General features: G+C 69.1%; 100 protein-coding genes and 2 riboswitches (2 of these 102 cut by a window edge). Of the genes, 76 read left to right on the top strand and 24 right to left on the bottom strand.

The window, feature by feature from the left end:
* Window positions 1-336 carry the 3' portion of a MocR-like pyridoxine biosynthesis transcription factor PdxR gene (gene pdxR, locus ACTMO_RS0111760; protein WP_019854898.1) on the top strand. The gene continues 1,074 nt to the left of window position 1, outside the view, so 336 of the gene's 1,410 nt are visible here — the last part of the coding sequence; the start codon falls outside the window, past its left edge; its stop codon occupies window positions 334-336.
* Between the two features lie 46 nt (window positions 337-382).
* Entirely contained in the window at window positions 383-1,474 is a 1,092-nt protein-coding gene (locus tag ACTMO_RS0111755; RefSeq protein WP_026449139.1) for a D-alanine--D-alanine ligase family protein, read from the top strand.
* Window positions 1,475-1,553: 79 nt separating this feature from the next.
* On the opposite strand, the gene ACTMO_RS0111750 is transcribed toward ACTMO_RS0111755, so the two are convergent.
* Both ACTMO_RS0111750 and ACTMO_RS0111745 read right to left on the bottom strand, forming a co-directional pair.
* Window positions 1,554-2,141 carry a DUF3515 domain-containing protein gene (locus ACTMO_RS0111750; RefSeq protein WP_245556143.1) on the bottom strand — a complete coding sequence of 196 codons (588 nt, stop codon included), beginning with the start codon at window positions 2,139-2,141 and terminating at the stop codon, window positions 1,554-1,556.
* A gap of 69 nt (window positions 2,142-2,210) precedes the next feature.
* Window positions 2,211-2,444 (bottom strand): Lrp/AsnC ligand binding domain-containing protein, encoded by a 234-nt coding sequence (locus ACTMO_RS0111745; protein WP_019854895.1) that lies wholly within the window; start codon window positions 2,442-2,444, stop codon window positions 2,211-2,213.
* Between the two features lie 101 nt (window positions 2,445-2,545).
* Here ACTMO_RS0111745 and ACTMO_RS0111740 point away from each other — a divergent pair, with 101 nt between their 5' ends.
* Entirely contained in the window at window positions 2,546-3,514 is a 969-nt protein-coding gene (locus tag ACTMO_RS0111740; protein WP_019854894.1) for a thiamine-phosphate kinase, read from the top strand.
* A 96-nt stretch (window positions 3,515-3,610) separates the two neighbouring features.
* Entirely contained in the window at window positions 3,611-4,288 is a 678-nt protein-coding gene (locus ACTMO_RS0111735; RefSeq protein ID WP_026449137.1) for a uracil-DNA glycosylase, read from the top strand.
* A 148-nt stretch (window positions 4,289-4,436) separates the two neighbouring features.
* On the opposite strand, the gene rpmB is transcribed toward ACTMO_RS0111735, so the two are convergent.
* Window positions 4,437-4,628: a 50S ribosomal protein L28 gene (gene rpmB, locus ACTMO_RS0111730; protein WP_019854892.1), complete on the bottom strand. Its 192-nt coding sequence runs from the start codon at window positions 4,626-4,628 to the stop codon at window positions 4,437-4,439.
* Window positions 4,629-5,066: 438 nt separating this feature from the next.
* Here rpmB and ACTMO_RS0111725 point away from each other — a divergent pair, with 438 nt between their 5' ends.
* The 6 genes from ACTMO_RS0111725 (at window position 5,067) to ACTMO_RS0111700 (ending at window position 14,659) form a co-directional block, all read left to right on the top strand.
* Entirely contained in the window at window positions 5,067-6,707 is a 1,641-nt protein-coding gene (locus ACTMO_RS0111725) for a DAK2 domain-containing protein (protein WP_019854891.1), read from the top strand.
* 181 nt (window positions 6,708-6,888) lie between these two features.
* Window positions 6,889-9,096, top strand: coding sequence for an ATP-dependent DNA helicase RecG (gene recG / locus ACTMO_RS0111720; protein ID WP_026449136.1), 2,208 nt, complete (start codon window positions 6,889-6,891; stop codon window positions 9,094-9,096).
* 331 nt (window positions 9,097-9,427) lie between these two features.
* Window positions 9,428-12,805 (top strand): pyruvate carboxylase, encoded by a 3,378-nt coding sequence (locus tag ACTMO_RS0111715; protein WP_019854889.1) that lies wholly within the window; start codon window positions 9,428-9,430, stop codon window positions 12,803-12,805.
* Between the two features lie 125 nt (window positions 12,806-12,930).
* Window positions 12,931-13,494, top strand: coding sequence for a 16S rRNA (guanine(966)-N(2))-methyltransferase RsmD (gene rsmD, locus ACTMO_RS0111710; RefSeq protein ID WP_019854888.1), 564 nt, complete (start codon window positions 12,931-12,933; stop codon window positions 13,492-13,494).
* Between the two features lie 99 nt (window positions 13,495-13,593).
* The gene (gene coaD, locus ACTMO_RS0111705) at window positions 13,594-14,079 is read left to right on the top strand and encodes a pantetheine-phosphate adenylyltransferase (protein ID WP_026449135.1); all 486 of its coding nucleotides are present in this window, start codon (window positions 13,594-13,596) and stop codon (window positions 14,077-14,079) included.
* 148 nt (window positions 14,080-14,227) lie between these two features.
* Window positions 14,228-14,659, top strand: a complete 432-nt coding sequence (locus ACTMO_RS0111700; protein WP_019854886.1) for a guanyl-specific ribonuclease — start codon at window positions 14,228-14,230, stop codon at window positions 14,657-14,659.
* Window positions 14,660-14,699: 40 nt separating this feature from the next.
* Here the strand turns inward: ACTMO_RS0111700 and ACTMO_RS0111695 are convergent, their stop codons facing one another.
* On the bottom strand, window positions 14,700-15,740 hold the full coding sequence (locus ACTMO_RS0111695) for an NAD-binding protein (protein ID WP_019854885.1): 1,041 nt from the start codon (window positions 15,738-15,740) through the stop codon (window positions 14,700-14,702).
* A 297-nt stretch (window positions 15,741-16,037) separates the two neighbouring features.
* Between ACTMO_RS0111695 and ACTMO_RS0111690 the strand changes: the two genes are divergently transcribed.
* The 5 genes from ACTMO_RS0111690 (at window position 16,038) to mutM (ending at window position 19,521) form a co-directional block, all read left to right on the top strand.
* Complete coding sequence (locus ACTMO_RS0111690) at window positions 16,038-16,793, top strand: DivIVA domain-containing protein (protein ID WP_019854884.1); 756 nt, start codon at window positions 16,038-16,040, stop codon at window positions 16,791-16,793.
* A 267-nt stretch (window positions 16,794-17,060) separates the two neighbouring features.
* Window positions 17,061-17,588: a YceD family protein gene (locus ACTMO_RS0111685; protein WP_019854883.1), complete on the top strand. Its 528-nt coding sequence runs from the start codon at window positions 17,061-17,063 to the stop codon at window positions 17,586-17,588.
* Between the two features lie 2 nt (window positions 17,589-17,590).
* Window positions 17,591-17,773 (top strand): 50S ribosomal protein L32, encoded by a 183-nt coding sequence (gene rpmF, locus ACTMO_RS22405; protein WP_084792115.1) that lies wholly within the window; start codon window positions 17,591-17,593, stop codon window positions 17,771-17,773.
* A gap of 95 nt (window positions 17,774-17,868) precedes the next feature.
* Window positions 17,869-18,549, top strand: a complete 681-nt coding sequence (gene rnc, locus ACTMO_RS0111680) for a ribonuclease III (protein ID WP_425394331.1) — start codon at window positions 17,869-17,871, stop codon at window positions 18,547-18,549.
* A 57-nt stretch (window positions 18,550-18,606) separates the two neighbouring features.
* Window positions 18,607-19,521: a bifunctional DNA-formamidopyrimidine glycosylase/DNA-(apurinic or apyrimidinic site) lyase gene (mutM, locus tag ACTMO_RS0111675; RefSeq protein WP_026449133.1), complete on the top strand. Its 915-nt coding sequence runs from the start codon at window positions 18,607-18,609 to the stop codon at window positions 19,519-19,521.
* 74 nt (window positions 19,522-19,595) lie between these two features.
* On the opposite strand, the gene asnB is transcribed toward mutM, so the two are convergent.
* The gene (gene asnB, locus ACTMO_RS0111670; protein ID WP_019854881.1) at window positions 19,596-21,431 is read right to left on the bottom strand and encodes an asparagine synthase (glutamine-hydrolyzing); all 1,836 of its coding nucleotides are present in this window, start codon (window positions 21,429-21,431) and stop codon (window positions 19,596-19,598) included.
* Between the two features lie 243 nt (window positions 21,432-21,674).
* Between asnB and ACTMO_RS0111665 the strand changes: the two genes are divergently transcribed.
* The gene (locus ACTMO_RS0111665) at window positions 21,675-22,430 is read left to right on the top strand and encodes a nucleoside/nucleotide kinase family protein (RefSeq protein WP_019854880.1); all 756 of its coding nucleotides are present in this window, start codon (window positions 21,675-21,677) and stop codon (window positions 22,428-22,430) included.
* 17 nt (window positions 22,431-22,447) lie between these two features.
* Here ACTMO_RS0111665 and ACTMO_RS20955 read toward each other — a convergent pair whose 3' ends face one another.
* A complete protein-coding gene (locus ACTMO_RS20955) occupies window positions 22,448-22,993 on the bottom strand; it encodes a hypothetical protein (RefSeq protein WP_019854879.1) in 546 nt (181 codons plus the stop codon).
* Between the two features lie 258 nt (window positions 22,994-23,251).
* On the opposite strand from ACTMO_RS20955, the gene ACTMO_RS0111655 reads away from it, so the two are divergent.
* Both ACTMO_RS0111655 and smc read left to right on the top strand, forming a co-directional pair.
* Window positions 23,252-23,542 (top strand): acylphosphatase, encoded by a 291-nt coding sequence (locus tag ACTMO_RS0111655; RefSeq protein ID WP_026449131.1) that lies wholly within the window; start codon window positions 23,252-23,254, stop codon window positions 23,540-23,542.
* 112 nt (window positions 23,543-23,654) lie between these two features.
* The gene (smc, locus tag ACTMO_RS0111650) at window positions 23,655-27,308 is read left to right on the top strand and encodes a chromosome segregation protein SMC (RefSeq protein WP_019854877.1); all 3,654 of its coding nucleotides are present in this window, start codon (window positions 23,655-23,657) and stop codon (window positions 27,306-27,308) included.
* 16 nt (window positions 27,309-27,324) lie between these two features.
* On the opposite strand, the gene ACTMO_RS0111645 is transcribed toward smc, so the two are convergent.
* Entirely contained in the window at window positions 27,325-28,854 is a 1,530-nt protein-coding gene (locus tag ACTMO_RS0111645) for a sodium:solute symporter (RefSeq protein ID WP_019854876.1), read from the bottom strand.
* A 33-nt stretch (window positions 28,855-28,887) separates the two neighbouring features.
* Window positions 28,888-30,093, bottom strand: coding sequence for an anhydro-N-acetylmuramic acid kinase (locus ACTMO_RS0111640; RefSeq protein WP_019854875.1), 1,206 nt, complete (start codon window positions 30,091-30,093; stop codon window positions 28,888-28,890).
* A gap of 115 nt (window positions 30,094-30,208) precedes the next feature.
* Between ACTMO_RS0111640 and ftsY the strand changes: the two genes are divergently transcribed.
* The 21 genes from ftsY to whiG all read left to right on the top strand — a co-directional run bounded on the left by ftsY (window position 30,209) and on the right by whiG (window position 51,411).
* Window positions 30,209-31,744 (top strand): signal recognition particle-docking protein FtsY, encoded by a 1,536-nt coding sequence (gene ftsY / locus ACTMO_RS0111635; protein ID WP_019854874.1) that lies wholly within the window; start codon window positions 30,209-30,211, stop codon window positions 31,742-31,744.
* 302 nt (window positions 31,745-32,046) lie between these two features.
* Window positions 32,047-33,387: an ammonium transporter gene (locus ACTMO_RS0111630; RefSeq protein ID WP_026449130.1), complete on the top strand. Its 1,341-nt coding sequence runs from the start codon at window positions 32,047-32,049 to the stop codon at window positions 33,385-33,387.
* A complete protein-coding gene (locus ACTMO_RS0111625; protein WP_019854872.1) occupies window positions 33,384-33,722 on the top strand; it encodes a P-II family nitrogen regulator in 339 nt (112 codons plus the stop codon). Before ACTMO_RS0111630 ends, ACTMO_RS0111625 begins: the two co-directional genes overlap by 4 nt.
* A gap of 445 nt (window positions 33,723-34,167) precedes the next feature.
* Window positions 34,168-34,728, top strand: a complete 561-nt coding sequence (locus tag ACTMO_RS0111620; RefSeq protein ID WP_026449129.1) for an AAA family ATPase — start codon at window positions 34,168-34,170, stop codon at window positions 34,726-34,728.
* Between the two features lie 292 nt (window positions 34,729-35,020).
* Complete coding sequence (locus tag ACTMO_RS0111615; protein WP_019854870.1) at window positions 35,021-36,751, top strand: DEAD/DEAH box helicase; 1,731 nt, start codon at window positions 35,021-35,023, stop codon at window positions 36,749-36,751.
* A gap of 150 nt (window positions 36,752-36,901) precedes the next feature.
* Window positions 36,902-38,431: a signal recognition particle protein gene (gene ffh, locus ACTMO_RS0111610; protein WP_019854869.1), complete on the top strand. Its 1,530-nt coding sequence runs from the start codon at window positions 36,902-36,904 to the stop codon at window positions 38,429-38,431.
* A 9-nt stretch (window positions 38,432-38,440) separates the two neighbouring features.
* Entirely contained in the window at window positions 38,441-39,514 is a 1,074-nt protein-coding gene (locus ACTMO_RS0111605; protein WP_019854868.1) for a metal-dependent hydrolase family protein, read from the top strand.
* Window positions 39,515-39,664: 150 nt separating this feature from the next.
* The gene (locus ACTMO_RS0111600; RefSeq protein WP_019854867.1) at window positions 39,665-40,453 is read left to right on the top strand and encodes a CPBP family intramembrane glutamic endopeptidase; all 789 of its coding nucleotides are present in this window, start codon (window positions 39,665-39,667) and stop codon (window positions 40,451-40,453) included.
* A gap of 223 nt (window positions 40,454-40,676) precedes the next feature.
* Window positions 40,677-41,129, top strand: a complete 453-nt coding sequence (gene rpsP, locus ACTMO_RS0111595) for a 30S ribosomal protein S16 (protein ID WP_026449128.1) — start codon at window positions 40,677-40,679, stop codon at window positions 41,127-41,129.
* Complete coding sequence (locus ACTMO_RS0111590; protein ID WP_019854865.1) at window positions 41,126-41,365, top strand: RNA-binding protein; 240 nt, start codon at window positions 41,126-41,128, stop codon at window positions 41,363-41,365. The genes rpsP and ACTMO_RS0111590 overlap by 4 nt, the downstream gene beginning before the upstream one ends.
* Before the next feature lie 9 nt (window positions 41,366-41,374).
* Window positions 41,375-41,920 carry a ribosome maturation factor RimM gene (gene rimM / locus ACTMO_RS0111585; protein WP_026449127.1) on the top strand — a complete coding sequence of 182 codons (546 nt, stop codon included), beginning with the start codon at window positions 41,375-41,377 and terminating at the stop codon, window positions 41,918-41,920.
* A 75-nt stretch (window positions 41,921-41,995) separates the two neighbouring features.
* Entirely contained in the window at window positions 41,996-42,787 is a 792-nt protein-coding gene (trmD, locus tag ACTMO_RS0111580; RefSeq protein WP_019854863.1) for a tRNA (guanosine(37)-N1)-methyltransferase TrmD, read from the top strand.
* Window positions 42,788-43,154: 367 nt separating this feature from the next.
* Window positions 43,155-43,511 (top strand): 50S ribosomal protein L19, encoded by a 357-nt coding sequence (gene rplS / locus ACTMO_RS0111575; RefSeq protein WP_019854862.1) that lies wholly within the window; start codon window positions 43,155-43,157, stop codon window positions 43,509-43,511.
* Window positions 43,512-43,879: 368 nt separating this feature from the next.
* Window positions 43,880-44,827, top strand: a complete 948-nt coding sequence (lepB, locus tag ACTMO_RS0111570) for a signal peptidase I (protein WP_019854861.1) — start codon at window positions 43,880-43,882, stop codon at window positions 44,825-44,827.
* 2 nt (window positions 44,828-44,829) lie between these two features.
* Window positions 44,830-45,600, top strand: coding sequence for a ribonuclease HII (locus ACTMO_RS0111565; protein ID WP_019854860.1), 771 nt, complete (start codon window positions 44,830-44,832; stop codon window positions 45,598-45,600).
* A gap of 33 nt (window positions 45,601-45,633) precedes the next feature.
* The gene (locus ACTMO_RS0111560) at window positions 45,634-45,957 is read left to right on the top strand and encodes a DUF2469 domain-containing protein (protein ID WP_019854859.1); all 324 of its coding nucleotides are present in this window, start codon (window positions 45,634-45,636) and stop codon (window positions 45,955-45,957) included.
* Between the two features lie 391 nt (window positions 45,958-46,348).
* Entirely contained in the window at window positions 46,349-46,747 is a 399-nt protein-coding gene (locus ACTMO_RS0111555; protein WP_019854858.1) for a YraN family protein, read from the top strand.
* Between the two features lie 2 nt (window positions 46,748-46,749).
* On the top strand, window positions 46,750-48,273 hold the full coding sequence (locus ACTMO_RS0111550) for a YifB family Mg chelatase-like AAA ATPase (RefSeq protein ID WP_019854857.1): 1,524 nt from the start codon (window positions 46,750-46,752) through the stop codon (window positions 48,271-48,273).
* Window positions 48,270-49,412 carry a DNA-processing protein DprA gene (dprA, locus tag ACTMO_RS0111545; protein WP_019854856.1) on the top strand — a complete coding sequence of 381 codons (1,143 nt, stop codon included), beginning with the start codon at window positions 48,270-48,272 and terminating at the stop codon, window positions 49,410-49,412. Before ACTMO_RS0111550 ends, dprA begins: the two co-directional genes overlap by 4 nt.
* Window positions 49,413-49,484: 72 nt before the next feature.
* Entirely contained in the window at window positions 49,485-50,453 is a 969-nt protein-coding gene (locus ACTMO_RS0111540) for a tyrosine recombinase XerC (RefSeq protein ID WP_019854855.1), read from the top strand.
* Complete coding sequence (gene whiG / locus ACTMO_RS0111535) at window positions 50,428-51,411, top strand: RNA polymerase sigma factor WhiG (protein WP_026449125.1); 984 nt, start codon at window positions 50,428-50,430, stop codon at window positions 51,409-51,411. The genes ACTMO_RS0111540 and whiG overlap by 26 nt, the downstream gene beginning before the upstream one ends.
* A gap of 46 nt (window positions 51,412-51,457) precedes the next feature.
* On the opposite strand, the gene ACTMO_RS0111530 is transcribed toward whiG, so the two are convergent.
* Complete coding sequence (locus tag ACTMO_RS0111530; protein WP_026449124.1) at window positions 51,458-52,006, bottom strand: M23 family metallopeptidase; 549 nt, start codon at window positions 52,004-52,006, stop codon at window positions 51,458-51,460.
* A 497-nt stretch (window positions 52,007-52,503) separates the two neighbouring features.
* Between ACTMO_RS0111530 and rpsB the strand changes: the two genes are divergently transcribed.
* The 6 genes from rpsB (at window position 52,504) to ACTMO_RS20950 (ending at window position 57,457) form a co-directional block, all read left to right on the top strand.
* On the top strand, window positions 52,504-53,334 hold the full coding sequence (gene rpsB / locus ACTMO_RS0111525) for a 30S ribosomal protein S2 (protein ID WP_019854852.1): 831 nt from the start codon (window positions 52,504-52,506) through the stop codon (window positions 53,332-53,334).
* A gap of 85 nt (window positions 53,335-53,419) precedes the next feature.
* A complete protein-coding gene (gene tsf / locus ACTMO_RS0111520; RefSeq protein WP_019854851.1) occupies window positions 53,420-54,235 on the top strand; it encodes a translation elongation factor Ts in 816 nt (271 codons plus the stop codon).
* Window positions 54,236-54,410: 175 nt separating this feature from the next.
* Window positions 54,411-55,148: a UMP kinase gene (pyrH, locus tag ACTMO_RS0111515; protein WP_026449123.1), complete on the top strand. Its 738-nt coding sequence runs from the start codon at window positions 54,411-54,413 to the stop codon at window positions 55,146-55,148.
* 123 nt (window positions 55,149-55,271) lie between these two features.
* Complete coding sequence (gene frr, locus ACTMO_RS0111510) at window positions 55,272-55,829, top strand: ribosome recycling factor (RefSeq protein WP_019854849.1); 558 nt, start codon at window positions 55,272-55,274, stop codon at window positions 55,827-55,829.
* Between the two features lie 40 nt (window positions 55,830-55,869).
* Complete coding sequence (locus tag ACTMO_RS0111505) at window positions 55,870-56,715, top strand: phosphatidate cytidylyltransferase (protein WP_019854848.1); 846 nt, start codon at window positions 55,870-55,872, stop codon at window positions 56,713-56,715.
* 316 nt (window positions 56,716-57,031) lie between these two features.
* A complete protein-coding gene (locus ACTMO_RS20950) occupies window positions 57,032-57,457 on the top strand; it encodes a hypothetical protein (RefSeq protein WP_033401898.1) in 426 nt (141 codons plus the stop codon).
* 58 nt (window positions 57,458-57,515) lie between these two features.
* On the opposite strand, the gene ACTMO_RS0111495 is transcribed toward ACTMO_RS20950, so the two are convergent.
* Window positions 57,516-58,202 (bottom strand): metal-dependent transcriptional regulator, encoded by a 687-nt coding sequence (locus ACTMO_RS0111495; protein ID WP_019854846.1) that lies wholly within the window; start codon window positions 58,200-58,202, stop codon window positions 57,516-57,518.
* A gap of 166 nt (window positions 58,203-58,368) precedes the next feature.
* Between ACTMO_RS0111495 and rlmN the strand changes: the two genes are divergently transcribed.
* The gene (rlmN, locus tag ACTMO_RS0111490) at window positions 58,369-59,484 is read left to right on the top strand and encodes a dual-specificity RNA methyltransferase RlmN (protein ID WP_033401535.1); all 1,116 of its coding nucleotides are present in this window, start codon (window positions 58,369-58,371) and stop codon (window positions 59,482-59,484) included.
* Between the two features lie 64 nt (window positions 59,485-59,548).
* On the opposite strand, the gene ACTMO_RS0111485 is transcribed toward rlmN, so the two are convergent.
* A complete protein-coding gene (locus tag ACTMO_RS0111485; RefSeq protein WP_019854844.1) occupies window positions 59,549-59,848 on the bottom strand; it encodes a DUF2631 domain-containing protein in 300 nt (99 codons plus the stop codon).
* A gap of 253 nt (window positions 59,849-60,101) precedes the next feature.
* Here ACTMO_RS0111485 and dxr point away from each other — a divergent pair, with 253 nt between their 5' ends.
* From dxr to ACTMO_RS0111440, 9 genes are all read left to right on the top strand, one after another.
* Window positions 60,102-61,364 (top strand): 1-deoxy-D-xylulose-5-phosphate reductoisomerase, encoded by a 1,263-nt coding sequence (dxr, locus tag ACTMO_RS0111480; protein WP_019854843.1) that lies wholly within the window; start codon window positions 60,102-60,104, stop codon window positions 61,362-61,364.
* Window positions 61,364-62,644, top strand: coding sequence for a M50 family metallopeptidase (locus tag ACTMO_RS0111475; RefSeq protein ID WP_019854842.1), 1,281 nt, complete (start codon window positions 61,364-61,366; stop codon window positions 62,642-62,644). Before dxr ends, ACTMO_RS0111475 begins: the two co-directional genes overlap by 1 nt.
* A gap of 206 nt (window positions 62,645-62,850) precedes the next feature.
* Complete coding sequence (ispG, locus tag ACTMO_RS0111470) at window positions 62,851-63,999, top strand: flavodoxin-dependent (E)-4-hydroxy-3-methylbut-2-enyl-diphosphate synthase (RefSeq protein WP_019854841.1); 1,149 nt, start codon at window positions 62,851-62,853, stop codon at window positions 63,997-63,999.
* Between the two features lie 102 nt (window positions 64,000-64,101).
* On the top strand, window positions 64,102-64,938 hold the full coding sequence (locus tag ACTMO_RS0111465) for a GNAT family N-acetyltransferase (protein ID WP_019854840.1): 837 nt from the start codon (window positions 64,102-64,104) through the stop codon (window positions 64,936-64,938).
* Window positions 64,939-65,022: 84 nt separating this feature from the next.
* Complete coding sequence (locus tag ACTMO_RS0111460) at window positions 65,023-66,075, top strand: zinc-binding dehydrogenase (protein ID WP_019854839.1); 1,053 nt, start codon at window positions 65,023-65,025, stop codon at window positions 66,073-66,075.
* A gap of 209 nt (window positions 66,076-66,284) precedes the next feature.
* Entirely contained in the window at window positions 66,285-68,093 is a 1,809-nt protein-coding gene (locus tag ACTMO_RS0111455) for a penicillin-binding transpeptidase domain-containing protein (RefSeq protein WP_026449121.1), read from the top strand.
* A gap of 70 nt (window positions 68,094-68,163) precedes the next feature.
* The gene (locus ACTMO_RS0111450; protein WP_019854837.1) at window positions 68,164-68,586 is read left to right on the top strand and encodes a type II toxin-antitoxin system VapC family toxin; all 423 of its coding nucleotides are present in this window, start codon (window positions 68,164-68,166) and stop codon (window positions 68,584-68,586) included.
* A gap of 104 nt (window positions 68,587-68,690) precedes the next feature.
* Window positions 68,691-69,548: a type I methionyl aminopeptidase gene (gene map, locus ACTMO_RS0111445; protein WP_026449120.1), complete on the top strand. Its 858-nt coding sequence runs from the start codon at window positions 68,691-68,693 to the stop codon at window positions 69,546-69,548.
* A gap of 111 nt (window positions 69,549-69,659) precedes the next feature.
* Window positions 69,660-71,207 carry a cobyric acid synthase gene (locus tag ACTMO_RS0111440; RefSeq protein ID WP_051099075.1) on the top strand — a complete coding sequence of 516 codons (1,548 nt, stop codon included), beginning with the start codon at window positions 69,660-69,662 and terminating at the stop codon, window positions 71,205-71,207.
* Between the two features lie 257 nt (window positions 71,208-71,464).
* On the opposite strand, the gene ACTMO_RS0111435 is transcribed toward ACTMO_RS0111440, so the two are convergent.
* A complete protein-coding gene (locus ACTMO_RS0111435; RefSeq protein ID WP_026449119.1) occupies window positions 71,465-72,172 on the bottom strand; it encodes a FadR/GntR family transcriptional regulator in 708 nt (235 codons plus the stop codon).
* A 172-nt stretch (window positions 72,173-72,344) separates the two neighbouring features.
* Here ACTMO_RS0111435 and ACTMO_RS0111430 point away from each other — a divergent pair, with 172 nt between their 5' ends.
* Entirely contained in the window at window positions 72,345-73,529 is a 1,185-nt protein-coding gene (locus ACTMO_RS0111430) for a CynX/NimT family MFS transporter (protein WP_019854833.1), read from the top strand.
* Between the two features lie 144 nt (window positions 73,530-73,673).
* On the opposite strand, the gene ACTMO_RS0111425 is transcribed toward ACTMO_RS0111430, so the two are convergent.
* Window positions 73,674-75,071 carry a mycothione reductase gene (locus ACTMO_RS0111425; protein WP_019854832.1) on the bottom strand — a complete coding sequence of 466 codons (1,398 nt, stop codon included), beginning with the start codon at window positions 75,069-75,071 and terminating at the stop codon, window positions 73,674-73,676.
* Window positions 75,072-75,579: 508 nt separating this feature from the next.
* Here ACTMO_RS0111425 and ACTMO_RS0111420 point away from each other — a divergent pair.
* Complete coding sequence (locus ACTMO_RS0111420) at window positions 75,580-76,965, top strand: sugar transferase (protein ID WP_019854831.1); 1,386 nt, start codon at window positions 75,580-75,582, stop codon at window positions 76,963-76,965.
* Window positions 76,966-77,039: 74 nt separating this feature from the next.
* Here the strand turns inward: ACTMO_RS0111420 and ACTMO_RS20945 are convergent, their stop codons facing one another.
* Both ACTMO_RS20945 and ACTMO_RS0111410 read right to left on the bottom strand, forming a co-directional pair.
* On the bottom strand, window positions 77,040-78,191 hold the full coding sequence (locus ACTMO_RS20945; protein WP_019854830.1) for a glycosyltransferase: 1,152 nt from the start codon (window positions 78,189-78,191) through the stop codon (window positions 77,040-77,042).
* 36 nt (window positions 78,192-78,227) lie between these two features.
* Window positions 78,228-79,580, bottom strand: coding sequence for an O-antigen ligase family protein (locus tag ACTMO_RS0111410; protein WP_019854829.1), 1,353 nt, complete (start codon window positions 79,578-79,580; stop codon window positions 78,228-78,230).
* A gap of 221 nt (window positions 79,581-79,801) precedes the next feature.
* On the opposite strand from ACTMO_RS0111410, the gene ACTMO_RS0111405 reads away from it, so the two are divergent.
* A complete protein-coding gene (locus ACTMO_RS0111405) occupies window positions 79,802-81,007 on the top strand; it encodes a DUF1972 domain-containing protein (protein ID WP_019854828.1) in 1,206 nt (401 codons plus the stop codon).
* A 4-nt stretch (window positions 81,008-81,011) separates the two neighbouring features.
* On the top strand, window positions 81,012-82,670 hold the full coding sequence (locus ACTMO_RS0111400) for a hypothetical protein (RefSeq protein WP_019854827.1): 1,659 nt from the start codon (window positions 81,012-81,014) through the stop codon (window positions 82,668-82,670).
* A gap of 95 nt (window positions 82,671-82,765) precedes the next feature.
* Here the strand turns inward: ACTMO_RS0111400 and ACTMO_RS0111395 are convergent, their stop codons facing one another.
* Genes ACTMO_RS0111395 through ACTMO_RS0111385 form a run of 3 tightly spaced genes read right to left on the bottom strand, consistent with a single transcriptional unit; the run spans window position 82,766 to window position 85,795 of the window.
* On the bottom strand, window positions 82,766-84,553 hold the full coding sequence (locus ACTMO_RS0111395; protein ID WP_084792113.1) for a right-handed parallel beta-helix repeat-containing protein: 1,788 nt from the start codon (window positions 84,551-84,553) through the stop codon (window positions 82,766-82,768).
* Window positions 84,554-84,608: 55 nt separating this feature from the next.
* Entirely contained in the window at window positions 84,609-85,031 is a 423-nt protein-coding gene (locus ACTMO_RS0111390) for an FAD synthase family protein (protein ID WP_033401534.1), read from the bottom strand.
* Complete coding sequence (locus ACTMO_RS0111385; protein WP_019854824.1) at window positions 85,028-85,795, bottom strand: CDP-alcohol phosphatidyltransferase family protein; 768 nt, start codon at window positions 85,793-85,795, stop codon at window positions 85,028-85,030. The genes ACTMO_RS0111390 and ACTMO_RS0111385 overlap by 4 nt, the downstream gene beginning before the upstream one ends.
* Window positions 85,796-86,065: 270 nt before the next feature.
* On the opposite strand from ACTMO_RS0111385, the gene ACTMO_RS0111380 reads away from it, so the two are divergent.
* Both ACTMO_RS0111380 and ACTMO_RS0111375 read left to right on the top strand, forming a co-directional pair.
* On the top strand, window positions 86,066-87,589 hold the full coding sequence (locus tag ACTMO_RS0111380) for an AAA family ATPase (RefSeq protein WP_019854823.1): 1,524 nt from the start codon (window positions 86,066-86,068) through the stop codon (window positions 87,587-87,589).
* A gap of 5 nt (window positions 87,590-87,594) precedes the next feature.
* Complete coding sequence (locus ACTMO_RS0111375) at window positions 87,595-88,821, top strand: hypothetical protein (RefSeq protein WP_245556137.1); 1,227 nt, start codon at window positions 87,595-87,597, stop codon at window positions 88,819-88,821.
* Window positions 88,822-88,913: 92 nt separating this feature from the next.
* Here ACTMO_RS0111375 and ACTMO_RS0111370 read toward each other — a convergent pair whose 3' ends face one another.
* Window positions 88,914-89,459: a YbhB/YbcL family Raf kinase inhibitor-like protein gene (locus ACTMO_RS0111370; protein ID WP_019854821.1), complete on the bottom strand. Its 546-nt coding sequence runs from the start codon at window positions 89,457-89,459 to the stop codon at window positions 88,914-88,916.
* A 364-nt stretch (window positions 89,460-89,823) separates the two neighbouring features.
* Here ACTMO_RS0111370 and ACTMO_RS0111365 point away from each other — a divergent pair, with 364 nt between their 5' ends.
* Entirely contained in the window at window positions 89,824-90,636 is an 813-nt protein-coding gene (locus ACTMO_RS0111365) for a S1 family peptidase (RefSeq protein WP_033401533.1), read from the top strand.
* Window positions 90,637-90,673: 37 nt separating this feature from the next.
* Here the strand turns inward: ACTMO_RS0111365 and ACTMO_RS0111360 are convergent, their stop codons facing one another.
* Complete coding sequence (locus ACTMO_RS0111360; RefSeq protein WP_019854819.1) at window positions 90,674-91,309, bottom strand: LysE family translocator; 636 nt, start codon at window positions 91,307-91,309, stop codon at window positions 90,674-90,676.
* 317 nt (window positions 91,310-91,626) lie between these two features.
* Between ACTMO_RS0111360 and ACTMO_RS0111355 the strand changes: the two genes are divergently transcribed.
* Window positions 91,627-92,457, top strand: coding sequence for a serine protease (locus ACTMO_RS0111355; RefSeq protein ID WP_157062868.1), 831 nt, complete (start codon window positions 91,627-91,629; stop codon window positions 92,455-92,457).
* 92 nt (window positions 92,458-92,549) lie between these two features.
* On the opposite strand, the gene ACTMO_RS0111350 is transcribed toward ACTMO_RS0111355, so the two are convergent.
* A complete protein-coding gene (locus ACTMO_RS0111350) occupies window positions 92,550-93,521 on the bottom strand; it encodes an adenosine deaminase (RefSeq protein ID WP_033401894.1) in 972 nt (323 codons plus the stop codon).
* Window positions 93,522-93,712: 191 nt separating this feature from the next.
* On the opposite strand from ACTMO_RS0111350, the gene ACTMO_RS0111345 reads away from it, so the two are divergent.
* The 9 genes from ACTMO_RS0111345 to cobA all read left to right on the top strand — a co-directional run bounded on the left by ACTMO_RS0111345 (window position 93,713) and on the right by cobA (window position 105,536).
* Window positions 93,713-94,192, top strand: coding sequence for a GNAT family N-acetyltransferase (locus tag ACTMO_RS0111345; RefSeq protein WP_019854816.1), 480 nt, complete (start codon window positions 93,713-93,715; stop codon window positions 94,190-94,192).
* 44 nt (window positions 94,193-94,236) lie between these two features.
* Window positions 94,237-94,405, top strand: a riboswitch (cobalamin riboswitch).
* A gap of 37 nt (window positions 94,406-94,442) precedes the next feature.
* Entirely contained in the window at window positions 94,443-96,611 is a 2,169-nt protein-coding gene (locus ACTMO_RS0111340) for a putative cobaltochelatase (protein WP_033401532.1), read from the top strand.
* A gap of 247 nt (window positions 96,612-96,858) precedes the next feature.
* Window positions 96,859-97,473: a cob(I)yrinic acid a,c-diamide adenosyltransferase gene (cobO, locus tag ACTMO_RS0111335; RefSeq protein WP_019854814.1), complete on the top strand. Its 615-nt coding sequence runs from the start codon at window positions 96,859-96,861 to the stop codon at window positions 97,471-97,473.
* Entirely contained in the window at window positions 97,467-98,873 is a 1,407-nt protein-coding gene (locus ACTMO_RS0111330) for a cobyrinic acid a,c-diamide synthase CobB (protein WP_019854813.1), read from the top strand. The genes cobO and ACTMO_RS0111330 overlap by 7 nt, the downstream gene beginning before the upstream one ends.
* Window positions 98,874-99,155: 282 nt before the next feature.
* On the top strand, window positions 99,156-100,748 hold the full coding sequence (locus ACTMO_RS0111325) for a cobalt-precorrin-4/precorrin-4 C(11)-methyltransferase (protein WP_019854812.1): 1,593 nt from the start codon (window positions 99,156-99,158) through the stop codon (window positions 100,746-100,748).
* 173 nt (window positions 100,749-100,921) lie between these two features.
* Window positions 100,922-102,130 (top strand): precorrin-6y C5,15-methyltransferase (decarboxylating) subunit CbiE, encoded by a 1,209-nt coding sequence (gene cbiE, locus ACTMO_RS0111320; RefSeq protein WP_019854811.1) that lies wholly within the window; start codon window positions 100,922-100,924, stop codon window positions 102,128-102,130.
* 85 nt (window positions 102,131-102,215) lie between these two features.
* Complete coding sequence (locus ACTMO_RS0111315) at window positions 102,216-102,638, top strand: cobalamin biosynthesis protein (RefSeq protein ID WP_019854810.1); 423 nt, start codon at window positions 102,216-102,218, stop codon at window positions 102,636-102,638.
* Window positions 102,639-102,839: 201 nt separating this feature from the next.
* On the top strand, window positions 102,840-103,940 hold the full coding sequence (locus ACTMO_RS0111310; RefSeq protein ID WP_019854809.1) for a pyridoxal-phosphate-dependent aminotransferase family protein: 1,101 nt from the start codon (window positions 102,840-102,842) through the stop codon (window positions 103,938-103,940).
* Between the two features lie 372 nt (window positions 103,941-104,312).
* Window positions 104,313-105,536 (top strand): uroporphyrinogen-III C-methyltransferase, encoded by a 1,224-nt coding sequence (gene cobA, locus ACTMO_RS0111305; RefSeq protein WP_019854808.1) that lies wholly within the window; start codon window positions 104,313-104,315, stop codon window positions 105,534-105,536.
* Between the two features lie 105 nt (window positions 105,537-105,641).
* On the opposite strand, the gene cobN is transcribed toward cobA, so the two are convergent.
* Window positions 105,642-109,253 (bottom strand): cobaltochelatase subunit CobN, encoded by a 3,612-nt coding sequence (gene cobN / locus ACTMO_RS0111300; RefSeq protein WP_019854807.1) that lies wholly within the window; start codon window positions 109,251-109,253, stop codon window positions 105,642-105,644.
* A 132-nt stretch (window positions 109,254-109,385) separates the two neighbouring features.
* A riboswitch (cobalamin riboswitch) is annotated at window positions 109,386-109,534 on the bottom strand.
* Window positions 109,535-109,635: 101 nt separating this feature from the next.
* On the opposite strand from cobN, the gene cobG reads away from it, so the two are divergent.
* The 3 genes from cobG to ACTMO_RS0111285 are packed head-to-tail and all read left to right on the top strand — an operon-like array spanning window position 109,636 to window position 113,167.
* On the top strand, window positions 109,636-111,015 hold the full coding sequence (gene cobG, locus ACTMO_RS0111295) for a precorrin-3B synthase (protein ID WP_019854806.1): 1,380 nt from the start codon (window positions 109,636-109,638) through the stop codon (window positions 111,013-111,015).
* Window positions 111,012-111,638 (top strand): precorrin-8X methylmutase, encoded by a 627-nt coding sequence (locus ACTMO_RS0111290; protein ID WP_019854805.1) that lies wholly within the window; start codon window positions 111,012-111,014, stop codon window positions 111,636-111,638. The genes cobG and ACTMO_RS0111290 overlap by 4 nt, the downstream gene beginning before the upstream one ends.
* A complete protein-coding gene (locus ACTMO_RS0111285; protein WP_019854804.1) occupies window positions 111,635-113,167 on the top strand; it encodes a precorrin-2 C(20)-methyltransferase in 1,533 nt (510 codons plus the stop codon). The genes ACTMO_RS0111290 and ACTMO_RS0111285 overlap by 4 nt, the downstream gene beginning before the upstream one ends.
* Here ACTMO_RS0111285 and ACTMO_RS0111280 read toward each other — a convergent pair.
* Complete coding sequence (locus tag ACTMO_RS0111280) at window positions 113,142-113,909, bottom strand: cobalt-precorrin-6A reductase (RefSeq protein ID WP_019854803.1); 768 nt, start codon at window positions 113,907-113,909, stop codon at window positions 113,142-113,144. The two genes, ACTMO_RS0111285 and ACTMO_RS0111280, sit on opposite strands and share 26 nt — an antisense overlap.
* 53 nt (window positions 113,910-113,962) lie before the next feature.
* Between ACTMO_RS0111280 and ACTMO_RS0111275 the strand changes: the two genes are divergently transcribed.
* Window positions 113,963-115,063, top strand: coding sequence for a cobalt-precorrin-5B (C(1))-methyltransferase (locus ACTMO_RS0111275; protein ID WP_019854802.1), 1,101 nt, complete (start codon window positions 113,963-113,965; stop codon window positions 115,061-115,063).
* Window positions 115,064-115,083: 20 nt separating this feature from the next.
* Here ACTMO_RS0111275 and cobM read toward each other — a convergent pair whose 3' ends face one another.
* A protein-coding gene (gene cobM, locus ACTMO_RS0111270) for a precorrin-4 C(11)-methyltransferase (RefSeq protein WP_019854801.1) crosses the window boundary here: on the bottom strand, window positions 115,084-115,343 show its 3' portion. It continues 484 nt past the right edge of the window; 260 of the gene's 744 nt are visible here — the last part of the coding sequence; the start codon falls outside the window, past its right edge; its stop codon occupies window positions 115,084-115,086.

Genomic DNA, 115,343 nt, shown 5'->3' with positions numbered 1-115,343 from the left:
CTGGCCAGGAACGGCGATCTGGGACGGCATCTGCGGAGGCTGCGTCGGGAGCTCTCCGGTCGCAGGGAGCTGCTCGTGAACGCCCTGGGAGGGGCCGGGATCGAACCGGTCGGAGACCGTGCGGGTGCCCATGTCGTGATCCCGCTGGGGGAGGCGGTCGCGGAACGCGACACCATCGCCGCCCTCCGGGAACACGGTGTGGTGGTGGACGGCTTGGCCAGACACCATCGTTTCACGCAACAGTGGTACGGGGTGGCGCTCGGTTACGCGGCCTGCTCGCGACAGGAGCTGCTCGAGACCCTGCCGTTACTGGTTCGGGAGTTCACCGGAAAGTGATCGGCCGCCCGGCGACGTGTCCGCCGACGCGGGTATCGTCTGGCCCATGGCAGAACGCAGGATCCGGGTGGCCCTGGTCTTCGGTGGACGCAGCGACGAGCACGGCGTCTCCTGTGCCTCGGCCGCGAGCGCGCTGGAGCATCTGGATCGGGAACGCTTCGAGGTCGTCCCCGTCGGCATCACCCGGAGGGGGAGCTGGGTGCTCGGCCCGGACTCCCCGGAACCACTGCGGATCCGGAACAGGGAGGTTCCCGAGATCAGCGAGGGCACCGAGCTCGCTCTTCCGGCCGACCCCTGTCGCAGGGAGCTGATCTCGCTGCACCAGGGCAGTGTGGGGGAGGTGTTGTCCGCCGTGGACGTGGTGCTTCCGATGCTGCACGGTTCCTACGGCGAGGACGGCACCATCCAGGGACTGCTCGAAATGGCCGGTGTCCCCTACGCCGGCCCCGGAGTGTTGTCCAGCGCGGTGGCCATGGACAAGGAGTTCGCCAAGAAGCTGCTCGCCGCCGCGGGGCTGGACGTGGGCCACTACGAGGTGCTGCGTCCCGACGAGGGAACTCTCGACGCCGCGCGCAGAGGGCGTCTCGGACTGCCGGTGTTCGTCAAACCGGCTCGTGCCGGTTCCTCGGTGGGGATCACGAAGGTCACCGACCACGCCGACCTGGACGAGGCGATCGCCGAGGCACGACGGACGGACCCCAAGGTGCTGGTCGAGTCCGCCGTTTCCGGGCGCGAGATCGAGTGCGGTGTGCTGGAGTTCCCGGACGGCGGGGTGTCCGCCTCGATGCCCGCCGAACTGCGGGTGGAGGGAAACTCGGGATGGTACGACTTCGAGTCCAAGTACCTGGAGGACGTCACCGAGTTCGACATCCCGGCCAAAGTCTCCGACAGCGAGACGGAACGCCTGCGCCAGGCCGCGTTGACCGCCTTCCGCGCCTTGGACTGCCAGGGGTTGGCCAGGGTCGACTTCTTCCTCACCGAATCCGGGGAGGTGGTGGTCAACGAGGTGAACACCATGCCGGGATTCACCTCGATCTCCCTGTATCCGCGCATGTGGGCTCACGCGGGGGTCGAGTACTCCGAGCTGTTGAGCACGCTGATAGACACCGCCCTGGCCCGTGGAACCGGTCTGCGCTGAGGCCGTCGCTCACCGGCGTGGCCGGTCCTGGTGTCGGGGCAGCCACGCCACCACGCCAGGCCCGGCGGGCGGGCTCCGTTCAGGGAAAGACCTCCTGCTTGGCGAGCGTTCCGCGCAGTGTCTCGGAGATCTCCTGCACCGGTCCGCTCCCGATCTCCTCCGAGGCGGTGAGCGCCACGTAGACGGGTCGGTCGACCGCTATCCAGCTGGTGGTCTCGCCGCTGCTGATCGGCAACCAGTCGACTCCCGAGACGTTCATCAGCTCGGAGGTCCTGGTCAACTCGGCCGGTGCCGTGATCCCGCACCGGAGGGTGATCGGGGCGTGGTCCGCGTCCCCCCAGGCCAGGGTTCCGGGAGGAGCCGGCCGTGCGAGCTCCCTGCGGGCAACACCGGTTCCCCGGACGTCCAGTTCGGCGGGCAGCTCCTCCAGCACCTCGGCACAGGCGGAGGAGTCGGCCTCCGGCGCGTCGACCGGCGGCAGCGCCAGCGGGCCGTTCCCGGCACGCGGATCGGGGGTCGAACTCTCCCGGGCCGCTTCCTGCTGGTGGGAGCCACCGGGCCCGTGCAGGAGGCCGAGCGCGGCCACGCCGAGGGCCAGCAGCACTCCCAGCGAGACCGCCACGGCCACCACACTCCTCGGCAGCCCTGATCCGGATTGCTTCTGCACGCCACCACTACAGCACGTGCCCCTCGTCCGGGGGACACCGGCCGGGCCGCGGCCCGGGAGTGGTGGTGTTCACAGATGCACCACGGGACAGGTGAGGGTGCGGGTGATGCCCTCGACGTTCTGGATGTTGGCCACCACCATCTTCCCCAACTGGTCCACGTTCTCGGCCTCGGCACGCACGATGACGTCGTAGGGGCCGGTGACGTCCTCGGCGCTGATGATTCCGGTTCCGCCGGAGATCTCGCCGGCGACCTCGGCCGCCTTCCCGACTTCGGTCTGGATGAGTATGTAGGCCTGCACCATGGAGTACGTCCCTTCGTCCGGTCGACGGTGTCCGAGACAGGAAACCAGGCAGGCAAGTTACCGCATCGCCCCGAGTCGATGCCTCAGGAAAGGAAGATCCAGTGGAGTCCGAGCAGAGACCGAACGAGCGAACTGTCTCCCAGCTCGGCGAGTTCGGCCTCATCCGGAGAGTCACCGCCCAGGGAACCGGCTCGACGAACACACTTCTCGGCCCGGGAGACGACGCCGCCGTGCTCGCCGCCCCGGACGGCAGGGTGGTCGCCACCACCGACGTGCTCGTACAGGACGTGCACTTCCGGCTGGACTGGTCCAGCCCCCACCAGGTGGGACGCAAGGCGGTGGCCGTGAACCTCTCGGACGTGGCCGCCATGGGGGCGGTGCCCACCGGCCTGCTCGTCGGGCTGGGGTGCGCCTCGGACGCGCCGACCGAGCTGGTGGACGGACTCGCGTCCGGTATGCGGGAGGAAGCCGGGCTGGTCGGTACCGACGTGGTCGGGGGCGACATGGTGACCTCGACCACCCTGACGATCTCCGTCACCGCCCTGGGAGATCTCCGGGGGAGAGCTCCGGTGACCCGGGGCGGAGCCCGTCCGGGGGACGTGGTGGCCTTCGCGGGACGGCTCGGTTGGGCCGCGGCGGGCTGGGCCGTGCTGGCCCGGGGATTCCGCTCCCCGTTGGCGGTGGTCGGGGCACACCGGGTTCCCGAACCGCCCTACTCGGCGGGTCCACTGGCCGCCGACGCCGGGGCCACGGCGATGATCGACGTCTCGGACGGGCTGCTCGCGGATCTGGGACACGTCGCCGAGGCATCCGGGGTCGCCATCGACCTCCACAGCGACCGGATCGGTGTTCCCCAGCGGCTGTCGGAAGTGGCCTCCGCGTTGGGGGCGAACCCCTGGCGTTGGGTGCTGACCGGAGGGGAGGACCAGGCCCTGGTGGCGAGTTTCCCCCACGAGGCGGTTCTTCCGCCCGGTTGGCAGCCGATCGGGCGTGTGACCGAGGGCAGCGGGGTGACCGTGGACGGCTCGGAGTACGCCGAGGAGAGCGGCTGGCAGCACTGGACGACCTGACGCGCCGAGAACGCCGACAGGGGTGCCCGTGTCTTCGGGGTACTCCCACCAGGGGGTTGACAGCGATGATCACGGAGGTAGCTAGGGTCGTGGTTCGTGACCAGGAGCCCGTTGCATGAGATTGTGGAACCAGGCTGGGCCGAAGCGCTCGCACCGGTGGCGGACCAGATCGCCACGATGGGGGACTTCCTGCGCGAGGAGGTCGCCGCGGGCAGGGAGTACCTTCCCGCCGGTGAGAACGTGCTGCGTGCTTTCCAGCAGCCGTTCGAGGACGTGCGGGTGCTCATAGTCGGCCAGGATCCCTACCCCACCCCGGGGCATCCCGTCGGGCTGAGTTTCTCGGTGGCCCCGGACGTCGACCCGGTTCCGCGTAGTCTGGCCAATATTTTCTGGGAGTACGGCAACGATCTCGGATATCCGCAGCCCTCGAACGGCGATCTGACTCCGTGGACCGAGCGCGGTGTGTTGCTGTTGAACCGCGTGCTGACGGTGCAGCCGGGCAAGTCGGCCTCGCACCGGGGCAAGGGCTGGGAGGTGGTGACCGACCAGGCCATCCGGGCCTTGGCACAACGGCCGCAGCCCATGGTGGCGATCCTGTGGGGCAGGGACGCGCGCGGTCTGCGTCCGCTGATGCCCGGAGTGGGGTGCGTGGAGTCTCCGCATCCCAGCCCCATGTCGGCCGATCGTGGCTTCTTCGGTTCGCGTCCCTTCAGCCGGGCCAACGAACTGCTGCGGGAACGAGGGGCGGAGCCGGTCGACTGGAAACTCACCTGAGCCCGAAGCCGTACCCGGGGCGGGACGGGTGACGGGTCGTCGTCCCGCCCGGGGCGGAGGTCCCCGGCCCCTCTCACGACGAACGCTCGGCCGGTTCCACCGGCCGAGCGTTCGTGGTTTCGTGGGACCTCACGGTCGGTACGGCGGTTCAGCCGCGCACGACCTTGCCTGCCTTCAGGCAGGAGGTGCACACATTCATCCGCTTGCGCTGGGTCGAGCCGACCTTGGCGCGCACGGTCTGGATGTTCGGGTTCCACCGGCGCTTGGTACGCCGGTGCGAGTGGGAGACAGCCATACCGAAACCCGGTCCCTTGTTGCAGACGTCGCAGACGGCAGCCACGTCAGACACCCCTAACTTCGCTCGAATGTCCATCCCGCGCCGCCCGGCGCGGGCCATGCCTCGTGCGGTGACAGCGCTGAGAGGCCACGCGGCGCCCCCACGTTGGTGAAGCCGTCCACCCAGGGGTGACTGCGTGCCCGTGCACCGCTCCTCCGGTGGCACCGACCCGGTAATCGGTACACGACCTCCGGGAACCGCCCCAGTCTAACCCACCGAGTACCTCCGGCCGCGCTCACCTTGTCTCCGCCGAGGCGGCCCCGGCCTCCGGAGCGGGGGAAAGCCCTTCCGGGAGGGGCGGTCGCTCGACACCGCCCGGCCGCGCGGAGCGACCGTCATCCCCTCCCGAGCGGCGTTGTCCCGCCCGTGACGTCCGGGTGGGAGCGAAGGACTATTCTCGGCGGCACCCGCGGCGAGGTGGCCGACCCATGGGAGGAATTCGTGCTGCACGCGCTGGACGGATCCGCCGTACGCAGATGGGGCGAAGTCTCCGTGCTCGCCCTGACCGCCAACCGTGCCGCACTGGATCGGATCAACGTGTTCCCCGTCGCGGACAACGACACCGGAACCAACCTGGTGCGGACGTCGCGTTCCGCGGTGCTGCGGCTGGAGCGAAACCCCGCCGGGGACTCGGGGTCCGCCCTGTCCGTGTTCGCGGAAGGGGCGCTGCACGGGGCGGTCGGCAATTCCGGGCTGCTGCTGGCCCAGATGTTGCGTGGGTTCGCGCTGGGGGCCCGCGAGCGGCCCGTGGTGAACGGGCGGTGTTTCCGGTCGGCGCTGGAAAGGGGACACGAGCTGGCCGCGGCCTCCGTCGCCGAACCGGTGGAGGGCAGCATGTTGACGGTGTTGCGCGCCGCGGTCGACGCCTGCGAGGACGGTACGGAACTTCCCGCGGCGGTACACGCGGCCACCACCGCGGCGATCACCGCGCTGCGGAGAACACCGGAGCAACGTCCCGAACTGGCCGCTGCCGGTGTGGTGGACGCCGGTGGACGCGGCCTGCTCCTCGTCCTGGACGCGCTGCACGCTGTGGTCCGGGACGGTGGACGGCTGGTCCCCGAGGTCCCCGATCCGGGGGATTCCGTCGTCCCCGCCGCGCACGGTCACGACTCCGCGTACTCCTACGAGGTGATGTACCTGCTGTCCGAGGTCCGCGCCACGGCGGCGGAGCTGCGGGAACGGCTGGGGCGCATCGGGGACTGCGTGTCCGTGGCGGACACGGGGGAGGGCTCCGGTGTGGGGGCCTCCGCGGACCTCTGGGCGGTGCACGTGCACTGTGACGACGTCGGTGCCGCGATCGAGACCGGTGTCGAACTGGGAAGGCCGCACGGTATCCGGGTCACCCGGTTCGCGGACCAACTGGCCGCGGCGAACACGGCGAACGGGGCCGGGCGGCAGGTGTCCCGCGAGGGGGCGAGCGCGGGACACGTGGTGCTGGCCCTGGCTCGGGGGGAACGGTTGGGGGAGCTGTTCCGTTCGGAGGGGGCCAGAGTGCTCACCTTCGGTGAGCGCGAGCTCCCGGACACCAGGGAGATCCTGGAGGCGGTGCTGGAAACGGGACGTGAACAGGTACTGCTGTTGCCGAACGAGGAGGGCCTGCTGGAGCCGGCGGAGAACGCGGCCGCCGCCGCGGTGCGCGCGGGGATCGACGCCGTGGTGATCCCCACCTCGGCGCCGGTGCAGGGGCTGGCCGCCCTGGCCGTGCACGACCCGGAGCGACGTACCGCCGAGGACACCGTGGCCATGGCGGAGGCGGCGGCCGCCACGCGGCACGGGGAGCTCGTGGTGGCCGACCGGGAGGCGCTCACCTGGGCGGGACGCTGTCGTGCCGGGGATCTGCTCGGCATGATCGACGGGGAGGTGGTGCTGATCGGTGACGACCGGGAGAGCGCCGCCCGCGAGCTGCTCGACCGCATGTTGGCCGCCGGCGGTGAACTGGTGACGGTGCTGGTCCCGAAGGGTGCGCCGCCGTCCCTGCCGGAGGGGCTGGCGCACCACCTGCGTCGCACCCGTCCCGAGGTGGAACTGAGCTGCTACTCCTGCGGGGAGTCCGCCGGTGAACTGATGCTGGGGGTGGAGTGATCGGCGGTGCCGCACGGGAGAGCACCGGCTTCCCGACGGAGGGGCTGTCGGACCGTTCGGATAGCTTGACGCACCGTCGCGGAGGCCGGGTGAGCCGTGTGCCCGTACCCTCCTTCGGCGGCGGAGACGGTTCGGACGACAGGGCGGCATCCGTGCCGACACGGGCACGACTGGTGACATGATGATCGGCTGGGACAGCGAACTCGACAGGGTGTTGGGGGCCAAGACGGCCAAGGCACTCGACGGTGCGTTCGGCATCTCCACCGTCGGTGACCTGCTGCGACACTATCCCCGGCGCTACGCCGAACGGGGCGAGCTCACCCCGATCGGCGGACTGGAGATCGGCGAGCACGCCACGGTCCTGGCGCGGGTGGAACGTGTCGACAAGCGCAGGATGCGTTCCCGGAGGGGAACGATCCTGCAGGCCCGCATCACCGACGGCACCCGTTCCCTGTCGTGCACGTTCTTCAACCAGGCCTGGCGGGAACGCGAGCTGTCCCCCGGCAAGAGGGGGATGTTCGCGGGCAAGGTGACCGCCTACCGGGGGGAGCTGCAACTGGCGCACCCCGAGTACCAGCTGTTCTCCGCGGACGAGGACTCCGACGAGCAGGGGGCCGCCCGGAACTTCGCCGGTGCACTGATCCCCGTGTATCCGGCTGCCCAGGGGATTCCGTCGTGGTCGGTGGGGCGCTGTGTCGCCCAGGTGCTGGACGGTTGGGAGGGGGTGCGCGATCCGCTGCCGGAGTCGTTGCGCCAGCGCGTCGGGGTGGTCTCCCTGGAGGAGGCGCTGCGTCTGGTCCACCGGCCCGACAACCTCACCCAGGTGAACCAGGCCCGTCGTCGACTGAAGTGGGACGAGGCCTTCGGAGTGCAGCTCGCCCTGGCCCAGTCCCGGCAGCGGCAGGGAACGCGTCCGGCTCCCCCCTGCCCGCGCCGTGGCGGTGGGTTGGCGGAGGCTTTCGAGGCCGAGCTGCCCTTCACCCTGACCGAGGGGCAGCGTGAGGTGGGGGAACGGATCGCGGAGGATCTGTCCGGCGAGCGTCCGATGAACCGGCTGGTACAGGGCGAGGTCGGTTCGGGCAAGACCGTCGTCGCGCTCCGCGCGATGTTGCAGGTGGTCGATGCGGGCCGCCAGGCTGTGATGCTGGCTCCCACCGAGGTGCTGGCGGCCCAGCACGCCAGGTCGCTGCGTGAGTTGCTGGGCCGTTTCGGCCGTGCGGGAGAGCTCGGTGCCGCCGAGCGGGCCACACGGGTCTGCCTGCTGACGGGATCCCTGCCCGCCGCCCGGCGCAAACAGGCCCTGTTGGACGCGGCGTCCGGGGCGGCGGGAATCGTGGTCGGCACGCACGCGCTCCTGCAGGACGGGGTCTCCTTCGCCGGGCTGGGTCTGGTCGTGGTCGACGAGCAGCACAGGTTCGGTGTCGAACAGCGGGACGCACTGCGGGAGCGGGCGGGTGAACGGAGTTGCCCCCATCTGCTGGTGATGACCGCCACTCCCATACCCCGTACGGTGGCGATGACCGTTTTCGGTGATCTGCGTACCTCCGCGTTGCGCGAACTGCCGCGCGGGCGCGCGCCGATCAGCACCACGGTGGTTCCCTCCGCCGAGAAACCCTCCTGGTTGGAACGGGCCTGGCAGCGGGTTCGTGAGGAGGTCGCCGAGGGACATCAGGTCTATGTGGTCTGCTCCCGGGTGGGGGACGAGTCGGGGGAGACGTCGTCCACCGAGACGGGAGAACTCCATGTCGTGCCGGAGCGCGGCGAGAGCGGGCAACGTACGCCGGTGTCGGTGCTGGATCTCGCCGAGTGGCTGCGGCGGGGGCCACTGGAAGGGCTGCGTCTGGGTGTGCTGCACGGCAGGCTTCCTTCCGAGGACAAGGACGCGGTCATGCGGTGTTTCGCGGACGGGGAGACCGACGTGCTGGTGGCCACCACGGTGGTGGAGGTCGGTGTGGACGTGCCGAACGCCACGATGATGATGATCATGGACGCGGACCGTTTCGGAATGAGCCAGCTGCACCAGCTTCGCGGGCGTGTCGGACGTGGTGACTCACCGGGGCTGTGCCTGTTGGTCAGTGCGGCGATGCCGCAGAGTCCGGCCCGGAACCGACTCGACGCCGTCGCGTCCACAACGGATGGTTTCGAGCTGGCGCGGCTCGATCTGCAGCAGCGCCGCGAGGGAGACGTGCTCGGCGCGGCACAGTCCGGCAGAAGCTCCACGCTGCGGATGCTCTCGCTGGTGCACGACGAGGAACTGATCGCCACCGCCAGGGCCGAGGCCGAGGAGTTCGTCGAGCTGGATCCCGAGCTGCGGGAGCACCCCGGGCTGGCCGCGATGGTCACCGAGCTGGTGGACGAGGACCGGGCGGACTTCCTGGAGAAGGCCTGACATTCCGGTAGCTCCGTCCGGTTACCTGCCCTCGCGGCGGGGCGGAACGGCACTAGGTATGTGACTCTGGTCACTGTTCGGGTGGATCGATTGAGTTCTCGACCCTCCGCGGACAACGCACCGGGATAAGAAAGATCCGAATGATGCATATATTGTGAATTTTTGTCTTATTTCTTTTGGTTGAGCCTTGAAGAGTTCCGATGAACCGCCAGGTCACACGCATCTTTTTCGCGGATCATGATTTCCGTCACGCGGGAGGTGCTCCCGAAAGGGAGAATTTTCGGGGTATTGTTCGCAGGCGATCCGACACCTGCCCCAGGAGGTAGCCGGCATGTTCCGCAAGGTCCTCGTCGCCAACCGTGGCGAGATCGCGATCCGGGCGTTCCGCGCCGGATACGAACTCGGCGCGAAAACCGTCGCCGTGTTCCCCCACGAGGATCGCAACTCGCTGCACCGGCTGAAGGCGGACGAATCCTACGAGATCGGCGAAGCCGGGCATCCGGTGCGCGCCTACCTGTCCGTCGAGGAGATCATCCGGGCCGCCCGGACGGCGGGGGTCGACGCGATCTATCCCGGCTACGGTTTCCTGTCCGAGAACCCCGACCTGGCCGAGGCCTGCCAGCGGGAGGGCATCACCTTCATCGGCCCGCCGCACGAGATCCTCCAACTCACCGGGAACAAGGCCAGCGCGGTGCAGGCGGCGCGCGAGGCGGGCGTTCCCGTGCTGGAGTCCTCGGCCCCCTCGGCCGACATCGACACGCTGATGACGACCGCCGAGGAGATGACCTTCCCCGTGTTCGTCAAGGCCGTGGCCGGCGGCGGTGGACGTGGGATGCGCAGGGTGAACGAATTCGAGTCCCTGCGGGAGGCCCTGGAGGCGGCGATGCGCGAGGCCGAGTCGGCCTTCGGGGATCCGACCGTCTTCCTGGAACAGGCCGTGGTCAACCCTCGACACATCGAGGTACAGATCCTGGCCGACTCGGCGGGCAACGTGGTGCACCTCTACGAGAGGGACTGCTCACTACAGCGCCGGCACCAGAAAGTCATCGAGATCGCCCCCGCGCCCAACCTGGATCCGCGACTGCGGGAACGGATCTGCGCCGACGCCGTGGCCTTCGCCGAACAGATCGGTTACGTCAACGCCGGAACCGTGGAGTTCCTCGTCGACGAGCACGGACGTCACGTGTTCATCGAGATGAACCCGAGGATCCAGGTGGAACACACCGTGACCGAGGAGGTCACCGACGCCGACCTGGTCCAGGCGCAGCTGCGCGTCGCGGCGGGGCAGACCCTCGAGGACCTGGGCATGTCCCAGTCCAACATCGGTCTGCGTGGCGCTGCGCTGCAGTGCCGGATCACCACGGAGGATCCGGCCAACGGTTTCCGACCCGACACCGGCATGATCAGCGCTTACCGCTCTCCCGGCGGTGCCGGAGTGCGTCTGGACGGGGGGACGTCCTTCGCGGGAACCAGCGTCAGCGCCCACTTCGACTCGATGCTGGTCAAACTCACCTGCCGCGGACGGGACTTCGGAACGGCGGTGGCCCGGGCCCGGCGTGCCGTGGCCGAGTTCCGCATCCGGGGAGTGGCCACCAACATCCCCTTCCTGCAGGCCGTGCTGGACGATCCCGACTTCGGCGCGGGAAGGATCACCACCTCGTTCATCGACGAGCGCCCGCAGCTGCTGACCGCGCGGCACTCGGCCGACCGCGGAACCAGGCTGCTGAGCTATCTCGCCGACGTCACGGTCAACCGGCCCTACGGGGAGCGTCCCGGCACCCCGGAACCCCGGGGAAAGCTGCCGCGTGCCGACCTGGAGACCCCGCCACCCGCCGGTTCCAAGGAACGACTCGACCAACTCGGCCCGGAGGGCTTCGCCCGCTGGCTGCGGGAGAGGGAGGCGGTCGGAGTCACCGAGACCACCTTCCGGGACGCGCACCAGTCCCTGCTGGCCACCAGGGTGCGGACCAAGGACCTCACCACGGTCGCCCCCTACGTGGCGCGGAACACCCCGGAACTGCTCTCCCTGGAGTGCTGGGGCGGTGCCACCTACGACGTGGCCCTGCGCTTTCTGGCCGAGGACCCCTGGGAACGGCTGGCCGCGCTGCGCGCCGCCGTTCCCAACATCTGCCTGCAGATGCTGCTACGCGGCCGTAACACGGTCGGTTACACCCCCTATCCGGCCGAGGTGACCGACCACTTCGTCCAGGAGGCCACCGACACCGGCATCGACATCTTCCGCATCTTCGACGCCCTCAACGACGTCGAGCAGATGCGTCCCGCGATCGAGGCGGTGCGCAAGACCGGCAAGTCGCTCGCCGAGGTCGCCCTCTGCTACACGGGGGACCTCTCCGATCCCGAGGAGAGCGTGTACACCCTGGACTACTACCTCCGGCTGGCCGAACGGATCGTCGAGGCCGGGGCACACGTGCTGGCGATCAAGGACATGGCCGGGCTGCTGCGTCCCCCCGCCGCGGAACGACTCGTCTCCGCGCTGCGCCGGGAGTTCGACCTGCCCGTGCATCTGCACACCCACGACACACCGGGTGGGCAGCTGGCGACCTACCACGCCGCGATCGCCGCCGGGGTGGACGCCGTGGACGGCGCCTCCGCCTCCCTGGCGGGGACCACCTCGCAACCGGCGTTGTCCTCGATCGTGGCGGCCACCGACCACACCGAGCGCGCCACCGGGCTCGACCTGGACGCAGTCTGCGACCTGGAGCCCTACTGGGAGGCGGTGCGCAAGGTCTACCGGCCCTTCGAGGCGGGACTGGCGGCTCCCACCGGCCGGGTGTACCGGCACGAGATCCCGGGAGGGCAGCTGTCCAATCTGCGGACCCAGGCCGTGGCGCTCGGGCTCGGCGACAAGTTCGAGGAGATCGAGGCGATGTACGCCGCCGCCGACCGGATGCTCGGCAGGCTGGTCAAGGTGACCCCCTCCTCCAAGGTGGTCGGAGATCTGGCGCTGCACCTGGTCGGTGCCGGGGTGGATCCGGCCGAGTTCGAGGCCGAACCACACAGGTTCGACATCCCGGACTCGGTCATCGGGTTCCTCCAGGGCGAGCTCGGCGACCCACCCGCGGGATGGCCGGAGCCCTTCCGCAGCCGTGCCCTACAGGGACGTCCTCAGGGCAGGCAGCTCGTCGAACTCTCCGAGGAGGACCGCAAGGGGCTGGCCACCCAGCGGCGGGAGACGTTGAACCGACTGCTGTTCCCCAAACCGACCAGGGAGTTCACCGAACACCGGCACGCCTACGGCGACACCTCGCTGCTGAGCAGCAAGGACTTCTTCTACGGCCTGCGTCCGGGCGAGGAGTACGCCGTCGACCTGGAACAGGGGGTGCGCCTGCTGATCGGTGTCGAGGCGATCAGCGAGGCCGACGAGCGCGGTGTGCGCACCGTGATGACCGTGTTGAACGGTCAGATGCGCCCGATCCAGGTGCGTGACCGCTCGGTGGCCTCCGAACTGCCCGTGGCGGAGAAGGCGGAGAAGACGAACCCCGCCCACGTGGCCGCTCCGTTCTCCGGTGTGGTCACGCTGTCGGTCACCGAGGGGCAGGAGGTCGACAGCGGCCAGACGGTCGCCTCCATCGAGGCGATGAAGATGGAGGCCGCCATCACCGCTCAGCGCGGCGGCACGGTCAAGCGGGTGGCCATCGGCCCGGTGCAGCAGGTCGAGGGCGGGGACCTGATCATCGAGATCGGCTGAGCCACAGCGCGGCGAGGAGCCGTGGCCGCCGGGGAGTTCCGACAGCCCGGCTCCTCCGAGCTCTCCGGCCCCTTCCGGTGGCCCCTCCGTTCCCGGGCGGGCTTCCCATGGGCGAGGATGGAACCGTGACCAGAATCGTGGCGGGCAGTGCCGGGGGGCGACGAATCGAGGTCCCCCAGCGGGGAACCAGGCCGGTGACCGAACGGGTCCGCGAGGCCCTGTTCAGCGCGTTGGAGTCGATGACGGACCTGTCCGGTGTGCGGGTACTGGACCTGTTCTCCGGATCCGGTGGTTTCGGCTTCGAGGCCCTGTCCCGGGGGGCCGGACACGCCACGTTCGTCGAGTCCGACCGGCGCGCGGCGGCCGTGCTCCGTCGCAACGCCGCCGCTCTCGGCTTCGGGGCCTGGACGGTGGAACAGGTCGCGGTTCGTTCGATGCTGTCCGGAAAACCCCACCAGCCCTACGACCTGGTGTTCGCGGATCCGCCCTTCGCGATGTCCTCGGACGAGCTGGACGAGTGCTGGACGGCTCTGGTGGGCAACGGCTGGTTGGAGGCGGACGCGCTGGTCATCGTGGAACGGTTCTGGAACACTCCCGAGCCCCGGTGGCCGGAGGGCCTGGAACCGTTGCGCACCAAGCGCTACGGGGACGCGGCGGTGTACTGGGCCGAACACGTGGTGGCGCACTGACCCCGAACCCCGAGCGCCCGCCGTGGGCGGAGCGTACTTCCGGTGAATCATGCCACCTCGGCCTGAGCCCGGCCGGTGTGTGCTGTTAGGTTGCCGCTCATGAGGCGTGCCGTTTGCCCAGGCTCTTACGATCCGGTCACCAATGGCCATTTGGACATCATCGAGCGAGCGGCCGGCTTGTTCGACGAGGTCACCGTCGCCGTTCTCGTGAACAAGAGCAAGAAGAGCCTGTTCGACGTCGATGAGCGCATGGAAATGCTGCGTGAGGTCAGCAAACCCTGGCCGAACGTGGTCGTGGACTCCTGGCACGGCCTGTTGGTGGACTACTGCAGGGCCAACGGCATCGGAGCCATCGTGAAGGGCCTGCGCGCCGTCAGCGACTTCGACTACGAGCTGCAGATGGCCCAGATGAACCAGCGGCTCTCCGGTGTGGAGACCCTGTTCATGTCCACGAACCCGCTGTACAGCTTCCTGGCCAGTTCCCTGGTCAAGGAGGTGGCCACCTACGGCGGCGACGTGTCCAACCTGCTTCCGCCCAGGATCGAACAGCGTCTGCGGGACCGGTTGGCCGAGTTGGCCGAGTGAGACACTCCGGACACCGTCCGGAGTTCCGGTGTCTCCCCTGACCGAGGGAATATCCTTCTCGGGAGGTCGTGATCGGATCGTTTTCGCGCCATTCCGGTTTCACGGGAAATCCACTCCGTGGTCACGTGATGGATCTACCGTCCGGGACATGCGTGAGAACACCGTGCGTACCACGAGAACGCTACTGGCGGCGCTGCTCACCGTTCTCGGGTTGGTGCTGCCCGTCGGGGCGGTCTCCGCCGAGGCACCGCCCACCGCCGCACGTCCCCTCGCCGCCGCGTGCGGGGACACCTCCGGGTTCGACCGGGTGGCCCTGTCCGAACTGCCGCCGGAGGCCACCGACACCGTGCGCCTGATACGGCAGGGCGGCCCCTACCCGTACCCCGAGGACGGCGGGACCTTCCACAACTGGGAGGGCATTCTGCCGGACTGCCCGGACGGCTACTACCGCGAGTACACGGTGGAGACACCGGGACTCGACCATCGCGGTGCGCGCCGTTTCGTGGTCGGAGAGGCGGGCGAGTACTTCTACACCGCGGATCACTACGAGAGTTTCCGACTCACCGACATCCACTCCTGAGGTGGCGACACCGGTCCCGAGCCACTGCCCGGGACCGGTGTCAGTGGTCCTGGACCTCGCGGACCGCCCGGACGAGCTGTTCGGGGGTGACCCGTCGGCCGCAGACGTAGTACAGGGTGCTGCCCGCGGGGATCCGGGTCTCCCAGTCCGGGCTTATCAGCAGTTCCCGCCGCGTACGTACGGCGAGCAGGGTGGCGCTGTGCCGTCTGCCCAGGGCGGTTTGACATGCTCCGTAACTGGCCTGGTCCACCGCCTCCGGCAGCTGGCACGAGTAGGTGTTGCCGCCCCCGTGGGTGACCAGCTCGGCGTAGACCTGGGTGATCCCCGGATCCAGCAGTTCCTCGGTGCTCATGTGCGGGGTGTGCCACTGTACGCACCGGATGTCGCTGTTGACGTAGCGCAGGTGTTCGGCTCTGCTCATGTCACGCAGGGCCACCACCGGGGCCAGTTCCGGATTGAGGTGGTTGACGGCCACGGTGATGGTGAGGGCCTCGTTGTCGTCGTGGGCGTCGACGAGCACGGAACGGGCCCGGTGCAGCCCGGCGCGGCGCAGTACGTCCGCGCTGCTGGTGTCGCCGCGGACGAACTCGACTTCCCGGTCGGGCATCGGGTGTCGTTCCACCTCGGCCCGGGCGCACAGCGCGACGGGGTAGCGCCCGTCGGCGAGCAGTTCGTCGACGATGCGCTCACTGCGGTCCGGGTGGTAGCCGAGTACCACGATGTGCCCGGAGAGGTTCAGGGTGGCGGCCCCGCTCATTCTTCTGCCCTTCGCTTCTTCCAGGGTGGTGGCCAGGTGGGTGAACAGCGTGGTCAGCGTCGCGATCCCCCCGACGATCACGTAGACCCCCACCACGTGGCCGCCGGTGGTCACCGGGTAGAAGTCCCCGTAGCCCACCGTCGAGGCGGTCACCAGGAACCACCACCAGTAGTTGGCGGGATGCACGAGCGCGCTGTCGGGAGGTTCGAACAGCGCCATGAGCGGCCAGCTGGTGAGGAACACGACAGTGATCACCAGCGCCGGTGCGCTCCACGTGTGGAGGTTAGCCAGGCGGCGCAACAGCTGGAACAGCACGGTGGGCAACGGACTCTCCCCGGTGAACGGATTCCCGTGTCCCGCACAGTCTCGGGGATGCGGGTGCACGCCCCGGAACCGGTGGTGGCGGAGGTCGCCCGGGTGGTGTCAGCCGCTGGGACACGCGGCGACCCATATGCGGCGCACCTCGCGTGTCCACGGGCAGACTGGGGACGGAAGACCGGGCCGCGGTGATCGGTTCGAAACGCCCGGAACCGGGGTGATCGACGACCGGTGCCGTGTGCTCTGAGAAGCTGAGCGGACCGGGTAATACCCTTCGGGTGAACACAACTGCAGGGAGTCGACGTGTACCGGGTGTTCGAGGCGCTCGACGAGCTCGTCACGATCGTTGAGGAAGCGCGCAGTGTTCCGATGACCTCCGGATGTGTCGTGCCGCGTGGCGACGTGCTGGAGCTGCTCGACGAGGTGCGGGACGCGTACCCTGCCGAGCTCGATGATGCTCAGGACGTGCTCGACCACCGGGACGAGCTGGTCAACAAGGCCAGGACGGAGGCGGACCAGAGCCTGAGTGAGGCGCGTTCGGAGGCGGAGAGGACCTCCTCCGAGGCCCGTGCCGAGGCGGAGAAGATGCTCGCCGACGCGCGGGAGCGGGCCGACGAGATCATCGCGCAGGCCCGTGCGGAGGCGGAGCAGACGATCAACAACGCGCGGCGGGAGTACGAGGAACACGTCGCCCGGGCGCAGGCCGAGTCCGACCGGATGGTCCAGGCCGGCAGGGCCGCCTACGACCAGTCGATTCACGAGGGACGCTCGGAGCAGGCCCGGTTGGTCTCCGAAACCGAGGTGGTTCAGCAGTCCCAGCGTGAGGCCAAGCGTCTGGTGGACGAGGCGAAGGAGGAGGTCGAGCGTCTGAAGGGCGACTGCGACGCCTATATCGACTCCCGTCTGGCGGACCTCGAGGAGCTGCTGGGGAGGACGCTGCGCACCGTCGGCAAGGGCAGGCAACAGCTGCGTCGTCCGTTGAGTGTCCCGTTCGACTACGAGGAGTGGCAGCCCGGCACGGAGAACGACCCGAACGGAGCGGAGGTCGCAGAACACTGAGCGTCTCCGGAACTTCCCGCCGGCGACTTCGTCCCGGCCGTTTCGTCGCGTACCCTGGTGGGGTGTCCCGCCGAGTTCCCGCACGTCGCGGTTCCCGGCACGTGGCGAGGTGCGGAGCGCGGGCACGTTACCGTGTGTTGTCGCCGTGTTCGGCTGGTCGGCCGGTGCCGTCCCGCCGGGCAGGGCCCGTCCATGTGAGATGCCGAGCCGAAACCACAGATGTCCCAGAATCAAGAAGTCGCGCAGCCTTCCAGGGGAAGCCCCTGGGTGATCGACACCCGCGAGTTCGGTCGCAGTCCGGGCAGCAGTCGCAACTACACCCTCAGCCCTCCGGCTCCCGCCGGTTTCGGTCTCGATATGATCCGGGTGTCCGAGGGTGAAACACTCGAACTCGACCTGCTGCTGGAGGCAGTGGTCGAGGGTGTGCTGGTGTCCGGTACCGTCAGGGCGAACGCCAGCGGGGAGTGTGCGCGGTGCCTCGATCCCGTCTCCGAGGAGGTCGAGGTCGAGGTGCAGGAGCTGTTCGCCTACCCGGACAGCGCCACCGACACCAGCACCGACGAGGACGAGGTCAGCCGTGTCGTCGAGGACCTGGTCGATCTCGAACCGTTGGTTCGGGACACGGTGCTGCCGTCGTTGCCCGCCGCCCCGTTGTGCTCCCCGGAGTGTCCGGGACTGTGTTCCGGGTGCGGTGCCAAGTGGGTCGACCTCGATCCGGAGCACCGTCATGAGACGATAGACCCTCGTTGGGCCGCTCTGCGCGAGCGGTTCGGAGGGCTCGAGGAGGAGAATTAGACGTGGCTGTCCCCAAGCACAAGGTTTCCCGGTCGAACACCCGTAACCGTCGTTCGCAGTGGAAGGCGACCGCGCCGACACTGGTGAACTGCCCGAACCGGGCCTGCCGTGAGAAGAAGCCGCCGCACGTGGTCTGCCCTTCCTGCGGCCAGTATGGCGGTCGCCAGCTCTCCACCCCTGCCTGATAGGCGTCGCCGTGGGGGAGAAAGAGCAGTTCCGGGACCGCAAACCGGACCGGTCCTCGCTGGTGGAGGCTCTCGGCGTCGATTTCGACGCCGAGATGCTCACGCTGGCCCTGACCCATCGTTCCTACGCCTACGAGAACGGTGGGCTGGAGCCGAACGAGCGTCTGGAGTTCCTCGGTGACGCCGTACTGGGGTTGGTCGTGACCGACCGGCTCTACCGGGACCACCCGGACCTTCCGGAGGGACAGCTCGCCAAGCTGCGGGCGAGTGTGGTCAACATGCACGCCCTGGCGGGCGTCGCTCGTGAGCTGGGGGAGGGTGGACTCGGGCAGTACCTGCTGCTCGGCCGTGGCGAGGAGTTGACCGGTGGGCGGGACAAGGCCAGTATCCTGGCGGACTCGCTGGAGGCCGTGCTGGGTGCCGTCTACCTGCAGCACGGCCTGGAGACCTCGCGTGCGGTGATCCATCGGCTGTTCGACTCCCTGCTCACCGAGGCCCCGACGCTCGGCGCGGGGCTCGACTGGAAGACCAGCCTCCAGGAACTCACCGCCTCCGCCGGGTTGGGAGTTCCGGAGTACCGGGTCGAGGAGCAGGGACCCGACCACCGCAAGGAGTTCAGCGCCTACGCGGTCGTCAACGAGGAGACTCTCGGCCGGGGGGACGGCAGTACCAAGAAGGACGCCGAGCAGAAGGCCGCGCGGACGGCCTGGCAGGAACTCTCGACGCGACTCAACGGCACCGCCGGGGAGAACGGGGACGAGGCCTCCGGGGACTGACCCGTTCTGCCGGACCCCCGGTTCCCGCGATCGTGGGACGTGTCCGAAGATGGTTCGGTGCCCGAACTACCCGAGGTCGAGGTAATCCGTAGCGGTCTCACCGGTCATGTGTGTGGCCGTACCCTGTCCCGTGTCGAGGTGCTGCATCCGCGTGCCGTGCGCAGGCACCGGGCGGGAGCCGAGCATTTCTCCGCCGAGCTGGACGGTCGCTCGGTGCTGGATGTGCGCAGGCGTGGGAAGTACCTGTGGTTCGACCTGGCCGAAGAGCCGAGCACAGGGGGCGACCACCCCGGACGGCCCGGTTCCCGCGCGCGGCGGGCGGTGCTCGCGCATCTCGGGATGAGCGGTCAGCTGCTGGTGCAGCCTCGCGGGGCCGCGGACGAGCGCCATCTGCGGGTCAGGTTCGAGTTCGCCGACGGCGGTCCGGAACTTCGTTTCGTCGACCAGCGTACTTTCGGGGGACTGAGTCTGGTCGATCTCCTCGGAACCTCCGAGCCACCGGTGCCCGAGCCCATCGGCCACATCGCGGCGGACCCCCTGGAACCGGTGTTCGACCGGGACGGTGTGGTCGAGCTCGTGCGCTCCCGCAGAACCGGGCTCAAGCGGGCGTTGCTGGACCAGACGTTGGTCTCCGGGATCGGAAACATCTACGCGGACGAGGCGCTCTGGCGGGCGCGGCTGCACTGGGCCCAGCCGACCTCGACGTTGTCGCGGGAGAGCGGCCGGGCCCTGCTGGACGCCGTGGGTGAGGTGATGAGCGAGGCACTCCGCGCCGGTGGCACCTCCTTCGACTCCCTGTACGTGAACGTCAACGGCCGTTCGGGGTACTTCAGCCGTTCCCTGGCGGTGTACGGACGGGAGAACGAACCCTGTCGACGCTGCGGCACGGCGGTACGGCGGGACGTCTTCATGAAACGTTCGTCCTACACCTGCCCGCGTTGCCAGCCGCTTCCCGCCGAACCGCACTGGTGAGACGGGTGGGCGCCCCGGGTGGGTGGTTTCCCCACAGTCCACCGGGGCGTGCGAGGGCACCGTGTCGTTGCCCGTCAGACCCTGATCGTCGGACTGTGCTGCTGGAGCCACACGGAGACGTCCAACAGGCGCTCCAACGCGTCGCGCGTGGTGGGCTCCACAGCTTCGGCGGGGGAGTCCGTGGCGTCACGAAGCAGTTTCTCGTTGAGGAGTTCCACGGCCGGGTCCTGGGCGGAGAGCAGCTCGCGGGCCTGGCGTTGCAGCTCGGCCGTGTACTCGGGGTCCTGGGTGGAGGGGTAGGGGCTTTTGACCCGCTCGACCACCGAGCGGGGCAGGATGTCGGAGGTGGCCCGCCGCAGCAGGCTCTTCTCCCTGCCGTCGTGGGTCTTCAGCGCCCACGGCGCGTTGAAGACGTACTCCACCAGCCGGTGGTCGCAGAACGGCACGCGCACTTCCAGTCCCACGGCCATGCTCATGCGGTCCTTGCGGTCCAGCAGGACACGGACGAAGCGGGTCAGGTGCAGGTAACTGATCTCGCGCATCCTGCGTTCGAAGGCGCTCTCCCCCTCCAGCCGGGGCAGCTCGCCCACCGCCTTCCGGTACTCGGCCTCGACGTAGCCGGGCAGGTCGAGCTTCTGCGCCAACGCGGGGTCGAGCAGGTTGGAGCCCGCCGCATGCTGGGTGTTGAGCGTCGCCATCCACGGGAAGGTGTCCGCCTCGCGGGCCCGCTGGTCGAAGAACCACTTGTAACCACCGAAGATCTCGTCGGCGGACTCACCGGACAGGGCGACCGTGGAGTGCTCCCGGATGGACCTGAACAACAGGTACAGCGAGTTGTCCAGGTCGCCGAGTCCCACCGGCATGTCCCGGGCTCCGACCGCGGCACGGCGCACGGCGGGGTCCGCGAGGGTCTGCGGATTCAGCACGATGTCCTGGTGCAGGGAGTTCACGTGTCCGGCGACGTCGTGCACGTAGGGACCGTCGGGGGTTTCCCGCAGCGAGTCGGCGACGAAGTTCTCGGTCTGTCCCAGGAAGTCCACGGCGAAACTGCGGACCTGCTGCCCGGACGGTTCGAGCTGCCGGGCGGCCAGCGCGGTGATCGCGCTGGAGTCGAGCCCTCCGGACAGCAGAACGCAGCGTGGCACGTCGGAGATCAGCTGGCGCGCGACGATGTCGTCGAGCAGTTCACGCACGTGTGCGCTGGTCCGCTGCGCGTCCGCGGTGTGCTCGGCGGGTTCGAGCCGCCAGTAGGTGTGTCGGTGGATGCCGGCGCGGTCGACGGTCAGCACGGTTCCGGGCTCCACTTCCGCCATTCCCGACCAGACCGCGTGGCCCGGTTTCTTGGTCATGGCGAAGATCTCGCGTAGCCCGTCGGCGTCGACGACCCGTTCGGCCACGGGGTTGGCCAGAATGGCCTTGGGCTCGGAACCGAAGAGCACGCCGTGTTCGGTGGGGTAGTAGTAGAGGGGTTTGATGCCCATTCTGTCCCGGACGAGGAGGAGCTCGTCCTTCCGGGCGTCCCAGACGGCGAAGGCGTACATTCCGTTGAGTCGTTCGGCCAGCGCGGGCCCCCATTCGAGGTAGCCACACAACACGACCTCGGTGTCGCTGTCCGTGTCGAAGCGGTGACCACGGGCGCGTAGCTCCTGGCGGAGTTCGGTGAAGTTGTAGGTCTCGCCGCTGTAGACCAGGCAGACGTCCCCGTCAGGGGTGTGCCTGGTCATGGGCTGGTTTCCTCCCGGAAGGTCGATGATGGCCAGCCTGCGGTGTCCCAGCGCGGCGGTGCCGTGGAAGCTCGTGCCCGCGGCGTCGGGCCCGCGACAGGCCATGGTGTCGCACATCGCCTCCAGCTCGGTTCTCCGTTCCTCCAGGTTTCCGCGGAAGTCGACCCAGCCACAGATGCCACACACGGTGTCCTCCTGTTCACCAGAAACATTTCATTAGCTAAGTTAATAAGTTTGTCACGACACTGAAACCGGATTCCGGGTGAGGTCGATCACCACACGGTCCGAGGAGGACGGACACTCCGCACGCTCGGCGGGACGCCCCGACCCGCGCGGTGGAACGTCCTCCGGGCCTAGGGGGGCGAACCGGAAGAACCTCCCACGAGGACTCCGAAGGATATTCCGGGTAAGGGGTTCGCCGGAGTGGTTATGCTGAGCCGCACGGGGCGGTCCTGCGTGGACCGCCCCGTGCGGCCCGACGGAGCGCACGGAACGGGGGAGACCGTGGCGGAACGAGCGGAACGTACGGATGTGCAGGGCCGCTCCGAGCCGGCCGTACACCATGGAGGAGTGGAGGAACTGGCCCGGCGGGCCTCGGAGCTGGTCGCCGACGGGCGGCGTCGTCTTCTCGGCATCGCCGGCCCGCCGGCCTCGGGGAAGGGCAGAATCGCCGAGCAGCTGCTCGGCAGACTGGAGGGCCGCGCCGTTCTCGTGCCGATGGACGGGTTCCATCTGGCGGGAGCCGAACTGCGCAGGTTGGGCAGACAACACCGCAAGGGAGCTCCGGACACCTTCGACGCGGCCGGATACGTGGCACTGCTACGCAGGTTGCGGGCCGCCGAGGACGAGGTGGTCTACGCCCCCGAGTTCCGTCGCGAGGTCGAGGAGTCCTATGCGGGGGCCATCGCCGTTCCCCGCGAGGTACCCCTGGTGATCACCGAGGGCAACTACCTGTTGCTCGGCCAGGGAGCATGGGGACACGTGCGTGGCCTGCTGGACGAGTGCTGGTTCCTCGAACCCGACGACCGGCAGCGGGTGAACCGGCTGATCGGCCGGCACATGCGCCACGGCATGTCTCGGCGGCAGGCCACCGAGTGGGTGCACCGCAGCGACGAGCGCAACGCGGAGCTGGTGGCCACCACCAGGAACGCGGCCGATCTGGTGATCCCGGGCGATCCGACGTAGCCGGTCGTGCCCGGCGGTCAGCTCGTGGTGCTCTGCGAAGAGTAGCCGGGGGGAAGCGGATCGGTCTCGGACGACGAGGGGGGATCGGAGGAAGAGGGGGGATCGGTGGTCGGTTCCGGCGGGGTGGTCGGCGAGCTGCTCTGCCCGGAGTCCTCCGTCTCGGTGGAGGTGGTCTCACCGGGATCGGGGTCGGGCTGCTCCTCGTGCGGGGGCTCCTCTCCCTCGTTTCCTCCGCCCGTGTCTGCGGAGTCGTCCCGGCCGGGACGGGAGAGACCGGGATCGACACTCTCGTCCGTGGCCGGAGTCGATCCGGAGGGCTGACCACCTTCGGAGGTCCGGGATGTAGGGACGGTGGTGTCCGGTGAGGGGAGTCCCGCCGGGGTCCGTTCGGAAGCGGGGGTGGAGGTGACCACGGTGTCGGGAAGGGCCGTTTCCTCACGGGACTCGCCGTTCAGCGCCATCGCCGCCACGGTGGCGAAACCGGTCGAGATGATCAGACCGAATCCGGCGAGCACGGCCAGTCTTCTCGGGCCGGAGTCCGGGTCGTCGTGGAGAGGTTCCATGGGTCACCCACTCGTGTTCGCGAATCGGCGCGCGGTGGCCGTCGTGCGGTCCCGCGTTCCGCGGCTGCGGAATCGACGCGGTGAGTCCGCCGCGTGGTCGCCCGCTTCGGCATTACGGTAGCGACCGGCACCCGGACGGCGGGGTGGGGGTTGGGCTGTTCGGAGGAGTGCCGCGTGTCTCCTTCGCACCCGTGCCCCGCCGGTGAGGAGGAGTCCCCGTGGGGCGGGAACGGGACGGAACAAGGTGTGGAGGTGAGCATGTCCGAATCGACGAACACCGAGCTCACACGCCTGACGGCGTGGGTTCGTGGCCGAGTGCAGGGGGTGGGTTTCCGTTGGTGGACCCGTGCCAGGGCCCTGGAACTGGGGCTGGCCGGCAGCGCCACCAACCTGCGTGACGGGCGGGTCGAGGTGGTGGCGGAAGGTCCCGGTTCGTCCTGCGAACGATTGTTGGAAATCCTACGTTCGGGTGACACGCCCGGGTCGGTGGAGCATGTCGCCGAGCAGTGGTCCCGGCCGCGCGGAGTCACCGGGTTCGTCGAGAGGTGAGCTCGACACCCTCCCCCTGCGGAGCGGTGACGCCCCCTCGGGCGAGTAAGCTCCCCCGAACGGTTCAGTAGCCGTGTGTAGTCGATGCCTCGTGGAAGGTCGTTGAGGGCCGGTGCATCTGAAGAGCCTGACGCTGAAGGGATTCAAGTCCTTCGTGTCGACCACGACCCTGCGGTTCGAACCGGGGATCACCTGTGTGGTCGGGCCGAACGGCTCGGGCAAGTCCAACGTGTTGGACGCGCTGATCTGGGTCATGGGGGAGCAGGGAGCCAAGGCGTTGCGGGGCGGCAAGATGGAGGACGTCATCTTCGCCGGGACCTCGGGGAGGGCTCCGCTGGGGCGCGCGGAGGTGAACCTGACCATCGACAACGCCGACGGCGCGTTGCCGATCGAGTACACCGAGGTGTCCATCACCCGACGCATGTTCCGGGACGGAGCCAGCGAGTACGAACTCAACGGCAACGCCTGTAGACTGCGTGACCTGCAGGAGCTGTTGTCGGACTCCGGCATCGGGCGCGAGATGCACGTCATCGTCGGGCAGGGGCAGCTCTCCGGCATCCTCCAGGCCAAGCCCGAGGAGCACCGCAGGCTCATCGAGGAGGCCGCTGGGGTGCTCAAGCATCGCAAGCGCAAGGAGAAGGCCCTGCGCAAGCTCGACGCGATGCAGGCCAACCTGACCAGGCTCACCGATCTGACCGGTGAACTGCGCAAACAGTTGAAACCGCTGGGCAAGCAGGCGGAGGTCGCCCGTAAGGCCCAGACGATCCAGGCGGAGCTGCGGGACGCGCGCCTGCGTCTACTGGCCGACGACCTGGTCACGGCACGTTCCGAGCTCGCCAAGGAGGAGGCCAACGAGCAGGCCGCCCGGAACAAACGTGCCGAGGCCGAGAGGGAGTTGCAGCAGGCCCAGGACCAGGAGCGGACGCTCCGGGAACACGTCGACGCCGACACCCCGAGGCTGAACCGGCTCCAGGACACCTGGTACCGCCTGTCCGCCCTGCGGGAACGGCTCAACGGCACACTCCGTCTCGCGGAGGAACGGCACAAGCACCTCAGTGCCGAACAGGAACCCGACCAGGGCGGTGAGGATCCCGAGAGGCTCGAGGCCGAGGCCGAGGAGGTCGCCGAGCGTGAGGAGACCGCCAACGAGGAGGTCGAACGCGTCCGCCAGGAGCTTTCCGAGGTCGTCGAGCTGCGTTCCGGGCTGGAGAGTTCCCTCCAGCGGGCCGAACGCGAACACATGGAGGCCGTCCGTGCGATAGCCGACCGCAGGGAGGGCGCCGCCCGGCTCTCCGGGCAGGTGGAGTCCATGCGCAGCAAGGTGGCCGCCACCGACGAGGAACTCGAAAGGCTTTCCGCCTCGGTCGACGAGGCCGAGCAGCGCGCGCACACCGCCTGGCGGGCCTACGAGGAGGCCGTCGCCGAGGAGGACGGTCCGGAAGGGGCCTCCGAGGCGGAGGCCCACCAGCGCTACGAGACCGCCGTCAGCGCCAGGGACGCGGCGCAGGAGCGGGTGAACGAGCTGGTCGCCGAGGAACGGGGCGTCGAACGCGACATCGCTTCCTGGCAGGCCAGGGTGGAGGCGCTGTCCCTCGGTCTGTCCCCCGGGGACGGTGCCGGGGCGCTGCTCGAGGCCGGTGAACGGGTGCCCGGTCTGCTCGGTTCGGTGTCGACGTTGTTGTCCGTCGAGCCCGGTTTCGAGGTAGCCCTGGCCACGGCCCTGGGTACGGTGGCCGAGGCGGTGGCGCTGCGCGGGGTCGCGGACGCGTCCTCGGCCCTGCGGCTCTTGCGGGAGGAGCAGGCCGGCACCAGCGGGATGCTGCTGTGCTCGGCCTCCGCTTCCGAGCGCACCGGCTGGCCGGATCCCGGGCCGGAGGCCCGGTGGGCCGTGGACCTGGTCGAGGCCCCCGAGGAACTGCGTCCGGCGTTGCTGAACCTGCTGGACCGGGTCGCCGTGGTCGACGGGTTGGAACACGCCGAGGCCCTAGTGGAGCGGCATCCCGAGGTGCGTGCGGTCACCAGGCAGGGGGATCTGCTAGGCAGTGACTGGGCGTTCGGAGGCGCGGGCGAGCGGGCCGGGGGAGGCCTGCTCGAAACCCAGGCGGCCGTGGAGGAGGCCAACTCCGAACTGGAGGCGGCCCGCGGCAGACTCGAACGTTGCCGGGCCACCCTGGAGGGCGCCCGCTCCGAGCTCGGTGAACGCGAGGAGGAGGTACGTCTGGCCCAGGAGCAGCTGGGCGAGATCCGGGTGCGGCACGCGCGCAGCTCGGAGCGGCTCTCCGGCCTCAAGGAGACCGCGGGCTCGGCCGACGCCGAGGTCCAACGGCTTCGGAGCCAGCGCGAGAAGGTGGAGCGCTCCCGCCAGGAGTCGGCGGACAAACTCGCCGAACTGCGGGAACGGCTGGAAGTCGTCGAGGCCGAGCAACACGAGCAGCAGGAACCCGACACCACCGAACGCGACCGGATCAGTGCGGAACTCGACGAGGCGCGTCAGCGGGAGATGGACGCGCGGCTCGCGGTGCGCAGCGCCGAGGAGCGGGCGCGGGCGTTGCAGGGTAAGGCCGAGCAACTGCGTCGTTCGGCGCGCCAGGAGCGGGAACGGCGCCAGCGGGCGCAGCGGGCCCGCCGGGCCAGGGCCGCGGGTGCCCGCGTGGCGGAGATGGTGATCTCGAACTGTCGGACGGCCCTGGACCGGATCTCCGAGTCCCTGCGCTCGGCGGGGTCGCACCGGGACGAGGTGCAGGCCCGGCACTCCGAGAACCAGCGCCAGCTGGAGACGGTCCGCAACCGGGTACGCGAGCTTTCGGGCGAGCTGGAGAAGCTCACCGACGCCATGCACCGGGACGAGGTCGCCCGGGCCGAACAGCGACTGCGGATCGAGCAACTGGAGACCAAGATCGTCGAGGAACACGGGGTGGCGCTCGACGAGCTGGTCGAGGAGTACGGGCCGGACGTGCCCGTTCCCCCGAGTCCGGCGGAGACCGCGGAGTACGAGGCCGCGAAGGAACGCGGCGAGGACGTCTGCCCTCCTCCGGCACTGCCCTACGACCGGGCCACCCAGCAGCGCCGCGCGGAACGGGCGGAGAAGGACCTGGCCGCGCTGGGCAAGGTCAACCCGCTGGCCCTGGAGGAGTACGCGGCCCTGGAGGAACGGTACAAGTACCTCTCGGGACAGCTGGAGGATCTCAAGGCCACCCGCAAGGACCTCCTCGACGTGGTCAAGGAGGTCGACGAGAAGATCCTGGAGGTGTTCTCCTCGGCCTTCCACGACGTCGCCGCGGAGTTCGAGAAGGTCTTCTCGGTGCTGTTCCCCGGAGGATCGGGCAAGCTGGTGCTCACCGACCCGGACGACATGCTCAGCACCGGTGTGGAGGTGGAGGCCAGACCGCCCGGCAAGAAGGTGAAACGTCTCTCCCTGCTGTCCGGCGGGGAGAAGTCGTTGACCGCCGTGGCGATGCTGGTGGCCATATTCCGCGCGCGTCCCTCCCCGTTCTACGTGCTCGACGAGGTCGAGGCCGCTCTGGACGACACCAACCTGCGCAGGCTCATCGGGTTGTTGGACGAGCTCCGCCGCACCTCACAGCTGATCATCATCACCCACCAGAAACCGACGATGGAGATCGCCGACGCCCTGTACGGGGTGAGCATGCGCGGTGACGGTGTCACCACGGTGATCTCCCAGCGTCTGGGGAACACACGGGACCGGGATCCGGGCACGGACCAGACGGAGTCCGCACCCGGTCAGGAGGCGTCCTCGCCGACGTGACGCCGTCCCGGCGGGTTCAGGGGCGCTCGGAGGGTCGGTCGGGTACGTCTTCGGAAGCGGTCTTCCCCCCGACGGTGCCGACGCGGTGGCGCAGGGAGAGCAGCCCTCCCACCAGGAGGGTGATCGCCACCCCGATCGGGGTGTACCAGGGAAAGGCCAGGGGGGCGTGACCGCCCTGACCGTCGGGGAAGGTCACGCCCCCGGCCAGCCAGAGCACTCCCAGCAGAGTGGTCACGAAGGCGGCGAGCGCGTCACCGTGCCGAGCTCCTCGGACGAGCAGCCCCAGCAGGAACGCGCCCAGCAACGCCCCGTAGGTGTAGGAGGCGATGCCCAGGCCCACCTCCACGACGGGGTTGTCGGTGGTGGTGAACACCGAGGCGAACCCCACGAACACCAGGGCCCACCCGAGCGTGGCCGTCCGGGCCAGCCGCAGCAGCGTCCGCTCCTCCGGGACCCGTCGGGTGAGCCGTTGGTAGAGGTCGCTGACGGTGGAGGTGGACAGGGAGTTCAGCGAGGAGGAGAGCGTGCTCATCGCTGCCGCGAGGATGCCGGCCAGCAGCAGCCCGGTCAGTCCCGGGGGGAGTTCGGTGACCACGAACCGGGGAAACAGCTCGTCGCTGCTGGCCATCCCCATCGCCTCCGGAGCGGCTCCGGAGAAGAACGCCCACAGCATCACCCCGACGAACAGGAACAACGCGAACTGCGCCGTCACGACCAGACCACTGGCGATCACGGCACGTCTGCTGTCGGCCAGGGTGCGGCAGGCGAGCAGCCGCTGCACCATCAACTGGTCGGCCCCGTGGGAGGCCATGGCGAAGAAGGCGCCCCCCACCACCGCGGTGACCACGGAGTACTGGTTGGTGAGCACGGCCGCTCCGACGTCGAACAGCTGGAACTTGCCCGCTTCGACGGCCCTGTCGAACCAGCCGGAGGGGAGCTTTCCGAGCAGGATCAGCCCGGCGATCGCGGAGCCGCCGACGTAGACGCCCATCTGCACCACGTCGACCCACACCACCGCCCGGATACCCCCGAAGTAGGTGTAGACGACGGTCAGCGTCGCGAGGACCAGAATGATCTGCCAGTACGTCACGGACAGCCCGAAGGAGCCGAGCATCACCTTCACCGGGATCGCGGTGGCGAACAGACGGAGCCCGTCGGCGAGCAGCCTGGTCACCAGGAACGTCACCGAGGCGGTTCCCTGGAGTCCGCCTCCGAAACGTTCCCCGAGGAAGGCGTAGGCGCTGACCAGGTTTCCCGCGTAGTAGCGCGGAAGCAGGACCAGGGCGACCACGACGCGACCGACGAGGTAGCCGAGCGCGAGCTGCAGGTAGGTGAACGAGCCCAGGTAGGCCACGGTGGGCACGCTGATCACGGTCAGCGTGGAGGTCTCGGTGGCCACGACGGAGAGGCAGACCGCCCACCAGGGGAGGTTCCGTCCGCCGAGGAAGTAGTCCCGGGTGCCGCGTTGCCTGCCTGCGAGCAGGATCCCGAGCGCGGGTGTCGCGATCAGATAGGTTCCCATTATCGCCAGGTCGACGACTCGCATGGCGGCTCCCGGTCGGTGGTGGGGCGGGGATGCTCAACCGAGCACCCGCAGGGTGCGCACCGGCGTCCGGTGTGGGGGAGGCAGCCGCACGGGGTCCCGACCCGGTGTGATGCTGCCCAGTACTCTCGGTCCGGCCGCTCCCGTGGCGCTCGGCACGTTGCCCGCGATCCCGTGCAGGGTGAGGAATCCCAGCAGCGTGGCCAGATAGGCCTCCTTGGCCGCGCGGGGCACCCCGTGTTCGTCGCTCGTGGACAGTTCGATGCCCCGGTTGCCCAGTTCCCGGCGCAGTTCCGCGTACAGCACCGGGTTGGCCACACCTCCGCCGGAGGCCACCACGAAGTCAGCCGAACACGCCGAGCACTCCTCGGCGACGGTCAGCGCGGTGAGCCGCGTGACGGTGGCCACCAGGTCCGCCTCGTCGACGTGGGGAACTCCGGCGAGTCGCCGGCGGAGGTAGTCGTGGTCGAAGTGTTCCCTTCCGGTGGACTTCGGGGGGCGGCGGGTGTAGTAGTCGTCCTTCGACAGTTCCTCCAACAGGTCGGTGCGCGTCCGTCCGCGCGCGGCGATCTCACCTCCGTGGTCGCTGGTCCGTCCCGTCGATCCCAGGGAGACGGCGGCGTCGATGAGTGCGTTTCCCGGTCCGGTGTCGTAGCCGAGCGTTCCGGCCTCGCCCAGCACGGTGATGTTGGCTATCCCACCGATGTTCAGTGCCGCGGCGGTCGCGCAGCGGGCTCGCGCCGAAGGGTGGTCCCGGAGGAGTCCGCGCAACCAGAGGGTGTCGAAGACCGGGGCCAGTGGTGCTCCCTGGCCTCCGGCGGCCACGTCCCGCCCGCGGGGATCGGACACCACCGGCAGGCCGGTGCTCTCGGCGATCCAGGAGGGCTGTCCCAGTTGGAGTGTGCCCGTCGTCCGGCCGTGCTCCACCAGATGGTGGACGGTCTGCCCGAGCGAGGCGACCAGCTCGGCTCGGCCCGCCGCGAGTTCGTCGAGGCCGATCCGGGCCGCTCGGGCCAGTTCCCGCCCCGTCTCGGCGTCCAGCCGGCACCACCGCGCACTCCAGCCCTCCTCCGGGGACGGATTCCGCAGTTCCTCGCGCAGTCCCTCGGGATAGGGCAGTTCGAGGTGCCCGAGGGGGCGGAGTTCGATCTCGTCGGCGCGCGTGGTCAGTTCCGCCGCCGCCACGTCCCACGCGTCCATGGAGGTGCCGGAGAGCAGACCGATGACGCGGCACTTTCCCATGACGGTGGTTTAGATCACTATCGGGTGAAAACGCAAGCACGACACGTGGGTTTTCGGTGAATTACCCACCAGGGTCGCCTCGGGAAGGTCGCTCGGAGGGTGCGACGATGGGGCCGTGACCACCACGAATGTGATCCTGATCGTCATTGCCGCACTGGTGGTGCTGGCGTTGCTCGTCGGCACGGGTTTCCTGTTGGCCCGGCGCAGACGGGTCAGTCTCTCCCGGGACGAGCAGCGGGACACCTCAGCCGGCCAGGGCGGTGGTTATCGCACGGGCGGCGGTGTCAGTCTCTCCAGCGGCGCGGACACCGCCGTGACCGAGCATCCCGTCGGGGAACGCACGGAGACGGAGGGGCAGCCCGCCGTCGGCGACGACGCCGCCGTTCCCCGGGACAGCGAGCGCCGTGACATCGTGGACGTTCCGCTGCCCACCACCTCCGAGGACGAGGCCGCCACCGCGGAGCGCGACGACAGCTCCGTGGAAGACGCCGGGACTGCCCCGGAAGCACGGGAGGAGACCCGGCAGGAACCCGCTGTTCCGGAACAGCAGACGGCCGCGGAGGACTCCACCGGCCCGGCTCCCGAGATTCCGCGGGAGAGCACCGAGACGGGGGCGACGACCTCGGCCCCGGAACGTTCCGAAACCGGGGCCGCTCCGGAACGGACCGTTCCCGAGGAGGAACCGGAGTCCGAGCGGGCCGGAACGGAACCGATCGAGCCTTCGGCCGGGCGGCTGGAACGCCTGCGCGGCAGGCTCTCACGCTCCCGCTCGATGCTCGGGCAGGGCGTACTGGGACTGCTCGGTGCCGGGGACCTGGACGAGGAGTCCTGGGAGGAGATCGAGGACACGCTGCTGATGGCCGACATCGGCGCGGCCACCTCCTCCGAGATCATCGAGCGGCTGCGCACCGAGATGGCCGCTCGCGCGGTGCGTGGCCCCGAACAGGCCAGGGCCCTGCTGCGTGAGGTGCTGGTCGAGGCACTCGGTCCGGAACTGCCTCGTTCGGTGCGGGCGCTGCCACACGGTGATCCCTCCGACGGAGGCAAACCCGCCGTCGTGCTGGTGGTCGGGGTCAACGGGACCGGAAAGACGACCACCACCGGCAAACTCGCCAGGGTACTGGTCGCCGACGGACGTTCGGTGTTGCTCGGCGCGGCCGACACCTTCCGGGCGGCCGCCGTCGAACAGCTCGGCACCTGGGGAGAACGTGTCGGTGCCGAGGTGGTGCGGGGCAACGAGGGAGCGGACCCGGCCAGTGTGGCCTTCGAGGCCGTGCAACGCGGTGCCGACACGGGAGTGGACGCCATCCTCGTCGACACGGCGGGCCGCCTGCACACGAAAACCGGGTTGATGGACGAACTCGGCAAGGTCAAACGCGTGGTGGAGAAGCGTGCCCAGGTCGACGAGGTGCTGCTGGTCCTGGACGCCACCACGGGACAGAACGGGCTCGCCCAGGCGCGGGTCTTCGCCGACGTCGTCGACGTGACCGGGATCGTGCTCACCAAGCTGGACGGCACGGCCAAGGGGGGCATCGTCTTCCAGGTGCAGCGTGAACTCGGCGTTCCGGTCAAACTGGTCGGTCTGGGGGAGGGTGCCGACGACCTCGCCCCCTTCGAACCGCAGGCCTTCGTGGACGCCCTGCTGGAGTGACGCGGTGTCCGTGGGGTTTCCGTCGGGTCCGGTCCCCTCCGGGGCCGACAACCTCACCCGAGCCGGTGCCGTCCCCGCCACGCGGTGGCGTCCGGGGCCGACGGTTCGGCCAGAGCCCGTGTTCGTCGGTGGCTCTCCGGTCGTCCTCGCCGCGACGTAACACCGTGGTCATCCGGAGAACTCGTTCGTAACCCGGGTGCCCACGAACGTCATCGGCGGGACACAACGGCATTCCCACCCGGAAACACCTTCCTCCGAGGATGCGGCCCAGTCCGGAACGCAGGGTCGTACGGGAGGGCGATGTGAATTCGGGTGACACCGCTTGGGTGCTGGTGTGCGCGGCTCTGGTCATGCTCATGACCCCCGGCTTGGCGTTGTTCTACGGGGGGATGGTCCGCGCACGCGGAGTGCTCAACATGTTGATGATGAGCCTGGCCAGCCTGGGGCTGGTGGGGGTGCTCTGGGTGCTCTACGGGTACTCCACCGCCTTCGGAACGGATGTCGGAGGGGTGGGGCTGCTCGGTTCGCCGACCGAGTTCTTCGGCATGTCCCGCCTGGTCGGGGCCGACGCGCTCTCCGACACGATCCCCACCTTCGCCTTCGCGGCCTTCCAGGCGATGTTCGCGATACTGACCGTGGCCCTGATATCAGGGGCGGTCGCCGACCGGGCGCGTTTCGGTCCGTGGGTGCTCTTCGCCGGACTGTGGGCCACCCTGGTCTACTTCCCGGTGGCCCACTGGGTCTTCGCCTTCGACGAGACCAACGCCGCCGGGGAGGTCACCGCCGTGGGCGGCTGGATCGCCAACCGGGTGGCCGCGATCGACTTCGCGGGCGGTACCGCGGTACACATCAACGCGGGGGCCGCGGCCCTGGCACTGGTGCTCGTGCTCGGTCCGCGCACCGGGTGGCCGCGTGAGACCGGCAAGCCGCACAACCTGCCGCTGGTGGTGCTCGGTGCCGGACTGCTGTGGTTCGGCTGGTTCGGGTTCAACGCCGGGTCCGCGTTGAGCGCGGGGGACACCGCCGCCGTGGTCTTCCTGAACACCCTGGTGGGGGCGAGCGCGGCCATGCTGGCGTGGTTGCTCGTGGAGCGGCTGCGGCACGGCAGACCGACCACGTTGGGAGCCGCTTCGGGCATCGTGGCGGGCCTGGTGGCGATCACCCCGGCCTGTTCCGCCGTGACTCCCCTGGGCGCCGTGGCGATCGGTCTCGTCGCGGGGGCCTGCTGCGCCCTGGCCGTGGAGCTCAAGTACCGGCTGCGCTACGACGACTCCCTGGACGTGGTCGGGGTGCACCTGGTCGGGGGGTTGGTCGGAACCCTGTTGGTGGGCTTCTTCGCTTCGGAGAGCGCTCCGGAGGGAGTGGCCGGTCTGTTCTACGGCGGGGGAGTGGACCAGCTGTGGAGACAGACCGTCGGCGCGGTCGCGGTGCTGGCCTACTCCCTGGTGCTGAGCTGGTTCCTGGCCTGGGTGCTGCAGCGCACCATCGGTTTTCGGATCGACTCGCGTGGTGAGCACGCCGGCATCGACGAGACCGAGCACGCCGAGACCGGATACCACTTCGCCGACGTCGGCAGCACTCTGCGCAGGCCCGCTACGGAGGAGCGCGGTTCGACCGACGCCCTGGAGGGGAGTTTCCGATGAAATTGCTCACGGCTGTCGTGCAACAGTCCCGCGTGGAGGAGGTCCGTGCTGCGCTGGTCTCCCTGGGTGTGCGGGGTATGACCATCGCCGAGGTCCGTGGCTGCGGAAGACAGCAGGGCCACACCGAGATCTACCGGGGCGCCGAGTACACCGTGGACGTGGTGGACAAGACCAGGATCGACGTCCTGGTCGACGACGCCGAGATCGACGAGGTGGTTCGTGCGGTGGTTTCCGCCGCCCGCAGCGGAAACGTCGGCGACGGCAAGGTGTGGGTGACGCCGGTGGACTCGGTGGTACGGGTACGCACCGGCGAGACCGACGAACGAGCGGTCTGAGCGGACGCGACGGGAACCGACCGGAGAGGACGGGCGCCCCTGGGGCTCGTCCTCTCCGGTTTTTCGTGTTCCCGCCACGTACCCGATGGGCGTGCGTGGTTTCGGACACCGAGGGGATCCGCGTTCTGCGTAGCACTACGCAGGGTTGTTCGGGGGGTATCACGGTCTCGCGTGGCCCACGGGCGCGGCCAGAATGTTCGGTGTGACGCGTTGGGCGGAGCCGGTTGGGGGGAGTCCCCGCCCGTTCTGGGGGTCGGGCGGGGACCTGGTCCGCGCACGCGTCGGGGCCCACACCGGACGGCCCGTGGAGGGGGCGGGCCGTCCGGTGGTCTCTTCCCGCGCTCTCTCCGGTGCCCCCGTGGGCCGGTTTCCGTAGGCTGGGGTGGCAGTGGAGGCGCGGCGTCGATCAGGACGGAACGGAACTCCCGTGGACGGCGGAGGGGACGTGGGCTCCGTCCCGGCGAGGGGGGTCGGGATTCGGCTGGCTCCACGGGAGTTGTTGGTCGTGGCGGGGCTGCCGGGAGCGGGCAAGAGCACCGCCCTGCGTTCGCTGACCAGTTCCGTGCCGGTGACGGTGCTGGACTCCGAGGGGGTGTACCGCGTGCTGTCGGCCTGGTCCGGACTCCCCTACCGGGTGTTGAGGTGTGTCGTGCACCCGGTGCACTACGTACGGACGGTGCTGTGCTGTGTCCGGGTGCCGGGGCCGGTGGTGGTCCACGTTCCCGCGACGCGTGTGCTGGCTCGGCTGGCCCTGCTGGGCCTGGCCGCGGCGACGGGACGGACCGCGGCGCTGTTGTGGGTGGACGTGCCCCCGGGGCTCGCGTTGGCGGGGCAGCGGGCACGTGGTAGGATGATCAAGGCACGGTCTTTCGTACGTCATGTACGCCGTGCCCGTCGGACCCGACGGGTGATGCTGGCTCCGACCGCCCCTGCTGGGTGGCGTGGAGTCCATGTGGTCACCCGTGCGGACATAGCCGAGGGGATCCACCTGATTCCGTTGGGGTGAGGTTGCTCCTTTTCGGCCGTACGGGTGCCGAGGCAGACGTGATCGCCCGTTATCCTGAATCAGTACGCACCGGGGACGGGCCGGTGCTGCCGGCTGAGATACATCGAGCTGCGAGTGACTGGCAACAGAGTGTGCGTTGCGGGTGTGCGCGGCCCGAGATGCGTAGGCGCCGGTGCGGTGACTGTGCCGTCGTCACGTGGACCTGATTCGTGCGATCCGTCCGCGGAGACCACTGCGGGTCCGTTCAGAGTGCTTCAGCCGCCCCGACCACACGAGGAGAACCCAGACTTACATGCCTACATTCGACGAGCTCGAACTCGACTCCCGCGTTCTCGCCACACTGACCGACCTCGGCTACGAGACTCCCTCCGCGATCCAGGCCGAGACCATCCCCTCCCTGCTGGACGGCCGGGACGTGACCGGACAGGCACAGACCGGCACGGGCAAGACGGCCGCCTTCGCCCTGCCCATCCTGTCGCGGATCGACCTCGACAGGCGGCAGAAGCCCCAGGCGCTGGTGCTCACACCGACCCGTGAACTGGCCATCCAGGTGGCCGAGGCCTTCCGCGGCTACGCCGCTCGCCTCCCCGGCTTCCGGGTGCTGCCCATCTACGGGGGGCAGAGCTACGGGCCCCAGCTGAGCGGCCTCCGCGAAGGGGCCCACGTGGTGGTCGGGACCCCGGGAAGGATCATCGACCACCTGGACCGGGGCTCCCTCGACCTTTCCGGGCTCAAGCAGCTCGTGCTGGACGAGGCCGACGAGATGCTGCGCATGGGATTCATCGAGGACGTCGAGCGGATCCTGCGTTCGGTGCCGCAGCAGCGGCAGATCGCGCTGTTCTCGGCGACCATGCCGAACGCCGTGCGCAACATCAGCCAGTCCTACCTGAACGAGCCGGTCGAGGTCGCCGTGCGCAGTGCCACCACCACGGGGACGAACATCCGGCAGCGCTACTGGTCCGTCCGCGGGGTGCGCAAACTGGACGCGCTTTCCCGGCTGCTGGAGGTCGAGCCGATCGACGCGGCCATCGTGTTCGCCAGGACCAAACAGCTGACCGAGGAACTCACCGAACAGCTGCGTCTGCGCGGGTTCAACGCCGCCGCCATCAACGGGGACATCGCCCAGGCACAACGGGAACGCACCATCGAGCAGTTGCGCCGAGGACGCGTCGACATCCTGGTGGCCACGGACGTGGCGGCGCGGGGACTGGACGTGGACCGGGTTTCCCACGTGCTCAACTACGACGCCCCGCACGACAGTGAGTCCTATGTCCACCGCATCGGGCGCACGGGCCGGGCCGGCCGCAGCGGCGAGGCCATCCTGTTCGTCACCTCGCGGGAACGGCAGTTGCTGCGGTCCATCGAGAAGGCGACCGGACAGTCCATCGCGCGTATGGAGCTGCCCTCGATAGAGGCGGTCAACGAACGGCGTCTCGAAAGGTTCCGTCGGCGGATCACGGAGACGCTGGAAAGCGGCGACCTCGAGGTCTTCGAGAAGCTGGTGCGCGACTACGAGGAGGAGACCGGGGTTCCCGCCGCGCGGGTGGCCGCCGCGTTGGCGAGCATGGCACAGGGTGAGCAGCCGCTGTTGCTGCAACCCGAGCCCGAACCGGAGAGCAAGGCCGGCCGACGGGGTGGCCAGGCCGGGAACGCGGACACGGCGATGTTCCGGGTCGAGGTGGGCCGACGGAACCGGATCACCCCCAGTGCCCTGGTCGGCGCGCTGGCCAACGAGGGGGGACTGTCCAGCAAGCGCATCGGGCACATCGACATCCGGGACGAGCACACCCTGGTGGAACTGCCCGCCGAGCTCTCGGAGGACCTGCTGCGCAAGCTGCGCAAGACCCAGGTGGCCGGGCGCGGACTGCGGATCAGCCGCGCCGAGGGCGAGACGCCGCGCCGTTCCGGCGGATGGTCCCGCAGGCCGGGGCGGGAGCGTTCGAGCTCCCGACGGCGGGGCAGGACCGGCTCCACGGGAGCTCGTTCCGGGGCCGAGAAGCGCCCCACGGCCGATCGGGGATGAGCACCGCCCGCCGGGTGCCGGGGAACTCCTCCGGCACCCGGCGGGATTTCGCGTCGGGGCGCTTCCCACGTACCGTCCGAGGGCGGGCCTGTCCGCTGAACGGTTACCCTCGGCATAGGAACATCGACGACTCTTGGAGCCCGTGAACCCGTGTTCGACACTCTTTCCGACCGGCTCACCTCGGTTCTGAAGAACCTGCGCGGCAAGGGGCGGTTGTCCGAGGCGGACATCGACGCCACCGCGCGCGAGATCCGTGTCGCGCTGCTGGAAGCCGATGTGGCGCTGCCCGTGGTGCGCAGTTTCATCTCGGGGGTCAAGGAACGTGCCAAGGGAGCCGAGGTCTCCCAGGCGCTGAATCCGGCCCAGCAGGTCATCAAGATCGTCAACGAGGAACTCGTCGGCATCCTCGGCGGGGAGAAACGCGATCTCGCGCTGGCCAAGAACCCGCCGACCGTGATCCTGCTGGCGGGATTGCAGGGTTCGGGCAAGACCACGCTCGCGGGGAAGCTGGCCAAATGGCTTTCCGGACAGGGACACACCCCGCTGCTGGTCGCCTGCGACCTCCAGCGTCCCAACGCGGTCACCCAGCTCCAGGTGGTCGGGGAACGTGCCGGTGTTTCCGTGTTCGCCCCGGAACCGGGCAACGGGGTCGGCGATCCCGTCGACGTGGCGCGTCGGGGAGTGGCCGAGGCCCAGCGTGCCCAGCACGACACGGTGATCGTGGACACGGCGGGGCGTCTGGGTGTCGACGAGGAGATGATGCGGCAGGCCTCGGACATCCGGGACGCCGTCGACCCGCACGAGACCCTCTTCGTCGTCGACGCCATGATCGGTCAGGACGCGGTGAGCACCGCCGAGGCCTTCCGGGACGGGGTCGGTTTCACCGGCGTGGCGCTCACTAAGCTCGACGGTGACGCGCGGGGTGGCGCCGCCCTGTCCGTGCGTCAGGTCACGGGCCAGCCGATCATGTTCGCCTCGAACGGGGAGAAGATCGAGGACTTCGACGTGTTCCATCCGGACCGGATGGCCAGTCGGATCCTCGGCATGGGCGATGTGCTCACCCTGATCGAGCAGGCGGAGCAGGCTTTCGACGCCGACCGGGCCGAGCAGGCCGCGGAGAAGCTGGGCACGGGGGAGCTCACCCTGGAGGACTTCCTGGAGCAGATGCAGGCGGTCCGCCGGATGGGACCACTACAGAACCTGGTGGGGATGCTTCCCGGCGGCAACCAGATGAAGGACCAGCTCGCCAACTTCGACGAGAGCTACCTCGATCGGGTCCAGGCCATCATCCGTGGCATGACCCCGGAGGAGCGAGCCAACCCGAAGATCATCAACGCCTCGCGCAGACAGCGTATCGCCAACGGGTCGGGTGTGCGCGTCAGCGATATCAACGACCTGGTCAACCGGTTCTTCGAGGCTCGCAAGATGATGCAGCAGATGGCGGGCCAGTTCGGTGGCGGTGGTGGCGGCGGCAGCCGCAAGAACAAGAAGGGCAAGAAGGGCAAGAAGGGCAAGAACAAGGCCCCCACACCGAAGGCGGCACGGGGCGGAATGCCCGCCGGTTTCCCCGGTCTGCCCGGGGGGCAGCAGGGTCAGTCCCCGCAGCTGCCCGGTGGGTTGAACCAGCTTCCTCCCGGCTTCGACCCCTCCAAACTCGATTTCGGCAAGAAAAAGAAGTAGGACACGGCCTTGACCGCTCTCCACCTGCGCGGTGTGTTGCTTCCCGAGGACCGGACGCGGGAGCTGTGGGTGCGGGACGGGGTGATCAGCACCTCGCCCGTGCCGGGAGCCGTCACCGTCTTCGACGGGGGGTACATCCTCCCCGGGCCGGTGGACTCCCACTGTCACGTCGGTGTGGGCCCGCAGGGGCCCGTGGAGCTCTCCGAGGCCGTGGCACAGGCGGAAACGGACCGGGACGCGGGGACGTTGCTGATGCGTGACTGCGGATCCCCCGTGGACACCCGACCGCTGCAACTGCGTGAGGACCTGCCCCGGATAGTCCGGGCGGGGCGCCACCTGGCCCGTCCCAAGCGCTACATCCCGGGGCTGGCGGAACAGCTCGACGATCCCGAGGAACTGCCCGAGGCCGTCGCACGACAGGCCGAGTACGGCGACGGGTGGGTGAAGCTGGTCGGTGACTGGATCGACCGCTCCGTGGGCGACCTGGCTCCGCTGTGGTCGGACGAGGTTCTCGAACGTGCGGTGGCGGCGGCGCACGAGCGCGGGGCGCGGGTCACCGCCCACGTGTTCGGGCCGGACGCGTTGCCCGGCCTGCTCGGGGCGGGGATCGACTGCATCGAACACGGCACGGGACTCGACGACGCGATGATCGACCTGATGGCCCGGCGGGGTGTGGCGCTGGTCCCCACGTTGATCAACGTCGAGAACTTCCCCTCCTTCGCCGCCGCCGCGACCAAGTACCCCACCTACGCGGCGCACATGACCAAGCTGTACCGCTCGGCGCAGGACACGATCGGCAGGGCCGTCGAGGCGGGGGTTCCGGTGTACGCCGGCACGGACGCCGGGGGCGGTATCGCGCACGGCAGGCTGGTGGACGAGGTTCTCGCACTGCACGGGGTGGGGATGTCCTCGGAGCGGGCCCTGGCCGCCGCCACCTGGTCGGCCCGGCGGTGGCTGGGATTCTCCGGTGTGGAGGAGGGCGCCGCCGCCGATCTGGTGGGCTACGAGTCCGACCCCCGCGAGAACCTGGAAGTGCTGCGCACACCGAAACGGATCGTGCTGCGCGGGCGCGTGGTGGGGTGATCCGCCTGCCACGTGGAGGTGATCCGGGTAACCGCTTCGGGTGGGTGTATCGGGTGCTCGCTTCGCGGGACCACCGTTAGTCTGGCACTTCCCGGCGACACCCGAGTGACGTCGGTGCAACGGAGTAGAACAGACCGTACGGAGGTGTCCGTGACCGCACCGCAGTCGCCGGAAAACGATCGTGGTGCGGGTCGGGGACGCCCGGAGCGAGCGACCGGGATTTCCGTCGACCCGAGGGGGCACCTGGCTCCTCGTTGGGGTTTCGGTGCCTTCTTCCTGGCCGAGGCCGTTTTCGTGTTGGTGTCCGTGGGACTGGCCGCCGCGTTCGGGGACTTCGGAAACGGTGGCTGGGTGGGTCCCATGTTCGTGCTGGTGCTGATGGCCCCGACCGTGTTGGCCGGTGTGGTCGCCGTGGCAGCCACCTTGGTGCGGGGCAACGGTCCGGTACGGGACTTCGGACTGCGGTGGCGTCGCTCCGACGTACGTATCGGCCTGGTGATCGGTCTGTGCGGTCTGGTGCTGAGTACCGTCGCCTCCGTGCTGTGGACGCGCTGGGTGGGCACGGAACAGGCCACCTCGGCGGTGGGCAGCCTCCTGGAGGACGTCGAGCTGTCCCCGGCGCTGGCCGTGGTCATCTTCCTGCACGTGTGGTTGGTTGCCCCGGTCTGCGAGGAGCTGTTGTACCGGGGACTGCTGTGGGGAGCCATGGAACGGCTGCGGTTCAACCAGCTGACCGTGTTCCTGCTCACCACGGCGATATTCGCCATCGGCCACTTCGAGCCCACCCGAACGGTGCTGCTGCTCGTGATAGCCCTTCCGATAGGGCTGGCCCGGCTGATCACGGGAAGGTTGACTGCTAGCGTCGTGGCGCACCAGGTGAACAACTTTCTTCCCGCCCTGGGGTTGTTGCTCATGTCGTTGGGCCTGCTGCCCTCTTGAACAGGGCGTTTTCCCCCGTTCGGCGGTGTGGCCCGGGGGGTCGGAGGGCACCTCGCGAGGTTCTCCGGAGAGGGTCTGGCACAATGGGAAGTTGTTCGCCACGAGCGGGCTCTCTCACCGCTTCGTGGCTGGTCGAAGTAGGGGTTGTCCCGGCGTGTTTTGACATGGTTCGTCCGGGACGCTCACCGGAGCACGAACGAGAGTTTGAGGAGCACCACCACCCGTGGCAGTGAAGATCAAATTGATGCGGCTGGGCAAGATCCGCGAGCCGCACTACCGGATTGTCGTCGCGGACGCGAAGACTCGGCGTAACGGCCGGGACATCGAGACGATCGGTCAGTACCACCCGAAGCAGCAGCCGAGTCACATCCAGATCGACTCCGAGCGTGCGCAGTACTGGCTGAGTGTCGGCGCGCAGCCCACCGAGCGAGTGCAGCACCTGATGAAGGTCACCGGGGACTGGCAGAAGTTCAAGGGACTGCCCGGTTCCGAGGGCACCCTGAAGGAGCAGCCCGGCAAGAGGTCCAAGCAGGAGCTGTTCGAGGAGGCCTTGGCCGCCGCCGACACCGACTCGGGTTCCGAGGCCACCACCCCCAAGAAGAAGGGTGGCAAGAAGGCCGAGGCCGCTGCTGACAACGAGGAGAGCAAGGAGCAGTCCGGGGAAGGACAGGAGTGACTGTCCTCGCGGACGCGTTGGAACACCTCGTGCGGGGAATCGTGGACAATCCCGACGAGGTGCGGGTCGAATCGTTGACGACGCGTCGCGGCCGCACACTGGAAGTGCACGTCAACCCCGAGGACTTGGGGAAGGTCATCGGGCGGGGCGGTCGTACCGCGACCGCGTTGCGTACTGTCATGTCCGGTGTCGGCGGCCGCGGGATCCGCGTCGACGTGGTGGACACCGATCGCTGAGCGGCGGTTATGGCTGATCAGCAGGCTGCCCCACTGGTTGTCGGCCGTGTGGTGAAGCCGCACGGAGTGCGCGGCGAGTTCATGGTGGACGTCCGTTCGGACAGTCCGGATCGCCGGTTCGTGGCGGGGGCTGTTCTCGGTGTCGGAGGAGGGACCGGAGGCGCTACTCCCGAGTCGCTTGAGCTGGTGGCCGCCCGGTGGCACGCCGGGCGGCTGCTGGTGCGGGCGAGGGAGATCTCCACTCGTGACGGAGCGGAACGTCTCCGGGGCGCCCTGCTGACCGTGCGCCCCGAGGAGCTGGAACGCCCGGAGGATCCGGACGAGTTCCACGACCATCAGCTGGAGGGTCTGTCGGTCGAGCACACGGACGGGACGGTGGTCGGGACTGTGGCGGGAGTGGTGCACGCCCCCGCCGGTGAGCTGCTCCGCGTCTCCGTGTCGGGTGAGCGGCGCGAGTCACTGGTTCCTTTCGTGCACGACATCGTCGTCGAGGTGGACCTCGCGGCGGGGACCGTGCTCATCGATCCGCCCGAGGGGTTGCTCGATCCCTTCTGATCCCGTTCGGCCCGGACTGACGGGACAGCGGGACGGTGTATCTCGTGTGACGAGCACAGTGAGGGGGCGGTCGCGATGCGGATCGACGTGGTGACGATCTTTCCCGAGTATCTCGCCCCGGTGCGGGAGGCATTGCTGGGTAAGGCCATCGAGCGGGGAAGGATCTCCGTGGGCGTGCACGACCTGCGGGACTGGACGCACGACGTCCACCGCTCGGTGGACGACAGCCCGTACGGCGGTGGCCCGGGAATGGTGATGAAGCCCACCGTGTGGGGTGAGGCCCTGGACAGCGTGTGCGCGGAGGGCGAGGGGCAGCCGAGGTTGGTCGTGCCGACCCCCGCCGGAAGGCCCTTCGACCAGGAGACCGCGCGCCGGTGGTCCGGGGAGGGACACCTGGTCTTCGCCTGCGGCCGTTACGAGGGTATCGATCAGCGGGTGGTCGAGGACGCCGCTCGTCGTATGCCGGTGGAGGAGGTTTCCATCGGTGACTACGTCCTGGTCGGCGGTGAGGTCGCTGCGCTGGTCATGATCGAGGCGGTGGCCCGACTGGTACCCGGTGTGCTGGGCAACCCGGCTTCCGCCCAGCAGGACTCGTTCTCGGACGGACTGCTGGAGGGCCCGTGCTACACGCGTCCGGAGACCTGGCGCGGTCTGTCCGTGCCGGAGGTCCTGCTTTCCGGGGATCACGCGGCGGTGAGCCGCTGGCAACGCGATCGCGGGATCGAGCGGACGGTTCGGCGGCGCCCTGATCTGATCGAGCGGTTGCCCGCCGAGTGCCTGGACGAGCACGACCGTGCCGTGCTGGCTCGGTCGAGGGAGGTCGAGCAGCTCCCGGAGGAGGAGTCCTCCGCCTCCTCCGAGGTGTAGTGTCCCCTCGCCGCATCCCTCTCCTGGGACCTCCCTTCGGAGAGGCGGCCCTGGTTCGGATTCGCGGCAGCGGCTGGTAAGCTCTGCCGAGAAGCAGTGCGGCCGGCCGGGTGAGTGCCTGCCGGCGCCCGCGGATTTCCTGCTTCGGCAGGCGTCTTCCTCGCGGGACGAGGTGACGGAAAACGGCTCGATGACGACCCGCACATCGCCCGGACGGCGGTACCCGGGTCGCCACGGGTGGATCCGTGCAGTGGTCCTTGGCGGATCGCTGAGCGGGTCATCGGCCGCGACAGGAGTCGCGGTTCACGCGAACAGATTTCACTGTCGTGATCGAACGTTCAACGACACGGATGAGGACGGACCACCGATGAACAAGCTGGACGCGCTGGACGCCCAGTCGATGCGTTCCGACATCCCAGACTTCCGGCCCGGCGACACGCTGAAGGTCCACGTCCGCGTCATCGAGGGTTCGCGCGAGCGTGTCCAGGTCTTCCAAGGCGTCGTCATCCGTAGGCAGGGTGGCGGCATCCGGGAGACCTTCACCGTGCGCAAGGTCTCCTTCGGTGTCGGCGTGGAGCGTACCTTCCCGGTACACAGCCCGAACATTTCCAAGATCGAGGTCGCCTCTCGCGGTGACGTTCGACGGGCCAAGCTGTACTACCTGCGCGATCGCGTCGGTAAGGCTGCTCGGGTCAAGGAGAAGAAGCCCGCCAAGAACTCCTGAGGCGGGGCGGACGCACCGACGGCCGCGACAGGCCGGACGGGTGACGGACCAAGCGGTGCACGATCCCGGGAAGCTCCGGGGTCGTGCACTTTTTGTGTCCCGGTTCTCCCGGTTTCGGCGGTAATGTCGAATCCGCCCGCTCGAATTCCCTTCCAATTCCTTCGATTGAGTGAAGTGATTTCCGGGTGTGTGATCTCGGGAATCCCTTCATCCCGCCGAGACCGGTCAGGAGGAAGGCTCGTTCCCCTCCGGTCTCGGCGAAACCGCACCGCAGAGGCCTTTTCTCGTTCGTTCCGCCCTCGACCGGATCGAGCGGATGGGGGCGGGGTGCGGAAACGCCCCTGTTCCGAGTCCAGTAGGCTGGCGGAGTGGCCGACGTCATGCGTTCTCCAGGACCGGACGAGGAGCCCGCGGAGGAGCCCTCCGGGGAGGAAACAGCCGCCGAACGCGGTGACCGGACCTCTGACACGGGGACGGGCTCCGCCGGGAAGGGGAAAAAACGGAAAAAGGGGTCCTTCTGGTGGGAGCTGTTCGTCCTCGTGGGCACGGCACTGGTGCTGACCGTGCTGTTGCAGATGTTCGTGGCTCGCGTGTTCGTCATCCCCTCCCAGTCGATGATGGACACCCTGCACGGCTGTCCCGGCTGCAACAACGACCGGATTCTCGTCGACAAGATCACCTACCGCTTCAGCGACCCGCAGCCCGGTGACGTCGTCGTCTTCAGCGGACCGGACAGCTGGATGGAGGGCGAGTCGGGCGGAACGGAGTCGGCCAACCCCGTGGTGGGGTTCTTCCGGCGGGCCGGAGCGTTGCTGCACATCGTCAGCCCGGGCGAGAAGGACTTCGTGAAGAGGGTGATCGCCACCGGTGGACAGACGGTGGAGTGCTGTGACCCGCAGAACCGGGTGCTTGTCGACGGCGAACCGTTGGACGAGCCCTATATCCACTGGTCCGGCGAGTCCAGGACCCAGGAGGAGTTCGGGCCGGTGACGGTTCCCGAGGACCATCTGTGGGTGATGGGGGACAACCGGAACAACTCCCTGGACTCCCGGTACCAGGGCGGCGGGGGCCGTGCGGGAGCGGTTCCGGTCGACGACGTGATCGGGAAGGCACAGTTCGTCGTGCTGCCCCTGACGAGGTGGCAGAGCATTTACGAGGAGAATCCGCAGACGAGGGCGCTGGGTGCGGCCTCGGAGGGGGCGGCGAACTCCTCCGGGACGGGAGGACTCGGCTATCTGACCGTGGTGCCTGCCGCGTGGGCGGTTCGTCGCGGTTCCCTGTCGGTAACACGAGCGGACATTCGGGAGTATCACTGAGCGTGGGAGCGGAGCTCGCCGATCTGGAGTTGCCGCGGACCGTGGTTCGTCGGGACTCCGGCAGCTGGGCCTTGCAGAACGCTCTGGAACGTCGTGGGCTGGGTCCGGTCGTCGGAGTGGACGAGGCGGGACGTGGTGCGTGCGCGGGGCCGTTGGTGGTGGCCGCGTGTTCCCTGCCTCACAGGGACCCGGGGCGTTTCGCGGGACTGACCGACTCCAAGCTCCTCACGGCACGCGCCAGACAGTGGTGGTTCGAGCGGATCGTGACTCTCGCCACGGGATACTGTATCGTTTCCGTGGAGCCGGAGGAGGTCGACGAGCTGGGGGTTCAGACCGCGAACCTGGAGGGGATGCGCAGGGCCGTGGCCGGTCTGAGAGCGCACCCCGGCTACGTGCTCACGGACGGTTTCGAGGCCGGGGGACTCGCGGCCCCGAGCGTGGCCGTCCGTAAGGGCGACCGTGTCGCGGCCTGCGTGGCGGCGGCCTCGGTGCTGGCGAAGGTCAGCAGGGATCGGATGATGGTCGCGCTGCACTCCCGGTTGCCCGCTTATGATTTCGCTGGTCACAAGGGGTATTCGACGTCGGTTCACCAACGTGCTCTCCGGGAGCACGGGCCGAGTGCGTACCACAGGTGGAGTTACTCCAACGTGCTGGAGGCCGCGAACGCGCACGGTATGTGTTCGCCGCGTGGGAAGCGTGCTCGTCGTGGATCGTTCGATGCTTTTGATCAGGATGTGATGGACAATGGAGATGCCGACGTTGGGCACCCGTAGGCCGACCAGTGACAGAGAAGGACTCGCACAGCCATGAGCGCCGAGGATCTCGAGAAGTACGAGACCGAGATGGAGCTGCAGCTCTACAAGGAGTATCGCGACATCGTCGGTCAGTTCACCTATGTGGTGGAGACCGAGCGGCGTTTCTACCTGGCCAACGGGGTGGACGTGCAGGTGCGGAACTCGGATACCGAGGTCTACTTCGAAGTGGCCATGTCGGATGCCTGGGTCTGGGACATGTACCGTCCCACCCGTTTCGTCAAGAACGTGCGGGTCATCACGTTCAAGGACGTCAACGTGGAGGAGCTCGACAAACCTGAGCTGCGCCTGCCGGACGGCGGTCCCCCGTTCAACTGAGCTGATTTTGCTCTGGTCGCGACGTGGGCACGAGGTCCGGATGGTCGGCTGGGCCCCGGACCCGGAACCGCTCCGCGTGGTCCGCGTGCGGGGGCCGAGCGGGGAGGTGCCGGTGTGGGGATTTTCGTGTGTCCCCCAGCCCGCCTCCTTCCGAACGTGCCCTCGTGTGTCGCGGGACTCCTTTCCCTTCCTTTCCCGCCGGGGCGGGTACACCGCCCCGGTTTTTTCGTGTTCTCTTCTTTCCGGGAGCACCCCGTTCCCGACGCGGTGAGAGGAAACCGTCCACAACCTCCGGAATCTTTCCCCAGAAAGGTGCATCGACTCTGGTTCCTTTTCGGTGTTCGGGGCACTGTGAAGTCGTCGCATCCGATCGGCTAGGGGAGGATCCGTTATGCCGAAACCGATTGTGGGGGCTCTGTCCGACGACGACACCCACGGCCGCAGACACGCGCTCGGACGCGCCGGGGAACGACTGGCCGCCGAGTACCTGCGCCAACGGGGGTTGGTGGTGCTCGCGCGGAACTGGAGCTGCCCACAGGGAGAACTGGACCTCGTCTGCACGGACGGACACAGTGTCGTGATCTGCGAGGTCAAGACCCGTTCGGGCATCGACTACGGCGCTCCGGTGGAGGCGGTCAGCCCGTACAAGGTACGCAGACTTCGCGACGCGGCCGGGGCCTGGCTGCGAGCCCATGACGTGCACAACTGTCCGGTGCGTTTCGACGTGGTCTCCGTGTTGTGGCCGCCCGGTGAACCGGCTCGCATCGAGCACCGGCAGGAGGTGTACTGACGGTGGGGCTGCGGACCACTCACGCGGTCGCCCTGTTCGGTGTGGACGGGGTGCTGGTCGAGATCGAGGCGGACGTCCGTTCTGGTGGTTTGCCCGGCGTGCAGTTGCTGGGGCTTCCCGACGCGGCGTTGCAGGAGTCGAAGAACCGGGTACGCGCCGCGATCACCAACAGTGGGGAGTCCTGGCCGCTGTCCCACGTGACGCTGGCCCTCTCCCCGGCGGCGCTGCCCAAGACCGGGACATCCTTCGACACGGCGTTGGCCGTGGCCGTGTTGGCGGCCACCGAGCGGATTCCGTACTCCCCTCTCGAGGGAACGGTGTTCTTCGGTGAGTTGGCCTTGGACGGGCGTGTTCGCATGGTTGCCGGACTGCTTCCCGGGTTGCTGGCCGCCACGGAGAGCGGGATGCGGCGTGCCGTGGTTCCCGCCGCTGGTCTGGCCGAGGCGCGTTCGGTGCCCGGTATCGAGGTGCTCGGGGCCGAGTCCCTCAGCGAGGTGGTTTCCTGGGCACGCGGCGAGGGAGACTTGCATCAGTGTCCCACTGAGGAGTTCCGGGAGGCCGCGGAGGACGTCATCGAGGAGGATCTCGCCGACGTGCGCGGACAACCGGAGGCACGTCGGGCTCTCGAGATAGCCGCGGCGGGCGGACATCACCTCCTGATGATCGGTCCTCCCGGAACGGGGAAGACCATGCTCGCTCGGCGGTTGTGCGGACTGCTTCCCGAACTCTCGGCCGAAGAGGCGTTGGAAACCACGGCCGTTCACTCCGTCGCGGGGGTGCTGCCCGAGGGAGGGGCACTGGTCCGTAACGCTCCCTTCGTCGCACCGCACCATTCCGTCTCGGTGTCCGGGCTGATCGGAGGGGGAACCGGGCTGGCGCGCCCCGGGGCGGTCAGTCGTGCCCACCGGGGTGTCCTGTTCGTGGACGAGGCCTGCGAGTTCGGGGCACAGCGGCTGGAGTCGCTGCGTACGGCGCTGGAGGAGGGGGAGGTGCGTATTTCCAGGAAGGACGGGACACTGCGTTATCCGGCTCGGTTCCAGCTCGTCCTGGCCACCAACCCCTGCCCCTGTGCTCCTGCCCGTGAGCTCGACTGTCGCTGTACCCCGCAGGCGCGTAGACGCTATCTGAACAAACTGTCCGGGCCGTTGCTGGATCGTACGGATCTGCGGGTGCGGATGCGGTCGGTGACCACCGGTGATCTGGTCTCGGGCGGTGAGCCGGAGAGCTCGGCCCGGGTTCGTGCTCGCGTCTCGCGAGCGAGGGAGGCCGCCGCACACCGTTGGCGGGAGTACGGCTGGCGGACGAACTCCGAGGTTCCGGGGCCGAAACTTCGCGGGAAGTTCGCGCTGCCCGGAACAACGACAGCCCTGCTGGACCGGGGACTGGACACGGGGGCGCTGACCGCGCGGGGGGCCGACCGCTGCCTCCGGGTTGCCTGGACGTTGAGTGACCTGGATGGGGCGGAACGTCCGGAGGCCGAACACGTGGCCGCGGCTCTGCAGTTCCGGGAAAGGACGGTGGTATGAACGCCGGATCCGTGCCGGACGAGCAGACGCTCGTGGCCAGGGCCTATCTCTGTGCCGTGGCGGAGCCTCCCGCTCCGGCGCTGAGCCGTTTCACCGCCGAACGTGGCCCGGTCGAGGCGGCAGAGGCGGTGTACGCGGGGGACGTCGACCGGGCTGTGGGGCGGGAGGTGGAGGCCAGGAGAACCCGTGTCTCTGGACGGAGACTACTGGAACTGGCACAGCAGGAGGGAGTGCGACTGCTCGTCCCGGAACACCCCGAGTGGCCGGTCGGGAGCATGGAGGCGTTGGCGGGGGCCACCAGCGTGGGATTGGAGGGGCTCGCCGAACCACTGGCGTTGTGGTGTCGGGGCACCGGCGAGATGAATCCGTCCTCGCGTTTCGTGTCGATCGTGGGGACCCGGGCGGCCACGGGATACGGGGAGAGTCTGGCCGCCGAACTCGCCTACGGGGTGGCCTCGGCGGGCGTCGGGGTGGTTTCCGGGGCCGCTCACGGAGTGGACGGGGCCGCACACCGGGGAGCGCTGGCCGCCCGGGGAAGGACCGTCGCCGTCCTCGCGTGCGGCCCGGAACGGGACTATCCGGCCTCCCACGCCCGGTTGTTGGCCGAGATTGCCGAACGGGGGGTCGTTCTCAGCGAGTACCCGCCGGGGGTGTTGCCGCGCAAACATCGTTTTCTGGTGCGCAACAGGTTGATCGCCGCCCTGGGGAGGGCAACGGTGGTGGTGGAGGCCGGGGTACGCAGCGGGGCGGCCAACACGGCTGCCGCCGCGGACAGCCTGGGGTGTCCCGTCATGGCGGTCCCCGGGCCGGTCACCTCGGCGAGTTCCGTCGGCTGCCACGAGTTGATCCGTTCGGGACGGGCAATTCTGGTCACCGGTGCGGACGAGGTGTTGGAGGCGGTGCTGGGTCCGGGGGAGGGCGGTGAGTTCTCCCGACAGAAGCGCCACCGCGCCACGGACCGTCTCGACACGACCTCCAGAGTGGTGTGGGACGCACTTCGTTCGGATCGCCCCAGGCAGACAGAGCAGCTCGTTTTCGAGACCGGTTTTCCGGAGAGGACCGTCCTCGCCTGTCTGAACGCGCTCGAAATATCCGGTTTCGTACGTTTCGTGGACGAAGGGTGGACACGCTGCGAGTAGTGACGAACCGGGCGCGTATCGTGGCGATGTGCTACTTGACCCAGGTGGAGCCGAGCAGCAATGTCACTTGGCATGAACAGGACGAGTTCCGAGCGCCCGGACGCGTCCGCGAGGCGTGATCGGCTTTCCGAGGAGGCCGCGGATGCGGTCGAGCGGTTCGAACGACACGCTCGCTGGGAACGCGGGATGTCCGCGCACACCGTGCGGGCCTATGTCTCCGATGTCGTGTCCCTGCTCGCTCATCTCGAGAAGGAGAACGAGGACGACGGGGGCGTCGCAGGGCTCGACGCGGCCGCACTGCGTGCCTGGTTGGCTGCCGAGCACGACAGGGGAACGGGCAGGGCCACGCTGGCGCGTAGGGCCGCCTCGGCCCGAGCGTTCACGGCCTGGGCGCACGCTCGGGGCCTCCTGGAGGTCGATCCCGGTCCGCGGCTTTCCACGCCGAAGCGTCCTCGACGACTTCCTCCCGTGTTGCGCAGGGACCAGGCCGAGTCGATGTTGGATTCCTCCGAGGAGGGGGTTCGGGCGGAGGACCCCGTGGCGCTGCGTGACCACGCGGTGCTGGAGTTGCTCTACGCCACCGGCGTGCGGGTCTCGGAGCTGTGCGGGCTTGATCATGGGGATGTCGACCATGAGCGCTGTATGCTCCGAGTGGTGGGCAAGGGGGACAAGCAGCGGACAGTCCCCTTCGGAGTCCCGGCCGCTCGTGCCCTCGAACACTGGTTGGGGCGAGGGCGTCCGAGCCTGGCGCGTTCCGGTTCGGGCGACGCGCTTTTTCTCGGCGTACGAGGTGGGCGGTTGAACCCCCGTACCGCCCGTCGAATCGTGTACGAATCAGCCGGTGCCGTGCGGGGCGCTCCGAGGATCGGTCCCCACGGTCTGCGGCACTCCACCGCCACACACCTTCTGGAAGGTGGAGCCGACCTGCGTAGCGTACAGGAGTTGCTCGGTCACGCTACGCTTTCGACGACTCAGCTCTACACTCACGTGACCGTCGAACGGTTGAAGGCGATCCATGAGCGAACCCACCCCCGTTCCTGACGAAGCCGGGGGCGAAGCCCGAGCGGCGAGCGCGCGATCCGGCTCGAGAACACGCGGTCAGGCAGGAAAGTCACGTCCACGCCGGCGGGAGGACCGTGGACACCCCGGCAGCGTGTCCCGGCTCGATCCGGTGTTCCGTGGCTCTCGCTGGCTCCAGGGCGACCTGTCCCCGGAGACCCCTTCCGAGCGTGACGGTGAGGACGTGGAGGCGGGCATCGCCGCCCTGTGGCACGCGTTCGGCCAGAGCCGGGACCAGAAGCTCCGGGACCGGTTGGTGCTGCACTACGCGCCGCTCGTGAAGTACGTGGCCGGACGTGTGGGGACGGGACTGCCCGCGCACGTGGAGGTCTCCGACCTCATCCAGTCCGGGGTCTTCGGTCTCGTCGACGCGATCGAGAAGTTCGAACCCGAACGTGGTCTCAAGTTCGAGACGTACGCGATGCAGCGTATTCGGGGAGCGATACTCGATGACCTCCGCGCCCAGGACTGGGTACCCCGCTCGGTGCGGAGCAGGGCGCGGGACGTGGAACGCGCGTTGGAACGCCTGGAGGCGAAGTTGCAGCGCAGCGCCACCGACGCGGAACTGGCCGCGGAACTCTCCCTGAGTACGGAGGAGCTGCGCGAGCTCTTCGCCCAGCTCCAGATGACCAGTGTCGTCGCTCTCGACGATCTCATCGGTGTGGGCAGGGGGACGGCTTCCCTGGCGGAGACGCTTCCGGACGAGCGGGCCGAGGACCCGGTCAACACGCTGGTGGACAGGGATAGCAGGCGTCAGCTGGCCGAGGCCGTGGAACGGCTCAGTGACCGGGATCGCATCGTGGTGACCCTGTACTATTTCGAGAACCTGACACTCGCGGAGATCGGCAAGGTGCTCGGGGTGACCGAGTCCCGGGTCTGCCAGTTGCACACGAGGGCGGTGTTGCGGTTGCGTGGCAAGCTCACCGAGGTGAACAACTGAGAAGTGAGCCCGTGAAAGGGTGCTCCTTCCCGGGAGCGTCGGCGGGTCACCACGGCAGCAGCCGTACTTCCGGGGCGGTGAGCGCGCGCAGGGGGTTGAAGTACTCGTCCCCCCGTCGCAGTCCCCAGTGCAGGCAGGCGTCCGGCGGGGTCGCGGGACAGCCTGGGTGTCCTCCCGCGAGAAGTCCGAGTGTCTGTCCCCGGGCGACCCGTTCGCCCGGGCTGACCGTCGGTCGGACCGGTTCGTAGGTCGTACGTGTTCCGTTCCGGTGTTCGACGGAGACCACGGGTCGGTCCACCACGTTCCCCGCGTGGACCACGACTCCGGGTGCGGCCGCGTGGACGCGTTGTCCGGCTCGCCCGAGCAGGTCGACTCCGCGGTGTCCCGGGCCGTAGTGCCCAGCCGGAAGGTGAAATTTGTTCGCTATTCCGGGGTGATTCGGCAACGGAGGTGACAGGCTTTCCGCCGCCGGCGGGGCGTGTGCCGTGGTGGTCGCGAGAGACGGACTTCCGGGAACGGCGTTTCCGGGAAAGCGGACTCCGAGAGCCGTGATCGTGGCCGCCGAGGCCAGTGCGAGAAGACGGAGGGGGCGCATGGGGCGACGCTGTCAGAAGCGCCGGACCCGAACCACGGTCTCTCGCTCCTCCGGTGGACAAACCGGGGTGGTTGGGGAAACGGTCACCGCACTTCTGACGGCCGGGGGCGTGGCGTATACTCGGCAGCGCGATTCGCCAGGTGCGAGTCGACTTCGCGTGCGCGCGTGTCGACCTGCTCACGACGGTACTCGGTCAGCGGAGACCGTCCGGAGTCCGATTCGCCGACAGTTCTCGTTCGGTTCGAGTCGACGGGGCTGCGGTGGTCACCGACCACTTCCGGGCGTGACGGACTGCCAGGTGGAGCCGGCAGTCCTTCCGGTGGCTTCGGGAGAGCTGGTGAGACGGTCGTACGGAGCCGTCAACGGTCCCGGATTCCGTGGTTTTCGGGTGATGGCCTCCGGCGCGTACCAGGGCGGTGGGGCGTCCGGCCCTTCCGCGTCAACCGAAACCGCGCGTCGATACCGACGCGCCCGACACGTGAGGTGCGAATCAGGCTATGGCCGTCGTCACCATGAAGCAGCTGCTCGACAGTGGCGTGCATTTCGGGCACCAGACCCGTCGCTGGAACCCGAAGATGAAGCGCTACATCTTCACCGAGCGCAACGGCATCTACATCATCGACCTGCAGAAGACGCTGTCGTACATCGACGGGGCCTACGACTTCGTCAAGCAGACCGTCGCCCACGGGGGAACCGTCCTTTTCGTGGGGACGAAGAAGCAGGCCCAGGAGGCCATCGCAGAGCAGGCCCAACGGGTCGGCATGCCCTTCGTCAACCAGCGCTGGCTGGGAGGGATGCTCACCAACTTCCAGACCGTGCACCGCAGGCTGCAGCGTCTCAAGGAGCTGGAGACGATGGAGCAGACCGGCGGTTTCGAGGGTCGCACCAAGAAGGAGATCTTGATGCTGACCCGCGAGAAGGAGAAGTTGGAGCGGACCCTGGGGGGGATCCGCGACATGTCCAAGGTCCCGAGCGCCATCTGGATCGTGGACACCAAGAAGGAGCACATCGCGGTCAGCGAGGCCAAGAAACTGGGTATCCCGGTCGTGGCGATCCTCGACACCAACTGCGACCCGGACGAGGTGGACTACCCCATCCCCGGTAACGACGACGCGATCCGTTCCGCCTCCATGCTGACCAGGGTGGTCGCCGACGGCGTCGCGGAGGGCCTGATGGCTCGGAGCGGACGTGGCGAGGGTGCCGAGTCCGGGGAGTCCCAGAGCTCCGAGGAGCCGCTCGCCGAGTGGGAGAAGGAGCTGCTGACCAGCTCCGGTGACTCGGAGGAGACGGCGAACTCCGAGGTGAGCGAGCAGCCCGCGCAGTCTTGACCGGTCGGGTGCACCCGGCGCGGGCCGGGTGCACCCCTCGGTACTTCCGTTCCCCAGACACTCCGACGAGGATGGACGACGCACCATGGCGAACTACAGTGCGGCCGATGTGAAGCGTCTTCGCGAGATCACCGGCTCCGGCATGATGGACTGCAAGAAGGCGCTCGAGGAGAGCGAGGGCGACTTCGACAAGGCGATCGAGAACCTCCGCATCAAGGGTGCCAAGGACGTGGGCAAGCGCGCCGAGCGTTCCACGGCCGAGGGACTGGTCGCCGGTGGCAACGGAGTGCTGCTCGAGCTGAACAGCGAGACCGACTTCGTGGCCAAGAACGAGGAGTTCGTCGAGCTGGCCGACAGGATCGTGGAGGCGGCCAAAGCCACCAACTCCTCCGACGTGGAGACCGTCAAGCAGGCCCCCCTCGGGGACAGCACGGTCGGTAACGCCATCCACGACCTCTCCGCCAAGATCGGCGAGAAACTCGAACTGCGTCGGGTCAGCGTCTTCGACGGGCAGGTGGCCACCTACCTGCACCGCCGGGCGGCGGGACTGCCTCCGGCCGTGGGGGTTCAGGTGGAGTACACCGGCTCCGACGAGGAGGCCGCACGCGGCGTGGCCATGCAGATCGCCGCTCTCAAGCCCCAGTACCTGTCCAAGGACGACGTCCCCGAGGACATCGTCGCCAACGAGCGCAGGATCGCCGAGGAGACCGCTCGCGCCGAGGGCAAGCCGGAACAGGCCATGCCCAAGATCATCGAGGGCAGGCTCAACGGCTTCTACAAGGACAACGTGTTGCTCGAACAGCCCTCGGTGCAGGACAACAAGCGGACGGTCCGGGACCTGCTCGAGGAGGCCGGAATCAGCGTCACGCGCTTCACCAGGTTCGAGGTCGGCCAGGCCTGATCGCTCCTGCTGTGGATCCGCTCCCGTCGCCGTGCACGCTGCGGATCCGGCAGTCAACATGTGAACCGGAGCACTCCGGTTCCTTCCGGAGCGGTCCGCGAGAGTCGATGTCCGCGCCCCGCCTTCGTTCTCGGAGGGCGGGGCGCTTTCTCAGGAGGAACGAGTGACTGACGGCATATCCGTTGGGCAGACGGGCGAGAGTGGTTACCGGCGGGTGTTGCTCAAGCTCGGCGGCGAGATGTTCGGCGGCGGCAGTGTCGGCGTGGACCCGGATGTCGTCGGCACGATCGCACGGCAGCTCGCCGAGGTGGTCGCCAATGGCGTGGAAGTCGCGGTGGTCATCGGAGGGGGCAACTTCTTCCGTGGGGCCGAGCTGCAACAGCGTGGTATGGAACGGGCCCGCGGGGACTACATGGCGATGCTGGGCACCACGATGAACTGCCTGGCGCTGCAGGACTTCCTCGAACGTGAACACGGCATCGACACCCGCGTGATGACCGCCATCAGCATGGGGCAGGTCGCCGAACCCTATATTCCCCGCCGGGCCAGCCGCCACCTGGAGAAGGGGCGGGTCGTGATCTTCGGTGCGGGGACGGGAATGCCGTACTTCTCCACCGACACGGCCGCCGCCCAGCGTGCCCTGGAGATCGGCGCCGAGGTGGTGCTGATGGCGAAGGCCGTCGACGGGGTGTACTCCGCGGATCCGCGGACCACGCCCTCGGCGGAGCTCTTCGAGAACATCACACATCGCGAGGTGTTGGAACGCGGGCTCAAGGTGGCCGACGCGACCGCGTTCAGTCTGTGCATGGACAATCACATGCGGATCCTGGTCTTCAATCTTCTCGTGGAAGGCAACATCGCGCGTGCTGCCAGCGGTGCGAAAATCGGAACACTGGTCAGCACCCCCGGGTAACCGTCCGGTGCGGGTCGATTTGGGATCCTGTCCGGGCTGGTTCGGTACGCACCGGGCCGAGTGAGTACGACCCGTATCGACACATCCGTCGGAGCCTGCCGGGCCCACACCGAAGGAGCAGCCGTGATCGACGAGACCCTTCTCGAAGCCGAGGAGAAGATGCAGAAGGCGGTGGCGGTGGCCAAGGACGACCTGGCCACCGTCCGCACCGGCCGTGCGAATCCCGCGATGTTCTCCGGCATCGTCGTGGACTACTACGGTTCGCCGACACCGCTGAACCAACTGGCGAGCATCAGTGTGCCCGAGGCCAGGCTGGTGGTCATCAAACCGTACGATGCGAGCCAGCTCGGCGCCATGGAGCGTGCGGTCCGGGACTCGAACCTGGGAGTCAACCCGAGCAACGACGGCAAGGTCATCCGAGTGCAGGTTCCGCAGTTGACCGAGGAACGCCGCAAGGAGATGGTCAAGCTCGTCAAGCAGAAGGGCGAGGACGCTCGGATCACCCTGCGCAGTCTGCGGCGCAAGGCCAAGGAGGAGATCGACAGGACCGTCAAGGACGGCGAGGTCGGCGAGGACGAGGGCACACGCGGGGAGAAGGAGCTGGAGAACATCACCCACCGCTACGTCGCCCAGGTCGACGAGTTGGTCAAGAACAAGGAATCGGAACTGCTCGAGGTCTGAAGACGTGGTGACGGCTGGCCAGCGCGAAGGTGAGTCCGGAATGTCGACCGATGTGCCGGACGGAGCCGCACGTCCTTCCCGAGCGGGCAGGAACCTGCCCGCCGCGCTGGCGGTCGGCTTGTTGCTGGGCGCGGGCGTGGTTACCGCCCTGCTGACCTATCGTCAGTCGTTCATCGGCATCGTGGCGCTGGCCTGCGCTCTTTCCACCGTCGAGCTGGCGGGGGCGCTTCGACGGGGCGCGGGTGTCCGACTGGCGTTGCCACCGGTTCTGCTGGGGGGCCAGGCCATGATCTGGTTGTCGTGGCCGTTCGGGCTGTCCGGCGTACTGGTGGCCTTCGCCATCACGACCCTGGGATGTCTGGGCTGGCGCGTCCGGCTGGGGGTGCCCGGATATCTCCGGGACGTCACGGCTTCGGTGTTCACCAGCGCCTACGTGTCGATGTTCGCCGCTTTCGCCGCGATGCTGGTGCTGCCTGCCGACGGTGGGTTCCGGGGGTTGTGTTTCCTGATCGGTGTGGTCGCCTCGGACACGGGGGGCTACGCCTCGGGCGTGTTCTTCGGGCGCCACCCCATGGCACCCCGGGTGAGTCCCAACAAGTCCTGGGAGGGATTCGCGGGTTCACTGCTGGCCGGACTGGTGGCCGGAGTGCTGTCGGTGCCGCTGCTGCTCGGAGGCCCCTGGTGGGTGGGAGCGTTCTTCGGGGCGGCGATCGTGTGCAGCTCGACTCTCGGGGACCTGATGGAGTCGCTGATCAAACGTGATCTGGCCATCAAGGACATGGGCACCCTGCTGCCGGGGCACGGCGGCCTCATGGACCGGATGGACTCGTTGCTGCCTTCCGCCGTGGTGGCCTGGAGCACGCTGTTCTGGTTGCTTCCGGCCTGACCCCGCCCGCTCTGTGGGCACGGTGCCGTGTGCGCGAGGGAGCCGGGAAGGGACCGACGGTCCGTGACCGGTTTCCGGGCCCGTCGAATTCCGCGTACGGTGTTCGTTCGGACACCGTCCGAGAATGTTCCCCGTTTTCCCGGGCGTGGGGAATCCCGGAGTTCTGTCGGACGCTCGGCGGAAGCCGATTCGTGGAGGAATCTCCCCCGAATGCCGCCTTGTCGTCCGTGGATTTCCATGATCGACTTGTGTTCGAGTGGATTGTCGGGACGAGACCGGAGTTTCGGAGGGAACCGGTTCGGGTGGCAGGAGCGAGATGTTGATTACTGGGGGATTCGGTAGGTCGATCGCGGCGGACCTGGAGGAGGTCGGCCGGATGGACCGCGCTGAGCGCGCGCGGGTGCTACGGGACTTACGCAGGAACCATCCGCTTTACCGCACGTTGTCCATCAGGGTGGCTCTGGCGCGGGCCACGGGATTCACCTCCGGTCTGGCGTTGGCCGTGGCCGTCGTGCTGCTGGTGCAGGGAGCCGGTCTGCTCTGGGTTTCCGGTTTCGTGCTGGCCGGGTTGTTCGGATTCGCCTATGTGGTGATTCGTCTCACCGACAGCCGTTTCGATCTGTTACTCGCCGTGCTCGGAGCGCAACACCGTGTGGAATCCTCGCCGGAGGAGGGGGACGGTTCCGTCGAACGGGACGTCCGCGAGATTCCCGGTGGCAGGAACACTCGGGAGTCCGCCTAGACCGACGACTAGTGGAAAGTTCTCCCGAACGGTCACCGTTTTCCGTTTCGCGGAAAAGTCAGTGCTGTACGGTTATGGACAGCGCCTGCGCGATCTCCGACCCGAGGAAATGGGTTTCGGTCTCCTCAGCCTCGCCCACTCGGACCACCAGGGGGCCTCCGAACGGTTTGCGTTCGACGACCTCGATGCGGCTGCCCAGTGTCAGGGCGTGCTCGGTGAGGTAGCGGAGCAGGTCGGAGTCCGTGTCCCAGACCCTGGCTATGGTTCCGACCGTTCCGGGTTCGAGCTGGTCGAGCAGCTTGGTGGTCGGCTTCTCCACCACTCCGTCCGCCGTGGGGATCGGGTCGCCGTGCGGGTCGTGGGTGGGATGGCCGAGCTTGCTGGCTATGTGCTCGACGAGTTCGTCGGAGACGGCGTGCTCCAACGCGTCGGCCTCCTGGTGCACCTCGTCCCACGTGTAGTCGAGAACCTCGACGAGGAACTGCTCCAGCAGTCTGTGCCGGCGCAGCACGTCGCAGGCGAGTCTGCGCCCCTGTTCCGTCAGCTCCACACTGCGGTACCGCTCGTGAGTGACCAGGCCCAGTTGCGCGAGTTTGGTGATCATGCTCGACACCGAGGAGGGACTCAGCCCGAGACGGTTGGTCAGCGTCGTGTTGGTGACCGCCGCGCCGCGTTCGCTGAGTCCGTAGATCGTCCGTACGTAGTCCTCCACGGAAGCCGAGTGGCGCTCGACCGTGCCAGTCATGACTTCACCATAAGAGGTCTCCGCCCGTGCGTCCCTCACCCGTGGGCCGAATCCCACGGTCGGCCCGCCGAGCCGACCGTGTCCGTGGTCGTTCCCGCGCCGTTGGGGCGGTGCGCGTGCGGCCGCCGCGTTTCCCCCGGTGAGTCCGTGGGACAATGGTGACGTTATGAGTTCGAAGTCCCTTCCTCTTGTCTTCGATGCCCCGAAGCGGGGCATGCCCCCCAGGCATCTCGCCGACCTCTCCGGGGAGCAGCGCCGTGCGGCCGTCGCGGAACTGGGGGAGAAGCCGTTCCGCGCGCGTCAGCTCGCGCAGCACTATTTCGGCAGACTCACCTCCGACGTGGAGAGCATGAGCGATGTGCCCGCCGCGAGCAGGCAGCGGCTGGGCCAGGAGCTGTTGCCCACGCTGCTGACGACGGTGCACAACCTCGACACGGACGAGGGGTGGACCCGCAAGACGCTCTGGCGGGCCCATGACGGCACCACGCTCGAAAGCGTGCTCATGCGTTACCCGGATCGCGCCACCGTGTGCGTCTCCAGCCAGGCGGGCTGTGGGATGGCCTGCCCCTTCTGTGCCACCGGGCAGGGAGGGCTGCAACGTAACCTCTCCACCGCCGAGATCGTCGACCAGGTGCGGCTGTCGGCGGCGATGATGCGGGACGGGGACCTTCCCGGTGGGCCGGGCAGGCTGTCCAACGTCGTCTTCATGGGCATGGGCGAGCCGCTGGCCAACTACCGGAGGGTCATGGAGGCGGTGCATCGCATCTGCGATCCCGCCCCGGAGGGACTCGGGCTCGCGCAACGTTCGGTCACCGTCTCCACGGTCGGACTGGCTCCGGCGATCCGGCGAATGACCGAGGAGGGGCTGCAGGTGACTCTCGCGGTCTCACTGCACGCGCCGGACGACGAGTTGCGCGACACCCTGGTTCCGGTCAACAACCGCTGGAAGGTGGAGGAGGTGCTCGACGCGGCCCGGGGCTACGCCGAGCACACCGGCAGGCGTGTCTCCGTGGAGTACGCGTTGATCCGGGAGATGAACGACCACCCGTGGCGCGCCGACCTGCTCGGGAAGCTGCTGCACAAGCGACTCGGCAAGTTCGCGCACGTGAACGTCATCCCGTTGAACCCCACTCCGGGTAGCAAGTGGGACGCCAGTCCGAAGCCCGTGGAGCGGGAGTTCGTGCGGCGGGTGCGCGAGGCCGGGGTCTCCTGCACCGTGCGGGACACCCGGGGTCAGGAGATCGCGGCCGCCTGCGGGCAGCTGGCCGCCGAGAACGGTTGAGGGGGCAGGGCTCGGGACGACACCGCGCCGTCCCGAGCTCCACGACCGTCTCGCGCGGAGAGGTTCACCGCCGCCAGGAGTGCCTGCGCCTGTGCAGGTCGTAGAGCAGCCCGACCGCCATCACTGCGGCGATGGCGATCAGCCAGATGTCGGCACTGATGAATTCGCCTCCGCCGCTGAGTATTCCCTGGTGATTGCCGATGAGCATCATCACCATCGCGAACGTGCTGAACCAGCCGGCGATCTGGATGCCCTTCGGGAACGAACCGTGCCAGCCCCATTCGACCGACGGTTCCTCGGCGGGGTCGACTGCCTGGGTCGGCGCCTGTTCGTGATGGGTCCTGTCCAGTTCCGTGCTTGCCACGTTCCCTCCTGTGCCCGGGCGCGGATTCGGGTGAAACCGCGGACGCCGATTCCTTAGCACCAGGCGACGTGTGCGGTCCCGCCGCCGGCCGAGCAGGCCGCGCAGCACGCGAAGCCGCCGATGCGCGCCCATCCTCGCACACCGGGGCGACACGGCGGGCCGGACCGTTGGCGCCGTGCGCGGCGGGGAGCCCGGTGCGCCGGGACACGGACCGACTCGGCCGCGGATCCGTGCCGGGAGGGCGTGGGTAATAATGAGCACGATGGTCTCCGCCCAACCCGGTTCGAACAGGCAGGAAAACGACTCCGACTCGCCGCGTACGGTGACCCTGCTGGGGTCGACCGGCTCGATCGGAACCCAGGCGCTGGAGGTGATCCGCGCTGCTCCGGGACGGTTCCGGGTGCTCGGGATCGCCGCCGGGGGTAACGATCCCGGCGCGTTGGCCGCCCAGGCCCTCGAGTTCGGGGTCGAGGCGGTGGCCGTGGCGCGGGCGACGGCGGTGGAGGACGTGCAGCTCGCGTTCTACGCCGAGGCACAACGTCGCGGCTACGCGCGGGGCGAGTTCCGCGTGCCGCGGTTGTTCGCGGGCCCGGAGGCCGCCGCCGAGTTGGTGCGCCATACCGAGGCCCAGGTGGTGCTCAACGGTATGGACGGCTCACGGGGGCTGCGCCCCACCCTGGCCGCCCTGGAATCCGGGGCTCGGCTGGCGCTTGCGAACAAGGAGTCGTTGATCGCGGGCGGGCCGTTGGTGCTGCGCGCGGCCCGGCCGGGACAGATCACCCCGGTGGACTCGGAGCACTCCGCCCTGGCGCAGTGCCTGCGTGCGGGAACGGCGGAGGAGGTGCGCCGGCTGGTTCTGACGGCCTCGGGAGGGCCGTTCCGGGGGTGGTCCCCGGAGAGTCTGCACGACGTCACCGTCGAACAGGCCATGGCCCATCCCACCTGGTCTATGGGTACGGTGGTCACCATCAACTCGGCTACGATGGTGAACAAGAGTCTCGAACTGATCGAGGCACACCTGTTGTTCGCGGTGGACTACGATCGCATCGACGTGGTCGTGCATCCGCAGTCGATCGTGCACTCGATGGTCACCTACCAGGACGGGGCGACCATCGCCCAGGCGAGCCCGCCGGACATGCGACTGCCGATCGCCCTGGGACTGGGATGGCCCGAACGGGTGGAGGGGGTCGCCCCGCGGCTCACCTTCGACCAGGCCGCCTGCTGGACCTTCGAGCCGTTGGACGATGTGGCGTTTCCCGCGGTCGGCCTGGCCCGTCACGTCGGAAAGGAGGGCGGGTGCCTGCCCGCCGTATACAATGCGGCGAACGAGGAGGCGGTACAGGCGTTCGTCGCGGGCGGCAGCCGTTTCACCAGTATCGTGCGAACCGTGGAGGCGGTGTTGGCCGAGGCCGACGCGTGGCGCACCGATCCCACCAGCGTTGACGAGGTGTTCGAAGCCGAGGAGTGGGCCCGGGTCCGGGCCCGCGAACTCGCCGGTATGGAAAGAGCGCATTGATGCTTGTCGTGCTCGGCATCCTGATCTTCTTCCTCGGACTGCTGTTCTCGATCGCTTGGCACGAACTCGGTCACCTGGCCACGGCGAAGATGTTCGGTGTCAAGGTGACGCAGTACATGGTCGGTTTCGGCCGGACGATCTTCTCCAGGAAGAGGGGGGAGACCGAGTACGGGGTCAAGGCGGTCCCCTTCGGCGGTTACATCCGGATGATCGGGATGTTCCCGCCCAAGAAGGAAGAGGAGTACGGCAGGACCGCGTCCTCGGCTCCCTGGCGCGCCATGGTCGAGGACGCACGCCAGGCCGTGGCCGAGGAGGTGCGCCCCGAGGACTCGCATCGGCAGTTCTACCAGCGCAGCCCCTGGAAGCGGATCATCGTCATGGCCGCGGGCCCGTTCATGAACCTGATCCTGGCGGTCGGGATCTTCGCGACCGTGTTGATGACCTACGGGGTGGCCCAGCCGACCACCACGGTCTCCTCGGTCAGCCAGTGCGTGGTGGCCGCCGACGAGCAGGTCCGGGGGTGTCCGGAGGACGCCCCGATGTCCCCGGCCGCCGAAGCGGGCTTCCGGCCCGGGGACAGGATCGTGCGTTTCGACGGTGAGCGGGTCGACTCCTGGCAGGAGCTGCGGACCTCGATCCGGGACTCCTCGGGGACCGTGAGCGTGCTCGTGGAGCGGGACGGGCGGATGGTCACCCTGAACCCGGAGCTGATCCAGAACACCCAGCCGAGGCTCGGGAACCGGGAGGGCTACGTCGAGGTCGGTTTCCTCGGGGTCACGCCGAACGAACATCTGGTCCGGCAGAGTGCCGGTGAGGTGGCGGGCCGGATCGGGTCCATGATCGGCATGACGGCGCAGAAGGTCGTGGAGCTTCCCAGCAAGGTTCCGGACCTGGTCGCCGCGATCGGCGGTCAGGAACGTTCCGCCGACTCGCCGGTCGGGGTGGTCGGAGCCAGTCGTCTCGGCGGTGAGGTGCTCTCCTACGACGAGTTCTCGGTCGGGGCGCGGCTGATCGCCATGGTGCAGTTGCTCGCCGCCGTGAACCTCTCGTTGTTCCTGATCAACATGTTGCCGATCCTGCCGCTGGACGGTGGACACATAGCCGGTGCGCTCTGGGAGTCGTTGCGGCGCAAGGTCGCCAGGCTGACGCGTCGCCCCGATCCCGGCCCCTTCGACACGGCGAAGCTGATGCCGCTGGCCTACGGGGTCACCCTGGTCTTCATCGCCTACTCCCTGTTGGTGTTGGTCGCCGACATCGTGAATCCGGTCACCCTGACCTGAGCCCCTGGGGGTCCCCGCCGGTTTCCCGGCGCCGGGGCCCGCGCGTGGCGCGGGAAGGCCGTGGGGACGGGCTGGTTCCCGTCCTGAGTGCCGGGGCGGCTGCCGGTATCGTGGTCGACGGACCGGGTCCGCCGGGGTTTCCGGTACGTCCCGCCAGCCAGCGGAACCGACAATTCAATCCGCATTCCGAAAGTGGAGAGGACGCGATGACCGTCGATCTGGGTATGCCCGCCGCGCCCGAACCGGTGCTCGCCGAGCGGCGCAAGACCCGGCAGTTGCAGGTCGGATCGGTCGGTGTGGGCAGTGACCACCCGATTTCGGTTCAGACGATGACCACCACGAACACGACGGACATCAACGGCACGCTGCAGCAGATCGCCGAGCTGACCGCCTCGGGCTGCGACATCGTGCGGGTGGCGTGCCCGAGTGCCGACGATGCCGAGGCGTTGCCGATCATCGCCCAGAAGTCCCAGATACCGGTCATCGCCGACATCCATTTCCAACCCAAGTACGTCTTCGCCGCCATCGAGGCCGGCTGTGCCGGGGTGCGGGTCAACCCGGGCAACATCCGCAAGTTCGACGACAAGGTCAAGGAGATCGCCAAGGCGGCCAAGGACACCGGAACCCCCATCCGCATCGGGGTCAACGCCGGTTCGTTGGATCCGCGGATGATGGAGAAGTACGGCAAGGCCGTTCCCGAGGCCCTGGCGGAGTCGGCGTTGTGGGAGGCCGGGCTGTTCGCCGAGCACGACTTCCACGACGTCAAGATCTCGGTGAAGCACCACGATCCCGTGGTGATGGTGCGGGCCTACGAGATCCTCGCCGAGCGGTGTGACTATCCGCTGCACCTCGGGGTCACCGAGGCCGGCCCCGCCTTCCAGGGGACGGTCAAGTCGGCGGTGGCCTTCGGTGCCCTGCTGCGGCAGGGGATCGGGGACACGATCAGGGTGTCGCTGTCGGCTCCTCCCGTGGAGGAGGTCAAGGTGGGCACGCAGATCCTGCAGTCGTTGAATCTGCGCCCGCGCAAGCTGGAGATCGTGTCCTGCCCCTCCTGCGGTCGTGCCCAGGTCGACGTCTACAGGTTGGCCGACGAGGTGACCGCGGGCCTGGAGGGCATGGAGGTGCCGCTGCGGGTGGCCGTGATGGGCTGCGTGGTCAACGGGCCGGGCGAGGCCAGGGAGGCCGACCTGGGAGTGGCCTCCGGCAACGGCAAGGGGCAGATCTTCGTCAAGGGAGAGGTCATCAAGACCGTCCCCGAGAGTCAGATCGTGGAGACCCTCATCGAGGAGGCCGGTCGTATCGCCGAGGAGATGGAGGGCGAGGTCTCCGGGGAGCCCACTGTCACGGTGAGCTGAGGAGCCACCGAGACGCCCGAACGGGTGATCACCGGTGCGGGATGCCTCACGTCGCCCCGGTGTCGTGCGGCGACGACCAAGAGGGTCTGGCAAGCTTGGGCCGTGCTCAAGCTCGCGGGCGCGCGACTGTTGCAGGGACGGGACGTGGACAACGTCCGCACGTTGCTGGAAACGGATCCGGTGGCGGCCTGTATGGTGCTGTCCCGGATCGAGGCCGCCCGGGTGAACCCGACCTACCTGGGTGGTGAGCTGTGGGGCTACGGTGACGGTCCGGAGGGAGTCTGCTACTCGGGACCGAACCTCATTCCGCTCCGTGGTGGTCGTGACGCCATGCGCGCCTTCGCCGACCGGGCGCGGCGGCGAGGGCGCGTGTCCTCCTCCCTGGTCGGGCCCGCGGAACAGGTGATGTCCCTGTGGGAGGAGCTGGCCGCTCACTGGGGGCCGGCGCGGGAGGTGCGTGCCGAGCAACCCCTGCTGGTGCTGACCGAAGTCCCCGAGCGGTGGCCGGATCCGGCGGTACGCCGGGTCCGTTCCTGCGAACTGGACCACTACCTTCCGGCGGCCGTGGCCATGTTCCGGGAGGAAGTGGGGGTGGATCCGCTCGGTGGGACGGGAGCGGGCAACTACCGGGCGCGGATCGCCGACCTGATAGCCGGAGGTCGTGCCTTCGCCCGTTTCGAGGACGGACGGGTCGTGTTCAAGGCCGAGATCGGGGCGCTCTCCAGCACGGTGGGCCAGATCCAGGGGGTCTGGGTGCATCCCCGGTGGCGTGGCAACGGACTCGGTGCGGCGGGAACCGCCGCCGTGGCTGACCATCTGGTACGTCACATGGGACGTGTGGCCAGCCTGTACGTCAACGACTACAACACACCCGCGCGCAGAGCCTACGAGCGCATAGGATTCCGCCGTGGTGGGACGTTCAGCACCGTGCTGTTGTGACTTTCCCCTCGAAAGTGAGGACCGTGAGCTCGCCCGGAGCGCCGGACCGCGCCGGAGGGCGGGACACGGGGCAGAATCGTGTCCATGACGGCAACCATGCTCGCCGGGCGCCTGAACGTCGACACGGCTCGATTCGCCCTCGAAGAGATCCCCGTTCCCGAACCCGGCCACGGCGAGGTCCGCGTCAGAGTGCGCGCGGCCGGAGTGTGCCTGTCCGACGTGCATCTGGTCGAAGGAAGTCTGCGACCACGGTTTCTGGAGGAAAGCGCGGTGACGCTCGGACACGAGGTCGCCGGGGAGATCGACGCGTTGGGACCCGGGGTGCCGGAGGGTTGGAAACCGGGCGCGCGCGTGCTGTTGCAGGCGGGAGAACGCTGTGGGCGGTGTGCCCGCTGCGTGCGCTACACCGAACCCTGTCTGAGCGCGCGGACGCGCGGGGTGGACTACGACGGAGGATGGGCGGAGTACGCACTGGCCACCCACCACACCCTGGTGTCCGTCCCCGACGAGCTGCCCCTCGAACAGGCGGCGATCGTTCCGGACGCGGTGTCGACCCCCTGGGCGGCCCTGGTCAGCACGGCGGACGTGCGCCCCGCCCAGCCGGTCGGAGTGTGGGGAGTCGGCGGACTCGGGGCCCACGGAATCCAGCTGCTGCGTCTGGTCGGGGCGGCGCCGATCGTCGCCGTCGACCCTCTGGAGTCGGCACGTGCGCGTGCGCTCGACTTCGGGGCCGACGCTGTGTTCGATCCGGGGGATCCGGAGCTGCCCCGGCGGGTCGGGGCCGCCACGGGAGGACACGGTCTGGACGCGGCCTTCGACTTCGCCGGGGTGCCCGCCGTGCGGGAACAGGCCGCCGAGTGTCTGGCCCCGCAGGGGAAGCTGACTCTGGTGGGGCTGACCCCCGAACCGCTGACGATCACCGACGGTGTTCGTTTCTCCTTCGCCAAGCAGCAGCTTCGGGGGCACTACGGCTCGTCCCCCGCCCATGTGGAGCAACTCGTGGAACTGACCCGACACCGTCGGCTGGACCTCTCCCGTTCCGTCAGTGACACGATGCCGTTGAGCGAGGCCGGGGCGGCGATCGAACGGCTGCAGCGGGGTGGTGACACCCCGATCAGGCTCGTGCTCACTCCCTGAGCGGCCACCGGGACGGGTCGTGCGGGACGGCCCCGCGGACCGTTCCGAAGCCGTTCCGCTCGGAGGCTGTGATTCCCGGCACAGGATTCCGGTGACGCCGTCGTGTCGTCCCCGCTCAGCGGAGTGCCGGGCGGGGAGGGGACGGCGGGGAAGAGCCCGGTGTGCGAGCGGTGGATCACGGCCGTGACGTTGTTCGGCATACTGCGGGTGTGTCTACAGCTCGATCCGTCAGCCTCCTGGCCGGTCTGCTTCTCGTCGTCCCCCTCTCCTCCTGCGGGGTGTTCGATTCGGGCCCCTCGGCCGAGGACACCGCCCAGTCGTATGTGAACGCCTTCGCCGCGGGGGAGAACACGGCGGCGGCCCGGTGGACGGACAAACCCGAGACGGCCCGGAAGTTCCTGGCACGAACCAGGAAGAACCTCTCCCCCGAGGGAGCCAGCGCTTCGGTGACGGAGGTCAGCACCGGTGAGTCCGGTGCCTCGGCCGAGGCGACCTTCGACATGTCCTGGGACTTCGGTTCCGGTCGCGTGTGGGAGTACGAGGGCGAGCTGCGGCTGCGCCGACAGGACGACACCTGGAAGGTGCGGTGGCAACCCTCGGCGGTGCATCCCGAGCTACAGGCGCGGCAGAGCCTGCACTACGAACTCGATCCCGCCACCCCCGCTCCGATCCTCGGACGGGACGGCACCCGGATGATGGGGCCCGAGCGACTGGTTCGGGTCACCCTGGTTCCCGGGCAGGCCGACGAGCTTGCTTCCGTGGCCGGGTCCCTGGCCGAGGGACTGCGGCCCGTGGCACCGACGGTGACCGAGCAGGACATCCTGTCCGGTGCCCGGGAGGTGGAGGAGAACCGGGCTTACACGGTGGTCACACTGCGCTGGGCGGACTACCAGCGTGTGAAACCGGACATCTACGAGTTGCCCGGCGTGCGTTTCCCGGACAGTACCGAGTTGGTCGCCTCCGAGAAGGACTACGGATCCCAGGTGCTGCCCGCGATAGCGGAGGCGAGGAAGGACCGGCTCAACGGAAAGGCCGGTTGGCGGGTGTTCACCAGGAACGCCTCGGGTGCGGAGGTCGAGACGCTGCACCGTGTCCGTCCCGAACCGACCGAAGCGCTCACCACCACGTTGAGCGACCGGGTGCAGCGTGCCGCGGAGCGGGCGGTCGACCCGGTCGACAAGGCCGGGATGATCGTGGCGATGCGTCCGTCCGACGGGGAGATACTCGCCGTGGCCCAGAACGCCGCCGCCGACGACAAGGGCCCGCTCGCCTTGACCGGGCGCTATCCTCCCGGCTCGACGTTCAAGACGGCCACCGCGCTCGCGGCCCTGGAACGGGACAGGGTCGGCATCGACGACGTCGTCGCCTGTCCGGCGGAGAGGACGTTCAACGGCAAGACGTTGCCCAACTCGCACCACTTCGACCTCGGGCGGGTGCCACTGCGGAAGGCGTTCGCCGAGTCCTGTAACACCACGTTCGCCCAGCTGGCCTCGGACATGCCGGCCGAGGCGTTGCCCGAGGCGGCCGAGAAACTGGGGATCGGGGCGGACTTCGTCATCCCCGGGATCACGACGGTCACCGGGGAGGTCCCGACCTCCGAGGACGAGGTGACCCGAGCCGTCAACGGCATAGGCCAGGGAAAGGTGCTCGCCAGTCCGTTCGGCATGGCGCTGGCCTGTGCCACGGTGGCCAACGGGGAGATGCCCACGCCGACGTTGATCGAGGGAGCCGAGACCGAGGTCAACAGGGCCGCGGAGCAGGCGCCTTCCGGGACGGCGCTGCGTCAGTTGCGTGCGATGATGCGGGAGGTGGTCCGCTCCGGGACGGCCACCGAGCTCTCCGGTCTGGGGGAGGTCCGTGGCAAGACGGGGACGGCACAGTTCGGTGACGGGGACCGGGCTCACGGCTGGTTCGCCGGATACCGGGGGGACCTCTCCTTCGCCGTGCTGCTCACCGACGCCGACAGTTCCGAGCGTGCGGTGTCCGTGACACGGGACTTTCTGCGGCGTGTGTCCTGAGCCCGGTGTGTTAGCTTGTCGCACACCTCGTTCGGGTGTGCACACCGTGTTGTCGTCGACGGGAGAGCGCGTGATCTACTTCGATTCCTCGGCGTTGAGGAAGCTGATCGCGGCGGAGCCGGAGAGCCCGGCGCTGAGCAGGTGGGTCCGTAACAACTGGGAACAGCCCCGGGCGACGAGTGCCGTGTCCAGGGTGGAGATCGTGCGTGGTTTTCGGGCCGCCGGACCCGCGGCCGAGAACCTGGCCTCGATCGTGGTCTCCAAGATCGACCAGTTGCCCGTCGGCGAGGAGGTGCTGGACATGGCCAGCACCCTGGACTCCCCGCTGAGTCACACGGACGCCATCCATCTGGCCTCGGCCTGCCGCGCGGAGGAGGGAGTGCGCGCCTTCGTCTCCTACGAGCCGACCGTGCTGCGGGCGGCCAGGCGTGCCGGCTTGGTCACCGTCTCCCCCGGCAGTTATTCCGACGGGATCGTCGAGGAGAGCTTCTGAGACCGGGGACGAGCGTGGGGCCCTGTGGTCGGGAATTGGTCGTTGCGGGGGTTGTGCGCCCCTGCCTGCGGCTTCGTCCGGTGACGACGTTCTAGAGTGAGGGTATGCCGGTACGAAGCCCGTTGCAGCCAGGACAGCAGACCCCGCGCCGTCCGGTCCCCCCGACCATCGAGCGGCCCGAGTACGTGGACAAGCCCGCTCCGCGCCCCAACACCGATCCGGACGTGCAGCCCCCGGAAGTGATCGACGCCATGCGTGTGGCGGGAAAGCTGGCCGCACAGGCCCTGGAGGAGGCGGGCAAGGTCATTCGGCCGGGGATCACCACCGACCACATCGACGCGGTGGTGCACGAGTTCTTCGTGGACAACGGGGTCTATCCCTCCACGCTCGGTTACCGGGGCTTTCCCAAGTCGTGCTGCACCTCGCTGAACGAGGTGATATGCCACGGCATCCCGGACTCCACCGTGATCGAGGACGGTGACATCGTCAACGTCGACGTGACCGGTTACGTCCACGGCGTGCACGGGGACAACAACGCGACCTTCCTGGCCGGGGAGGTGTCCGAGGAGGCCCGGCTGCTGGTCGAACGTACCCACGAGGCGACGATGCGGGCCATCCGCGCGGCCCAGCCGGGGCGGCAGCTCAACGTGATCGGACGGGTCATCGAGTCCTACGCCAAGCGTTTCGGCTACGGGGTGGTACGGGACTTCACCGGACACGGCATCGGTCGTTCCTTCCACAGTGGTCTGGTGGTGCTGCACTACGACGACCCCTCGGTGCAGACTCTCATCGAGCCGGGGATGACGTTCACCATCGAACCGATGATCACCCTGGGCACCCACGAGTACGACGTGTGGGAGGACGGCTGGACCGTCACGACCAGGGACAAGAGCTGGACCGCCCAGTTCGAGCACACCATTCTGATCACCGAGGACGGCAACGAGATCCTCACACGCCCCTGAGCGCCCGCCCCGGCCGTCCCGTCCGGCTGTGTGCCGTCCCGGGTGTGAGGGACGGCACTGCCCGGGCGGGGCGGCCCCGGCGGCGCACGGCTGTGGGGTATGAAAGCGGACGTGCATTCGCTGCTGGTTGCCGGGACGACGTCGGACGCGGGCAAGAGTGTGCTGGTGGCGGCGCTCTGTCGCTGGCTGGCACGCCGGGGAGCCCGTGTGGCCCCGTTCAAGGCCCAGAACATGTCCAACAACTCCGTGGTCACGGCCTCCGGCGGGGAGATAGGTCGGGCCCAGGCCGTGCAGGCGGCCGCGTCCGGGGTGGAACCGGACGTGCGGTTCAACCCGGTCCTGCTCAAACCGGGCAGCGACCGCAGTTCGCAGGTCGTGGTGCTGGGGCGGGTGGACGGGACGACGACCGCCCTGTCGTACCGGCAGCGCAAGGCGGAGCTGCTGCACACGGTCACCGAGACCCTGGACGGACTGCGTGCCGAGTACGACTACGTGATCTGTGAGGGGGCCGGTTCTCCGGCCGAGATCAACCTGCGTGAGCACGACATCGCCAACATGGGGTTGGCACGGGCCGCCGGGTTGCCCGTTCTGGTGGTGGGCGACATAGACCGGGGTGGGGTCTTCGCCCAGTTCTTCGGGACGCTGGCCCTGCTGGACCCGGCGGACCAGGCCCTGGTCTCCGGTTTCGTGGTGAACAAGTTCCGGGGTGAACGGGAGCTGCTCTCCCCCGGCCTGGAGCGACTGCGACAGTTGACCGGCAGACGTGTCCACGGGGTGCTGCCGTGGGACGAGGAGCTGTGGCTGGACGCGGAGGACTCGTTGTCCTACGTGGCCGACGGGGTGGTGGGCCGTCCCGCTCCGCCGTGGGGAAGCCAGTGGCTGCGCGTGGCCGTTCCCCGGTTGCCGCGGATCTCCAACGCCACCGACGTGGAGGCGTTGGCCGCCGAACCGGGTGTCTCGGTCCGGTTCGTCACGGAACCCTCCCGGTTGACGGACACGGATCTGGTGGTGCTGCCCGGTTCCAAGTCCACCGTCGCCGACCTGGAGTGGTTGCGGGAGACCGGGTTGGCCGAGGCGGTACTGGCCCACGCCGCCTCGGGACGGCCGGTGGTGGGGATCTGCGGTGGTTACCAGATGCTGGCCGGCCGTATCGTCGATCACGTCGAGTCCGCCGGTGGTGAGGTGTCGGGGTTGGGGCTGCTGGACTTCGACGTCGAGTTCGCCGCCGAGAAGACCCTCGGCAATCCGGTGGGAACCGCCCTGGAGCATCCGGTGACCGGCTACGAGATCCACCACGGGCGGGTGCGGCGCCGGGGGGACGTTCCCGCGCTCGTCCGTTCCGGGCAGGACGAACCCGAGGGGGCGTTGCAGGGTTCCGTGGCCGGAACGCATTGGCACGGGCTGTTCGAGAACGACGAGTTCCGCCGGGAGTTCCTCCGGTGGGCCGCCGGGCGGGCGGGACGGGAGGGTTTCCGGTGCTCCCCGGACACCTCGTTCGCCGAGCTGCGTGCCGGACAGCTCGACGCCCTCGGTGACATGGTCGAGCGGCATCTGGACACCGTGGCGCTCCTGCGCTTACTGGACGAGGGGGTCCCCAGGGGACTGCCGAGGCTGTCCACGCATCCGGTGTGCGCGGAAACTCCTCGGAGCGGTTCCTGAAGCCACGGCCGGTGTGCTCCGCCGACGGGCCGGAAGGCTCCGGTCGCGGCAGCCGGTGTCGCACAGTCTCGGGGCTCGTCGAGCGGCGACCGGCCACGTGTCCCGTGCTCGGGCAAGGCCCCGCGAGCACGTGTCGGCCACCCGTGCCCTGCGCGGAACCGTTTCCGGACTCCCGGCTCGTGCGCGCGGGTGGGACACGTGTGCGGACCGGGGAAACACGTGTCCGGCCGTTCGCCCCGATGCCCGCGTGACTCGGTTCAGGTTCGCGGGGCGGAGGTGTCGGTTTCCGGGAGTCCTTCGACGTCCGCCAACAGCTCGTCGAGGAATCCTCCCGCCTCGGCGGCGGCGAGTTCCGGATTCCCGTCACGGACGGCTTCGAACAGCTCCGTGTGTGACACGGTGCGCTCCGGGGGCACCGTGGGGTCGAAGGTGGTGGCGACGCTGGAGAGCACCGCCTCGCTGATGCCCTGGTAGAGCTGTATGAGCACCGGGTTGTGCGAGGCCTGGACCAGCCGGAGGTGGAAACTGCTGTCGGTGTGGGCCACCCTCTCCGGGTCGCGTTCGCCGATGGCCGCGTCCCGTTCCCGCAGGGCCACCTCCAGCTCGGCCACGTCGGTGTCGGTGCGTGCCGTGGCGGCCAGGCGCGCGCTTTCGACCTCCAGGGCCCGGCGTACTTCGAGGACCTGACGCAGCTCCGTGGTGCAGAGCTTGCCGACCGCCCCCGATATCTCGCTGGTGGCCCGCACGAAGGTCCCGTCGCCCTGGCGCACTTCGAGCAGTCCCGCGTGGGCCAGTGCCCGGACGGCCTCGCGCACCGTGTTCCTGCCGACACCGAGGGCCTGCACGAGTTCCGCTTCCGGAGGAATCCGTTGTCCGATCGGCCATTCCCCCGAGGCGACGAGCTGGCGCATCTGGGCGATGACCTGTTCCACCAGGCCGGTCCGTGTGGTCGTGACCAAAGGCACAGGGTGGTCCTTTCATCCAAACATCCTACGTTTGCGATACTAGTACGCGATGTCTTACGAGTCGCATACAGAAGCCGTTTCCGACCGGCTGACCGTTCAGGATGCCAGTTCCACGGTGGGCCACCCCAGAAACGATGCGACTTCGCAAGCCAATGAACGCAGGACCGAGACCGTGGGGGACGGCCGCGTCTCCGCCGTGGGCGGTGGCCTGCTGCTGGCGGGGGTGGCGCTGGCCGCCGCGAACATGCGTCCCGCCGTCACCAGTCTGTCCTCGATCCTGGGGGGTGTGCGGGAGTCGCTCGGGGCGAGTGCCACTTGGGCCAGCATGCTGACCTCGGTGCCGACCCTGTGCTTCGGGGTCGCCGGGATCAGCGCTCCCGTGCTGGCGCGCCGCTGGGGGATGCAGCGCGTCGTCGGAGTGGCGCTCGGACTGCTGACGGCGGCGATGGTGCTGCGAGTCACGGGGGCGGCCACCACGGTGCTGGCCGGAACGGTGGTCGCCTGTGCCGCCATCGCGATGTGCAACGTGCTCATTCCGGTGGTCGTCAAGGAGTCCTTCCCGAACCGGGTGGGCATGGCCACCGGGCTCTACACCACGGCCATGGCCGCCGGTGGTTCCGCCGGGTCCGCCTTCACCCCGTGGCTGCGTGCCGAGTTGGGGGGATGGCGACTGGCGCTGGCCACCTGGGCCGTGCTGGCGCTGGCCGCCTTCGCGGTCTGGGTTCCGGCCAGTCGCGGACGCGGGAGCAACGCGGCACCGAGCGCTCCCGACAGCTCGGCGGAGTCGGGCAAGTCACTGCTGCGCAGTCCGCTCGCGTGGGCGGTGACCGGCTACTTCGGCCTGCAGTCCCTGGTGGCCTACGTGATCATGGGATGGCTGCCCGAGGTGTTCAAGTCCGCCGGGACCAGCGCCTCGACGGCGGGAGCGCTGGTCGGACTGGTGCTGTTGATCGGCGTGCCCGTCAGCATGGTGCTGCCACCGCTGGTCACCAGGACCGAGGGACAGTCCGTGTGGACGGTGGGACTGGCCGCCACGGCGATAACGGGTTTTCTGGGTGTGCTGGTGGCTCCGCTGGCGGCCCCGCTGCTCTGGTCCCTGTTGATCGGCATCGGTATGAGCGCCTTTCCCCTGGCACTGGTGCTGATCTCGTTGCGTACCCGCAACGCGGCCGAGACGAGCAGGCTGTCCGGAATGGCCCAGAGCGTGGGGTACCTGATCGCCTCCACGGGCCCCTTCCTGTTCGGGATGCTGCACACCGCGACCGGATCCTGGCAGGCTTCCCTGCTCGTGCTCATCGGCGTGCTCACCGCCCAGGGGCTGCTCGGAGTGTTCGCCGGACGTCCACGCACCGTCTGAAGCGCGGCGCGTGCGGGCGAAGCCCGTGAGGGGCGCACTCGCGCACGGAGCGGAGCCCTCGAAGGCGAGGACGTCGCCGGCGGGCTCCGCCCGCGTGTCAGGGACGACGGACGACGGGAGGGACGCGGTCTCGTGCCGTCCCCGTCAGTCCAGCTCCAACCCGAGCAGGGCGTTCTCCACCAACTCGGGCATGGCCGGGTGTATCCAGTACTGTCCCCGGGGCAGGGAGCGGGCGTCGAGTCCGAAGGACATCGCCTGCACCAGTGGTTGGATCAGGGTGGGGGCCTGGGGCCCGATGATGTGGGCACCCAACAACCGCCCGGAGGCGGGATCGGCCAGCAGCTTGGCGAAGCCGGTCCGATCCTCCATGGCCCATCCGTAGGCGATGCCCGCGTAGTCCTGTACCGAGCTGGTGTAGGTGACTCCCCGTTCCCGCGCCTGCTGTTCGGTGAGGCCGACCGAGGCTATCTGCGGTGCGGTGAACACCGCGTGCGGGACGAACCTGTGGTCGCTTTCGACCGGATCGTCCGGGTGCAGCAGGTTGTGCTGGACCACCCGTTCCTCGTGGTTGGCGACGTGTTTGAGTTCGTGCTCGCTGCTGATGTCGCCGAGTGCCCACACGCCCTCCACCGAGGTTCGCTGTGTGGAGTCCACCCGGACCTTGCCGTTCTCGGCGGTGGCGATCCCGCCCGCGGCGGTGTCGAGCAGATCGGAGTTGGGTCGTCTTCCGGTGGCCACCAGCAGGGTCTGGGCGTGTACGGTCTCGGTGCCGTCCGGTCCTTCCAACACGAGTTCGACGCCGTCCCCGCTCGGGGCGACCTTCGTCTGGGTGCGGTTGAGGCGCAGGTCCCACCGACGAGCGGCCGTTTCGGTGAAGCGTTCCGAGACGTCCACGTCCTCCCCGCGCAGTACCCTCCCGGAGCGACCGACCATCGTCACGTTCACCCCCAGTGACGAGAAGATGTGCGCGAACTCGGCTCCGATGAAACCCGTCCCCAGGATGATCATGCTCTCGGGGAGCCGTTCGAGACGCATCACGCTGTCGCTGGTGTGGTAGTCGACGTCGCCGATACCGGGGATGTCGGGGATGAGGGGGCGACCTCCCGCCGCCACCACCACACGGTCGGCGCTGATGGTCTCCTGACCGGCGTCGGTGTCGACCACGAGCCGGCGCACTCCGGTGAACCTGGCCACGCCCTCGTAGAGGGTCACGTTCGGGTTCTGCTCCGCCCGGAAACGCCGACCGCTCTCGGCGATCGTGTCGATACGTCCGAAGATGCGGTCCCGGATCTCCTCCCAGCGCACCTCGGTGCGACGCAGGCCGACACCGAGTGTCTGCCCGGCGGAGGGGGACTCGGCCACGTCGGCGGTGTGCACGAACATCTTGGTCGGTATGCACCCGACGTTCAGGCATGTCCCCCCATAGGAGGAGGCGCTGCCGACGCCCTTCTCCACGACGGCCACGTCCCAGTCGGAGAACCGGTCGTCCAGGATCGCGTTGCCCGAACCGGTGCCGATGATGATCAGATCGAAGTGTCGCACGTGTCCATCCCGTCTCGGTTGTGTTGCCGGAACGTACAACCAGCGGGAGAACGGCGACATTCCTCCCGTACTCCGTCGGGCGGCAGGTGTTCGGGTCGTCGGACGGTGCTTCGTTCGGTCTCCCTGTCGGGTTCGCTCGTGGGGAACTTGAGCGAAAAATGGCGAATTGTTATCTGTTCGTTCCGAATTCGGAACGATTTTCCCGAAGGTTTTTACGGGTGGTGTGACCAGGTTTTTCTCCGGTTCAGTGGTGCGTTCGTGCGCTGTAACGCGACATGAAAAAGCTTCGAAAAATGGGGACGGGATCTCGGTTCACTCCGGCGACGGAACGGCGCTGCGCGCTCGGGTCGTCGGCGGCGTGTCATGGATGAGTGGAGTTCGTATGCGGATGTCTCGGCCACGGCCGTGGGAGGACACCGAAGAACCGCACGACACCCCGTCCTTCCGGCACGAGACTGCTGACGAGGACGACGGGGGGGACGGCAGCGGACCGACCGCAACAGGGGGGATGCGATGGGAACGGCTGTACCGACTCGCGGTGGCGGGAAGCGACACGAGCGCCGCGTTGCTGTGCGTGGGCGGCGGGGCCGTGTTACTCGACCGTCCCGGGGGAAGTCGGGGGCTGCTCCTCGTCGTCGCGGTGGCCGTCGCGTTGGTGATTCCACTGGTTCCCTCCTGGGACCAGCGGATTCTCGGTCAGGGGACCGAGGAGTTCCGCAGACTGGGCCGAGCACTGTTGACCACGGCCGTGGTCCTGGCCTTCGCGGCTGTGGCCTCCGGGGCCACGTCACTGCGTGACTGGATCTTCGGCGTGCTGCCCTGCACGGCGCTGCTGTGCCTGTTACAGCGCTACACGCTGCGCAAGATACTGCACCGGTACAGGGCCGCCGGTTCCTGCCTGCTTCCGGTGATCGCCGCGGGACATCCGGACGCCCTGGAGGACCTGATAGCGCGGACCCGCCGCGAGTCACACCTCGGTTGGCAGATACGTGCCGTGTGCACCTCGGGAAGGTCCGGCGACGGCCGGGCCCCGGACCGGATCGACTCGGTGCCCGTGGTCGGGGGATTCGAGGACGTGGCCACGAAGGCGCGGCTCGGTGGTTACCGGGTGGTGATGATCAGCGCCGACCGGTACTGGACCCGCACCAGGATGCAGCGGCTGTGTTGGGACCTGGAGGGAACCCCCACCGAGATGGTGGTGGCCCCCATGCTGATGGACATCGCGGGTCCCCGGGTGCACGTCTCGGAAGTGCTCGGTATGCCGCTGCTACGGCTGAGCGAGCCGGTCTTCACCGGACCCCGGTTGTTCGTGAAGTCCCTGGTGGACAGGATGGGAGCACTGGCCCTGCTGGTGTTGTTGTCCCCCGTGCTGGGGGTGATCGCCGCCTGCGTCAAGGCGGACAGCGCCGGCCCCGTGCTGTACCGGCAACGCAGGGTCGGCCATCACGGCGAGCCGTTCGTGATGCTGAAGTTCCGCACCATGGTCGAAGGAGCCGACTCCCTCCGAGAGGAACTCACCCACGACGAGGGAGCCGGACCGCTCTTCAAACTCCGTGACGACCCCAGGACCACCGCTGTCGGGAGCTGGCTGCGCGGCTACTCGTTGGACGAGCTTCCCCAGTTGGTCAACGTCCTGCGCGGGGAGATGTCCCTGGTCGGCCCCCGTCCCTCGCTGCCGGGGGAAGCCGCCCGCTACGAACCGGAAATGCGCAGGCGTTTCCTGGTGCGGCCGGGAATGACGGGGCTGTGGCAGGTCAGCGGTCGCAGCGACCTCTCCTGGTCCGAGAGCGTGCGCCTCGACCTGCGTTACGTCGAGAACTGGTCGTTGACCCTGGACGCGATGATCCTCTGGAAGACGGTGCGTGCCGTGCTGGGCAGGCAGGGAGCCTACTAGTGTGTTCTTCCGCCCCGCTGCTGAGAACGGCCGAACGCCCTGAGGGGACTCCGACCGCTGTCGGAGGGACGGGTTCACGGGAACTTCCGTGTTCCTTCGTCCACACCGACCACTCGCCGAACACGGTGGCGATAACGTCGCGGGGAGAACAGCTCAGCCGCCTCGGTGCGGGCGGAGCGGGCCAGCGCGGTCGTGGCCTCCCAGTCGTCGAGCAGCTCCGCCGTCCGGTCGGCCAGGGCACGCGGATCGTCGGCGGAGACCACGTGGCCCCTTCGACCCCGGTCGACGGTTTCGGGCAGTCCCTGGGCGTCGGTGACGATCACCGGACGCATCGCCAGCTGTGCTTCCACGGCGGTGTTGCCGAACGGCTCCGTACGCGAGGGGACCAGGACCATGTCGGCGGCGGCGTAGTGGGCCCACACGTCGTCGGTGAAGCCGTGCGTGGTCACGACGTGTTCGAGACCGTGCCGGCGCACCAGCTCCTCCAGCTCCCGTTCGAACCACTCGTAACCGGGAAACGTCGAGCCCACCAGGTCCAGGCTCACCCGATATCCCCGGGCGCGGAGCAGCGCCACCGCACGCACGGCGACGTCGGTGCCCTTGCGGGGGGAGAGCCTGCCCACCACGAGGAGCCGGCGTGGCCTCCGCTCCGAAGGCGGCGGTTCCGGAGTCCGTGGGGGTCCCTGCACACCGTTGCGCAGCACCCGGACGCGTTCCTCACGCAGCACCGGCAGACTGTCCGAGAGCACCTCCTTCGCGGCGTGGCTGTTGACCAACACCGTGTGGCACCACAGCAGGGGGGCGTTCAGACCGAGTCGCACGGGCAACGGGGCGTCCTGTTCCGCCTCGTGCACGTGGGCCACCACCCGGTGGCCCAGCAGCCGGGCCAGCGGCGGCCACAGCGGAACGGTCACCGTGTTCACGTAGACCGTCTCGGGTCGGTACCGCAGCAGCAGCCGCAGTGCGGGAAGCACGCCGAGCAGACAGTCACGCAGCACGGTGAGCAGTCCGCGTGGCCGCAGGGCGCTTTTGCGGAGCACGGGAGTGCGACAGCACAGCACTCGTGCCCCCGCCGCGTGCAGTCGTCGGACCAAGGGTCCGCCCGTGGGCAGCACCACCAGGACGACACGCCCCGCCTCGGTCAACGCGCGCACCGACTCCAGGAACATCCGGTCGGAGCCGTACAGCTCCGCCGAGGGGTGGACGAACAGGACAGGACGAACCATGACCACCTTCCGACCTCGTCTCCGTGGGGCACGTGTCTAGGCTCCGCCTCGGCCGGCCCGCACGGGGGAACCGACCGGGAGACGGCGGCGTACGGGGGGAGACGTCCTGCCGGTCCGTTCCCCGGTGCCGCGCCCGTCGCCCGGGAAGCGAAGCATCTCCGCCCAGGCCGCGAGCACGAACAGCCACACGGCCGCCACGTTCGTCGGAGCGCCGAGCGACTCCGCGAACATCGAGTTGGCCAGCATACCGATCAGCAGGGAGTGGACGAGTATCCGCTCCGGATGGGAGCCGGGGGAGGAACGCGCCGAGCGTGCCGTGTTGACGAAGATCCCGACCACCAGGGCCGACCACGCGGCCAGCCCGACCAGGCCGGAGTTCACCAGCAGGTTGACCACGGCGTTGTGCCCGCCTCCGAGTCCGATCTCGTCCAGGAACAGACCACGGGTGGCGCTCTGGCCGTGTCCGTAGAGCGGTCTGGTGGCGAATTCCTCGAGGGCGTATCCCCACAGCTCCGTCCGGGAGTTGAGGGTCAGCAGCCGCGTCGTCGAGTGACCACGGGTGAAGAACGCGACGATCGCGGGCGCCGCCAGCAGGAACACCGCCAGCATCCCCACGGAGAGGAAGGCCGCGATCTCCACACGACGTGCCCCGCGCCACCGGATCCACAGGGCGGCCAACGACCCCAGGGCCGCGCCGAAGGCCGCTCCACGGGTGTTGGTGGCCATCAGGCCTCCCGCACAGACGAGGAGCATGCCGAGATACACCGGGAACGGCCACCGGGCTCCCCCGTGACCGTGCCTGCTGCCGAGCAGGTAGGCGAGCAGGACGACAACCGCGATGGCCAGGAACTGGCCCGCCGTGACGGGGTGCAGGTACAACCAGGTGAACCGGTCCGGCTGGCTCTCGCGCCGGGGGAACGGAACCAGCACTCCGAACACCACGGAGGCGGTGACCAGAACGCAGTAGGCGTGTGCGAAACGGTGCATCGTCGGACGACCGGTGTGCCGGACCACCGCACGTGTCAGGGCGAGCAGGACGACCATCTGCCACGAACGCACCAGCGCCATCTCCGGGTACGGCGTGTAGGCCGTGGACAGACACAGGCTCGCCACGTAACCGTAGGTGGCCAGCGTGGTCCAGTGCGCGGTGCGAAGTCGTGGCGTGGGACGGAACCGCAGGAACAGCCACGCGGCGACCAGGGCGTAGACGGCGATCTCCAACAGTACGAACAGGTCCGGGTTTCCCGCCACGGACTGGTCCTGTTCGCGGATCCGGAACTTGTACTCGCTGGATACGATCAACGCCAGCAGACAGGCGGACAGTGTCCAGCTGTCGGTGTCCGGACGGGGCTCGGACGAGTTCCAGAGGAAACGGCGTGAGTCGGGCACGGGATTCCTTCGCGGAAGGTTGCGGCCCCCGCTGTGGCGGAGGAGGGCTGTCGGCGAATCGGGACCACCCTAGAAAGCGTGAGCGACGTTCGGGGAGGGTGTCGGTACACGAACACAGGAACCCCACGGTGCGGCGGCAGCGGTCACGCGGACGTCCGGCCACTCCCGCTCACCGCCGCCCCGAACGCGGAGAGGGACCACCCGGACGGACACGGGAATGGATGACGATGCGCATAGCGATGTTCGGCACGCGCGGAGTTCCCGCGCGCTACGGCGGATTCGAGACCTGTGTCGAGGAGGTGGGACGGCGACTGGTCCGGATGGGACACGACGTAACGGTGTACTGCAGACACGGCAATGATCCGCGGGGGGAGGCCGGTGAGCACCTGGGGATGCGGCTGGTGCACCTGCCCGCCCTGCGTAGGAAGTCCCTCGAGACGTTGAGCCACACCGCCCTGTCGGTGGGGCACGGGATGCGTCGCCCACCGGAGTCGGCCTTCGTGTTCAACGCGGCGAACGCGCCGTTCCTGCCGTTGTTACGGGCTCGTGGCGTTCCCACCGTCACCCATGTGGACGGACTCGAGTGGCAGCGCGCGAAATGGGGCGGGGCGGGCAAGCACTACTACCGTGCGGCGGAGGCTATGTCCGTACGCTGGTCCGACGCGTTGATAGCCGATTCACGCGGGATACAGGACTACTATTCGCACCGTTTCGGCGTCGACACCGACTACATCCCCTACGGCGCCCCGGTGCTGCGGGCGGCCGGCTCGGACTCCCTGTCCGAGTACGGACTCCGTGCCGGGCACTACCACCTGCTGGTGGCCCGTTTCGAACCGGAGAACAACATCCACCTCGCCGTGGAGGGGTATCTCGCCAGCGGGGCGCGTCACCCCCTGGTACTGGTGGGCGCGGCTCCCTACGCGGACTCCTACACCGCTCTGGTACGCCGACAGGCCGCCCGGGGCGACGGGATCCTGTTCGCCGGGCCGGTGTGGGACCAGCGCGTTCTCGACCAGCTCTACGCCAACGCACTGTCCTACGTGCACGGACACTCCGTGGGAGGGACGAATCCCTCGTTGCTGCGCGCCATGGGAGCGGCCACCGCGGTCTCCGCCTACGACGTGAGTTTCAACCGGGAGGTTCTCGGTCCCTACGGGGCCTACTTCTCCGACGCCACGGAGCTGGCCGAGTGCTTCGACGCCGCCGAGCGGGCACCGCACCGGACGGCAGAGCGCGGCAGGCTCCAGCTGACCAGGCTGACCCAGCACTACGACTGGGACCGCGTGGCGCGGGACTACGCGGATCTCGCCGAGCGGGTCCGCCACACCGGCCTCTCCCCGCGTGCGGGGAGGAGACCGTCGTTGCTCGCGAGGTTGCGCGCGGGCACGACGCAGGAACAACGGGAGCAACGGGCGAAGAGGGAGTGAACTGGTGACCCGAAGCCGAAGAGTCGGGGCTGCACTGGCCGGTGCCGTCCTGTTCGGAGTGTTGACGAGCCCGGCAGCGGGGGCCGCCGAGGAGTCCCCGCGGCCGGTGACGGCGGGTGCCCTGCCGACTCCGCAGACCGACGGGATCGTGCTGTCCGTGGAGATCGTGGGAGACACCGTCTACGTGGGAGGCCACTTCGACAAGGCCCGCCCGGCGGGAGTGTCCCCCGGAGGGGCCGGGGAGGTTCCCCGGGACAACCTGATGGCGTTCGACCTGCGTACCGGGGAGATCCTCCCCTGGTCCCCCTCGGTGACCGCCACCGAGTTCGAGTCCTCCACCGACCCGGGGGCGTTGTGCGACTCGGTGGGTACCGACCGCTGGCGCTGCGACAGCGTGTTCGACATCACCGCGGGTCCGGACGGGAAGCGCGTCTACGTCGGAGGAGACTTCGACAGGATCGACGGTTCGTGGCGGTCCCGGGTGGCGGCTTTCGACACGGCGGGACGAACACTCGTGGACGACTTCGCCCCTCGGGTGGCGGGGCGGGTGCGCACCGTCTCGGCCACCCGTGAGGCGGTCTATCTCGGCGGGGCCTTCGACGCGGTCGACGGAGTGGAACGCACCAGGCTGGCTGCGGTCTCCCCCACCGGGGGACTGCTGGACTGGACCCCGGAGGCCGACGCCACGGTGCACAGTCTGCGGGCCGTGCCCTCCCACGGGCGGGTTCTGCTCGGCGGGGCCTTCGACACGGTGAACGGACAACGGCGGGTCGCCCTGAGCGCTGTGGACACCGCCTCCGGGGCGAACGTCTCCTGGCAGTGGGAGGCTCCGTCCGTCGAGGACGTGGTGACCGACATCGTCACCGACGAGAAGGGCAACGCCTACTTCGGTTCCTACAACTGGCACGGCACGAACCCCCGTCTCGAGGGACGCGGGGCGGTGCGGATCGACGACGGAGCCACCGTCTGGATGGACGGCTGCTACGGGGACACCCAGTCGGTGGCGGTCGCGGAGGGGGTGGTCTACGCCGCCTCCCACACGCACTCCTGCGCGGCCCTGGACGCGATCCCCGAGGACGGTCCCATCGACTACCAACGGTTGACCGCGGAAACCGCGGCCGTGGGAGGCAGCGCCGTCAGGGACACCAATCACGTCAGTGAGGGCGACCCCGTGCCCGAACTGTTGCCGTGGTTGCCGAACACCAACGGGGGGCCGCAGGACAGCCCCTGGAAGAACGGTCCGTGGGCGATCGACGCGAACTCGGAGTACGTGGTGGTGGGCGGCGAGTTCACCACCGTGAACGGGCAGCCCCAACAGTCGTTGACCCGGTTCGCCGCGCGTTCGGTGCCCGGGGCGGTCCACAACGGTCCGCAGGTCCCCTTCGGCGCGCCCGAGGTGCGGCGGAACTGGATCAGTCGTGACGTGACGATCGAGTGGCAGGGAACCTGGGACGCGCAGAACAGCGCGATCCGTTACGAGGTGATCCGGGTGGGCACCTCGGAGCCGATCCACACGGTGACCAGGGAGTCGTGGCCCTGGGAGATCCCGAGTATGAGCTTCACCGACACCGACGCCCCCAGCGGGGACACCGAGTACTGGATCCGGGCCGTGGACGCCGACGGGGCCTCCATCGGCTCCCCCAGAGGCAGCACCGGTTGGTGATCTCTCCCCACCCGGGCCCGCGTCCTCCCGCCACGGGATCCCGCGCGGGCCCGGGACGGGACCTGCTCCGCACCGCGGAACGGTCGAGTCGCGGGTCAGGACCGTCCGGGCGGAACCAGCAGCCCCACGTCGGGGTGCCGCCGCGGCGGCACCCCCAGCCTCTCGGCCGTTTCCGGAGGGGTCGGACGCCCCGCGCCCCTGCCCGGAACACCGTCACGCAACAGGTGGTTTCCCCGCTCCGGGGCGCGGAACGGAGTCCCGGGAAAGCGGGTGTGCACACTGTGTTCGCCGTGACCGGTCCTCTCGGTGAGCTCGGACAGGTCCTCGATCCGCTCGGTGACTCCCGATCCGAGATACCAGTCCCCCAGGTGTTTCTCCTCGCCCCGGAGATAGACGTTCCCGTCACTGTGCGAGACGAACTCCGGTGTCGGTGCGCTCCTCGGTTTGTGGTCGGCCGCGGAGAAGAAGGGATGCCGTCCGGCGGTGCCCGCGAAGTAGTTGTTCACGAGCCTCGTCTCGCCGGTGATCCAGCTCAGCCCGCGAGCGGCGCTGTAACGGTCCGAGTCCGGTGGACGCGGATCGTTGTACAGGCCGAGGGATCCGTTGTTGCCCGTGAAGGTGTTGTGGACCAGACGCACCCGGTCGGAACTGGACAGTTTCACGCCGAGCCCGTCGTTGTCCGCGATCAGGTTGGAGGCGAGCAGCGCCGCCGAGGAGACCTCGTAGAACAGGCCGTGCTTGAGGTTTCCCCGGGTGACGTTGCCCAGTACCAGCGCGTTCGTGCATCCCAGGTCGCACCACCATCCCGTGCCGAGGTTGTCCAGGAAGGTGTTCCCTCGCACCACGGGACGGTCGGTTCGGGTTATCTTCATGCCGGCGGCCCCGATGGCGGGTCCGCTCAGGGCGAAGCGCTCGCGGTTGTTGCGGGCTGCGAGATTGCCGGAGAGTCGTATCCGGTGCGCCCTGTTGGCCATCAACCCGACGAGACCGTTGTCGCTGAAGACGTTGTCGACGACCTTCGCCTCGGGGGCGAACACGGCGGTCCCGCTGGACGCGGACCACACGAACGCGTTGCCCTCCAGGGTGACCCGGGGTGAGTTGACCACCACCATGGCTCCCTGGCGCCCGTATTCCTGGCGTGAGGCGTAATGGGCCACCCCGACCCCCCGCAGACTGCTCCCCGCCGCCGCGGGGCCGTCGAACTGGAGCAGCCAGGGGCGGGTCGCGACCTCGACTGTGGCGCCGTTCGGGTCGCTGCCGACCAGCAGCACCCCCGCTGAGGGGTCGGAGAGGAACGTACCGGGTTCCAGTTCCCGACGGGTGTCGACCTGGCGCAGCGGCGTGCCGTCGCGGAAGACCATCTCGGCCAGTCCCGCGTGCGGGTGGGCGGGGTCGATGATGGCGGGAAGGAAACAGTCCCGGCAGAAGTCCGGGTTCCATCCCGTGTGGGCCCATCCCCCGGACGTCCTGGTCCAGTCGGTGATGATCCGACTGCCCTTGAACCAGACCCGTTCTCCGGGAAACGACCTGATGTGCAACCGCTTCCGGACGATGCCCACGCTCTGCCGGTAGGTGCCCTCGCGCAGCACCACGGTGGTTCCGGACTCGGCCCTGTGGACCGCTTCGTTCAACGTGCGCAGCGGGTCCCCCCGCCCGCCCGTCGCGTGGTCCGCGCCGTGCGGGGAGACGAAGAGCGCCGTGGAGGGCACGGGCGCGTCGGTTCCCGGAACGCGGGGCAGTGAGCTCTCGAACGGGGGAACTCCTCCCGGGTCGGAACTGCCCGGCCGAGGGGGAGCTGCGGAGAACAGCAGGAACACGCACAGCACCGCCGTCGCCAGCACCGCCGGGACACGGCGCCACACACGTCGCCGCCCTGGTCCCATGTGTCGGTCCACCTTTCACGGGTCGGGACTTTCCCGCCTCGACGGACCGCGACGTTCACTCGGTCACGGACAGCCGCCTACGCAACAGTGTGCTCGAAACACTGTCGGTGTAGGGAAAGTACACGACCCGGACCCCGACACTGGCGAGCTTGGCCTCCAGTTCGCGTCCCCGCGTGCTACCTCGCCAGTCGTCGCCCTTGAACAGTACGTGGAAACCGATCCGTTGCCAGGTCAGGTACTTGTCGACGTGCGGATCCGGCACGGCCTGGTCCACGTAGCGGATGCTGGAGACGATCTCCAGCCGTTCCTCGAAGGGAATCACGGGCGGGCGTCCCTTGGCGCTGGAGACCACGTCGTCGGTGGCCACCCCCGCGACGAGCAGGTCGCACTCCGAACGCGCCCGTTCCAACACCCGAAGATGGCCGACGTGGAACATGTCGTAGGCACCCGGCGCGTAACCGACCACAGGTCTGTTCACGGTTGTCCACCCCCGGCGGTCAACCGTCGCATACGCAGGAACCAGGCGGGCAGCGCAGCGCAGGCGAACAGCACGTGGGCGAGGAACAGGACGGTGTAGACCGTCCGGAACACCGCCGGGAAGCCGAGCAGCGCGAAGGACAGGCAGAGCACTCCGTAGTCGGTGGGAGCGACCAGCAGGGAACGCCACACCGACGAGGCCTTCGCAGGGCCCGTTCCGCCGACGTGCACTCGCCGGAGCTGGTCGTTCAGGATCATGCCGAAGAAGAGGACGCTTTCCACCACGGCGAAGCCGAGCGGGACCAGTGACCAGCCGACGGGCTGTTCCACGAAGGAGTACCAGGACACGAGTACGGCCACGTGCACCAGTGGGATCTTGGCGCTGTCGACCACGTGGTCCAGCCACTCACCGGCCGGTCCACCGCCTCCACGGAGCCTGGCCAGCTGCCCGTCGGCGGAGTCCAGGGCATAGCCGAGCAGCAGGGTGAGACACACCGCCACTCCCTGGACCGGCGAGGGGGGAAGCAGTGCCACGGCCAGCACACCGAGGAGGGTGCACAGTGCACTCACTCCGGTCACCTGGTTGGGAGTCCGCCCCCACAGGTGGGCCAGCGCGGCCAGCAGACCTCCCGCCCTGCGGTTGACGAAACGGGAGTACGCGGGGGCTCCCCGTGCGGACTTCTGCACGTCCGGCAACCGGGCGAGCGTGGCTTTCCATCCCGCATCGGCGGACCGGTTGTCGCTCGTCGACGGGGAACCGAGCACGGAATCTCCTTGGTGTGCCGCGTCGCCTCACGTGGAGGACCTTCGTGAGGTCCCTTCCGGGACCACTTTCGAAGATCGTCCGAAAGGCCCTGTTCGTTACAGCGTTGGTGGGATCGACGTGTTCGCTGACGGTGACCTGTTCCGTGACATGATCCCCTCGGTGGGGGACTGTCGGAAGTGCCGACCGTGGGACGGTTACGCTCCCGTGGGCACTTGGCGGCGAGCTCTCGTGCCGTGCCGCGTGCTGAAGGGACCGTGGATGGAGCCGCGATGAACGAACTGCTGCCCGCTCCGAACATCATCGGTGCCCTGTGGCGGTACAGGTGGAGTTCGTCGCTCGTGGTCCTGGGTACCGTACTGGTGAGCGTGCTCGTCGCTCTCACCGTGGGCGGAGCGGGCTCGGCGCAGGCACGGATCGTACTGAAGTCCCCGGACTCCGTGCAGGCCCTGGGATTCGAGGTGAACAGCGAGTCCGGGTTCGTGCGTTACGTCAACCAGCGGGCACTGTTCGTCACCTCGGACCGGGTGCTCGGTGCCGCCCGTGAACGGCTCGACGACCCGGAGAGCATCGAGAAGCTGCGCGACTCGGTGCGGGCACGGGCTTCGGACAACGGGGATTCTGTGACGGTGGCGGTCGATCTCGGGGACGCGGCCCGTTCGGCCGAGGTGGCCAACGCCGTCGTGGCCGCCTACCAGCGTGAGTCGGCCGCCGAGGTGCGGAAGGCCGCGGAGGAGGCCCTGAACGCTCTGCGGTCGCGTCGTGCGGAACTGGCCGAGCAGCTCGAACAGGCCGGAAGCGCCACCTCCACGGCGGCCGAGCGCACGGTCAGCGAACTGGACCAGCGGATCACCGAGATCGACATCTCCTCGGAGCAGTTCGGCGACGGGGTCGCCTTCGTGGACAAGGCCGTCACGGACTCCTCGGGTGTGCTAGCCCTCTTGCTCCGCAACACGGCCGCCGGCCTCGCCGTGGGCTTGGTGCTGGCCGCCACCATCGCCTGGGTGCGGGCCGACCGGAACCGCAGGGTCCGCAACGCCACGGATCTGACCCGGCTCACCGAGGAGCCCCTGCTCGGCGAGATCGAGGCCCTGGGGGAGGAGGAGTCCGCACGGCTGCACAATCTCGTGGTGCCCCCGCTCGGCTCCTACCGCCTGGTCGCCTCCGTGCTGCGGAACACCGTGCGGGGCGGACTGGTCGCCGTCACCGGAGTGAGCGTCGGTGACGGGGCGACCACGACCGTGTTGCAGGTGGCCGGAGCGGCGGCCCGGGACGGGCTGCGCGTGCTGGTGGTCGACGCCGCCGTGCGCACCAAGGAACTCTCCCACAGCGTGGCGTTGCAGAACGACTGGTACGGAATGGCCCCCATAGCCGCGGGAGCCGCCACCCTGCACACCTCCACCCGCACCATCGAGGTGAACCCCGGTATCCAGTTCCGGGTTGTTCCCGCCGGACGTGCGGGGGAGGGCGCTCCCGACTACTTCCGCTCCTCGTTGCTGCGCAGGGCCATGGCCGAGGCCAGGGCGGGCTACGATCTCGTGCTCGTTGACCTGCCTCCTCTGGAGAGCGTGCCGGAGATGAGCGCGCTGATACCGGCCGCGGACGGCGTCGTGCTCACCGTGCGCCGGGAGGGTTCGGTGGCCGCCTGGCACAGGGCACGGGAGAGGATCGAACTGCTGGGAGGGCGGGTCGCCGGGCACGTGTTCACCTTCGCCCAGCCCGTCGCCTCCGAGGGAACCCGGGAACAGCCGGAGACACGTGGCGGTGTGGCGGCCTCCCCGGAACGCCGCGGGTGAGCCCGGTGACGCTGGCGAGACGCCTCGTCCCCACCGGCGGGGTCTCGAGGGACGGGATGGCCGGGATACTGTCCCAGGGAGCCACCGCGGCCGCGAGTTTCGCGGTGCAGTTCGTGGCGGCCGCGAACCTGGAGCTCGCCGAGTACGGCGTCTTCGCGGTGTTGCTGGCGATGTCGGTGGGAGCCAACGCGCTCTACGTCGGCTTCGTCTGCGACGGTTTCGCCGTTTTCGACCGGCACGATCCCGCGAACCGGGCCGGACTGGTGACCAGTGCCGTGTTGGTCACGGGGCTGTGTGTGGTCTGCGCGGTGCTGTTGTGCGCGGTGCTGACCCCCGAACGTCGGTGGTTGCCCCCGGTCTACGCCGGGCTGGTGGTGTGCAGGTTCCTCGCGGAGACGGTGCGCAGGATCTTCGTGACACGACTGGACTTCGGTTCCCTGCTGAGAACCGACCTGTGCGCTCTGGTGGTGACCGTGCTGGCGTTGGCCCCGGCCACCGGTGGTTTCGACCGGGCCCGGCTGACGGTGCTGTTCGGGGTGATGTGCTGCGGGGCGCTCACCACGGTTCTGGTCGGGTTGGTTCTGCTTCCCCGGTGGGAGTGGACCCGGCTGCGTCCCGGTGTCCGGGCGTTTCCCACTCTGTTCGGATTCGCGCTGTGGCGCGCGTTGCAGGCCGGTCTGCGTCCGTTGAGCCTGCTGGCGGCCCGACTGCTCGTGGCGCAGCTGGTCTCCACCGCCGCGGTGGGCGCGCTCGAACTGGCTCGGCTGGTGGTGGCTCCGGTACAGGTGCTGATCAACGGTTGCGGAAGCCTGTTGCTGGGCAGGATGGCGGCCAAGCGGCGGAACGGCGGGGAGAACGATCCGCGCGCGCTTGACGGGGTAGCTCGGAAACTCGGGGTGGCCGCGGCCGCCTGCGGGGCCGCCTCCGGGGTGCTCGCGGTGGGACTGGGGCCGGTCCTGTTGGGGAAGTCGCCGATGGTGGCGGTGGTGCTCGGGTGGGTGGTGTACCAGGTGGGCTGGGCCGTGGGGCTTCCCTACGTCACCGAGCTCGTGACTCGACGCGTGTCCCGCCGGGTGTTCGTCATCCGGGGGGTCGACTCGGTGCTCGGACTGGGGTTGGCGACCTGCGTCGTGCTGGTCACGGGAGAGGTCACGTTGCTTCCCCCCGCGCTCGCCGCGGGAGGCCTGTGGACCGTCCTGGTCGCTCGTCGTGCGGTGGTGCGTCCACTGTGAGTGCTTTCGTTCCGGCGATCCGTTCGGGAGGGAGTGCCGCGGCTCACCCCGGCCGGGGTGAGCCGCTTCTCCCGGAACAGGGAACGGGCGGGTCAGTGTGCGTAAGTGGGGGCGATGACCGCCCGTCCGACGGCGTGGAAGGCGAGCATGAAGTTGACCACCGCCGGAGTCGCGTCCTCGTCCACACCGAGTTTGTCGCTGTCCACGGCGGTCACGGCGAAGTAGTAGCGGTGCGGACGGTCCCCTTCGGGCGGGGCCGCGCCGCCGAAGGCGCGTTCGCCCATGTCGTTGCGCACGTGGAAGGCCCCGGAGGGGACTCCGTTGCCGCTGCGGTCTCCGGCACCGGTGGGGAGTTCGGTCACCGAGGCGGGTACGTCGACCAGCACCCAGTGCCAGAAACCTCCCGGGATGGGAGCGTCGGGGTCGAAGCAGGTGACCACGAAACTCTTCGTGCTCTCCGGGAAGCCGTGCCAGGAAAGCTGCGGTGAGATGTTGTCCCCGCCCGCACCCATGCCGTCGAAGGCCTGGGCCTTCGACATGGGTTGGCCGTCGGTCACGTCGTTCGAGGTGACCGTGAAAGAGGGTATCTGGGGAAGAAGGCTGTACGGATCGGGGTCGATGGGACGTTCCAGGCTCATGGTCTCTCCCCTTCTCGTGGTTCGGAGTTCGGTGCCGCTCTCCCCTCGGAGAGATCGACCGGTTCCACCCTATTGACGGGCGTGAGTTCCTGTGCCGTGGGGACGGGCCGGTCGGGGTGTCGTGTCCTCCTCGGACGGTGGGAGACGTCGTTTCGCGGGTTACTCACCGCTGTGACACAGAAAGTATCCCCACACGATCGGGTGGTAATCGTTCGTTCTCGCCGCTGAGGCGCGCTGGTCCGGAACTCTTCGTGGACACTGGTTCCCGTCGGTGCGGCCGACGAACTCGATCAGGCGATCACTCTGAACGGGGACTTCCGTGTGAGTGCCGTGGAGCTTCTCACAACGGCGACGGGGGGCGAACATGCGAGGAAGGTCGTGGCGTGACCAGTGTGCGGTGCTGCTCGCCGCTCTGTTGTGGACCGCGCTGACGCCGCTCGGCGCGGCAGCCGGGGAGGCCCGGTTCGGGAGCCTCGCGGCGGAACGACCCGTGGTGGGGGGCGAACCGGCCCGGGTGGCCGATCACCCCTGGGTGGTGTATCTGACCGACCGTCGTGGCGAGCAGTTCTGTGGCGGGACCCTGGCGGCCCCGGACAAGGTGGTGACCGCGGCCCACTGCGTGGCCGAGCAGCGCCCGGACGACGTGCGGGTGGTGGCGGGACGGACCGACAAGAACTCCGGTGCCGGAACAGTGACGGAGCTCGCCGGGATCTGGACGCATCCCGACTACAGCAGCGCCTATCGGGGAGCGGACGTGGCGGTGCTCACGCTGCGGAGTTCGCTGTCACGTCCCACCCTCGCCCTGGCCGACGGGCAGGACGAACAGCTGTACCGTCCGGGCAGGATGGCCACGGTGCTCGGCTGGGGAGCCACCTCCGAGGGAGGGGTTCCGGCGGACGTCCTGCGCAGGGCCGAGGTGCCGATCAGGGCGGACTCCGAGTGCTCGGCCGCCTACGGCGGGGATTTCGTCCCCGGTGCCATGGTCTGTGCCGGCTACACCGAGGGCGGGGTCGACAGCTGCCAGGGTGACTCGGGAGGACCACTGACGACCGGGGGCAAGCTCGTCGGGGTGGTCTCCTGGGGAATCGGCTGTGCCCGCCCCGGCAATCCCGGGGTGTACACCGAGGTCGCCGCCTACGCCGACTCGCTTCGGGCCAGGCTCGGTTCCCGAGGGTGACCTCCCGTCCACACGGGTGCCGTGGAACGGGTGGCGGTCAGCTCGCCACCAACCCCACCGAGATGCCGATGAAGGCGAGGGCGCTCACCAGGTCCAGGGAGTTGCGGAATCCCGGGTTGCGCAGTTTGTCCGCGATCCGGGAGGAGGCGAACACGATCGCGAACTCCCAGACCGCGGCCAGCAGGAGGAACACCCCGCCGAGCATCGCCAGCTGGATCGCCGGGTTCGCCGCCGAACCGACGAACTGGGGAAGGAAGGCCAGACTGAACAGCAGCATTTTCGGATTGGTGATGTTGCTCAGCAGGCCGCGCAGGAAGGGGTTGGCGTCGGGACGGACCGTTTCCTCGGGAACCGGCGCGTTCGCGGCCTCCCGTCGGGTCAGCCACAGGCCGCGCAGGATGCTGACGGCCAGGTACACCAGGTAGGCGGCACCGAGCCATTTCATCACCGAGAGGACCTCCGGCCTGCTGGTGACCAGTGCTCCCAGCCCCGAGACCACCGCGGCCACCTGGATCAGACTGGCCGTGTGTATGCCCGCCAGCGCGTACACGCCGGGGCGGGTGCCGAAACGGACCGAGGTACGCAGTAGCAGGAAAGTGTCCACGCCGGGTGTGAGTATGACCACCGCACTGGCGAGCACGAAGGCCGGCAGCGTGCCGAGATCCAACAGCATGGCGTTCCCTTCCGCTGGTGACGTGGTGTGATCCGGGCTCTCCGACACGGCACGAACGAAGTCGCTCGATCGAGCGGAAGCGCTCGCTCGATCGAGTGATCTCGGGTGTCGTCGGGAGAGGAGTTTCCTGGAGCCGACAACAAGCCGTCGAGGACGAACAGCGTAAATATGGCCTATATCCAGGAAACTTTCCTGCGTTAATCCATAATAACGCAAAAAATTATTAGAAAGCTGTGAGCTGCCCCTCCTGTGAGCAGTCCTACATCGGGGCTACAGTCCCGCCGGGTTCGGAACAGGCCGGAGCGGGGTGACGGTTGGTGCGCTTCAGAAGGCGACGCTCGGGGACGACGCGCACGGCGGGAGTGTTCCTCCGGGTGCTGCTGCTCGCCCTCGTGACGCTGCTGGGCACCTCCACCGCCGCGGCGTCCGCACCGGGTGCTCGGGCTCCGGTGCGGGCCCGGATCGTCGGTGGGGAACAAGTGGTGCGTGGCCAGGTGCCGTGGGTGGTCGCTCTCACCGACGCGGCGGGGAGACAGTTCTGCGGAGGTGCTCTCGTGGCCGCGGACCGGGTTGTCACCGCCGCGCACTGCACGATGGACCCGGCCAGTGGTCGGGCCCGTCCGCCACGGGACCTCCGCGCGGTGGTCGGGAGGAAGGACCTGCGGAGCGCTCGGGGCCGGACGGTGCGGGTCGCACACGTGCGGCGCCCCGCGGACTACGAGCATTTCACGCGCGGATCCGATGTGGCCGTGGTCACGCTGGCCGAGCCGGTGGACCTGCCCACCGTGGACATGGTTCGACAGGGTGAGACGGCGCCTTACCGGCCCGGTGTGGCGGGAACCGTCTACGGCTGGGGCCGCACCGGCGAATCGGCCCCGGCCGCCGCCGTGCTGCGTTCGGTGCGTCTTCCCGTGATGGCGGACTCCGCGTGTGAGCGCGCCTACACCACGTTCGATGCGACCGAGATGTTCTGCGCGGGCTACCCGGAGGGGGGAAGGGACGCCTGCACCGGCGACTCCGGAGGTCCCTTCGTGGTCCGAGGGCGTCTGGTCGGAGTGGTCTCCTACGGCAGTGGCTGCGCACGGGCCGGTTTTCCCGGTGTCTACACCAGGCTGGCCCACTACGTCGACGAGATGAGCGAGCGCTGAAGCCGGTGGTGGCTTCCCCGAGGGAGGAAGACGGCCACGGCCGCCGGTCGCCGTCCGCCCGTGTCGGCGACGACCGGCGGAGCTGTTTCCGGTCAGCCCGTGGCCGTCTGCTGCCGGAGTCGCTCGCGCTCGGAGGCGGGCAGGAAGGACGCCTCGACGGAGTTGAGGGCGAACTCCCGCAGTGCGGTGGCATCGAAGCCCAACTCACGTTCGATCTCGGCGAAGTTGTCCCCGACGTAACCGCCGAAGTAGCTCGGGTCGTCCGAGTTGATGGTGATCGGGATCCCGGCGTCGGCCAACCGGGGCAGGCAGTGTTCGGACAGACTGTCCACACAGCGCAGACGCACGTTCGACAGGGGGCACACGGTCAGCGGAACGTGGTCGCGGGCGAGCCGCCTGACCAGCTCGGCGTCCTCCACCGCCCGGATTCCGTGGTCGACCCGGTCCACCCCGAGAACGTCGAGCGCCTGCCACACGTACTCGGCGGGCCCCTCCTCCCCGGCGTGGGCGACCAGCCGCAGTCCCTCCTGGCGGGCGCGGGAGAACACCCCGGCGAAGTCGGCGGGCGGATGTCCCAACTCGGCGGAGTCCAGTCCCACGCCGATGATGCGGTGTTTGTGGGCGAGCAGCTCGTCCAGCGTGCGCTCCGCCTCCTCCGGGCCGTGGTCCCGGAGGAAACAGGCGATCAGCGCGGTGCTGACCCCGAAACGTCGCCGGCTGTCGGCCAAGGCGGCCTCCAAACCGTCGAGCACGGTTTCCAGGGCCACACCGCGTGAGGTGTGCGCCTGCGGGTCGAAGAAGATCTCCGCGTGCCGCACTCCCTGACGGGCGGCCCTGGCGAGGTACTCCTCGGTCAACGCCGTGAAGTCCTCCGGGGTCCGCAGCACGTTCATGCCCGTGTAGTACAGGTCCAGGAACGACTGCAGGTCGGTGAACTCGTAGCGTCCTCGCAGGTCGTCGACGTCGGCGTAGGGCAGGGTCAACCCGTTGCGCCGGGCCCGGTCGAAGATCAGCTCCGGTTCGAGCGCTCCCTCGATGTGGATGTGCAGCTCGGCCTTGGGCATCGCCGGTACCGTCGTCGGTGTCTCGGGACTCACCGGGTCTCCTTCCTGTGACGGGCGGGCCGAGCGCACAACGATACCGTCGCCCGCCGGTGCGGCGTCCCCGAGTGCGGGCTGAGGGACTCCGGAGGGCGGAACCGGACCCGTGAACGGTGCGGACCGTGCGGGCCGCGCGGTGTGATAGGCAGGGAAGGGTGAGTCTGCAGCCCCTTGCCGCCGCCGTACACCGGGCCTACACCGCCGACCTGGCCGCCGAGGACCTCTACCGCATGCTGCGGTTGCGGGTGGACGTGTTCGTGGTGGAACAGCGGTGTCCCTACCCGGAACTGGACGGGCGGGACCTGGAGGACTCCACCAGGCACTTCTGGATCGACTCCGGTGGAGCACGGGTGCTCGGTTACCTGCGGCTGCTGGAGGAGCCCGACGGCAGCTACCGGATCGGACGGGTGTGCACAGCCCGCGACGGGCGTGGTGTGGGGCTGGGAAGGAAACTGATGCACGCGGCGGTGGCCGAGGTGCGCAAGTCGTGTGCGGTGTTGTCCGCCCAGAGCTACGCCGTCGGGTTCTACCGTTCCTTCGGTTTCGTCGAGTACGGCGAACCCTACGAGGAGGACGGCATCACGCACGTGGACATGCGCAGAAGTCCCGGGAACGTGACCGGACTAACGAGATAGCGCACAACGCTTGGTCGCCGAGTCGGCTTCTGCGACCATGCACGTTGGTCCAAGCGAGCAACGGTGAGGAAGCCGGTGGGAATCCGGCACGGCCGGCGCCACTGTGACCGGGGAGCGGCCCTCCCGTACGAGTTGCCACCGAAGTTCTTCAGGGAAGGCCGGAGGGGCGTGCCGATCCGGGAGTCAGGACACTGCCGTTGTCTCGTTCCGCAACCAGGGGCGTCCGAGACCCTAGGAAGGAATACCGGCGATGACCGCTGTCACGTCGACGTCGTCGACAGTGCGTTACCCCTTCTCCGCCGTGGTCGGCCACGAGGATCTGAGACTGGGACTGCTGCTCAACGCGGTCAACCCCCGCATCGGTGGGGTGTTGGTGCGCGGGGAGAAAGGAACGGCCAAGTCCACCGTCGTGCGTGCGCTCGCCGCGCTGCTGCCCGCCGTCGATGTGGTGGAGAACTGCCGGTTCGGTTGTGATCCGAGTGCCCCCGACCCGCGTTGTCCCGACGGGCCGCACGACGGGACGGCCTCCGCGACGAGACGGCCCGCTCGACTCGTCGAACTGCCGGTCGGAGCCTCCGAGGACCGTCTGGTCGGTTCGCTGGACGTCGAACGTGCGCTGACCGAGGGGGTGAGCGCCTACCAGCCGGGACTGCTCGCCGCCGCGCACCGTGGAGTGCTCTACGTCGACGAGGTGAACCTGCTGCACGACCACCTGGTCGACCTGCTGCTCGACGCGGCCGCCATGGGACGGGCCCACGTGGAGCGCGAGGGAGTGTCGCTGTCCCACGCCGCCTCGTTCCTGCTGGTCGGCACCATGAACCCGGAAGAGGGGGAGCTGCGTCCCCAGCTGTTGGACCGGTTCGGCCTGACCGTCCAGGTGGCCGCCTCCCGGGAGGTGGCCACCCGGACCGAGGTGGTACGGCGTCGACTGCGGTTCGACTCCGACCCTGTCGGTTTCGCCGCCGAGTGGGCCGAGCAGGACGCCGAGCTGGCCCACCGGATCGCCGAGGCCCGAGCCCGTGTGGAGTCGGTCGAGCTCCCCTCCTCCGAGGTGAAGCGCATCGCCTCGGTGTGCGCGTCCTTCGAGGTGGACGGGATGCGGGCGGACCTGGTGCTGGCCCGCACCGCCGTGGCGCACGCCGCCTGGCGCGGTGCCGACGCCGTCGCCGCGACCGACGTGGAGGCCGCGGCCCGGCTGGCCCTGCCGCACCGGCGCAGGCGCGACCCCTTCGACGAGCCGGGGATGGACGAACAGCAGCTCCAGCAGGCACTGGCCGACGCGGCGGAGGAGGTCGAGGCGGAGGAGTCCTCCGAACACGGAACGAACCAGGACGGTGCGACTGAGGGAGGTTCCTCCGCGGCCTCCGAGGAACGGACGGACACCGGCGACGGGAACTCCGAGGGTCCCGAGGACGAGGGACCCGGTGGGGGTGTCGGCGGGAGTCCCGACGGAAACGGTCCGGACCAGGGACCCGGTGGCGGAGCGGCCGGCGAACCACCCTCCGACCCGCGGAACGGGGGGGCCGAGGACGACTCCGCCGAAGCTCCCCGGGAGCGCACCTCCACGGCCGAGGAACCGGATTACCGGGCGCGACTGCTGGAGATACCCGGGCTGGGGGAGGGTGCCCCGGGGAGGCGCTCGCGGTCCAGGACCCGTTCGGGACAGGTGGTACGTGCCTCCGCTGTGGACGGACACGGTATTCACCTGCAGGCGACCCTGGCCGCCGCCGCTCCGCACCAGTGTGCGCGAGGGCGTACCGGATCGGGGCTGCGGCTGCGCCCCGAGGACCTGCGCCACAGCGTCCGGGAGGGGCGTGAGGGCAACCTCGTGCTCTTCGCGGTGGACGCCTCGGGCTCGATGGCGGCGCGGGAGCGCATGTCCGCGGTGAGCGGGGCCGTGCTTGCACTGCTCAGGGACGCCTACCAGCGCAGGGACAAGGTGGGGGTGGTGACCTTCCGGGGGAACTCCGGCGAGGTCGCCCTGCCCCCGACCTCCTCGGTGGACACCGCGGCAGCGCGGATGCGTCGTCTGCCCACCGGTGGCAAGACCCCGCTGGCCGACGGACTGTTGACCGCCCGCAGGGTGATCCGCACCGAGCGGATGCGTGACCCGCAGCGTCGCCCGTTGCTGGTGGTGCTCACCGACGGCAAGGCCACGGTCGGCGTCGATTCGGGAGCAGAGCAGCGGGGACGGAGTCGCAAGGCGGTCGACGACGCGGTGCGTTCGGCCGCGTTGCTGGCCGATCTCGGCGTGGCCTCGGTGGTGGTCGACTGCGAGAACGGCCCCGTCCGGCTAGGCATGGCCGAGCGCATAGCCAGGGTGCTGGGTGCTCCCAGTCTGCGGCTGTCCGAGCTCTCCGCCGACAACGTGGCCGGAGTGGTGCGGGCGGCGCGGACACCGGGCCCGGTGGGGGTGTGATCCTCCGCCGGTGCGTCGGAGTCGCCGGCCCCGCGTTGCTCACTGGTAGAGTGCGCGGCGTCCATCCTTCCCCAGCGATGGACCCCCGCGCCCTCGCGCTCCCGGCGACCCCAGGCCGGTCGAGTGCGAGGGCGCTTTTTCCGAGCCCCGTGTCGTCGAGAGTCCCGTCGGTCACGGGGACGAAGTTTTCCCACGGACGTTCCTTCGTGAAGGGGACGCCGTCGTCGAGTTCCCGGGAGAGTCAGCGATGCCGCAAGGACAGCCGAACAGTGTGCCCGAGGACGGGCTGACCACCAGACAGCGCCGTCACCGTCCCCTGCTCGCCGTGCACACGGGAGAGATGAAGGGAAAGTCCACCTCGGCCTTCGGAATGGCCCTGCGCGGGTGGAACCAGGGTTGGTCCATCGGCGTTTTCCAGTTCGTCAAGTCCGCGAAGTGGCGCGTGGGCGAGGAGTCGGCGTTCCGTGCCCTGGGGCGGCTGCACGAACAAACCGGTGAGGGGGGACCGGTCGAGTGGCACAAGATGGGGGAGGGCTGGTCCTGGGCGCGGAAGAAGACCGGAGAGCAGGACCATGCCGCCTCCGCGTTGGAGGGTTGGCGTGAGATCGCGCGTCGGATCGAGAACCAGCAGCACGACCTGTACGTGCTCGACGAGTTCAGCTATCCGTTGCACTGGGGCTGGGTGGACGTCGAGGAGGTCGTACGGACCCTCCGGGACAGGCCGGGATTCCAGCACGTGGTGATAACCGGGCGTTACGCCCCCCAACAGTTGGTCGAAACGGCCGATCTCGTGATGGAGACGAGCAAGGTCAAGCACCCGATGGATTCGGGTCAAAAAGGACAGAAAGGCATCGAGTGGTGACCCTCTCGGGTTTCCCGGCGGATGCGGAGGGGGACTCTCCCAGGCTGGTCGTGGCCGCTCCGGGCTCCGGACACGGCAAGACCACCGTGGCCACCGGCCTGTTGGCCGCCCTGCGCCGCCGGGGGTCGCGCGTGGCCGGTTTCAAGGTCGGTCCCGACTACATCGACCCCGGCTATCACGCGCTGGCCTCCGGCAATCCGGGACGCAACCTCGACCCCGTGCTGGTCGGCGCGGACTCCGTGGCACCGCTTTTCCGTCACGGTGCGCGTTCCGCGGAGCTGTCCGTGATCGAGGGAGTCATGGGACTTTTCGACGGGCGGCTCGGAACGGCCGAGGAAGTCCCCTCCTTCGGTTCGACGGCACACGTGGCCTCCCTGCTGGAGGCTCCGGTGGTGCTCGTCGTCGACGCCAAGGGACAGAGTCACAGCACGGCCGCTCTGCTGCACGGTTTCCGTTCCTTCCAACCCGACTTGCGGCTGGCCGGAGTGATCTTCAACCGTGTGGGCTCCCCGCGTCACGAGCAGGTGCTGCGGGAGGCGGCGGCCACGGTCGGGATCCGGGTGCTGGGTGTGCTGGGCCGTGCCGAGCCCCTGCGGGTCCCCTCACGTCACCTGGGGCTGGTCACCGCCGCCGAACACGGTTCGGAGGCGGAACGGGCCGTGGAGGCCATGGGGGAGGTGGTGGCCGAGGGAGTGGACCTGGAGGCGGTGGCCGCGCTGGCCGGACAGGCCCCTCCGCTGTCCGCGCGGCCGTGGTCGGCGCAGCGGGCACTGGAGCACGGAGTCCCTCCGCCCCGGACGCCCCGGATCGCCGTGGCCGGCGGAGCCGCGTTCACCTTCGGCTACACCGAGCACGCCGAGTTGCTGCGTGCCGCCGGGGCCGAGGTGGTCTCCTTCGATCCCCTGCGTGACGAGCGACTTCCCCCCGATACCGACGGGGTGGTGCTGCCCGGGGGGTTTCCCGAGCAGCACGTGGCGGAGCTGTCCGCCAACGTGGAGCTGCGTCGGCAGCTGGCCGGACTGGCCGCGGACGGTACGCCCGTCCACGCCGAGTGCGCCGGCCTGCTGTACCTGACGTCGAGTCTGGACGGTTATCCGCTCTGCGGGGTGCTCGACGTGACCGCGGAGATGTCCCCACGACTCACCCTGGGCTACCGCGCCGCCGTCGCGGCCACCGACTCCGTGCTGTTCCGGGAGGGACAGCGGGTGAGCGGCCACGAGTTCCACCGGACGGTGTTGCGGGAGGCCGGGAACCCGGATCCGGCCTGGTACTGGCGGACGACGGAGACGGTGGCCGAGGGGTTCGTGCGCGGCGGCGTGCACGCCTCCTACCTGCACACCCATCCCGTGGGGCAACCCGAGTCGGTTTCCCGGTTCGTGTGGGCCTGCGCGCAGCGTTGAGCGAGACCCCGGTGCGGGACGGTGCGGACTCGTGAGCGGCTTCGCCGGAGGTGCTCCCGGGGCCCCGTCCCTTCCGGGCTCCCCTTGCTCCCACGGAGTACCCGCCGCTTCCGTGGGACCGCGTACCGTGGCGGTACGGTCGAAGGGCGTCCCTTCCGGACGCGTCATGTCCGTGTGACGCGCCGGGCGTCACGTGTCCCCCGAAGAGCTCCACGGGAGAACCTGTGGCGCCGGTCCCAGTGGTATCAGTTGCACCGCGAGGCGGGAGAGGAGAACTAGCGCATGACTCGGGGAACACGCACCGGGATGGTCTCGTTCGTCGGGACCGGTCCCGGGGCGGCCGATCTGATGACGCTGCGTGGCGCGCGCCGGATAGCCGAGGCGGACGTCGTGCTCTGGAGTCCGAGCCTGGTGGCTGCGGAGTGCGTGCGTGAGCACGCGCGTGGGGACGCGGAGCTGGTCGACACCACGACCGCGGGGTCCGAGGAGGTACTGGAGGTCTACCGCAGGGCCGAGCGGGAGCGTCTCCGGGTGGTGCGGCTCTACGCGGGGGACCCGGCATTGTGGAGCGGAGTCCAGCAGCAGTACGACGCGTGCTCACGCATGGAGCTGGAGGTGGAACTGGTCCCCGGTGTGGCCGGGTACTCGGCGGCGGCGGCCGTGGTGGGCAGGGAGATCACCGGTTCCTCCGAGGACCGTTCGGTGCTGCTGGCCAGGCCGGACGGAGGGGGGCAGCCCCTGCCCGCTCCGGAGCGGATCCGGGAGTTCGCCGAACGCGGCGGGACGATGGCTCTGTCCGTGTCCGCGGCCCGGACCGGCCAACTCGTGGAACGGCTCCGCTCGGGGGGCTACGGCGCGGACGTTCCGGTGGTGGTCGCCTACAAGGTCACCTGCCCGGACGAGCTGGTTCTGCGTACCAACGTCGGCGAGGTCGAAGGTGTGGTGAAGCGACACCGCCTGTGGCGCCACGCGCTCTTCCTGGTCGGACCCGCGCTGCGGCGGACTCCGGTGCGGGCGCGTGCCTATGGTTCCGGGCAGCGGGAGACGACGAGGAGCACCGGGCGGACCCGGGGGAGCTGGCGCGGCACGGACGGGGATTCGCCGCGGGACCGGAGCCGTTCCACCTCGGGTTCCTGGGAGGGACCGGTGGACTCTCGGGACGGTCCGTTGTCCCGTGGGGGCGGACGGGGACAGCGTGGTGCCACGGGCGCCGAGGCCGACGTGGCCTGGTGGGCGGTGCGGGACTGGCAGCGAAACGCCCGTCACACGGCGCGTCCGGAGATCCGTGGTGTGGCGGGGCGTTCCTCCGTCGGCGGTGAGGGGCAGGCCCCCGATCTGTTCACGACCTCCCAGGATCCCGAGGTCGCCGGGGTGCTCGGACATTCCCTTCCCGAGGGGGAGCAAACCTCCCCGGTGGACTCCTCACGGAGTTCGGAGGCCGCGCCCGAGGATGCCGTTTCCCACGGAACGGTGAATCAGGTGGACGGAGCCTCCGGAGCGGGTGAGAATGACCATGATGATTCCGGTGGGGCCGACCGGGAAACCGAACATGTGAACGAGGCGGAGAAGGCCACGCACTCCGCGACGACGGACGGTACTCCCTCGGGAGCGGAACCCGCCGATACGGCGGAGTCCGAGGTGGACGGAACCGTGCGGTCGGAGGAAAAGGGAAGCGCCTCACGGGCCAAGCAGCCCTCGAAAACGGGATCCAAGGGCACCACCGCGAAGAGCTCCGGCAAGGGATCGGGCACGAAAACGGGTGGCAGAGGCAAGGGGCAGCGCAAGACCACGGGTTCGGACGCTTCCGCCACGAGCAACGGGGCAGCGCGGAAGAGCGGCACTTCACGGAGGACCACCTCGGGTACTTCGGAATAGGGAGTCCCGGTGGAACGGTTCGTGGCCACCGGAGTGCCCGAGCCCACGGCTCGGAGCGCTCCGCCCCGTGACACGGGTGCCCCGACGAACCGTTCCGGACGAACGGTCCGCCGGAGGAGCGGGAAGTCCGGCGATCCTGTGGTGAGGGCGAGTACGCGGACGGAGAGCGCGACGTGACGGTCACGGTGATCGGGGTTGACGGCGGGTCGTTGCCGCCAGGGGCGACCGAGGTGTTGAACGCGGCCGAACTGGTCGTGGGGACACGCGAACAGCTGCGTTCCCACGCTCCGGAAGGCGCACGAACCGTCGAGCTGGGCTCGCTCGGCCCGGCCATGAACGCGCTGTCCGCCCTCACCGGTGACGAGGTCGGAGTGGTCTTCGCCTCGGGGGATCCGGGGTTCTTCGGAGCGGTTCGCGCGCTGCGTTCCAAGGGGCTGCGGTGTTCGGTGCTGCCGGCGGTCTCCAGCGTGCAACGCCTCATGGCGCGGGTGGGGCGGTCCTGGGACGACGTCACCGTGGTCAGTACGCGCGCCGGGGGGCTGCACCGTGCGCTCAACGTATGCCGGGCCCATCCGGCCGTGGTGGTGCTGACCTCCTCGGGGGCGGGGCCCGCGCGGTTGGCGGCCGGTCTGTCCGGTTGGCGGCGCACCATGGTCGTCGGCGAGGATCTCGGCGGGGCGCACGAACGGGTCACCACCGTGGATCCCGCCGAGGCGGCCGGACGAACCTGGCTGGAACCCAACGTCGTCTTCTGCGTGCGGGATCCCGACGCCGTGCCGGTTCGGGGTTGGCACGGCGGGGGAGAACCCGTTCCCCCCGCTGGTTGGGGGCTCGCGGAGAAGGAGTTCTCCCACCGACAGGGCGAGGTCAGTGGTTCCGAGCTACGGGCACTGGCCCTGTCCCGGCTGGCCCCTCGCCCGGGAAGTCTGGTCTGGGACGTCGGTGCGGGCTGCGGGGCCGTGGCTGTGGAGTGTGCCCGCATGGGTGCGGCCGTCGTGGCCGTGGAGGAGGACGAGGCGCAGGCGGTGCGGCTGGTTTCCAACGCCACCTCGCACGGGGTCGACGTGCGCGTGGTGGAGGGGCGGGCTCCGGAGGTGCTGCGCGAGCTGCCCAAACCGGACTCCGTCTTCGTCGGCGTCGCCGATCCCGAGGTACTCGCGGGCTGCGCCCACGTGGGGGCCGAACGGGTGGTGCTCGTGTTGGAGGAGTTCGACCGCGTGAAGCCGAGCAGGGACATACTGCGTAACGCGGGCTACGTCGTGGACGGGATCCAGTTCTGCGCGCACCGGATCGCCGAGACCGAACAGGGGCGGTCCCGCCTCGCGGCGGCGGAACCGGTCCTGCTGCTGTTCGGTCGACGCTTCGGGGAGGAGGGGACGTGACCGGGCCGCCCCGAGGGGTGACGGGTCCCGGTGACGCTCGTTTCCCCACCGACCGGAGGATTCGGGTTCCGAGGAGTCGGGTGCTGTGAGGAGCGCTCCGCCGCTGGTGCTCGGGATCGGTGCTTCCTCCGGGGTCTCCGTTTCCGCCGTGCTGAGCGCGTTGCTCGGTGCCGAGACGTTGCTGGGTCCGGAGGAGTTCCGGGCCGTGGCCACGCTCGACCGGCGGGCCGAGGAACCGGGACTGGTGGCCGCACTGCGGCAGTACGGGGCACGTGCTCGGCGAGGAGAGCCGCCGTTGTGGTGCCTGACCGCCGCGGACCTGGCCGGGGTGGCGGTTCCGAATCCGAGTTCCGCCGTGGGGGACGCGGTCGGCACGCCCAGCGTGGCGGAGGCGGCCGCCCTGGCCGTTGCCCGCTATCTCGGAGCGGGAGTGGGACGGCTGGTGTTGACCAAGAGGGTTTTCTCCGGGGTGACCGTGGCGGCGGCGGAGGCGGGCGCCCCCTCCTGACGGGAACCCTCCTGTCGGGGGTCGCCCGCGCGGCAGGCTCGTCCCGGCTCACCCGCCGTTTTTCTGTGACATTCTCAACACGTCTCGCACGAAGCCTTGTGAAATCCTGATTTCGCCTTACGGAATACGCCGTGCCCAGCGGCGATCCGCGTCAAGTGGGTGTGGCCGCTGAGCTGGGCAGGTGTGCCTAGGGTTGGAGTCATGGCACTGGTTGAACGCTCCCTGCTGGGACCCGGACCGTCGAACACGTATCCGGAGGCCACCGCGGGGTTGGCCGCCCCGCTGCTCGGTCATCTGGACCCGGAGTTCCTGGCGTTGCTCGACGAGACCGGAAGTCGCCTGCGGACCGTGTGGGGCACGCAGAACCTGCGGACACTCCCGTTGTCCGGTACCGGCTCCATCGGCATGGAGGCGGCCTTCGTCAACTTCGTACGTCCCGGCGACGTCGTCGTCGTAGCGGTGAACGGGCTGTTCGGCGAGCGCATGTGCGACGTCGCCTCCCGCTACGGCGCCGAAGTCGTGCGGGTCGACCACTCCTGGGGTGACCCCGTGGACATCCAGCGGGTGCTCGACGCTCACCCCGAACCCGCCCTGGTCGCGGCCGTGCACGCCGAGACCTCCACCGGTGCGCGCAGCGACATAGCCGGTCTCGGCGCGGCCCTGCGCGCACGGGACGAACGCACCCTGCTGCTCGTCGACTGCGTCACGTCGATCGGCGGGGAACACATCGACCTCGACGCCTGGAACGTGGACATCGCCTACGCGGGAACCCAGAAGTGTCTGGGCGTCCCTCCGGGACTGGCCCCGTTCACCGTCTCCGAACGAGCCTGGCAACGCAGGGTGGACAAGCCCACCACCTGGTATCTGGACCTGGGGCTCATCGGGAACTACGTGACCGGTGGCTCCTCGGGTGGGCGCGCCTACCACCACACTGCTCCCACGGCGATGGTCGCCTCTCTGCACGCCGCTCTCGGCAGGGTGCTGGACGAGGGCATGGACTCGGTCGTCGAGCGCCACCGTGCGGCGGGGGAGGCGTTGCAGTCCGGACTCCAGCAGATGGGACTGAGCCTGTTCGCCGCCGAGGGACACCGGTTGCACCAGCTCACCAGCGTGTGGGTTCCGGACGGTGTGGAGTCCGCCGACGTGCGTAAGCGACTGCTGAACGAGTACGGAATCGAGATCGGTTCCGGGGCCGGTCAGTTCGCCAACAGTGTGTGGCGGATCGGTCTGATGGGGCACAACGCCCGTCTCGACCGGGTGGAGATGCTGTTGGGCGCGTTGCGTTCGGTCCTGCGTCGCTGACGAACCCCTGTCTCGACGGCCGCGCGTCCGCCCGGCCCGGTACGGGCGCGCGGTCGCGACGGGGTGGAGCTCGGGTCTCCCGCGCTCCGTCTCCCGCGCGGCGGGGCGCGGAACCGTCCTCGCGGCGGGGATGCTCCGTGCTGGCGTTCTCCCGGGAGTATCGGGGATCACTTCGGGCTTCTCGGATGTCCCACCGCGGCGGTCTTCATGGCAGGATGGGGGCTCGCCGCGTTCGGGTGACCGTGCCCCGTGGGGAGTGCGGTTTCCACGCGTTCCCACACCCGGGGAGAGAACGCCGGCACCGAGGGCCGCAGTCGGACCCCGCCGATGTCGCCGGGGGTGCGCAGAGACCTACAGGAACGATTGACTCACATGAGCTCGCACAGCCAACATCACTACTTCGCCGGACTCGACCTGCAGGACAGACGAGTGGTCGTCGTCGGTGCGGGAACCGTGGCACAACGACGCATCCCACGATTGATCAAAGCGGGAGCGCGCATCGAGGTCGTCGCCCCCGAGGCCACCCCGGCCGTGGAGGGGATGGCCGAGTCGGGCGAGGTGGTGTGGCACCGGCGAAGCTACGTCGAGGGGGATCTGGAACGGGCCTGGTACGCGGTGGCGTGCACCTCCGATCCGGAGGTCAACGCGTCGGTCGTCGCCGAGGCCGAACGGGAACGCGTGTTCTGTGTGCGGGCCGACGACGCCTCCCGGGGAAGCGCTGTGACGCCCGCCGTGGCCGAGCACAACGGGTTGCTGTTCGGGGTGCTCGGCGGCGGTGACCACCGGCGCTCGGCAGCGGTCAAGGAGGCCCTGCTCGAAGCGTTGCGCACCGGTGTGGTGGACGAACACGCGCAACCGCACCAGCCCGGGGTGGCACTCGTGGGTGGGGGACCCGGTGCCGCCGATCTCATCACCGTGCGGGGGCGGCACCTGCTCGGAAAGGCCGACGTGGTCATCACGGACCGACTCGCCCCACGGGAGTTGCTGGAGGAACTCGGCCAACACGTCGAGGTGATCGACGCCTCCAAGATTCCCTACGGACGCGCCGCCAACCAGGAGGTCATCAACAGGCTGTTGATCGAACGTGCCAGGGCCGGAAACTTCGTGGTGCGGCTCAAGGGCGGTGATCCCTACGTGTACGGGCGCGGCTTCGAGGAGCTGCTCGCCTGTGTGGAGGCCGGCGTCGCCGTCACCACGGTGCCGGGGATCACCAGTGCCTTCGCCGCTCCGGCGATCGGGGACGTGCCGGTGACACACCGTGGCGTGGCCCACGAGGTGGTCGTCGTCTCCGGGCACGTGGGGCCCTACGACGAGCAGTCCCTCGTCGACTGGCCCGCCCTGGCCCGGTTGCGGGGAACGCTGGTGCTGATGATGGCCGTCAAGAGGATCCGTGAGTTCGCCGACGTGCTGCTCGAACACGGCAGGGATCCGCAGACTCCGGTGGCGGTGGTCCAGGAGGGAACCATGCGGGGCCAGCGGACGCTGCGCAGCACGCTGGCCGAGATCGCAGGTGAGGTCGAGCGACGGGGAGTGGCTCCTCCGGCCGTCATCGTCGTCGGAGCGGTGGCGGGGCTGGCCCCGGACCGCGCCGCGTGACCTCGGCCCGCACGGGGACCGTCCCGTGCGGCTCCCTTCCCGGACTCCGGTCCGAGGTAAGGGGCCGTGGCGGGACGGCCCCGGTGCGGAACCGGGGCCTCGCTCTCACCGTGTTCCGCCGTCCTCCAGATCTCCCTCGACCTGCAGGTAGATCTCCCGCAACCGCTGGATCGTCTCCGGGTCGGGTTCGGCCCACATGTCGCGGTCCGCGGCCTCCAGCAGACGTTCCACGATGCCGTGCAACGCCCACGGGTTGGACTCGGTGAGGAACTTCTGGTTCTCCTCGTCGAAGACGTAGGTCTCGGCGAGCTTCTCGTACATCCAGTCCCCGACGACCTCGGTGGTGGCGTCGTAGCCGAACAGGTAGTCCACCGTGGCGGCCAACTCGAAGGCCCCCTTGTAGCCGTGCTCGCGCATCGCCGAGACCCAGCGGGGGTTGACCACGCGGGAGCGGAAGACCCGGGAGGTCTCCTCGTGCAGGGAGCGGGTGCGTATCGAGTCCGGGCGGGAGCTGTCCCCGATGTAGGCGGCCGGGGAGTTGCCGGTCAGCGCGCGCACCGTGGCCACCATCCCCCCATGGTACTGGAAGTAGTCGTCCGAGTCGGCGATGTCGTGCTCACGGGTGTCGGTGTTCTTGGCGGCGACCGAGATGCGTCGGTAGGCGTTCTCCATGTCCGCGCGGGCGTCGACTCCGTCCAGGTCCCGGCCGTAGGCGAAGCCGCCCCACACGGTGTAGACCTCGGCGAGGTCGGAGTCGTCGCGCCAGTTGCGGCTGTCGATCAGCGACAGCATCCCGGCCCCGTAGGCTCCCGGTTTGGACCCGAAGATCCGCATGGTGGCGCGTCGATGGTCGCCGTGCTCGGCCACGTCGGCACGTGTGTGCGCCCCCACGAAGTTCCATTCGTCGGGTTCGTCGAGTTCGGCGACGAGTCGGAAGGCGTCGTCGAGCAGTGTGACGACGTGGGGGAAGGCGTCCCGGAAGAAGCCGCTGATGCGCACGGTCACGTCGACCCGGGGACGCCCGAGCTCCTCCAGTGGGACCACTTCCAGCCCGTTCACACGCCTGGAGGAGTCGTCCCAGGTGGGCCGCACCCCGATCAGGGCCAGGATCTCGGCCACGTCGTCGCCCGAGGTCCGCATGGCACTGGTGCCCCACACCGACAGCCCGACCGAGGCGGGCCACTCACCGTTGTCCCCCCGGTAGCGTTCCAGCAGGGACTCCGCGATCGCGTAACCGGTGTCCCAGGCCAGTCGGCTCGGGATCCCCTTGGGGTCGACCGAGTAGAAGTTGCGTCCGGTGGGCAGCACGTTGACCAGGCCGCGCAGCGGGGAACCACTCGGTCCGGAGGGGATGTAGCCGCCGCGCAGGGCGTGCAGCGTCGATCCGAGCTCGTCGGTGGTGGCGTTCAGGCGCGGGACGATCTCCTCGGCGGCGAACCGCAGCACCTCCGCGACCCTGCCGGAGTTCTCCCCGAGGATCTCCGCGCACACCGGTTCCGCCTCCGCGGTCTGCCACGCGCGCCGCTCCATCTCCTCGACCAGCGCATGCGCGGTGGACTCGATCGCGTCCACGCGCTCGCGGGCCTCCGAGCCGTCCTCGGAAAGACCGAGGGCCTCCCGCAGTCCGGGGACCGCGGCCTGCTGGCCTCCCCACATCTGCCGGGCGCGCAGCATGGCGAGCACCAGACTCACGCGGGCCTGGCCGGTGGGCGGGTCACCGAAGACGTGCAACCCCTCCCGGATCTGGGCGTCCTTGACCTCGCACAACCAGCCGTCGACCTGCAGCAGCATGTCGTCGAACTCGGCGTCGTGCGGGCGTTCCTCCAGCCCCAGGTCGTGGTCGAGCTTGGCCGCCTGCATCAGCGTCCAGATCTGGCTGCGGATGGCGGGCAGTTTGGCCGGGTCCATCGCCGTGATGGTGGCGTGCTCGTCGAGCAGCTGTTCCAGACGCGCGATGTCGCCGTAGCTCTCGGCCCGGGCCATGGGCGGAACCAGGTGGTCCACCAGTGTGGCGTGCACCCGGCGTTTGGCCTGGGTGCCCTCGCCGGGGTCGTTGACCAGGAAGGGGTAGACCAGCGGGAGGTCGCCCAGGGCGGCGTCGGGCGCGCAGGAAGCCGACATGCCCGCCGTCTTCCCGGGCAGCCACTCCAGGTTCCCGTGCTTGCCCAGGTGGATCATGGCGTGGGCGTCGAAGTCCTCGGCCAGCCACCGGTAGGCGGCCAGGTAGTGGTGGCTGGGCGGCAGGTCGGGGTCGTGATAGATCGCGATGGGGTTCTCGCCGAAACCGCGCGGCGGCTGGATCATCAGCACGATGTTGCCGGCCCGCAGCGCCGCGAGCACGATCTCGCCCTCGGGGTCCCGGGAGTAGTCCACGAACAGCTCTCCGGGGGGCGGGCCCCAGTGCTGTTCGATGTCGGAACGCAGCGACTCGGGCAGGGAGTCGAACCACTCGCGGTAGCGCCTGGCCGGCACCCGGACGGGGTTGCCGGCGAGTTGTTCCTCGCTCAGCCAGTCCCGGTCCTGTCCTCCCGCCGCGATCAACGCGTGGATCAGCGCGTCCCCGTCCTGGGAGAGGACACCGGGAAGCGCGTCGGGCCCCTCGGTGGGGCCGATGTCGTAGCCCTGCTCACGCAGGGCCCGCAGCAGCCGTACGGCGGACAGGGGGGTGTCCAGCCCGACGGCGTTGCCGACCCTGGCGTGCTTGGTCGGATAGGCCGACAGCATCAGCACGAGACGCTGCTGCTCGGGGGGAACGTGGGCGAGTCTGGCCTGCCGGACGGCGATTCCGGCGACCCTGGCGGCTCGTTCCGCGTCGGCGACGTAGACCGGCAGTCCCTCCGAGTCGTTCTCCTTGAACGAGAACGGAACGGTGATCAGCCGTCCGTCGAACTCCGGCACGGCCACCTGGGTGGCCATGTCCAGCGGGGACAGTCCCTCGTCGTTGTCCTCCCAGGCGGTACGGCTGCTGGTCAGACACATTCCCTGCAGGATCGGGACGTCCAGCTGGGCGAGCGCCCCGACGTCCCAGGCCTCGTCATCGCCTCCGGCGGTGGCCACGGCCGGTTTGCTGCCCCCCGCCGCGAGGACGGTGACCACCAGTGCGTCCGCTCCGCGCAGCGTCTCGATCAGCTCGGGGTCGGGGGTGCGCAGTGAGGCGCAGAACAGCGGCATGGCCTGGCCGCCCGCGTGTTCGATCGCCTCGCACAGGGTGTGCACGAAGGCGGTGTTACCCGCCACGTGGTGTGCGCGGTAGTAGAGCACGGCCACGGTGGGACCGTCCGTGCGCTGCGGTGTTCTGTCCAGCTTCCCCCAGGTGGGCGTTTCGATCGGCCCGCTGAACCCGTGCCCGGTGAGCAGCACCGTGTCGGACAGAAAGTGATACAGCTGTTCGAGATTCTCGGGTCCGCCGTTGGCCAGATAGGCGTGCGCCTCGGCGCACACCCCTCCGGGCACGGTGGAGCACTCCATGAGCTCGGCGTCCGGTTGCTGTTCACCACCGAGCACCACCACGGGCCGGGACCCGCCGAGCAGGAAGTCGATGCCTTCCTCCCAGGCCCGGCGTCCCCCGAGCAGCCGTACGACGACGAGGTCGACCCCGTCGAGCAGTTCCGGCAGTTCCTCCACGCCGACCCTGGCCGGATTGGCCAGCCGGTAGTCGGCGCCGCTGGACCGTGCACTGAGCAGGTCCGTGTCTGAGGTGGACAGCAGTAGGATCATGCGACTCGCTCCTCGGCATCGGGAACCGGGGCGGCCGACCAGGACGGGACGCGCGATGCACGCGCGGTCGTACGGCGCATCAGGAACCTTCCCAGGGGTCCTCGCCCCTTTGCTGACGGTCGCGGCGGTTCGGAGTCTCCTGGCTTCCGGATCCTCGCTTCCTCCGGTCTTCCCATCGCCGTGCGACAGTGACTCTGTTCGGAGTTCGCTCCCCGGTGACAGTGGCGGGACCGCGCCGGACTCACACCGGCTTCCTCCGTTCACCGCCGTGGATACGGCGTCCAGTCTCGGGAACGGGACGATCTTTCGTCAAGTTGACGTGAGATGCCCCCGTTCCCGGCGTGTTTCGTGGCACACCGAGGACGTCCGTAGCATCGTCGGAGTGTCCGACAGCCCCGTGCCCGAACGAGACAGGCCCGACGCGTGCCCCGGCGCGGTCCAGGTCCATCCGGCCGCCGACGGAGGTCTCGCGCGCGTCCGCGTTCCCGGCGGAGTCCTGAGCGCGGGACAGGTACGTGTGGTGGCCGGGGCCGCCGTGGAGCTGGGTAACTCCACCATCGAACTCACCTCCAGGGCGAACCTGCAGCTGCGTGGCGTCGACGATCCAGGTGAGCTGGGGCGCCGACTCGGCGAGGCGGGACTGCTGCCCTCGGCCACCCACGAGCGGGTGCGCAACATCGTGGCCAGCCCCTATGCCGGCCTGGACGGTCCCACCCCCTTCCCGGTGTCACGGGTGGTGGAGGAGCTGGATCACGGACTCCGCTCCGTGCCCGCACTGGCCGAGCTGCCCGGACGCTTCCTGTTCACCGTCGACGACGGCAGGGGGGACGTCTCCGCGTTGGGCGGTGACGTCGGACTGCTGCCCGTCGCGGCCCACCGGGTGGCCGTGCTGCTGGCCGGTGCGGACTCCGGGGTGCGGGTTCCTCCGGAACGAGCCGCCGCGGCGGCGGTCACGGCGGCGGAGGGGTTCCTCGCCGAACGCGCCCGGAACGGCAGCGGGGCCTGGCGCATGGCCGAGCTGACCACGACGCGCCTCGTGTCCGACACGGTGCGTGCCCGACACGGCACGCGGGCGGCCGACGTTGTCGAAGTCACACCGGCCTCGTGGGCGGAATCCGGTCAGCAGGGAAAACCCCGTCCGGGAGTCCTCGGGCGGGACGAGGACACGGTGGCCGTGGAGGTGGGGGCTCCGCTCGGCCGCTTGTCCCCAGCGCAAACGCATAGCATCATACGAGCGGCCGAAGCCGCGTCCGGTTTCGTTCGACTGACCCCGTGGCGGACCGTGATCCTCACGGGAGTGCGGGAACGGGACCATCGGTCGTGGCTTTCCGAACTGCACTCGTGCGGTTTGCTCGTCGAGCCGTCCGCACCGCTCAGCGGTGTGACCGCCTGCGCGGGCTACCCCGGCTGCGCCAAATCCCTGGCCGACGTCCATCGGGACGCCGCGTGTGGCACCTCCCGCGGCGAGTCGGCCGCGCCGGGGGCTCTGCCGGTGCACTGGGTCGGCTGTTCGCGTCGCTGCGGCCTTCCCCGGGGGCCGGTGGTGGAGGTACTGGCCGAACCCTCCGGGTACCGGGTCAGCGCGGGGACGCCGCAGGAGCGGGTGACGTGGGCCTCCGAGGCGGACCCCGAAGTGGCGGCCGAGGCCGCGAACAGAGCACGACACGCTGGTGTGGTGCGCACCGCCGGGACGCCAGGGGCCGGGTTCGGGAACGGCCGAACGAGCAAGGATCGGGACACGACGAACGAGGACGACCGGTGATCGAGTACATCCGGGACGGCAGGGAGATCTACCGTCGCTCCTTCGCGACCATCCGCGCGGAAGCCGCTCTCGACGGGATGCCGGCCGACGTGGCCGGTGTCGCCGTGCGCATGATCCACTCCTGTGGAATGGTGGACCTGGTCGACGACCTGGCCTACTCCCCCGGCGTGGTTCGTTCGGCACGGGAGGCGTTGAACGCGGGCGCTCCGGTGCTCTGCGACGCGGAGATGGTCGCAGCCGGGGTGACCAGGCGCAGGCTTCCCGCGGACAACGAGATCCTGTGCACCTTGTCCGACCCCGCCGTACCCGGGCTCGCCGAGCGGCTGGGAACCACCCGCAGTGCCGCCGCGATGGAGCTGTGGCGACCACGGCTCGACGGGGCCGTGGTCGCGATCGGAAACGCACCGACCTGCCTCTTCCGTCTGTTGGAGCTGGTCGAGCAGGGCGCGGGGGTTCCGGCGGCGGTGCTCGGGATTCCGGTCGGTTTCATCGGGGCCGTCGAGTCCAAGCAGGCACTGGCTTCGCATCCGCGCGGTCTGGAGCACCTGGTGGTGCACGGCAGACGCGGCGGTAGTGCGATGACGGTCGCCGCCATCAACGCGATCGCGAGCGAGGAAGAGTGAGCAGCGAAGACAACGACTCCGCCGCCGGACGTCTGTTCGGTGTGGGCCTGGGCCCCGGTGACCCCGAGCTGGTGACGGTCAAGGCGGCGCGGTTGATCGGGGCGGCCGATGTGGTCGCCTACCACAGCGCCCGACACGGCAACAGCATCGCCCGTTCGGTGGCCGAACCGTACCTGCGTGGGGACCAGATCGAGGAACCGCTGGTGTATCCGGTCACCACCGAGACCACCGATCACCCGGGCGGGTATCAGGGGGCGATCGACGAGTTCTACGCCGAGTGCGCCGAACGGCTGGCCTCCCATCTGGACGCGGGCAGGGACGTGGTGCTGCTGGGGGAGGGTGACCCGTTCTTCTACGGCTCCTACATGCACATGCACAAGCGGTTGTCCTCCCGTTTCGAGACCGTGGTGGTCCCGGGGGTGAACTCGGTGAGCGCGGCCTCGGCCGAACTGGGGCGGCCCCTGGCCGAACGCGACGAGGTGCTGACCGTGCTGCCGGGAACGCTGGACTCCGAGACGTTGGCACGGAGGTTGGACGGGACGGACGCGGCCGCCGTGCTCAAACTGGGGCGGACCTTCGAGGGTGTGCGTGAGGCCTTCGAGAAGGCGGGATGTCTGTCCGAGGCCTACTACGTGGAACGAGCCAGCACCGACAGGCAACGGGTGGAACCGTTGTCCGAGGTGGATCCGCGGACCGTGCCCTACTTCTCGTTGGCTCTGTTGCCCAGTCGTTCCGGGGCGGAGATCCCGCTGCCGGAGGGTGGCGGCGGAACTCCGGAGCACCGGGGTGGTGAACTGGTGGTCGTGGGACTGGGGCCCGCCGGTAGGGAGTGGACCACCCCGGAGGCCCAGGCCGCGTTGGCCACCGCCGACGACCTGGTCGGTTACGGCCCCTACCTGGACCGCGTCCAGACCAACCCGCGCCAGCGCAAACATCCCTCCGACAACCGGGTCGAGGCCGAGCGGGCCCGGCAGGCGCTGGACCTGGCCGCCTCCGGCCGGAGGGTGGTCGTGGTCTCCTCCGGGGACCCCGGGGTGTTCGCCATGGGCAGTGCCGTCCTGGAGGTCGCCGAGGAGCCGCGGTACGCGGCGGTGGACGTCCGCGTGCTTCCCGGTCTCACGGCCGCGCAGGCGGTGGCGAGCAGGGTCGGGGCTCCGTTGGGACACGACTACTGCGTGCTCTCCCTGTCCGACCGGCTCAAACCCTGGGAGGTGATCGAGCGGCGGTTGCGCGCGGCGGCCCGGGCCGATCTTGCCCTGGCCGTGTACAATCCGGCCTCCCGCAGCCGTCAGTGGCAGGTCGGGGCCGCCCGACAGGTGCTGCTGGAGGAGCGCGCCGCCGAGACCCCCGTGGTGATCGGTCGGGACGTCGGGGGACCGGAGGAACGGGTCTCCGTGGTCCAGCTGGGAGAGCTGGATCCGCGGTGGGTGGACATGCGCTGCCTGATGCTGGTCGGCTCGTCCACCACCCGAGTGGTCACCCGGGGTGGCGAGACCTCCGTGTTCACTCCCCGGCGTTATCCCGCGTGAACGGGCCGGTCCGCTTCCGCAGCCATTCCAGGGCCTCCTCGACCTCGGAGACCACGGGTGCTCGCGGCGGAGGCGGTTGCTCCACCATCACGACGGGAACTCCCAGTTCCCGGGCGGCCACGAGCTTGCCCTCCGTCATCGTCCCTCCGCTGTTCTTGCTCACCAGCAGGTCGATGTCGTTGTTCCGCAGCAGCTCGCGTTCGGCGTCCGCGTCGAAGGGTCCACGTGCGGACAACGTCGTCGTGCGGGGCGGCAGTGGGGGCTCCGGGGCGTCGACCGTCCGGACGAGGAACCACACGTGGTCGATCCCGGCGAAGTGGTGCAGGCCCTGCCTGCCGGTGGTGAGCAGCACCCTGCTCCCGAGCCGCCGGACGGTTTCGGCGGCCTCGGCCAGGGAACGCACCGACCTCCAGTCGTCCTCTGGGCCCGGCGACCAGGGAGCACGGCGCAACACCAACAACTCCACCCCGCGCTCCCGCGCGGCGACAACGGCGTTGGCGCTGATACCGGTGGCGAAGGGGTGCGTGGCGTCGACCACGGCCGTGATCCCTTCGCTGCAGAGGTACTCACCCAGACCCTGGGCCCCACCGAAGCCGCCCACCCGGACCTCTCCCGCCGGGCGCTTCGGATCGCGTACCCGCCCGGCCAGCGAGGACACCACCGGGACCCCGAGCTCGGTAAGCTGCTCGGCGAGACGTCGTGCCTGCGCGGTCCCCCCGAGGACGAGTATCCGCGTCTCCATCACACACCATCCCCCGGAACAGTGAATCCGAACTCGCTGGAGTGCATTCTCCCGTGGTGAACGATCGTGCTGAACAGACGGGTGGTCCGCGCTACGGGTGGACCACCGGGGCCTGCGCCCTGGCCTCGACCGCCGCGGCCTACACCGCTCTGCTCACCGGACGGTTCCCCGATCCGGTCAGCGTACGGCTGCCGAAGGGGCACGAGCCCGCCTTCGCGCTCTGCCGGGAACGGCTGGGGGAGGACTGGGCGATGGCCGGTGTCGTCAAGGACGCCGGAGACGACCCGGACGTGACCCACGGGGCGGTGGTGGGCGTGACCGTCTCCCGCGGCCGTCCGGGAAGCGGGGTCACCTTCCGCGCGGGAAACGGGGTGGGGACGGTGACCAAACCCGGTTTGCCGCTGGCGGTGGGGGAACCGGCCATCAACCCGGTCCCCCGGCGGTTGATCAGCGAACTCGTCGCCGACACGGCCGCGGCCCACCGGGACGGCGGCGACCTCGTGGTGGAGGTCTCGGTGGAGGACGGCGAGGAACTGGCCAGGCACACCTGGAACCCCCGCCTGGGCATCCTGGGTGGGCTGTCGATCCTGGGAACCACCGGAGTGGTCGTTCCGTACTCGTGTTCGGCCTGGATCGACAGCATCCGACGCGGGGTGGACGTGGCCCGGGCCGAGGGGCTGCGACACGTGGCGGGCTGCACCGGCAGCACCTCGGAACGCACGGTGACCGAACTCCACGGTCTCCCCCCGGAGGCGCTGCTGGACATGGGGGACTTCGCGGGGGCGGTGCTGAAGTACCTGCGCAGACACCCCGTGCCCCGACTGACCATAGCCGGTGGGATCGGGAAGCTGGCGAAACTGGCCGACGGTCATCTCGACCTGCACTCCAAGCGCTCCCAGGTGGACTTCGCACGCCTGGCCGGTCTCGTCACCCGGGCGGGAGGAAGCACGGAGCTGGCCGACCGTGTCAGCCGGGCCAACACCGCGCTGGAGGCGCTCGAGATCTCCGCGGCGGAAGGGGTTCGGCTCGGTGGGCTGGTCGCCCGGCAGGCCCGGGAGGTGGCGCTGGAGACCCTGCGGGGGGCTCCGGTGGAGGTGGAGACCGTCGTGATCGACCGCTCCGGCGCGGTCAGGGGACGCTGTCCGGCCCCCTGATCGCGCCGGGCCGCACGTGATCAGTCCCGGCAGCGGTACACCGAGTACAGATGGCTGTCCGGGAACCGGTCCGCGGCGAGCACCCGACCCACCACGACCACGGCCGTGCGCTCGATTCCGGCCTCGCGGACCCGCCCGGCCACGTCGGCGAGCGTTCCGCGCAGCACACGCTCGTCCTCCCTGCTCGCTCCGGCGACCACGGCAACGGGGCACTCCGCCCCGTAGTTCGGCACGAGCCGCTCCACGAGCTCCTCGATCCGGTTCACCGCCAGGTGCAGCA

The sequence above is a fragment of the Actinopolyspora mortivallis DSM 44261 genome (assembly GCF_000384035.1).
Taxonomy (GTDB): Bacteria; Actinomycetota; Actinomycetes; order Mycobacteriales; family Pseudonocardiaceae; genus Actinopolyspora; species Actinopolyspora mortivallis.
The sequence above is the reverse complement of the archived record's forward strand: the minus strand, read 5'-3'. Positions and strand labels throughout refer to the sequence as shown.

Excerpts from the sequence above, each read along its gene's own strand:
- ACTMO_RS0111380 (WP_019854823.1), top strand. The coding sequence starts at position 86,066 with ATGAACGAACTGCTGCCCGCTCCGAACATCATCGGTGCCCTGTGGCGG.
- trmD (WP_019854863.1), top strand. The coding sequence starts at position 41,996 with ATGCGGATCGACGTGGTGACGATCTTTCCCGAGTATCTCGCCCCGGTG.
- ACTMO_RS0111560 (WP_019854859.1), top strand. The coding sequence starts at position 45,634 with ATGAGCGCCGAGGATCTCGAGAAGTACGAGACCGAGATGGAGCTGCAG.
- ACTMO_RS0111755 (WP_026449139.1), top strand. The coding sequence starts at position 383 with ATGGCAGAACGCAGGATCCGGGTGGCCCTGGTCTTCGGTGGACGCAGC.
- ACTMO_RS20950 (WP_033401898.1), top strand. The coding sequence starts at position 57,032 with ATGTTGATTACTGGGGGATTCGGTAGGTCGATCGCGGCGGACCTGGAG.
- cobN (WP_019854807.1), bottom strand. The coding sequence starts at position 109,253 with ATGATCCTACTGCTGTCCACCTCAGACACGGACCTGCTCAGTGCACGG.
- ACTMO_RS0111495 (WP_019854846.1), bottom strand. The coding sequence starts at position 58,202 with ATGACTGGCACGGTCGAGCGCCACTCGGCTTCCGTGGAGGACTACGTA.
- cobA (WP_019854808.1), top strand. The coding sequence starts at position 104,313 with ATGAGCTCGCACAGCCAACATCACTACTTCGCCGGACTCGACCTGCAG.
- ACTMO_RS0111365 (WP_033401533.1), top strand. The coding sequence starts at position 89,824 with ATGCGAGGAAGGTCGTGGCGTGACCAGTGTGCGGTGCTGCTCGCCGCT.
- ACTMO_RS20955 (WP_019854879.1), bottom strand. The coding sequence starts at position 22,993 with ATGGAACCTCTCCACGACGACCCGGACTCCGGCCCGAGAAGACTGGCC.
- ACTMO_RS0111640 (WP_019854875.1), bottom strand. The coding sequence starts at position 30,093 with ATGGGAAAGTGCCGCGTCATCGGTCTGCTCTCCGGCACCTCCATGGAC.
- map (WP_026449120.1), top strand. The coding sequence starts at position 68,691 with ATGCCGGTACGAAGCCCGTTGCAGCCAGGACAGCAGACCCCGCGCCGT.
- ACTMO_RS0111505 (WP_019854848.1), top strand. The coding sequence starts at position 55,870 with ATGTCGACCGATGTGCCGGACGGAGCCGCACGTCCTTCCCGAGCGGGC.
- rpsB (WP_019854852.1), top strand. The coding sequence starts at position 52,504 with ATGGCCGTCGTCACCATGAAGCAGCTGCTCGACAGTGGCGTGCATTTC.
- ACTMO_RS0111540 (WP_019854855.1), top strand. The coding sequence starts at position 49,485 with ATGAACAGGACGAGTTCCGAGCGCCCGGACGCGTCCGCGAGGCGTGAT.
- ACTMO_RS0111420 (WP_019854831.1), top strand. The coding sequence starts at position 75,580 with ATGCGATGGGAACGGCTGTACCGACTCGCGGTGGCGGGAAGCGACACG.
- ACTMO_RS0111555 (WP_019854858.1), top strand. The coding sequence starts at position 46,349 with ATGCCGAAACCGATTGTGGGGGCTCTGTCCGACGACGACACCCACGGC.
- rplS (WP_019854862.1), top strand. The coding sequence starts at position 43,155 with ATGAACAAGCTGGACGCGCTGGACGCCCAGTCGATGCGTTCCGACATC.
- rnc (WP_425394331.1), top strand. The coding sequence starts at position 17,869 with ATGCTCACGCTGGCCCTGACCCATCGTTCCTACGCCTACGAGAACGGT.
- ACTMO_RS0111615 (WP_019854870.1), top strand. The coding sequence starts at position 35,021 with ATGCCTACATTCGACGAGCTCGAACTCGACTCCCGCGTTCTCGCCACA.
- ACTMO_RS0111715 (WP_019854889.1), top strand. The coding sequence starts at position 9,428 with ATGTTCCGCAAGGTCCTCGTCGCCAACCGTGGCGAGATCGCGATCCGG.
- rlmN (WP_033401535.1), top strand. The coding sequence starts at position 58,369 with ATGAGTTCGAAGTCCCTTCCTCTTGTCTTCGATGCCCCGAAGCGGGGC.
- ACTMO_RS0111625 (WP_019854872.1), top strand. The coding sequence starts at position 33,384 with ATGAAATTGCTCACGGCTGTCGTGCAACAGTCCCGCGTGGAGGAGGTC.
- ACTMO_RS0111530 (WP_026449124.1), bottom strand. The coding sequence starts at position 52,006 with ATGCGCCCCCTCCGTCTTCTCGCACTGGCCTCGGCGGCCACGATCACG.
- ACTMO_RS0111280 (WP_019854803.1), bottom strand. The coding sequence starts at position 113,909 with ATGGAGACGCGGATACTCGTCCTCGGGGGGACCGCGCAGGCACGACGT.
- ACTMO_RS0111655 (WP_026449131.1), top strand. The coding sequence starts at position 23,252 with ATGTCCGAATCGACGAACACCGAGCTCACACGCCTGACGGCGTGGGTT.
- tsf (WP_019854851.1), top strand. The coding sequence starts at position 53,420 with ATGGCGAACTACAGTGCGGCCGATGTGAAGCGTCTTCGCGAGATCACC.
- ACTMO_RS0111700 (WP_019854886.1), top strand. The coding sequence starts at position 14,228 with ATGCGTGAGAACACCGTGCGTACCACGAGAACGCTACTGGCGGCGCTG.
- ACTMO_RS0111360 (WP_019854819.1), bottom strand. The coding sequence starts at position 91,309 with ATGCTGTTGGATCTCGGCACGCTGCCGGCCTTCGTGCTCGCCAGTGCG.
- whiG (WP_026449125.1), top strand. The coding sequence starts at position 50,428 with ATGAGCGAACCCACCCCCGTTCCTGACGAAGCCGGGGGCGAAGCCCGA.
- ACTMO_RS20945 (WP_019854830.1), bottom strand. The coding sequence starts at position 78,191 with ATGGTTCGTCCTGTCCTGTTCGTCCACCCCTCGGCGGAGCTGTACGGC.
- ACTMO_RS0111645 (WP_019854876.1), bottom strand. The coding sequence starts at position 28,854 with ATGCGAGTCGTCGACCTGGCGATAATGGGAACCTATCTGATCGCGACA.
- dprA (WP_019854856.1), top strand. The coding sequence starts at position 48,270 with ATGAACGCCGGATCCGTGCCGGACGAGCAGACGCTCGTGGCCAGGGCC.
- ACTMO_RS0111325 (WP_019854812.1), top strand. The coding sequence starts at position 99,156 with ATGACTCGGGGAACACGCACCGGGATGGTCTCGTTCGTCGGGACCGGT.
- ACTMO_RS0111310 (WP_019854809.1), top strand. The coding sequence starts at position 102,840 with ATGGCACTGGTTGAACGCTCCCTGCTGGGACCCGGACCGTCGAACACG.
- rimM (WP_026449127.1), top strand. The coding sequence starts at position 41,375 with ATGGCTGATCAGCAGGCTGCCCCACTGGTTGTCGGCCGTGTGGTGAAG.
- cobO (WP_019854814.1), top strand. The coding sequence starts at position 96,859 with ATGCCGCAAGGACAGCCGAACAGTGTGCCCGAGGACGGGCTGACCACC.
- ACTMO_RS0111460 (WP_019854839.1), top strand. The coding sequence starts at position 65,023 with ATGACGGCAACCATGCTCGCCGGGCGCCTGAACGTCGACACGGCTCGA.
- dxr (WP_019854843.1), top strand. The coding sequence starts at position 60,102 with ATGAGCACGATGGTCTCCGCCCAACCCGGTTCGAACAGGCAGGAAAAC.
- ACTMO_RS0111665 (WP_019854880.1), top strand. The coding sequence starts at position 21,675 with ATGCTGAGCCGCACGGGGCGGTCCTGCGTGGACCGCCCCGTGCGGCCC.
- recG (WP_026449136.1), top strand. The coding sequence starts at position 6,889 with ATGATCGGCTGGGACAGCGAACTCGACAGGGTGTTGGGGGCCAAGACG.
- ACTMO_RS0111350 (WP_033401894.1), bottom strand. The coding sequence starts at position 93,521 with ATGCCCAAGGCCGAGCTGCACATCCACATCGAGGGAGCGCTCGAACCG.
- ACTMO_RS0111405 (WP_019854828.1), top strand. The coding sequence starts at position 79,802 with ATGACGATGCGCATAGCGATGTTCGGCACGCGCGGAGTTCCCGCGCGC.
- ACTMO_RS0111475 (WP_019854842.1), top strand. The coding sequence starts at position 61,364 with ATGCTTGTCGTGCTCGGCATCCTGATCTTCTTCCTCGGACTGCTGTTC.
- ACTMO_RS0111745 (WP_019854895.1), bottom strand. The coding sequence starts at position 2,444 with ATGGTGCAGGCCTACATACTCATCCAGACCGAAGTCGGGAAGGCGGCC.
- ispG (WP_019854841.1), top strand. The coding sequence starts at position 62,851 with ATGACCGTCGATCTGGGTATGCCCGCCGCGCCCGAACCGGTGCTCGCC.
- ACTMO_RS0111395 (WP_084792113.1), bottom strand. The coding sequence starts at position 84,553 with ATGGGACCAGGGCGGCGACGTGTGTGGCGCCGTGTCCCGGCGGTGCTG.
- ACTMO_RS0111340 (WP_033401532.1), top strand. The coding sequence starts at position 94,443 with ATGACCGCTGTCACGTCGACGTCGTCGACAGTGCGTTACCCCTTCTCC.
- ACTMO_RS0111370 (WP_019854821.1), bottom strand. The coding sequence starts at position 89,459 with ATGAGCCTGGAACGTCCCATCGACCCCGATCCGTACAGCCTTCTTCCC.
- coaD (WP_026449135.1), top strand. The coding sequence starts at position 13,594 with ATGAGGCGTGCCGTTTGCCCAGGCTCTTACGATCCGGTCACCAATGGC.